This window comes from Luteibacter sp. 22Crub2.1 (assembly GCF_900167995.1).
Taxonomy (GTDB): domain Bacteria; phylum Pseudomonadota; class Gammaproteobacteria; order Xanthomonadales; family Rhodanobacteraceae; genus Luteibacter; species Luteibacter mycovicinus.
In genome coordinates, this window is record NZ_FUYT01000009.1 from 113348 (window position 1) to 228690 (window position 115343).

General features: G+C 64.0%; 95 protein-coding genes and 1 pseudogene (2 of these 96 running past the window's edge). 32 read left to right on the forward strand and 64 right to left on the reverse strand.

Annotated features, from left to right (window positions below; all coding sequences use genetic code 11):
- From B5X73_RS11230 to B5X73_RS11240, 3 genes are all read left to right on the forward strand, one after another.
- Positions 1-67, forward strand: partial view of an alpha-amylase family protein gene (locus tag B5X73_RS11230; protein ID WP_079521753.1) — the 3' end only. It extends 1589 nt beyond the left edge of the window; only the last 67 of its 1656 coding nucleotides appear in the window; its start codon lies beyond the left edge, outside the window; it ends in the stop codon at positions 65-67.
- A 111-nt stretch (positions 68-178) separates the two neighbouring features.
- Positions 179-946 (forward strand): AraC family transcriptional regulator, encoded by a 768-nt coding sequence (locus B5X73_RS11235; RefSeq protein WP_079521754.1) that lies wholly within the window; start codon positions 179-181, stop codon positions 944-946.
- 130 nt (positions 947-1076) lie between these two features.
- The gene (locus tag B5X73_RS11240) at positions 1077-1526 is read left to right on the forward strand and encodes a MarR family winged helix-turn-helix transcriptional regulator (RefSeq protein WP_079521755.1); all 450 of its coding nucleotides are present in this window, start codon (positions 1077-1079) and stop codon (positions 1524-1526) included.
- Between the two features lie 4 nt (positions 1527-1530).
- Here the strand turns inward: B5X73_RS11240 and B5X73_RS11245 are convergent, their stop codons facing one another.
- Positions 1531-2160 (reverse strand): LysE family transporter, encoded by a 630-nt coding sequence (locus B5X73_RS11245; protein WP_079521756.1) that lies wholly within the window; start codon positions 2158-2160, stop codon positions 1531-1533.
- Between the two features lie 128 nt (positions 2161-2288).
- Between B5X73_RS11245 and B5X73_RS11250 the strand changes: the two genes are divergently transcribed.
- A complete protein-coding gene (locus B5X73_RS11250) occupies positions 2289-3593 on the forward strand; it encodes a NupC/NupG family nucleoside CNT transporter (RefSeq protein WP_036116018.1) in 1305 nt (434 codons plus the stop codon).
- A 3-nt stretch (positions 3594-3596) separates the two neighbouring features.
- Positions 3597-4445 (forward strand): PfkB family carbohydrate kinase, encoded by an 849-nt coding sequence (locus B5X73_RS11255; protein WP_079521757.1) that lies wholly within the window; start codon positions 3597-3599, stop codon positions 4443-4445.
- A 1486-nt stretch (positions 4446-5931) separates the two neighbouring features.
- Here the strand turns inward: B5X73_RS11255 and B5X73_RS11265 are convergent.
- From B5X73_RS11265 to B5X73_RS11310, 10 genes are all read right to left on the reverse strand, one after another.
- Positions 5932-10527 (reverse strand): RHS repeat-associated core domain-containing protein, encoded by a 4596-nt coding sequence (locus B5X73_RS11265; protein WP_079521759.1) that lies wholly within the window; start codon positions 10525-10527, stop codon positions 5932-5934.
- Positions 10528-10887: 360 nt separating this feature from the next.
- On the reverse strand, positions 10888-13521 hold the full coding sequence (locus B5X73_RS11270; RefSeq protein ID WP_079521760.1) for a M1 family metallopeptidase: 2634 nt from the start codon (positions 13519-13521) through the stop codon (positions 10888-10890).
- 114 nt (positions 13522-13635) lie between these two features.
- Positions 13636-14892 carry a tetratricopeptide repeat protein gene (locus tag B5X73_RS11275; protein ID WP_176167816.1) on the reverse strand — a complete coding sequence of 419 codons (1257 nt, stop codon included), beginning with the start codon at positions 14890-14892 and terminating at the stop codon, positions 13636-13638.
- 87 nt (positions 14893-14979) lie between these two features.
- Positions 14980-15990, reverse strand: coding sequence for an SDR family oxidoreductase (locus B5X73_RS11280; RefSeq protein WP_079521762.1), 1011 nt, complete (start codon positions 15988-15990; stop codon positions 14980-14982).
- 99 nt (positions 15991-16089) lie between these two features.
- On the reverse strand, positions 16090-18024 hold the full coding sequence (locus B5X73_RS11285) for a response regulator (RefSeq protein ID WP_079521763.1): 1935 nt from the start codon (positions 18022-18024) through the stop codon (positions 16090-16092).
- Positions 18011-18862, reverse strand: a complete 852-nt coding sequence (locus B5X73_RS11290; RefSeq protein ID WP_079521764.1) for an ATP-binding protein — start codon at positions 18860-18862, stop codon at positions 18011-18013. The genes B5X73_RS11285 and B5X73_RS11290 overlap by 14 nt, the downstream gene beginning before the upstream one ends.
- Positions 18859-19872 (reverse strand): ATP-binding protein, encoded by a 1014-nt coding sequence (locus tag B5X73_RS11295; protein WP_079521765.1) that lies wholly within the window; start codon positions 19870-19872, stop codon positions 18859-18861. The genes B5X73_RS11290 and B5X73_RS11295 overlap by 4 nt, the downstream gene beginning before the upstream one ends.
- Positions 19863-20267 (reverse strand): anti-sigma regulatory factor, encoded by a 405-nt coding sequence (locus tag B5X73_RS11300; protein ID WP_079521766.1) that lies wholly within the window; start codon positions 20265-20267, stop codon positions 19863-19865. Before B5X73_RS11300 ends, B5X73_RS11295 begins: the two co-directional genes overlap by 10 nt.
- A complete protein-coding gene (locus B5X73_RS11305) occupies positions 20264-20626 on the reverse strand; it encodes an STAS domain-containing protein (RefSeq protein WP_079521767.1) in 363 nt (120 codons plus the stop codon). The genes B5X73_RS11300 and B5X73_RS11305 overlap by 4 nt, the downstream gene beginning before the upstream one ends.
- Before the next feature lie 4 nt (positions 20627-20630).
- Entirely contained in the window at positions 20631-21485 is an 855-nt protein-coding gene (locus tag B5X73_RS11310; protein ID WP_079521768.1) for an STAS domain-containing protein, read from the reverse strand.
- A 140-nt stretch (positions 21486-21625) separates the two neighbouring features.
- Between B5X73_RS11310 and B5X73_RS11315 the strand changes: the two genes are divergently transcribed.
- A complete protein-coding gene (locus B5X73_RS11315; protein WP_079521769.1) occupies positions 21626-21976 on the forward strand; it encodes a response regulator in 351 nt (116 codons plus the stop codon).
- Positions 21977-21990: 14 nt separating this feature from the next.
- On the opposite strand, the gene B5X73_RS11320 is transcribed toward B5X73_RS11315, so the two are convergent.
- Both B5X73_RS11320 and B5X73_RS11325 read right to left on the reverse strand, forming a co-directional pair.
- On the reverse strand, positions 21991-22374 hold the full coding sequence (locus B5X73_RS11320; RefSeq protein ID WP_079521770.1) for a nuclear transport factor 2 family protein: 384 nt from the start codon (positions 22372-22374) through the stop codon (positions 21991-21993).
- Positions 22371-23294 carry a LysR family transcriptional regulator gene (locus B5X73_RS11325; RefSeq protein ID WP_079521771.1) on the reverse strand — a complete coding sequence of 308 codons (924 nt, stop codon included), beginning with the start codon at positions 23292-23294 and terminating at the stop codon, positions 22371-22373. The genes B5X73_RS11320 and B5X73_RS11325 overlap by 4 nt, the downstream gene beginning before the upstream one ends.
- Positions 23295-23406: 112 nt before the next feature.
- On the opposite strand from B5X73_RS11325, the gene B5X73_RS11330 reads away from it, so the two are divergent.
- The 3 genes from B5X73_RS11330 to B5X73_RS11340 all read left to right on the forward strand — a co-directional run bounded on the left by B5X73_RS11330 (position 23407) and on the right by B5X73_RS11340 (position 31812).
- Positions 23407-24471: an aldo/keto reductase gene (locus B5X73_RS11330; RefSeq protein WP_079521772.1), complete on the forward strand. Its 1065-nt coding sequence runs from the start codon at positions 23407-23409 to the stop codon at positions 24469-24471.
- 89 nt (positions 24472-24560) lie between these two features.
- Positions 24561-25937 carry a D-serine/D-alanine/glycine transporter gene (gene cycA / locus B5X73_RS11335; RefSeq protein ID WP_079521773.1) on the forward strand — a complete coding sequence of 459 codons (1377 nt, stop codon included), beginning with the start codon at positions 24561-24563 and terminating at the stop codon, positions 25935-25937.
- Positions 25938-26217: 280 nt separating this feature from the next.
- On the forward strand, positions 26218-31812 hold the full coding sequence (locus tag B5X73_RS11340) for an autotransporter-associated beta strand repeat-containing protein (RefSeq protein ID WP_079521774.1): 5595 nt from the start codon (positions 26218-26220) through the stop codon (positions 31810-31812).
- A gap of 37 nt (positions 31813-31849) precedes the next feature.
- Here the strand turns inward: B5X73_RS11340 and B5X73_RS11345 are convergent, their stop codons facing one another.
- Together B5X73_RS11345 and B5X73_RS11350 are read right to left on the reverse strand one after the other, a co-directional pair.
- A complete protein-coding gene (locus tag B5X73_RS11345; RefSeq protein WP_079521775.1) occupies positions 31850-32983 on the reverse strand; it encodes a hypothetical protein in 1134 nt (377 codons plus the stop codon).
- A 41-nt stretch (positions 32984-33024) separates the two neighbouring features.
- Complete coding sequence (locus B5X73_RS11350; protein ID WP_079521776.1) at positions 33025-34347, reverse strand: lysozyme inhibitor LprI family protein; 1323 nt, start codon at positions 34345-34347, stop codon at positions 33025-33027.
- Between the two features lie 248 nt (positions 34348-34595).
- Here B5X73_RS11350 and B5X73_RS11355 point away from each other — a divergent pair, with 248 nt between their 5' ends.
- Positions 34596-35273 carry a restriction endonuclease gene (locus B5X73_RS11355; RefSeq protein WP_176167817.1) on the forward strand — a complete coding sequence of 226 codons (678 nt, stop codon included), beginning with the start codon at positions 34596-34598 and terminating at the stop codon, positions 35271-35273.
- Between the two features lie 46 nt (positions 35274-35319).
- On the opposite strand, the gene B5X73_RS11360 is transcribed toward B5X73_RS11355, so the two are convergent.
- A complete protein-coding gene (locus B5X73_RS11360) occupies positions 35320-40755 on the reverse strand; it encodes an autotransporter-associated beta strand repeat-containing protein (protein ID WP_079521778.1) in 5436 nt (1811 codons plus the stop codon).
- A 416-nt stretch (positions 40756-41171) separates the two neighbouring features.
- Between B5X73_RS11360 and B5X73_RS11365 the strand changes: the two genes are divergently transcribed.
- Positions 41172-41351 (forward strand): hypothetical protein, encoded by a 180-nt coding sequence (locus B5X73_RS11365; protein WP_079521779.1) that lies wholly within the window; start codon positions 41172-41174, stop codon positions 41349-41351.
- Between the two features lie 71 nt (positions 41352-41422).
- Here the strand turns inward: B5X73_RS11365 and B5X73_RS11370 are convergent, their stop codons facing one another.
- The 3 genes from B5X73_RS11370 to B5X73_RS11380 all read right to left on the reverse strand — a co-directional run bounded on the left by B5X73_RS11370 (position 41423) and on the right by B5X73_RS11380 (position 44347).
- On the reverse strand, positions 41423-41890 hold the full coding sequence (locus B5X73_RS11370) for a hypothetical protein (RefSeq protein WP_079521780.1): 468 nt from the start codon (positions 41888-41890) through the stop codon (positions 41423-41425).
- Between the two features lie 67 nt (positions 41891-41957).
- Positions 41958-43313, reverse strand: a complete 1356-nt coding sequence (yjjJ, locus tag B5X73_RS11375; protein WP_254857276.1) for a type II toxin-antitoxin system HipA family toxin YjjJ — start codon at positions 43311-43313, stop codon at positions 41958-41960.
- Positions 43314-43423: 110 nt separating this feature from the next.
- Positions 43424-44347, reverse strand: a complete 924-nt coding sequence (locus tag B5X73_RS11380) for a LysR substrate-binding domain-containing protein (RefSeq protein WP_079521782.1) — start codon at positions 44345-44347, stop codon at positions 43424-43426.
- Positions 44348-44428: 81 nt separating this feature from the next.
- Between B5X73_RS11380 and B5X73_RS11385 the strand changes: the two genes are divergently transcribed.
- The 5 genes from B5X73_RS11385 to B5X73_RS11405 all read left to right on the forward strand — a co-directional run bounded on the left by B5X73_RS11385 (position 44429) and on the right by B5X73_RS11405 (position 48439).
- Positions 44429-45631, forward strand: a complete 1203-nt coding sequence (locus B5X73_RS11385) for an MFS transporter (RefSeq protein WP_079521783.1) — start codon at positions 44429-44431, stop codon at positions 45629-45631.
- Between the two features lie 11 nt (positions 45632-45642).
- Positions 45643-46404: a glucose 1-dehydrogenase gene (locus B5X73_RS11390; RefSeq protein ID WP_079521784.1), complete on the forward strand. Its 762-nt coding sequence runs from the start codon at positions 45643-45645 to the stop codon at positions 46402-46404.
- Between the two features lie 175 nt (positions 46405-46579).
- Complete coding sequence (locus B5X73_RS11395) at positions 46580-47479, forward strand: restriction endonuclease (protein WP_079521785.1); 900 nt, start codon at positions 46580-46582, stop codon at positions 47477-47479.
- Between the two features lie 125 nt (positions 47480-47604).
- Entirely contained in the window at positions 47605-47961 is a 357-nt protein-coding gene (locus B5X73_RS11400; RefSeq protein WP_079521786.1) for an ArsR/SmtB family transcription factor, read from the forward strand.
- A complete protein-coding gene (locus tag B5X73_RS11405) occupies positions 47945-48439 on the forward strand; it encodes an SRPBCC family protein (protein ID WP_079521787.1) in 495 nt (164 codons plus the stop codon). Before B5X73_RS11400 ends, B5X73_RS11405 begins: the two co-directional genes overlap by 17 nt.
- A 19-nt stretch (positions 48440-48458) precedes the next feature.
- Here B5X73_RS11405 and B5X73_RS11410 read toward each other — a convergent pair whose 3' ends face one another.
- The 7 genes from B5X73_RS11410 to B5X73_RS11440 all read right to left on the reverse strand — a co-directional run bounded on the left by B5X73_RS11410 (position 48459) and on the right by B5X73_RS11440 (position 56422).
- A complete protein-coding gene (locus B5X73_RS11410) occupies positions 48459-49394 on the reverse strand; it encodes an alpha/beta hydrolase (RefSeq protein ID WP_079521788.1) in 936 nt (311 codons plus the stop codon).
- A gap of 182 nt (positions 49395-49576) precedes the next feature.
- Entirely contained in the window at positions 49577-50794 is a 1218-nt protein-coding gene (locus B5X73_RS11415; protein ID WP_079521789.1) for an aminotransferase class V-fold PLP-dependent enzyme, read from the reverse strand.
- 214 nt (positions 50795-51008) lie between these two features.
- Positions 51009-51449 carry a lysozyme inhibitor LprI family protein gene (locus B5X73_RS11420; protein ID WP_176167819.1) on the reverse strand — a complete coding sequence of 147 codons (441 nt, stop codon included), beginning with the start codon at positions 51447-51449 and terminating at the stop codon, positions 51009-51011.
- 103 nt (positions 51450-51552) lie between these two features.
- Positions 51553-54180 (reverse strand): T6SS phospholipase effector Tle1-like catalytic domain-containing protein, encoded by a 2628-nt coding sequence (locus B5X73_RS11425; RefSeq protein ID WP_079521791.1) that lies wholly within the window; start codon positions 54178-54180, stop codon positions 51553-51555.
- Between the two features lie 16 nt (positions 54181-54196).
- Positions 54197-54772: a hypothetical protein gene (locus B5X73_RS11430; protein ID WP_079521792.1), complete on the reverse strand. Its 576-nt coding sequence runs from the start codon at positions 54770-54772 to the stop codon at positions 54197-54199.
- A 227-nt stretch (positions 54773-54999) separates the two neighbouring features.
- Entirely contained in the window at positions 55000-55287 is a 288-nt protein-coding gene (locus B5X73_RS11435) for a hypothetical protein (RefSeq protein WP_079521793.1), read from the reverse strand.
- A gap of 475 nt (positions 55288-55762) precedes the next feature.
- Entirely contained in the window at positions 55763-56422 is a 660-nt protein-coding gene (locus B5X73_RS11440; protein ID WP_139382750.1) for a hypothetical protein, read from the reverse strand.
- Positions 56423-56560: 138 nt separating this feature from the next.
- On the opposite strand from B5X73_RS11440, the gene B5X73_RS11445 reads away from it, so the two are divergent.
- Positions 56561-57115: a hypothetical protein gene (locus B5X73_RS11445; RefSeq protein ID WP_079521795.1), complete on the forward strand. Its 555-nt coding sequence runs from the start codon at positions 56561-56563 to the stop codon at positions 57113-57115.
- A gap of 29 nt (positions 57116-57144) precedes the next feature.
- Here the strand turns inward: B5X73_RS11445 and B5X73_RS11450 are convergent, their stop codons facing one another.
- Complete coding sequence (locus B5X73_RS11450; RefSeq protein ID WP_139382751.1) at positions 57145-57687, reverse strand: energy transducer TonB; 543 nt, start codon at positions 57685-57687, stop codon at positions 57145-57147.
- Positions 57688-57804: 117 nt separating this feature from the next.
- Positions 57805-58449, reverse strand: a complete 645-nt coding sequence (locus B5X73_RS11455) for a hypothetical protein (RefSeq protein WP_079521797.1) — start codon at positions 58447-58449, stop codon at positions 57805-57807.
- Between the two features lie 185 nt (positions 58450-58634).
- Between B5X73_RS11455 and B5X73_RS11460 the strand changes: the two genes are divergently transcribed.
- Entirely contained in the window at positions 58635-58952 is a 318-nt protein-coding gene (locus B5X73_RS11460; protein ID WP_043692167.1) for a thioredoxin family protein, read from the forward strand.
- On the opposite strand, the gene B5X73_RS11465 is transcribed toward B5X73_RS11460, so the two are convergent.
- Both B5X73_RS11465 and B5X73_RS11470 read right to left on the reverse strand, forming a co-directional pair.
- A complete protein-coding gene (locus B5X73_RS11465; RefSeq protein WP_079521799.1) occupies positions 58929-59651 on the reverse strand; it encodes a hypothetical protein in 723 nt (240 codons plus the stop codon). The two genes, B5X73_RS11460 and B5X73_RS11465, sit on opposite strands and share 24 nt — an antisense overlap.
- Positions 59652-60264: 613 nt before the next feature.
- A pseudogene (locus B5X73_RS11470) lies at positions 60265-61908 on the reverse strand (type IV secretory system conjugative DNA transfer family protein); the annotation flags it as partial.
- Between the two features lie 391 nt (positions 61909-62299).
- Here B5X73_RS11470 and B5X73_RS11475 point away from each other — a divergent pair.
- From B5X73_RS11475 to B5X73_RS11485, 3 genes are all read left to right on the forward strand, one after another.
- Positions 62300-63634 carry a type II restriction endonuclease gene (locus tag B5X73_RS11475; RefSeq protein ID WP_079521801.1) on the forward strand — a complete coding sequence of 445 codons (1335 nt, stop codon included), beginning with the start codon at positions 62300-62302 and terminating at the stop codon, positions 63632-63634.
- A 138-nt stretch (positions 63635-63772) separates the two neighbouring features.
- Positions 63773-65125, forward strand: coding sequence for a DNA (cytosine-5-)-methyltransferase (gene dcm / locus B5X73_RS11480; RefSeq protein WP_079521802.1), 1353 nt, complete (start codon positions 63773-63775; stop codon positions 65123-65125).
- A gap of 31 nt (positions 65126-65156) precedes the next feature.
- Positions 65157-65588, forward strand: coding sequence for a very short patch repair endonuclease (locus B5X73_RS11485; RefSeq protein WP_254857279.1), 432 nt, complete (start codon positions 65157-65159; stop codon positions 65586-65588).
- Here the strand turns inward: B5X73_RS11485 and B5X73_RS20665 are convergent.
- Positions 65581-66705 carry a hypothetical protein gene (locus B5X73_RS20665; RefSeq protein ID WP_139382753.1) on the reverse strand — a complete coding sequence of 375 codons (1125 nt, stop codon included), beginning with the start codon at positions 66703-66705 and terminating at the stop codon, positions 65581-65583. The genes B5X73_RS11485 and B5X73_RS20665 overlap by 8 nt on opposite strands.
- A 216-nt stretch (positions 66706-66921) precedes the next feature.
- Between B5X73_RS20665 and B5X73_RS11500 the strand changes: the two genes are divergently transcribed.
- Positions 66922-67937, forward strand: a protein-coding gene (locus tag B5X73_RS11500; protein WP_254857277.1) for an IS3 family transposase whose coding sequence is annotated in 2 segments (ribosomal slippage) — positions 66922-67117 and positions 67117-67937 — 1017 coding nt in all. Because the reading frame shifts where the segments join, the coding sequence is not laid out codon by codon here.
- Positions 67934-68191 (forward strand): integrase core domain-containing protein, encoded by a 258-nt coding sequence (locus tag B5X73_RS21520; protein ID WP_079521806.1) that lies wholly within the window; start codon positions 67934-67936, stop codon positions 68189-68191. Before B5X73_RS11500 ends, B5X73_RS21520 begins: the two co-directional genes overlap by 4 nt.
- A gap of 747 nt (positions 68192-68938) precedes the next feature.
- Here the strand turns inward: B5X73_RS21520 and dgt are convergent.
- From dgt to B5X73_RS11535, 4 genes are all read right to left on the reverse strand, one after another.
- Entirely contained in the window at positions 68939-70438 is a 1500-nt protein-coding gene (dgt, locus tag B5X73_RS11515) for a dGTP triphosphohydrolase (RefSeq protein WP_176167820.1), read from the reverse strand.
- Between the two features lie 87 nt (positions 70439-70525).
- A complete protein-coding gene (locus B5X73_RS11520) occupies positions 70526-71311 on the reverse strand; it encodes a TSCPD domain-containing protein (RefSeq protein WP_079521809.1) in 786 nt (261 codons plus the stop codon).
- A gap of 65 nt (positions 71312-71376) precedes the next feature.
- Positions 71377-72534 (reverse strand): hypothetical protein, encoded by a 1158-nt coding sequence (locus tag B5X73_RS21030; protein WP_176167821.1) that lies wholly within the window; start codon positions 72532-72534, stop codon positions 71377-71379.
- A gap of 21 nt (positions 72535-72555) precedes the next feature.
- Positions 72556-74703: an adenosylcobalamin-dependent ribonucleoside-diphosphate reductase gene (locus tag B5X73_RS11535; protein ID WP_036116092.1), complete on the reverse strand. Its 2148-nt coding sequence runs from the start codon at positions 74701-74703 to the stop codon at positions 72556-72558.
- A gap of 364 nt (positions 74704-75067) precedes the next feature.
- Between B5X73_RS11535 and B5X73_RS11540 the strand changes: the two genes are divergently transcribed.
- The 4 genes from B5X73_RS11540 (at position 75068) to B5X73_RS11555 (ending at position 80286) form a co-directional block, all read left to right on the forward strand.
- The gene (locus B5X73_RS11540) at positions 75068-76435 is read left to right on the forward strand and encodes a Do family serine endopeptidase (protein ID WP_079521810.1); all 1368 of its coding nucleotides are present in this window, start codon (positions 75068-75070) and stop codon (positions 76433-76435) included.
- Positions 76436-76661: 226 nt separating this feature from the next.
- Positions 76662-78167: a LysM peptidoglycan-binding domain-containing protein gene (locus B5X73_RS11545; protein WP_079521811.1), complete on the forward strand. Its 1506-nt coding sequence runs from the start codon at positions 76662-76664 to the stop codon at positions 78165-78167.
- 3 nt (positions 78168-78170) lie between these two features.
- Entirely contained in the window at positions 78171-78869 is a 699-nt protein-coding gene (locus tag B5X73_RS11550) for an HAD family hydrolase (protein WP_079521812.1), read from the forward strand.
- A 40-nt stretch (positions 78870-78909) separates the two neighbouring features.
- The gene (locus B5X73_RS11555; protein WP_052191098.1) at positions 78910-80286 is read left to right on the forward strand and encodes a leucyl aminopeptidase family protein; all 1377 of its coding nucleotides are present in this window, start codon (positions 78910-78912) and stop codon (positions 80284-80286) included.
- On the opposite strand, the gene B5X73_RS11560 is transcribed toward B5X73_RS11555, so the two are convergent.
- The 12 genes from B5X73_RS11560 to B5X73_RS11615 all read right to left on the reverse strand — a co-directional run bounded on the left by B5X73_RS11560 (position 80277) and on the right by B5X73_RS11615 (position 91014).
- Positions 80277-80666, reverse strand: a complete 390-nt coding sequence (locus B5X73_RS11560) for a hypothetical protein (protein ID WP_079521813.1) — start codon at positions 80664-80666, stop codon at positions 80277-80279. The genes B5X73_RS11555 and B5X73_RS11560 overlap by 10 nt on opposite strands.
- 94 nt (positions 80667-80760) lie before the next feature.
- Positions 80761-81243 carry a DUF4019 domain-containing protein gene (locus tag B5X73_RS11565; RefSeq protein ID WP_079521814.1) on the reverse strand — a complete coding sequence of 161 codons (483 nt, stop codon included), beginning with the start codon at positions 81241-81243 and terminating at the stop codon, positions 80761-80763.
- A 98-nt stretch (positions 81244-81341) separates the two neighbouring features.
- The gene (locus B5X73_RS11570; protein ID WP_036116105.1) at positions 81342-82010 is read right to left on the reverse strand and encodes a hypothetical protein; all 669 of its coding nucleotides are present in this window, start codon (positions 82008-82010) and stop codon (positions 81342-81344) included.
- 102 nt (positions 82011-82112) lie between these two features.
- A complete protein-coding gene (trpE, locus tag B5X73_RS11575; RefSeq protein ID WP_036116106.1) occupies positions 82113-83588 on the reverse strand; it encodes an anthranilate synthase component I in 1476 nt (491 codons plus the stop codon).
- 191 nt (positions 83589-83779) lie between these two features.
- Positions 83780-84217 (reverse strand): lysozyme inhibitor LprI family protein, encoded by a 438-nt coding sequence (locus B5X73_RS11580; protein ID WP_051944010.1) that lies wholly within the window; start codon positions 84215-84217, stop codon positions 83780-83782.
- A gap of 117 nt (positions 84218-84334) precedes the next feature.
- Positions 84335-86332, reverse strand: a complete 1998-nt coding sequence (locus B5X73_RS11585) for an ATP-binding protein (RefSeq protein WP_079521815.1) — start codon at positions 86330-86332, stop codon at positions 84335-84337.
- Positions 86329-87018 (reverse strand): proteobacterial dedicated sortase system response regulator, encoded by a 690-nt coding sequence (gene pdsR, locus B5X73_RS11590; RefSeq protein WP_036116108.1) that lies wholly within the window; start codon positions 87016-87018, stop codon positions 86329-86331. The genes B5X73_RS11585 and pdsR overlap by 4 nt, the downstream gene beginning before the upstream one ends.
- A 430-nt stretch (positions 87019-87448) precedes the next feature.
- The gene (locus tag B5X73_RS11595; RefSeq protein ID WP_139382756.1) at positions 87449-88228 is read right to left on the reverse strand and encodes an SEL1-like repeat protein; all 780 of its coding nucleotides are present in this window, start codon (positions 88226-88228) and stop codon (positions 87449-87451) included.
- Between the two features lie 80 nt (positions 88229-88308).
- A complete protein-coding gene (locus B5X73_RS11600; protein WP_079521817.1) occupies positions 88309-89043 on the reverse strand; it encodes a hypothetical protein in 735 nt (244 codons plus the stop codon).
- An 83-nt stretch (positions 89044-89126) separates the two neighbouring features.
- Positions 89127-89798, reverse strand: a complete 672-nt coding sequence (gene rpe, locus B5X73_RS11605; RefSeq protein ID WP_079521818.1) for a ribulose-phosphate 3-epimerase — start codon at positions 89796-89798, stop codon at positions 89127-89129.
- A gap of 98 nt (positions 89799-89896) precedes the next feature.
- Complete coding sequence (gene djlA / locus B5X73_RS11610; RefSeq protein WP_036116111.1) at positions 89897-90706, reverse strand: co-chaperone DjlA; 810 nt, start codon at positions 90704-90706, stop codon at positions 89897-89899.
- Entirely contained in the window at positions 90703-91014 is a 312-nt protein-coding gene (locus B5X73_RS11615) for a c-type cytochrome (RefSeq protein WP_043692123.1), read from the reverse strand. Before B5X73_RS11615 ends, djlA begins: the two co-directional genes overlap by 4 nt.
- Positions 91015-91177: 163 nt before the next feature.
- On the opposite strand from B5X73_RS11615, the gene B5X73_RS11620 reads away from it, so the two are divergent.
- The 4 genes from B5X73_RS11620 to B5X73_RS11635 all read left to right on the forward strand — a co-directional run bounded on the left by B5X73_RS11620 (position 91178) and on the right by B5X73_RS11635 (position 93489).
- Positions 91178-92074 carry a phosphoribosylaminoimidazolesuccinocarboxamide synthase gene (locus B5X73_RS11620; RefSeq protein ID WP_079521819.1) on the forward strand — a complete coding sequence of 299 codons (897 nt, stop codon included), beginning with the start codon at positions 91178-91180 and terminating at the stop codon, positions 92072-92074.
- Between the two features lie 248 nt (positions 92075-92322).
- Positions 92323-92790: an Mpo1 family 2-hydroxy fatty acid dioxygenase gene (locus B5X73_RS11625; RefSeq protein WP_036116115.1), complete on the forward strand. Its 468-nt coding sequence runs from the start codon at positions 92323-92325 to the stop codon at positions 92788-92790.
- 13 nt (positions 92791-92803) lie between these two features.
- On the forward strand, positions 92804-93217 hold the full coding sequence (locus B5X73_RS11630; protein ID WP_079521820.1) for a hypothetical protein: 414 nt from the start codon (positions 92804-92806) through the stop codon (positions 93215-93217).
- Positions 93218-93306: 89 nt separating this feature from the next.
- Entirely contained in the window at positions 93307-93489 is a 183-nt protein-coding gene (locus B5X73_RS11635) for a DUF2061 domain-containing protein (protein WP_036116119.1), read from the forward strand.
- Here the strand turns inward: B5X73_RS11635 and B5X73_RS11640 are convergent.
- Together B5X73_RS11640 and B5X73_RS11645 are read right to left on the reverse strand one after the other, a co-directional pair.
- Positions 93472-95613, reverse strand: a complete 2142-nt coding sequence (locus B5X73_RS11640; protein WP_079521821.1) for a beta-agarase — start codon at positions 95611-95613, stop codon at positions 93472-93474. The genes B5X73_RS11635 and B5X73_RS11640 overlap by 18 nt on opposite strands.
- 35 nt (positions 95614-95648) lie before the next feature.
- Positions 95649-96977, reverse strand: a complete 1329-nt coding sequence (locus B5X73_RS11645) for an APC family permease (RefSeq protein WP_079521822.1) — start codon at positions 96975-96977, stop codon at positions 95649-95651.
- A gap of 206 nt (positions 96978-97183) precedes the next feature.
- Between B5X73_RS11645 and B5X73_RS11650 the strand changes: the two genes are divergently transcribed.
- Entirely contained in the window at positions 97184-97648 is a 465-nt protein-coding gene (locus tag B5X73_RS11650) for an REP-associated tyrosine transposase (protein WP_079521823.1), read from the forward strand.
- An 83-nt stretch (positions 97649-97731) separates the two neighbouring features.
- Here the strand turns inward: B5X73_RS11650 and lpdA are convergent, their stop codons facing one another.
- The 15 genes from lpdA to B5X73_RS11725 form a co-directional block, all read right to left on the reverse strand.
- Positions 97732-99564, reverse strand: a complete 1833-nt coding sequence (lpdA, locus tag B5X73_RS11655) for a dihydrolipoyl dehydrogenase (protein ID WP_079521824.1) — start codon at positions 99562-99564, stop codon at positions 97732-97734.
- A 15-nt stretch (positions 99565-99579) separates the two neighbouring features.
- The gene (gene aceF, locus B5X73_RS11660; protein WP_079521825.1) at positions 99580-101319 is read right to left on the reverse strand and encodes a dihydrolipoyllysine-residue acetyltransferase; all 1740 of its coding nucleotides are present in this window, start codon (positions 101317-101319) and stop codon (positions 99580-99582) included.
- 157 nt (positions 101320-101476) lie between these two features.
- Positions 101477-102367 (reverse strand): mechanosensitive ion channel family protein, encoded by an 891-nt coding sequence (locus tag B5X73_RS11665; RefSeq protein ID WP_079521826.1) that lies wholly within the window; start codon positions 102365-102367, stop codon positions 101477-101479.
- Between the two features lie 104 nt (positions 102368-102471).
- Entirely contained in the window at positions 102472-104793 is a 2322-nt protein-coding gene (locus B5X73_RS11670) for a carboxy terminal-processing peptidase (RefSeq protein ID WP_036116125.1), read from the reverse strand.
- Positions 104794-104824: 31 nt separating this feature from the next.
- On the reverse strand, positions 104825-105823 hold the full coding sequence (gene lipA, locus B5X73_RS11675) for a lipoyl synthase (protein ID WP_079521827.1): 999 nt from the start codon (positions 105821-105823) through the stop codon (positions 104825-104827).
- Positions 105824-105836: 13 nt separating this feature from the next.
- Positions 105837-106505: a lipoyl(octanoyl) transferase LipB gene (lipB, locus tag B5X73_RS11680; protein WP_051944020.1), complete on the reverse strand. Its 669-nt coding sequence runs from the start codon at positions 106503-106505 to the stop codon at positions 105837-105839.
- A 110-nt stretch (positions 106506-106615) separates the two neighbouring features.
- The gene (locus B5X73_RS11685) at positions 106616-106906 is read right to left on the reverse strand and encodes a DUF493 family protein (RefSeq protein WP_036116134.1); all 291 of its coding nucleotides are present in this window, start codon (positions 106904-106906) and stop codon (positions 106616-106618) included.
- A gap of 13 nt (positions 106907-106919) precedes the next feature.
- Positions 106920-108137, reverse strand: coding sequence for a D-alanyl-D-alanine carboxypeptidase family protein (locus tag B5X73_RS11690; RefSeq protein WP_036116136.1), 1218 nt, complete (start codon positions 108135-108137; stop codon positions 106920-106922).
- A gap of 39 nt (positions 108138-108176) precedes the next feature.
- Positions 108177-109418 carry a septal ring lytic transglycosylase RlpA family protein gene (locus tag B5X73_RS11695; RefSeq protein ID WP_079521828.1) on the reverse strand — a complete coding sequence of 414 codons (1242 nt, stop codon included), beginning with the start codon at positions 109416-109418 and terminating at the stop codon, positions 108177-108179.
- A 95-nt stretch (positions 109419-109513) separates the two neighbouring features.
- On the reverse strand, positions 109514-110410 hold the full coding sequence (mltB, locus tag B5X73_RS11700) for a lytic murein transglycosylase B (RefSeq protein WP_343124642.1): 897 nt from the start codon (positions 110408-110410) through the stop codon (positions 109514-109516).
- Positions 110411-110607: 197 nt separating this feature from the next.
- Positions 110608-111705, reverse strand: coding sequence for a rod shape-determining protein RodA (rodA, locus tag B5X73_RS11705; protein WP_090354594.1), 1098 nt, complete (start codon positions 111703-111705; stop codon positions 110608-110610).
- A 20-nt stretch (positions 111706-111725) separates the two neighbouring features.
- Positions 111726-113735 carry a penicillin-binding protein 2 gene (gene mrdA, locus B5X73_RS11710; RefSeq protein WP_079521830.1) on the reverse strand — a complete coding sequence of 670 codons (2010 nt, stop codon included), beginning with the start codon at positions 113733-113735 and terminating at the stop codon, positions 111726-111728.
- Positions 113732-114223, reverse strand: coding sequence for a rod shape-determining protein MreD (gene mreD, locus B5X73_RS11715; protein WP_036116140.1), 492 nt, complete (start codon positions 114221-114223; stop codon positions 113732-113734). Before mreD ends, mrdA begins: the two co-directional genes overlap by 4 nt.
- A complete protein-coding gene (gene mreC, locus B5X73_RS11720; protein WP_036116142.1) occupies positions 114220-115236 on the reverse strand; it encodes a rod shape-determining protein MreC in 1017 nt (338 codons plus the stop codon). Before mreC ends, mreD begins: the two co-directional genes overlap by 4 nt.
- Positions 115237-115268: 32 nt before the next feature.
- Positions 115269-115343 carry the final stretch of a rod shape-determining protein gene (locus B5X73_RS11725; RefSeq protein ID WP_036116143.1) on the reverse strand. It continues 972 nt past the right edge of the window, so 75 of the gene's 1047 nt are visible here — the last part of the coding sequence; its start codon lies beyond the right edge, outside the window; its stop codon occupies positions 115269-115271.

Consider the following 115343-nt stretch of genomic DNA (forward strand, 5'->3'; position numbering starts at 1 on the left):
TTACCGGTGGTTCCGCGAGGGCGGACTGGGCTACATCCTCAAGCGCAAGGAAGTCGACGGCGTCTGAAAATCACCGGCGCGCTTATGAAAAATGAAGGGCTACCTCTAATGGGGGTAGGGAGGCGGTCCTTGCGTGCGCAATCCTTGGGTGGCCATCCGATATCGAAGGGGATCGGCCATGTATCGCGCCGAATCTGTCACCGCCAGCCGTCTTCCACGTACCGCCACGATCATCGTGGACCCGGTGCGCCGTTCGGCTGCCCTCGAACATCGTGGCGCGTCGGCGGCACGCGGACGTGTCGACGATCTGCGCAACCGCGACCAGCTGACCGAGATCCATATCGACGCCGATGACGGCCAGGATGACGACCTGCTGCTCATCTACCGCCCCGCCCGCCCCGCCGATACCGAGAGCGGTGGAGCGATCCTGTTCCGCCGCCAGACCGATGGAGCGATACCCCACGGTCACCCGCCCGCGGTGAGCACGCTCGCGCAGGTACTGTTTGACGGGCTCCGTGCCGAGGCGCCGAACGCTCCTCTGCTGGCGCATGTCGCGCTGGCGTTGCGCGCCATTCTGCCCTGCGCCGGCCCGCGAGCCGAAGCCGGCGCCCCGCGCGGCGGCCTGGCCGGCTGGCAGGAACGACGCGCCACCGCCTTCATGGAAGAGCGCCTCGACCAGTCGTTCCCGGTATCCGCCGTCGCCGAAGCCTGCGGGCTTTCGGTCAATCATTTCTCGCGCGCTTTCCGCCGGAGCCTGGGCAAGCCGCCCCACCGCTGGCTGCTGGACCGCCGTATCGACCGCGCACGGGAGTTGCTGCGGGCGACCGCCATGTCGCTGGCCGACATCGCCCTGGCCTGTGGCTTCGCCGAGCAGAGCCACTTCACCCGGGTATTCACCCGGACGGTAGGCATGCCGCCGGGCGCGTGGCGCCGGAACGTCGACTGACTCCGCGCCGCCTCCGGACGGAATCGACAAACACATGCGGTTTCAGTCAATCCATGGCGTCATTCCATGAGTATCCTTGCGCCGGGCAGAAGGAAGGACACTTCATCATGACCGTGCGATCCATCCGCCCATGAGCGGCCGCAACGACACGCCCACCGCCGTGGATCTGGGGCGGCACCTGATGCTGGCCGGCTCCCGGCTTCGCGACGCCGTGGGCCGGCGCGCCCAGCGCGAGTTCGGCATCACGGCATTACAGAGCGACATGCTGCTGTTGATGGCTACGCGCGGCAGCATGATCTCCACCGAACTGGCGGGCGCCTGCGGGGTCAACGCCAGTACCGTCACCCATGCCGTGGACGCCTGCATCGAGCGCGGCCTGCTGCGGCGCGACCGCAACGAGGCCGACCGCCGGCTGGTCAATATCGTGCTGACGGTGGCGGGCAAGCGCATGGCGGAGCGGGTTCGCGCCCTGATCGCCGACCTCGCCCGCACGGCGCTGGAGGGCGTCGGTCATCCGGATCTGGCTGTCCTGGCCGAAAGCCTGGCTCAGGTGACGAAAAACCTGGAACGTCCGTCCTGAGACGTCAGCGCCTGACGCCCGCCCAGACAAGGTGCAGGCCGAAGGCGGTGAAGATCGCGCCCGCACCGCCGTCGATCCAGCGGCCGGCCCGCACGTAGGCCCGGCGCATGGCGGGCATCGCGAAGATCGCCGCCACCAGCCCGAACCACAGCACGGTCTCGGCCGTCACCATCGCCCAGAGGCCCCACCGCGCCGCGCCACTCATGCCATCGCCCACGAAGGCGGAGAAGATCGACGCGAAGTACACGGCGGCCTTGGGGTTGGCCAGATTGGTCGCCAGGCCGCGCATGAGGGCCCGCCCGGGGCTGGAACCACGGACATCGACCACGGGCACGGCGGCGTCAGGAGCCGCCTTCCACGACGCGCGCAGCATCTGCAGACCCATCCAGCACAGATAAGCGCCGCCGAGAATGGCGATGCCCCGTTCCAGCCACGCCAGCCGGTGCAGGAGCAGTTGCAGGCCGAGCAAGGCCAGTGCGGCCCATACCGCCACCCCGAGGGCAATGCCGATGACACCGGCAAAGGCCTCACGCCGCGAACGACTGGCGGCGAGCTGGGAGACGAAGAAAAAATCGGGCCCCGGCGTGAGCAGGGCGACGATCTGCACGATCGCGATGGTGAGAAACAGATTCATGCCTCGGAGATTACCCGTCTTCACCCCAATTTCGCACTGTACCTTGCCCCACGAGACCACCTCCCGTAACCTCGCGTTTTTACAAGCGGTCACGGGGCTACCCCCGGCCTTCATAGGGGTAAGTCGCGATGCTGGGTCTGTTCGGCCACGTTTTGTTTGGCCTGTTCGGGTTGGCGGTGCTCATCGGCATCGCTTTCTGCTTTTCGAATAACAAGCGTGTGGTCGACTGGAAGCTGGTCGCCACCGGCGTCGCCCTGCAGATCGCCTTCGCCGCCATCGTGCTCAAGGTGCCGCTGGGTCGCGACGTGTTCGACGCGATCGCCACGGGCTTCGTGCATCTGCTCGATTACGTCGACGTCGGCTCGCGCTTCATCTTCGGCAGCCTGCTGGACAGCTCAAAGTTCGGCGTGATCTTCGCCGTCAAGGTGCTGCCCACCATCGTCTTCTTCGCCGCCCTCACCGGCATCCTGTACCACATCGGCGTGATGCAGCAGATCGTCAAGGGCATGGCCTGGGTGATCACCAAGGTGATGCGCGTGTCCGGCGCCGAGACCACCAGCGTCTGCGCCAGCGTCTTCATCGGCCAGACCGAAGCCCCGCTGACCATCAAGCCGTACATCGAGCGGATGACCCAGGCGGAGCTGATGACCGTCATGATCGGCGGCATGGCGCACATCGCCGGCTCCGTCATGGCCGCCTACGTGGCGATGCTCGGCGGCGACGATCCGGCGCAGCGCATGTTCTATGCGAAGCATCTGCTGACCGCCAGCGTGATGGCCGCCCCGGCCACCATGGTGCTGGCCAAGATCCTGGTCCCCGAGACCCAGGAGCCGCTCACCCGCGGCACGGTCAAGATCGACGTCGAGAAAACCACCGCGAACGTCATCGACGCGGCGGCCACCGGCGCGGGCGACGGCCTCAAGCTGGCCATGAACGTCGGCGCCATGCTGCTCGCCTTCATCGCCCTGATCGCCCTGGTCAACGGCCCGGTGCAGTGGCTCGGCACGGTCGGCGGCGACCACAGCCTCAACACCTGGCTGACCGTTCACAGCGGCCACGAGATCAAGCTCAGCCTCGAGACCATCTTCGGCTGGGTGCTCTCCCCGGTCGCCTGGCTGATCGGCGTGCCCTGGCAGGACGCGACCCTGGTCGGCAGCTTCATCGGCCAGAAGGTGGTCATCAACGAATTCGTGGCCTATGCGGATCTGGCGAAGCACCTGCCGGACCTGCTGCCGGAGAGCCGCCTCATCGCGACGTACGCGCTGTGCGGTTTCGCCAACTTCTCGTCCATCGCCATTCAGATCGGCGGCATCGGTGGCCTCGCCCCGAATCGTCGCGGCGACCTTGCCCGCCTCGGCCTGCGCGCCGTGCTGGGTGGTTCCATCGCCACGTTCATGACGGCGACCATCGCCGGCGTGCTCGAGCGATTCTGAGGCGTGTCGTCGGTACGCTTGCTCGTTGTCGGCGGTTACAGCGAGGAAGAGCGCTGGCAGACGCCAGCCCTTCCCCGCTCTGGCGAGCCTGCCTATGCCGACAGCTTCGAGCGTCGTCCGGGCGGCAAGGCCTTTCACCAGGCCGTCGCCGCGTCGCAGGCCGGTGTGTCGACGGGACTGATCGCCGCCATTGGTGACGACGTCATCGATCCCTCGGGGCTTCCGCCGCTGGTCGATGCGCGCTGGCAGTCGACGACCGGTGTGCGCACCGGGCGTACGGCGCTCATTGTCGATGCGAAAGGCCAGACCTTGTCCGCGCTGTCGTCGGGCGCCAATGACCATCTGTCGATGGCGTTCGTCGCGGCGCAGACGGATCTGTTCGAAGGCGCGAAGATCCTGCTGGCTTCGACCGAAGCCAATATCGACACCATTGCCGCGACGCTGGACCTCGCGGGCGAGCACCGGCTCATCCGTATTCTCGATCCGGGCCCGCTGCCGCCGGGTCTGTCGGTACGCGAATTCGCCAGCACCGATATCCTCCTGCTGAGCCTGCATGAATTCGCGCGGTGCTGCGGACGGTTTCTGTCGATCGACATCACCGCGAGTGCGGTGACCGGCATGGACGACACGACGATCAACGCCCTCGCCCGGCGCCTTTGCGCGGGTACCGTGGTGGTGTCGCTGGACAAGAGCTGCCTGGTGTCGCACGGCAGCGATCGTTATGGCGATCAGGCGGATCTTTACCGCGTGCCGACCTGTGGCACCGGGGATGCGTTCAAGGGGACGCTGGCGGCGCGGTTGGTGGATGCGCCGTGTTTTCGGGATGCGTTGATGGCCGCCTGCGCGGCTTGATTTCCCTGCGTTTGCTAGCGACCGCTCGCTGCTTGAGCAGCCCTTTAAGCCGCAGTAGCGCGCTCTCGGCATCCATGTCGAATCCGCAGGGCATATCGCCATAGCCGCGATCACAAGTGCAGAAGCCAAATCCTGTTCCCTTATGCCAGGAAACAGTCTCGCTGACTTCTTCTTTCTCAATGTCGAGAAACCACTCGCCATCTTCTTTCGACGGGGCTCCGACGTGGACTTCGAAGCCAGCCACACACGCAGCCGTGACGAAGCTGGTAACGCATGCAGGGAAGGCATATCGCCCCCCGAGAAATGCTGAAGCTCGCTCAACTCGCACAGGTTGGCTCCTCATCGCTTCGTGAACCAGCCATATCACGACGTTTTTTAGTCTTGGATGGCGCTATCACCAAAGGTGGACATAGAGACAAGAAATTCTGCATCGCAGCTTCGTCGACCAACCCCGAGAGGTAAAAATCGACCATATCCTGTCGAGCAGAGTCGACGATGCGACTCCTCACGGGAGGCTCCATATAAAGCTTGCCAATAGTAACGACATCTTTGATTACCAAAAATTGTGGATCCAAGTGGTCTACGAAATTCTGAGCGATCCAACCCGCGCTTCGAGAGCGCCGAATGAGCTCGCCCAGAAGATGCTCCCGAAGATTTTATGGCGCTAGTAACTTGTCGAACCTTACCCAGAGATATTTGACAGAGACTTACGCACACTGATGAAGATCATGGCGGCAGCCCTCGCAAGTGCCAGAAATCCGCACAACACAAGCCCAACCACCGCGAGCGCGATCACCGCAATCAACGGATCGATGACTTGCTTAAGGACTACGGAATAACACACTGCATATGAGCATATGATTTTTACGCCCATTGAAGGCGATCACAGAACGGCAGCTAGCCCACCCATTGATGTGAGGCACGTCAACGCGAATGCGATCATCGCCAGATTAAATGTGGTCGATTCACCCAACTCCATCTTAAGAGCACGCAACAACTTCGCAGCCAACAAAGGGATAATTGTGCTGGCTAGATAAACATTGCTAATCAATACCAACGTCCCGCTAGAGAACATGGCCGATTCGGGCACGAGAATTGGACTCAAAATCGGGTCACTACTCAGACTTGGGAGATTTGGCGTCAACAATGGTCACGACAGATGACTCGCGCGTTTGATCTCTGCCGGCCACTTTGTTCACGGAAACCTTCACTCGCCCGAGGCAAAAGTCAGTACGTACAATCGCCGTATAGTCAATCCGCAGTGCACCTGTAGACGAATCTGTGTATTCGACCGACTCTACAGATTTAATGTTTTGGATCGAAACTTGTCCGCACGCGCTCGCAACGACTTCACTCTTCACGATGGCGCTTTTCGCGGCTCTCAATGAACAATCAAAAAGAGACACCATCCAGAGAATGAGCATTGACACTGACCCCGCGGCAAGTGACCACGTGAGGAAACGCTTTATTCGCCGTCCAGGAAGCGTCACCAATTTGAGTAGCTCCCGGCCTCTGCACTCAGTGATACTCCGAAACGGACACCAACCTTCTTGAAACCATTATCCATGCCAATCGTGGGAACGATCTGAGAGCGGTAGCCGCGGCTTCCCCAGTCGCCCACAAAGCGCTTAGGAGACGGATCAAATACATTCTCTGTTGCAGCCGTGAAAGAACCCTGTGCAGATATCGGCCCCGCGCCGAAACCCGCAGAGGCATTCAGCGTAGTTCTCGCGATCAAGCCAGAGCCACAGTCCTTTGCATGCTTCGATGGTGTGCCTTCTGGGTCCCATGACGCCCCTCCTCCAATACCCACACCAACCTTCCCGGTGAACTCCAGCTTGCCTTGCGACCACGCGACATTCACTCCGCCGCCAACGCCAGCATAGAGTTCAAATCCGAGGGCCCATAACCCGGCTGGATCGGTCCGGTCGTACGGGCCGCTTTCAGCATAGGCATACGTCGAAATCCCCGCCGTGAGTCCAACAGGATCACTCTGCACGTACCGACCGCTCGTAGGATCGTAGTCGCGCCAGCCATTCTGGAAGAGACCCGTTACGGCGTCATAGCGCTGACCGGGAAAGCGCATATCGAAAACGTACTTCGCGCCGTCTTTATCAGGATCCTCATTGGGCGCATCGCTCCCGAAGGCCTCACCAAGAATGGACCAGGTCCAGACAGCCTTGTCCGTCGCGCGGTCGATCACGACGCGAGGCGTTCCCAGGTGATCGGTCTGGATATCCCGAATCGCACCTCCATCGAGCACGGCGACCGGAAGATTATCCAGCCATACGATCTGCCGAATAGCGCGACCGGAACCGTCGTAATCTCCTATCCAATGCCCTGCTTCGTCATGAAGTGACACAGTCATCTCGCCCGCCACATAACGACCGACCTGTCGACCGAACGGGTTATAGGCATAGTTCATTTCCGGTACGCCATTGACAAGCGCCTGGCTCATTCGCCCGGATGCGTCATAGATAAACTGTCGATCACCGATCTTTGTGGTATTTCCGACAGCGTCGTAGCTACGCGCAATCTTGTTCCCGGTGATGAGTCGGTGACTATCGGGCGCGTATACAAAGCTGCGATTCGTGAACGGAATGGTCCACCACTTAGTACGATTCCCCGTCTTATCGTAGACGTACTGGTGCATGACGCCCTCTGGATGCTCGGGGGTAAGAAAGGCCCCACCGGCGGACGAGAGACGTGATGCGTCGTCCATCTCGATGTACACCACTGCTTTCCCCACGGTGACCTGGTCAACGTCGCCATTCGTGTAGTCGACTGCCACATCAATCCCGCCGGGCTTCGAATCGCGAGCCAGAGTCACTGCGCCGAGTCCGTTATACGTGCGAGCAAGCGTGCGCGACCCGGCTGTCCATGCGGTTAACCTCCCAAGCGAATCGTGGCGCACAGTGCTGGCGACCGATTGCTGGACCGAATCGATACCGCGCGTGTCCACGCCGGTGACGTTTCCCGCCTTATCGCGAGCATAGGTAACCATTCGACCATCCGGGTAGATGATCGAAGCCAGACGGCCCGCCTTGGTATAGCCATATTGAAGTTCAAGCCGCACCCCGTGCGTCACCTGAGTTTTCTGTACGACCCGACCTGCGAAGTCGTAGCAGAATGTGGTCGTACCGTCACGGTCGGTGACTGAACTGAGGTGGCCAATCGTGAAGGTCGCGCCCGCCGGGCAAAGTTCCGCCGGAGTGTCGTACGTAAAGCGCGTCTTAGCACCGTCGCTGTATGCCACTGACGTTACACGGCCCAATGCATCGTAAGCACGATCGATCCGTCGCTGGTCAGCTGGCGTCTCGTGGACAGGCTGACCAGCCGCATCATGCTCAAACGAGGTATCCCCAGTGTCTGGGCTGCGGCGCCAAAGCAGGTCTCCCAGTCCATTGCGCAGGTAAGCGGTCGACAGACCCTTGGGATCGACGACCGTCTTTACCTGATCCGTACCGTCATAAGTAAGGTAGGTTTTGGCGTTGATCTCGCCTGGGTCTTGCGTCACGAGATCGACGCGACCTCTCGCGTCGCGATGAAGTATCGGGCCGTGGACGGAGCCATACTTACGAATGAGTCGACCATTTGCATCGGCATCAAAGAAGAACGGCAGGCCCGAGTATCGTATTTCCTCCGGTACACCTCGATTGTCGTAAGTGTACTTACGCTCCAGCTCTTCGTTTCCATCGACACCCAAGAACACGTCCTTTGCGATCAGGCCCTGGGGATTACGCTCAATCCGACGCACCTGACCGATGGCATCGATCTGCTCTACCAGACGATGCGCAGCGTTGTAGGCGTGCTTCAACGTAGCCCCGTCGGGGTCGGTGATCGTGTCCACGTCGCCATTTGCCCCATACGAGACACGCGTCGTTATATCTTCCGCCGATGGCGCGCCATCCGCCCGAGCGCGAAGCGAGACTTCTGTCGGCCTCCCCATCCCGTCAAAGAGTCGATCCGTCCGGACGCCATTGGCATCGACGCTCGATGCGACGCGGCCCGCGTTATCGTAAGCAAGCACAGTCACCTTATGACCAGCCGGATTCGTGATCGATTCCAGGTCGCCCTGACGCCATGCACAGGTCGAACCACCGCAGCCCGTCGCGTCAGCCTTGCGATACGTGTAGCGCGTGACATCGTCGATTCCTGCCAGAGGACCGTCCACCGTGAGAACGCGCCCGGCGGCGTCATAGCTGTACTCGGTGACGCGCTCATCCGGCCATGCCCCGGCCTTACTCGCCGCATCCGCCAGCCCGCCTTCCCGCTGCTTCAGCAAATTACCTTTCACGTCGTATTCGAGGACCGTCCACTGCGCGCCATTATCGACACGAATGGGCTTGTCAAACAGGGGATGCCAAGTGGTCTTTATCGTTCGCGCAACGGAAGTACCTTCTGCCTCCGTGCGCTCGGTTTCCAGCTGACGAGCGGGATCGTATCGATGGGTCGTGGGAATGCCGAGGTAATCCGTGTCGCGGGACACCAGCCCGCCACTCAGATAGTCGAACCCGCGAACCACCTTATTGCCGCGATAGTATTCTGATCGCTGCCCGAGCCTGATATTGCCATCGACATAACGGACGCCCCAAGATTCATCCCTGAGTCCAGGGCGCGAGACGCTGATCTCAGAAGCGCTACTGGTGCGCAGCTCCGTCAGTTCCGTATTGTCCCCGTGAGAAGAACTGATCGCCCGGTTCATCCCGTCGTAGCGGAACGTAGCGAAGCGCTTTCCGTCGCTCCCCAGGATGCCGGTCAGCTTATGGTTTCGCGAACCGCCCATCCCGGATTCATCATATGCATAACGAACCGTCCGGCCATCAGGATAGGCCACTTTGACCAGATCGGCTTCCAGGCCGTCGAGAATTCCACCGCTGTAGTCATAGCTGATGCGCCCGTCCGGTGTATCCAGCGTTTCAACACGACCTAACCGGTCATAGCCCAGCTTGAGTTCACGTCCCTGACGGTCGCTAACGCGGACAAGGACTGTGACCTTGGGGCCAATGCCTACAGTGATCTCGTCGTAGTGAAGAACGATTGTGTTTCCGTTCGTGTCGACTCTGGACTTCAGTCGCCCCTTATCGTCGTAATGCTCCACCGTAAGATCCGGCAACGTATACGCCCAGCCGCCGTCCGGATCTTCTCGCAAGGTACCCCGCTCACCCTGGTCAGGAACATACGTCTTGCCCTTGCGGACGAACCTGGTCTCGCTACCGTCTTCGCGAACCAGATGCAGGGCCGTGGTGTACACGTAACCGCTCTCGTCAAAATATGGACGACGGACAAAGGTCCTGTCGTAAGTGTGTCTCCAGCGGGCCCCTATACGAGCACCGGCAGGATAGCGTGCGGCAACCTTTCCCAGGTTGGAATTGAGAGAGAAGGCACCGCTATGGTAGGTCCGCGCAAATATGAGACCCGACGTCGCCGGGCCATCGTAATCAAGCCCGGTCTCGATTTTGCTCATCGTAAGCGGGTTGATCGGATTGCCAACGGTAGGACTGTTGCCGATCGGACACTGATTGGCGCCAGTCTCCTTTGGCATGCCCAGAGATGTCGTCTTCGGAAGTGTTTCTGGCGAGATGCAGGCGACGGGTCCCCGGGCGCTTGAGACGTCCCTGTTCTCCATATAACTACCATAGTCTGTAACAAGCATCGCGTCTGAAGGGCAAGACCGCACCAGTTCGATCCCGCCGCTTATCACGGTTTCGCTTGGCTTATCCTGCGACACCGATGTATCGATCGTGATGTCGAGTATGGAATATGCGCTGTTCTTACCTTGGGCACCCGCCTTCTCTCGAGGCACGGCGCTTGTGAGGGCACACGTAGGTAAAGTGGGCCTCGACGCACAATAGCGGTCAACCGCAATCTGGACATCATTAGCCAAACGGCCATCGTCATGATAGACGGCACCCTCAGCTCCGGGTTCATCGAAGTACGCAGGCACACGGTGCCCGTCCCGAAATGCGGGAAACCGCACTGGCTCAATCTCGGCAGCATGAGCGACGCCCGAAAGGAGTGCGAGGTTCACAGACAGAGCAATGCTGCGGCGGCTACTGCTGGATGGACGAATGTGCGACATGACTTCCCCGACGTGATGGCGAGGGCGCACGGTAGAGGCGGCGTGCCTCCGAGGTATATGGAAGGATTCTGAAAAATTCGAGCTTCTTTCGGATTTTGGGCGTGGCTCACATTCGCGCGCGCGTTCGGATTACATGGACGATGCGTGTCAGGCTAAATCTCGACACATGCGAGCTTGACTAAAAACGGTCGGTAGGCTTGTCCAGGAGGCTGGCACCGCCGGTGCGACTTGTGTTGCGCTCTTTTGCCAACAGGGTCGCCTTCTACCAGAGCAGGCTGAAGCAACCGAAAACGTGTCGGATACGAAACACAAAAAAACCCGCCGGCCTCTCGACCGGCGGGTCCGCCCCTCAGCTGAGGATCAACCGTTTTTCTTGAGCCACGCTTCCACGGCAGGGATGCGCTGCGTCAGGACCTGATTGCGGTAACGGACACCGGCGATCGCCGTGTCGGTGTCGCGGCGCGAGCTGGCGGCGATGCTCTTGTCCGCGAACGCCTTGATCCTGTCGGCCAGAGCGAGGTCGGACGAGCCAGCGGTCAGCATCGGGTAGAAACGCGTCGCGGACGTGGAATCGACGAGCTTGTCCACGGCACCCTTGTGCGCCACGGCGAAGTCGAACGCGAGTTCCGGATGTCGACGCGAGACGCCGGAGATGAGTGCCGCGCTGTTGGTCTGGCCGGCTTCGCCGGTAAGGGCGAGGTCGAGCGCGCGCTGCGCCAGCGCGTCGTCGACGGGGTCGGCCAGCAGGCCGTACAGGCGATCTTTCACCAGCGGGGATTTCTCCGCCTTCGCCTGTTCGTGCAGCTTGTCCCACGTCGCGGCGTCCGCGTTGGTCGCGACCACGGCAAGGATGGTCTTGCGCAACTCGGGCGGAACCTCGTTCGTCTCGTAGCGACGGCGCGCCTCGGCGATCACCTTCGCATCGCCCAGGTTGCCCAGGCTGCCGATCAGGTGAGCGCGGAGGTTGGCGACGGGCGCCTCTTCACCCGCCTTCGCCTCCCAGCCCACCTGGGCCAGCTTGGGCGAGAGCCGCGCGCTGGCGAACCTGCGCAGGGCGGCGCGGCCCCTGGCGTTGTTCTTGAAGTAGCTGTCCAGCGAGGTGAAGTCGGTGGCGATGTCGTCCCAGAGGAAGGGCGAGGCATCCAGCGGCGTCGCCTTGATCAGGTCGAGCACGTCGGACGCCGGCTGGAGGCCAGCCATGCCGAGCGCCCATACATCGGAGGTAATGCCCAGCTGGTCGATGGGATCCAGCTTCGTAAACGTATCCTTCAGGGCCGTGAACTGCGCCGGTGCATACAAGGTACGGAAGTAAGCGGTCTGACCCGCATTGACCAGCACCGGACCGCAACCGGCGACCGTGACGGAGCCCGAGCCGTTCTCGAGCAAGGTCGTGGACGGTGCGCCACCGACGGTCTTCGCGATCACCGGCACGTGCCAGAGCAGCGGCTTCTTGTCGGGCCGGTCACGGGTGAACTCGCCCTGCGAGAGTTTGAGCGTGGTCGAACCCGCGGCGCACGATACGGACTCGACACGCACGAGCGGAATACCCGGCTGCAACGTGAAGTCATGCGCGATCGTGCTGACCGGCTTGCCGGCCGCGGCGTCGATCTCTTTCCAGAGGTCATCCGACACCGTGTTCTGGTACGCATGTGCCTTGATATAGGACTGCACGCCCTTCTGCCACGTGTCGGCACCGACATAGGCTTCGAGCATGCGAATCACGGATTCGCCCTTGGAATACGTGATCGAATCGAAGGCCTGGCTGGCCTGTTCGACCGTGTCGATCTTCTGCACCACCGGGTGCGTGGTGGCGATCGCATCGCGACCCATCGCCTGTTCACGGATCGAAATCGCGTCGAGGTTCGTGTGCCACTCCGGGTGCAGACGCTCCGTAGTACGCGACGCCATCCACGATGCGAAGCCTTCGTTGAGCCACAGGTCGTCCCACCAGTTCATCGTGACGAGATCGCCGAACCACTGGTGAGCCATCTCGTGAGCGGCGGTGTTGAACACTTCTTCCTTGTCGGCCTGCGTGGAGATCGACGGGTCGAGCAGCAGCGCGTATTCGAACGTGTAGATCGCACCCCAGTTCTCCATCGCCCCGAAGAACTGGCTCTGGCCGGGCGACGCGATATTGTCGAGCTTCGGCAGCGGATACGGCACGCCGAAATACCCGTTGTATTCGTGCAGAACGGCCTTGGCCGAGTCGAGCGTGAACTGCGCCTGCGAGGTCAGGCCTTTCTGCGTGATCACACCGATCTCGACACCGTCGCTCATCGTGGTGGCGCGATCGAACTCGCCCACTCCGAAGAACAGCAGGTACGTCGACATTTTCGGCGTCTGCGCGAAGGTCACCGTCTTCAGGCCGTTGCCGACGTCTTTGCTCGTGGCGACCGGCATGTTGTTGACCGCCATGTCGGCCGACGGCACCGTGGCCGTGAGCGTGAAGGTGGCCTTGTACGCCGGCTCATCCCACGAAGGAATGAAGCGACGGGCATCGGAGTTTTCGAACTGCGTGTAGAGCGCGCGCTTCTTGCCCGACGTCCGGGTGTCGTAATCGATCGCGAAGAGACCGTTGGGCTGCGTACCGATCTTTCCCGTGTAATCCATCGACAGCGTATAGCTGCCGGCCGGTACGGCGTGATCGAAGGTAAAGGTCGCGGTCTGCGCATCGGCATTGACGGCGACCTTCGGCGCGGCGAACGTCACCTTGCCCTTGACCGGCGCCAAGGTGACGTTGGCGAACGCCATGTCCACCGCGTTGAGCGTGATCGACGTGGTGGGCTCGAGCACGTCGACCGTGATGGCGACCTTGCCGTCGAAGGCGAGCTTGTCGGCATGCGGCACCACAGCCACATCGTAGTGCGACGGGCGCACGCTGCGGGGCAGCTGGGTGGTGGCGAGATAACTGGTGTCGGCGGCTGGGGCGGCCGCGACGACGGCGGAGAGACCGGCGAGCGCGAAGGCGATCGCGCTGACGAGGGGAGTGCGCATGCGGGGGAGACCCTGGATTCGGTCCGCCGATGGTGGGCGCGTGTCGGTGCGGGGAGAAGCGCCGGAAGTCATGGACGCGAAAAATAGACGCCCAGGCCTCTCACCCGACGCCGGTCACCAGAACTGCCACCACTGCCGTTTTTCCAGTTTACGCAGCGCCTTGAGGTGACCGCGGGCCGCCGCCTTGCGATACCACGCCCGGGCGATGGCCAGGTTGGCGGGCACGCCGTCGCCGTGCTCGTGAAGTACCCCGAGCTCGAACTGGGCATCCGCGTGGCCCGCGTTCGCCGCCGACCGGTACAACCGTACCATCTCGTCCGGATTGCGCTCGACGCCGCGCCCTCCCTCGACCATGCGGGCCAACGCGAACTGCGCGCCCGTGTGACCGCGCTCCGCCGCGAGCGTCAGCCAGCGCACCGCTTCCGTATCGTTGCGTGCCACACCGTCGCCCGCCGCCAGTCGCTGGCCGAGCAGGAACTGCGACGCTGCATCGTGTGAACCTGCCGATGCCGGCCGCGGGCCGCCCGCGTCCTGCACGACCGCACGGCGATCGTTGGAGGCGATCAGCTCATCGAGCAGACGCCTGGCTTCGCCATCGCCCTGCTCCGCCGCCTTACCCAGCCACAGACGGGCCTGTTCGCGATCACCGTCCAGATCGCTGGTCTCGAGGTAGATCTTGCCGAGCTCGAACTGCGCATTGGCGCTGCCCAGTTCGGCCGCACGGCGGTACTGGCGTGCACCCATGACCGGGTCGCGCGCCACGCCGATGCCGTCGCGGAGCATGTGGGCGACGCTGCACAGCGCATCCGCGTAGCCGACCGCGCCGGGCTGGCCGCGTTCGACCGCCTTGCTGTAGTACGTAAAGGCGAGTTCGGCGTCGCGCGGTACGCCGCGGCCAAAGTAATGGGACACGCCAAGATTCACACAGGCCTGGACATGGCCCTGGTCGGCGGCAAGCCCCCACCAGCGGAGGGATTCCGCCCGGTCGACGTTCACACCCTGCCCGCGCGCATACAGGGACCCCAGCGCGCACTGGGCGTCGGCGAAACCGGCCTCGGCCGCGCGGCGGTACCAGCCGGCCGCTTCGAACGGATCACGCGATACTCCCAGGCCGTCGGCGTAATGCGCGGCAAGCCGGCACTGGCTCTCCTGGTGCCCCTGCTCGGCGGCACGCCGGAACCAGTGCGCCGCGCGCTTCGCGTCCGGCGTCACATGCGCCGTTCCCTCAACGTAAGCGTTGGCCACACGAAATTGCGCCTGCGCATCGCCAAGCTGGGCGTCTTTTTCCATCCGGCCGAATCGCTGCAGCGCGTCCATCTCGGCGGCATAACGCCGGTCGCCGAGCAGCGAGCCACCTTTTGCTTCCGACATCCCGTTTCCCCTGCAAACGCCTGTCGATCGTGGGCGCATGATAGGGGAACGGGAGGTCCGGGGGTATCCGCGTTTTTGGCAGTCGGCTTACGGGTTGCCCGCGCCACCGGAGGCACCCACGATCTGTCCGGTTTCGTAGGTCGCTTCGGACGATGCGAGCTGGACGTAGATGGGCGCGATTTCGGCAGGCTGGCCGGGACGACCCATGGGCGTATCCGCACCGAATTTCTTCAGATTCTCTTCGGTCTGGCCGCCCGACACCTGCAGCGGCGTCCAGAACGGGCCCGGCGCGACGCCGTTCACACGGATGCCCTTCTTGATCAGCTGCTTCGCCAGCGCCTTCGTAAAAATCATGATTCCGCCCTTGGTGGTGGCGTAATCGAGCAGGTTGGCCGAGGGGCTGTACGCGTTGACCGAGGTCGTGTTGACGATGGCGGCACCCGGCGGCAGATGCGGCACGGCGGCCTTGGTGATCCAGAACAACGCGTAGAGATTGGTCTTCATCGTCCAGTCGAAATACTCGGTGGAGATGTCCAGAATGGAATCGAAGCTGTGCTGGCGTCCCGCGTTATTCACCAGGATATCCAGGCCGCCGAGGCCATCGACGGCTTTCTGCACGAGCTGCTGGCACCAGTTTTCATCGCGGATGTCGCCGGGAAGGGCTACGCCCTTGCGTCCCGCCTTGCGGATCAGGTCGATGACTTCTTTCGCATCCGCCTCTTCATCCGGCAGGTAACTGATGGCGACGTCGGCGCCTTCACGAGCGTACGCGATCGCAACGGCACGGCCGATGCCGGAATCGCCGCCTGTGATCAGCGCCTTACGGCCGGCAAGCCGACCGCTGCCCTTGTAGCTGGTTTCGCCGTGATCGGGCCGGGGATTCATTTTGCCGGCAAGGCCGGGCCACGGCTGATTCTGTGCCGCGAAGGGTGGTTTCGGAAAACCCTCGCGGGGGTCCACCAGCCCGCGTGTGCCACCCACCCCCGTAGCCGTCGCACCGATGGCAGCAAAGGTGGGGCCGGCAAAAGCGGCGGCGGCCGCACCAAGTGACGCGGTCTGGACGATGCGACGCCGTGACGCGGAAAAGTCGTCGGTCATGGAAGGTCTCCTGAAGAAAAGATGCTGAATAAGTAAGCATCCGCATCTCCGGTCGACGAACCGTCGTCGTCGCGCGAACGCGGGGCAACGAACCCCGCTTCAGCCAAGCATGTGTCGCACACGCTCGAGCAGGCCGTCGATCTCGAACGGCTTGGTGATCATGTCCATGCCGGGACCGAGAAAACCCGTGCGCTCGGCGGCGCTTTCCGCATAGCCGGTCATGAAAAGCACAGGCAGCGTCGGCCGCCAGGCCCGGGCGACATCGGCGAGCTCCCGGCCGTCCATGCCGGGCATCCCGATATCAGTCAGCAGAAGGTCGATGTCGTCGTCTCCGCGGAGGATGCGCAGCGCCTCGCCGGTGTCCTCCGTGGCGACGCAGACGTAGCCGGCCTCGGTGAGGATCTCCAGGGCCATCATGCGCACCGACTCGGTGTCCTCGACGATCAGGACGCGCTCGCCGTTGCCGCCCGCCAGGGGACCGCGGTGCGGCGTCGGCGTGACGACCTCGCCCTCGCCGACCGGCAGGAGCAGGAACACGTCCGTGCCTTCCCCGACGACGCTGCTGATCCGCGCATGGCCGCCGGACTGGCGCGCGAAGCCGTAAATCATCGACAGCCCCAGGCCCGTACCCTGCCCCACCGGCTTGGTGGTGAAGAACGGTTCGAAGACCTTATCCAGGATGGACGGCTCGATACCCGACCCGTTGTCCGAGACCGTCAGCATCACGTAGTCGCCGCTGGGCAGTTCGGCGTCGCCGCTCACATGAGTGAGTCGCGTCGACACACGGACCGTGCCTCCGCCGGGCATGGCATCGCGCGCGTTGATCACCAGATTGATCACCGCGTTCTCGAGCTGGTTGGCATCCACGCTGGCGATCACCGGCGTGGATGAGAGGAACAGGTCCAGCGTCACGTGCTCACCAATGGTCCGGCGCAACATGTCTTCGAGCGACAGGATGCGCTCGTTGACGTCCGTGGAGCGCGTGTTGAGCGGCTGCTGACGCGCGAAGGCAAGCAGACGATGCGTCAGTGCGGCCGCACGACGGGCGGAGCCCAGTGCGGCGTCGGCGAATCGTTGCACGCCTTCCGGCTTGCCGGATTCGACCTGGCGGTTGATCAGGTCGATACCCGTGATGATGCTGGTCAGCAGATTGTTGAAGTCATGCGCGATGCCGCCGGTGAGCTTGCCCAGCGCGTCCATTTTCTGCGCCTGCACCAGCTGTGACTCGGTACGTTCGCGCTCGGCGATCTCCAGCGCCAGCTGCATCGTCGCGGTGTCGATCTGTTCGAGCTGCTCGCGCTCGCGCCGGCGCTGTTCGGTGACGTCGTCGACGAAGACCAGACCGGTGTCGTCGCGGTGCGGGGTCATCCGCCACTCGGTTTCGCGGATGCCCGTGCGGGATTTCATGCACAGCACGCCGCGCCAGCGATGCTTGTCGGCGACGTGCAGGCGCATCTGCGCCAGCAGCTCATCCTGGCCCACGTCGAAGCAGCCATCGAGCTGGTCCGTTCCGCCGGCCTCACCGACGAGGCGACGGAACGCCTCGTTGGACTCGACGACCGAAAGGCTGGCATCCACGACGGCGATGGGTGCCGCGATGCTGGTGAATATCTCGCGGAAGCGCGCCTCGGACTCGCGCAGCGCCAGCTCGGTGTCGCGCACGCGTACCAGCGTGCGGATCGTCGCCAGCAGGACATCGGGGTCGACCGGATGCACGAGATAGGCATCCGCCCCGTTTTCCAGGCCGGTGATCATGTCACCCGTCTCGATCGACGCCGCGGACACGTGCACGACGGGAAGCAACAGCGTTTCGGGTGTATCGCGCAGCTTGCGCACGATATCGAAACCGCTCATGTCGGGCAGGTTCACGTCAAGCACGAGGCAGGCGATGTCGTTGCCCGCGATCATCGCGAGACCTTCGGTTCCCGTCCCTGCCTCGAGCACGGTGTACCCGTGCCGTTCGACCGTGCGCCGCATCGCATAGCGCGTGGCGGCGTTATCGTCGACGATCAGGATACGGTTATTGCGCGGCATCGATCGCCTCCGCCGGCAGCTTCAGCGGCAACACGACGTGGAACACGGAACCGACACCGGGCGTGCTCTCCAGACCGACTTCCCCGCCGAGCAGGTGGGCGAACTGACGACACAACGACAGGCCGAGACCGGAGCCGCGAACGCGCTTCTGCAGCGGCGAGTCGATCTGGGTGAAGTCCTCGAACAGGATCCCTTGCAGGTCTTCGGGGATACCGATGCCGGTATCGCTGACGGCGAAGCGAACGAAGTTACCCTCTTCCATTTTCGCCGTGACGCGCACTTCCCCGCGCGGCGTGAACTTGAGTGCGTTGGAGACGAAATTGCGCAGAATCTGAGCCAGCTTCTTGTCGTCGGTATAGAGCTTCGGCATGCCCTCGGGCGCATCGAAGATGAGGTCGGCATCCGTCGCATCGACGATAGGACGGAACATGCCACGCAACGCGGTGAACAGGTCCATCAGTTCGAACCATGCCGGCGAGATGGTGATCCGGCCAGCCTCGATCTTGGCCAGGTCGAGCAGGTCGTCGACCATATCGCTGAGCTCGCGCGCCGCACCGCTGACGAAGCCAAGCTGCTTATGCTGTTCATCCGTGAGTGGGCCGTCGAGTTCGTCGTCCAGCAGACGCGTCATGCTCAGGATGGAACCGAGCGGTGTACGGAACTCGTGGCTCATGTACGACAGGAACCGGCTTTTCAGCTCCGAGGCCTGGCGCAACTGTTCGGCCTGGGAGTCGAGCTCCGCGTACAACGCGAGCACGCCCTGGTTGGTTTCTTCCAGCTCCGCCCGCAGCGCGTCGTTTTCGGCGCGCAGGCGTTCGATCTCTTCGTGATCGCTCATACCGTGGCATCCAGTCGTATCGCAAGGACGGTCGCATCATCGCGACCACGACAGAAATCCCGGTGAAGGAGCGCCGCGATCACCGCCGGGTGGCGAGTGCCGAGGCCGGGATAATCCTTCAGGGACCAGCGCGACTGCAGACCGTCGCTGTGCATGATCAACAGGCGGCCGCCCACGTCGGGGAAATCGAACGCCTGTGCCCGACGCGTCTGAACGCCCACGATCCCCGGATGCGAGGCGAGACCTCGCGAGCCGTCCAGCGTGTGCAGACCGGCGGAAATATTGCCGATACCGGCGTAACGCAGGCTTTCGCTCTTACGGTCGAACCGCGCGACCGCTACCGCACCGCCACGGCCGCCGTGCATCGCCGTGTCCAGCAAGACCATCAGGCTCACGGGTTCCTCGAACGGCGTCGCTCGCCAGGCGTCGATGCACGCGCGCGCGGCCTCGTGCGCCGCGACGCCGTGGCCGAGCCCATCGACCATCACGATCTCCGCGGCGTCGGCATTCTGTGCCATGCCCCAGCCATCGCCGGAGACCGGCTCGCTGTGCAGGGCATGGTGACTCGCACCAAAGCGAATGTCCGCGCGGGTGAAGCCCTTGGGATACACGCGCGCCAGCACCACCGCCCCCCGTGCGTCCGCGTACATGTCCATGATATCGGCCTGACGTTTCACCGCGCCCAGGCCCTCGCCACGTGTCCCGCCCGTGGAAAAACCATCGGGCAGACAGTCGGCCAGATTGAAGCCGGGGCCGCGATCGACCGCGATGATCTCGACACCCCGGGTATCGATCCCGGGGACGGTGGCCACGTGAATCTCGCCACCACGGGCGTGCTTAAGCACGTTGGTGGCCAGTTCCGTGGCGATCAGGGCGACCCGTCCCGCGTCAGTGGCATCGAAACCGGCCTGCGTGGCGATCTGTTGCGCGACACGCCTCGCCTGCCCGATCTGGCTGGTCTCCTCGACAGGTACGACGTCGGTCAGGCCACCATCGAAGGTCAGGTCCATTTGCAGATCATCACCCGGGTGCCAATGCCCGGCGTGCTCTCCACCGAAAAATCGTCGACCAGACGCTTCGCGCCCGTGAGGCCCAGACCCAGGCCACCGCCGGAGGTCCACCCATCGGTCATGGCCAGTTTGAGATCGGGAATGCCGGGACCTTCGTCGCGAAAGACCAGACGCAGGCCCTTGCGACGCTCTTCCTCCAGGATCTCCCAGTCCATGTCGCCGCCACCGCCGTAGATGACGCAGTTGCGAGCAAGCTCGCTGGCCGCGGTGATCAGCTTGGTCTGGTCGACAAGACGCAGGCCGCACTCGACCGCCAGCTTACGGGCGGTCTGTCGCGCCAGCACCACGTCCTGCTCGATGCGGACAGCCTGCGACCCGCTCTTGAGTACGCTCATTGGTTGTGCACGCGTTCGCGTAGCAGCTTCATGCCGCGCTCGACGTCCAGCGCCGTGCTGATCCCGGGAAGCGTGAGACCGAGTTCGACGAGGGTGATGGCGACCGCCGGCTGCATGCCGACGAGCACGGTTTCGGCATCCATGATCCTGGACAGGCCGGAGATCGTCCCGATCATGCGACCGATGAAGGAGTCGACGATATCCAGTCCGGAGATGTCGATCAGGACGCCACGCGCCGACGTGCTGCTGATCCGCTCGGACAGATCGTCCTGCAGCGTCAGCGCCAGCTGGTCATGCATGTCGACCTGGATGGTGACGAGCAGAAACTCGCCCATGCGCAGGATAGGGATACGGTCCATGGCGTCAGTCGGCCTTGGAGACCGTGATGCCCGAGCGCTTCAGCGCCAGCGCCAGCGCATCGGCGAGGTTGGCCTTGGTCACGATGCCCTGCAGGTCGAGGCCCAGGTGCACGATGGTCTGCGCGATCTGGGGACGCACGCCGCTGATGATGGCATCGGCGCCCATGAGGCGGATCGCCGTGACCGTCTTGAGCAGGTGCTGCGCCACCAGCGTGTCCACCGTGGGGACACCGGTAATGTCGATGATGGCGATTTCCGAGCCGGTCTCGACGATACGCTGCAGGAGCGATTCCATGACGACCTGCGTACGCTGCGAGTCCAGCGTGCCGATCATCGGCAGGGCCAGCACGCCTTCCCAGAGCTTCACCACCGGGGTCGAGAGTTCGAGCAGTTCTTCCTGCTGCCGGGCGATGACCTCTTCGCGGGACTTCTGGAAGGCACGGATCGTGTGCATGCCGAGCGAGTCGAGCAACTCCGAAATCGCCCAGAGCTGCTGTGCCAGCTCGACCGGGTCGGACGCATAAACGGTCTGCAGCAGGTCGAACAGGGGACGCTTCAGCGAGAAGATGAAGCTGGCCGTGGCCTGCGAGTCGAAACCCTGCTGGGCGCGGCTGCGCGAGAGTTTTTCGAGGAAGGCCCGCGTTTCGGACCACTCCTGATTGGCGATGCTCCCCTCGCCCGCGTTGGCACCCCCGACCAGCAGGCGGAGAAAGTCGCGGGTCTGGCCGTCGAACTCGACCTGGTTGATGCGGGAGTCCCGTGACGCGCCACTGGTCTCGAGGTTGGCCTGCCAGGTCGCCAGCAGCTGGGACTCATGCGTGCGAATGGCTTCTATGGTGCGCTGGCTGAGTGCGGTCATGGTGATCCCCCTTAAAAGTCATATGATGCGTGCCCGTCGGGCGCAATGGAATAGCACCCGGCGGAGGAGCCTCATTGACATCGGATTCACGTCGCAACCGGTATCTGCCTCGCTGTTAACTCCTTTGAAAGTACGCTGCCATGACCACTGACCCGAAGCTTGTCGTCCTGCTCGTCGAGGACGATGACGCCATCCGCGAACTCACCGCGATGATCCTCGAGGGGGATTACGAGGTGCACACCGCGCGTAACGGCGATGAAGCCGAGGCCTGGCTGCAGACGGGCAAGGCCAACCTGCTGTTCACCGACGTGCGCATGCCCGGCACGGTTTCGGGTCAGGAACTGGCCACGCGCCACAGCGACATGCCGATCCTGGTCACGTCCGGCGAGGCGAAAGAGCAGCACGAGTGGGTTCGCGAGCCCATGGGCTATCTGGCCAAGCCTTACGACCGCAAGAGCCTGCTCGCCGCCGTGCAGCGGCTGGCCGCCTGAGTCGCTGCCGTCGGTCAGCCGCGGTCGATCACCCGCGAAATCCTGCTGTCGCGGAAGCTGAATTCCGAGGTGCCCTGCATCTCGATGATGGTGCCGGCGCCCGGGCCGTCGGGGATGTCCTCGGCGATCTCGCCGTGGAAGTCGATCGTCGCCACCACGACGTCCCCCTCGTCGCGTAGCTCCACCAGAGTCTGCGCCCGCGAGGCGAACAGCGCGGCGCCGACGCGGGCGAGCTTTTCGAAGTCGGCCTTGCCATCCGTCGCCACGGCCAGCTCGCCCGCCGCATGGTGCTCGAAGCGCACGTCATCGGTGAGGGTCACCAGCATCCCTTCGACATCGAAGCGGTTGTAAGCGTCGATATAGGCCTCGATCAGGGCCTGGTGATAATCGGCGGTCATGGCATGGCTCCCCTGGTAGCGTCAGGCGCGTGGCGTTCGCGCAGAAAGTCGATGAACACGCGCAGCTTGCGCGGCATGTGCATCCGACTGGGATAGTACACATGGAAGGCCTCGAACGTGGGCCAGTAGTCTTCCAGCACAGGGACCAGGCGGCCCGCGTCGAGGTCTTCCCGCACCAGCGGCTCGAAATGGCAGCCGATGCCGACGCCGGCCCGTGCGGCGCTGAGTAGCACATCGCCATCGTTGCTGATGAGGGCGGGTGTGGTCTCGACCTCGACGATACGGCCGTCCTGCTCGAAGTCCCAGAGCATGACGCTGCGTTCGTTCGCGAGGCGAATGGACACGCACCGATGATCGAGCAGGTCCGCGGGCGTGCGTGGCAGGCCGTGCCGCGCGACGTAGCCGGGCGAGGCGAAGGTCGCGATGCGCTGCGGACCGCCGATCGGTACCGCCACCATGTCCTTCGCGAGGCTCTCGCCGATACGAAAGCCCGCGTCGAAACCGCCGTCGATCAGGTCGAGGAAGGTGTTATCGCAATGCAGGTCGACGATCACCTCCGGATAGGCGGCAGTGAAGGCAGCCAGGTGCGGCAGGACAATGACATCCGCCACGACACGCGCGAGGTTGATACGCAACAGGCCGGCGGGCGATTCACGCGACTCGGTGACGGTGTCCATCGCGTGTGACAGGACATCCAGCCCGGGACGGGCATCGTCGAGGAAACGCTGACCGATCTCGGTGACGCCGACCCGGCGCGTCGTACGGTCCAGCAGACGCACGCCCAGGCGTCGCTCCAGATTCCGCATCGATTGCGACAAGGCCGACGGCGACACGCCCAGCTCTGCGGCCGCCCGGGTGAAACTCGCGTGGTGCGCCACGCGCGCGAAGGCGGCGATGGCGGGCAGCAGGTCGGACGACATCGGGCACCCCCATTGTGAAGCCGGACTTCATAGCCTATGGCGAGCAACCCCATTTATCCAGCGGAATCGGGCGCCTATCGTTTCAGCCTCTTTCCCGTTCCTGGAGTGGACCATGAGCAAGCGACTGAACGACTACCTCACCCTCGGCCGCTCGGGCCTGCGTGTCAGCCCGGTCTCGCTGGGCACGATGACCTTCGGCGACGACTGGGGCTGGGGCGCCGCCGAAGCGGAATCGCGCCGCATGCTGGACATCTATATGGAGCGCGGCGGCAATTTCATCGACACCGCCAATTTCTACACGGGCGGTACGTCGGAGACCTTGCTCGGCAGGTTCCTCGCCGGCCGCCGCGACAACGCCGTGATCGCGACGAAGTATTCGCTCAACACCGAGCCCGGCCATCCGAACGCCGGCGGCAACCACCGCCGCAACATGGTCCGCGCGGTGGAAGCGAGCCTGCGCCGTCTCGATACCGACTACATCGACCTCTATTACCTGCATGTCTGGGACGGGCTGGCACCGATCGAGGAGATCATGCGCGGCTTCGACGACCTCGTTACCGCGGGCAAGATCGTTTACGCCGGCATTTCCGACACACCGGCGTGGCAGGTCGCGCGCATGCAGACGCTGGCCGATCTGCGCGGCTGGGCGCCTCTGGTGGCCCTGCAGATCGAGCACAGTCTGATCGAGCGCACCGTCGAACACGATCTCCTGCCGATGGCGCAGGAGCTGGGTCTCGGCGTGCTCGCCTGGTCGCCGCTGGGCATGGGCATGCTGACCGGCAAGTACACGCGCGAAGACATCGAGAAGCATAAGGGGGCGGATGTGTGGAGCGGTACGCGCTCTGCCGTCGTGTCGGGGATGGGCGGTTTTAGCGACCGCAACTTCGACATTGTGGATGTACTTAAACAGGTCGCCGCGGAGGTCGGGCATTCGCCTGCGCAGACGGCGATTGCATGGCTTCTGGCGAAGCAGATGCCGACGGTGATTCCGATCCTCGGTGCACGCACGGCGGCGCAGTTCGAGGAAAACCTGGCGGCCCTGGAGGTGACGTTTACGGATGCGCAGTTGCGCCGACTGGATGAGGCGAGCGCGATCACGCCGATTTTTCCGCATTCGTTCTTGCCGCGGGTGATGCCTCAGGTGTTGGGTGGGGCGAGTGTGGTGAGGCCGCGCTGACCCCACGTCGTCGGGACAGACTGAGAATCCTTGCCGGATAGGGGCCACCCCCGTATGTTCACCGCTTCCGTCCCGACCCGAGCATGCCGATGTCCCTTTCGCCGGAGCAGCCCCCCGAGCAGCACCTCAGGCGCAGCCTGTCCAATCGCCACCTGCAGCTGATCGCCATCGGCGGCGCCATCGGTACCGGCCTGTTCATGGGCTCGGGCAAGACGATCAGTCTTGCCGGGCCCTCCATCCTCTTCGTCTACCTGATCATCGGCGTGATGCTGTTCTTCGTCATGCGGGCGATGGGCGAGCTGCTGCTGTCCAACCTCGAGTACAAGTCGTTCATCGATTTTTCGACCGACCTGCTCGGGCCATGGGCCGGATTTTATTGCGGATGGACGTACTGGTTCTGCTGGATCATCACCGCCATCGCGGATGTGATCGCGATCTCCTCGTATGCCCAGTTCTGGTTCCCGGGACTGGCACCGTGGATACCGGCGGTACTGTGCGTGGCGCTCCTGCTGGTGCTGAATCTGACGACGGTCAAACTGTTCGGCGAGATGGAATTCTGGTTCGCGCTGATCAAGATCATCGCCATCTGCGCACTGATCGTCACCGGCTTCGGCATGGTGGCCTGGGCGTTCAGGTCGCCCGATGGCCACGTCGCCTCCCTGTCCAATCTGTGGAGTGACGGTGGCTTCTTCCCGATGGGCATCCGTGGCTTCTTTGCCGGGTTCCAGATCGCGGTGTTCGCCTTCGTCGGTATCGAACTGGTCGGCACGACAGCCGCCGAGACGGCCGACCCGGAGCGCAACCTGCCCAAGGCGATCAACTCGATCCCCGTGCGCATCATCCTGTTCTACGTGCTCGCCCTCGTGGTGATCATGTCGGTGACGCCGTGGCGCCAGGTGGTGCCGGGCAAGAGCCCGTTCGTCGAACTGTTCCTGCTGGCCGGCATCCCTGCCGCGGCCAGCCTGATCAACTTCGTGGTGCTGACCTCGGCCACCTCGTCCGCCAACAGCGGCATCTTCTCGACCAGCCGCATGTTGTTCGGTCTGGCCGAAGAGAAGCACGCTCCGTCGGCCTTCGCAAAGCTGTCCAGGGCCGCGGTGCCTTCGCGCGGCCTGCTCTTCTCATGCATTTGCCTGCTGGGCGGCGCGATGCTGGTTGCCGTGGTGCCCAACCTCGTGACCGCATTTACGCTGGTGACGACACTGGCGGCGATTCTCTTCATGTTCGTGTGGTCGCTGATTCTGGCGGCGTATATCGCGTACCGGCGCAAGCGCCCGGAGCTCCACGCGGTGTCATCCTACAAGATGCCGGGCGGCGTGTTCATGTGCTGGGTGTGTCTGGCGTTTTTCGCCTTCGTGCTGGTGTTGCTGGCCCTGGAAAGCGATACGCGTCAGGCGCTGATCGCGAGCCCGGTGTGGTTTGCGATTCTGGCGATCGGCTATGCCTTGCGTCGCCGCAAGGCGTGAAACGCTGACAGGCTCAGCTCCCACCGGTGAACTGGCGGTTGCAAGCCACACCGGAACGTCCCTTAGCTCATGTCGGTTGCGATCGAAATCCGCCAGTAAAGGAAAGCCGCCAGGCGCCGATACACCAAATATGTGACATGCGTCACACTTGGTGGCGCCACTCAAAATTGCACTTACGGGTGCGTGAGACGGCGATCACAGGGATGCCCTGCCCGTCGTCGAGGCAGGGCTTCGGGGGGACGCGCGCGCGCGGTCGCTAATCAGCAGGGGTTCGTGCCACATGGTTATCCGTTTTCGCCCGGCGGCACGCACGTCGGTATACGGTGCGCGCGTGCCGCGCCGTCGTACCCTGACGCTCTGCATTCTTGCCGCCTGCGCTGTGACGCCGGCCATCGCCTTTGCCGGCCAGGACAACGGTGGCTCCCGCCAGAACTACGCCGGTGCCGGCGGATCGGGATCCGGCTCACCGGGCGGCGGTGGTGTCGGCGGAGCCGGCGGTTATTACCAGCTCAACTTCTTCAGTTACGGCTCGAACGGCAACGGCAGCGCGGGCAACGCGGGCTGGGCGGGCAGCGGCCCTGGCGGCGCCGGTGGCGCCGGGGGGAACGCCTCGATCACCACGTCGGGCCCAAGTACCTTCGCCGCGGCGACGTTTACCGGCGGCAACGGTGCCAACTCGACCAATGGCGCGGCGGGCGGTGGAGGCGGCGGCGTCTCGGTTTATTTCACGACGGCGGGCAACACGGTTCCCGTGGGCACGACGCTTCAGGGCGGCAGCGGCGGCAATGGTGGCGATGACGTCGGCGGTGGTGCGGGCGGCGGCGGTGGCGGCGGCTCCGGAGCGTCGCTGGCGAACGGCGCGACGCTCACGAATGCCGGCCTGATCGTCGGCGGTAACGGTGGCGCCAGCGGCGCAGCGACCGACCCCACCCGGCAAGGCGCCGGCGGCGGTGGCGGAGGTGCGGGCGTGTGGCTGGCACCTGGCACCACCTTTACCAATCAGGGGACAGTCACCGGGGGTAACGGTGGTGTGGCACGTGACACCGGTGGTGCGGGCGGCGGCGGTGCAGGCATCGTCTCCGACAACGGCGGCGCCTCCATCGTCAACGCCGGCACCGTCATCGGCGGGCTGAGCGGCACGGGCGCACGGGCTCATGCCTTCGACCTCTACGGCGGCAACAACCTCCTCACCCTTTCGACCGGCACGTCGCTGACGGGGGACGTTTATGCCTATGGCGCATCCAACGAGTTAAGCCTGGGTGGCAATGGCTCGACAGCCAGTAACGTCTCCGGCTTCGACGTCGTTTCCGCGACCGCCAACGCGAGCTGGGCGCTCAACGGTGCGTTTCTGCGGGGTGGCAGCACGCGTTTCGAGATCGCCAGCGGCGCGACGGCAACACTGGCCGGTGCCGTCACCGGCGGCGGCGACGTCATCAAGAACGGCGCGGGCACGCTGACCCTGTCTGGCAGCAATACGTATACAGGCACCACCACGCTCAATGCAGGCGTGCTGGCGCTGACACAGTCCAATAACGCGCGTGCGCCGTACATCGTCAACGGCGGCACGCTGCAACTGGGAAGCGGCACGTACAACATCGGCAACCTGTCCGGTACCGGCGGTTCGATCGTGGGACCGGGCGTGTTCAACGTTCAGGAGTCCACTGCCGCCACGTACGCGGGCGATGTCGGCGTGGCCTCCTTCCAAAAGACCGGCGCCGCGACGCTGGCGCTCACGGGTAACGTGACCTCGGCCCAACTCGCCATCGGCGCCGGCACGCTGCAGCTCACCAACAACGCGAACACGCGCGTCGTCGGGGGGAACATCGCCAATCAGGGCACCCTGGCGATCCTCGGCACGGCGGCGACGACGATCAGCGGCAACCTGTCCGGCACCGGTAACCTGACCATCGGCGGCACGGGCCTTGTCGTGCTCGGTGGCAACAACAGCTACACCGGCGGCACGACGGTCGCCAACGGATCGTCCGTACGCGCCACCAGCAACGCGGCCTTCGGCAGCGGCACGCTGGCTCTGGCAGGTAACAACGCGCTGACCCTCACCACCAACGGCATGTCCATCGCCAACGCCATCACGCTCGGCGGCGCCACCAGTCTCGACGTTCCCACGGGTCAGTCCGCCACGCTGTCGGGCGCTATCACCGGCGCAGGCGGCATCGTCAAGAGTGGTGACAGCACGCTTACGCTCAGCGGCAACACTTCCTATACGGGCGGCACGTCGCTCTCCGGCGGCGTCCTGGCCCTGACCCAGTCAAACAGCGCACGAGCGGCATACAACATCACCGGCGGCACACTGCAGCTGGGCGGCGCGACGTACAACCTCGGCAACCTGACGGGTACGGGTGGCAGCATCACGGGGACGGGACTGCTCAGCGTGCAGCAATCCTCCGATGCGACGTACGCCGGCAATGTCGCCATCGGCACGCTCTCGAAAACCGGCAGCGCGTGGCTCACGCTGAGCGGCGCGCTGAACGCCGATCACATCGTGATCGATGCCGGCGCGCTTCAGCTGTTCGCCACGAGCGGCACACGCATCATCGCCGCCGATGTCGTCAACCGGGGCGTTTTCAGCGTGGTCGGTTCGGCTGACCAGACTCTGGCTGGCAATCTGTCGGGCAACGGCAGTCTCGCCTTCGGCGGCAGTGGCCTGCTCACCATCGCGGGAAACAACAGCTACAGCGGCTCGACCTTCATCGATACGGGTACCCGCGTACGTGCCACCAGCAGCACCGCCTTCGGCTCGGGCCTGGTGGCGGGCGCCCAGTTCGCGCTCGACTTCGGTGCCGACGACCTCTCCGTCGCCAATGACCTCAGCCTTGGCAGCGGCGTGACGTTCAACGTCGACGCCGGCCGCAGTGGAACACTCACGGGCACGATCTCCGATATCTCCGGGCTGACCAAAACGGGCACCGGCAAGCTCATCATCGACGGGCACACGACCAACACCGTTACGACCACCGTGGCGCAGGGCACGCTGACCGTCGGCTCCGTCGCCGGGTCGGCCGCGTACCTGCATGGCGATGCACTCGTGCAGAGCGGCGGCACGCTGGCCGGTCATGGACGCGTGGATGGCGATGTGACCATCGCGTCCGGCGGCGGCATCAGCCCCGGCAACAGCGTGGGCACGCTCAGCGTCGGTGGCGATCTGACGATGCAGTCCGGTAGCAGTCTGAACTATGAACTCGGTTCGCCTGGCACGGATTTTCTCCATACGGGCATCGGCGATCGCATAAGCGTCGGGGGTGACGCGTCCTTCGACGATGTGACGCTCCATCTCGTCACGTCATCCGGCTTCGGCGCCGGTGTCTACCGGCTGTTCGACGTAGGTGGTGTGGCCACCTTTACCAACGGCGGCATTCAGCTGGGCTCGACGCCGGCCGGGGCCCGCCTGACCCTGCGTTATCTTGCCGCCGATCACGCGATCGACCTGCTCAGCACGCAGGGCACCACCCTCTCCTTCTGGAATGCGGACGGTCACGCCTCCGCCACGACGATGGGCGGTGGAGACGGAACGTGGTCGCTCACCTCGGTGAACTTCACCGACGCGACCGGCAGCGTCACCGCGCCCATGTCGCCGCAGCCCGGCTTCGCCGTCTTCGGCGGCACGGCGGGCACCGTGACACTGGACGCGAGCGCAGGCGACATCGCGGTGACGGGAATGCAGGTAATGAGCGACGGCTATCGTCTGACCGGCGCGCCGCTCGTCCTGGCGGGTGACGCCAGCGGCCTGGCCAATGTGCGGGTGGGCGACGGTTCGGCGTCAGGCGCAGACGTCACCGCGACCATCGACAGCGTCGTCCAGGGCACGCACGGACTCACGAAGACCGACGCCGGCACGCTGGTGCTCACGGCTGACAACACGTGGAGCGGCGGCGTTGCCGTCAACGGCGGCCGGTTGTCCATCGCACGCGATGCCAGCCTCGGCGATGCATCGAATGCGGTGACGCTGGACGGTGGCGTGTTGCGCAACACCGGAGCTTTCACCAGCGATCGCCACGTTTCCGTGGGAAGCGGCGGAGGCGGCATCGAGACTGCGAGCGATTTAGAGCTCACACAGGGCATCACCGGCGGCGGAGTGTTGCACAAACTCGGTGCGGGCAACTTGCTTCTCACGGGAACCAACAGCTACAGCGGTGGCACGTCGGTTGACGCTGGCACACTGATCGTCGGCGACGGTACTCACGCGGGCTCGCTCATCGGCTCGGTGGTGGACAACGCGACGCTGGTCTTCGACCGTGCCGACGATGTCACCTTCGATGGCGCGCTGTCGGGCACGGGTCGATTGATCAAGCGCGGTGTGGGTAGTTTCGCCATCGGCGATGGCTCGGCATTCACAGGCGCGACGCAGGTCGATGCCGGAACGCTCGACCTGCGCGGCACGCTTGGCGGGAGCGTGACGCTTGGGAACGCCGCGGCACTGACGGGTCAAGGCGCCATCGGTGCACTCGTCGCTTCGAACGGCAGCAGCCTCAGCGTCGCTGGCGATGGCACGACCGGCAGCTTACGCATTACGGGGAACGTCACGCTGGCGGCAGCCTCGCGCTATATCGTGACGGCGACACCTGCCGGTGCAAGCGACCTGATCGCCGCCAGCGGAACCGCTACCCTGCAAGGCGGGCTCGTCGATGCACGCTTCAGCGGCACGACGGTGAAGCCGTCGACGCGCTATACCATCCTGACCGCAGCGGGCGGCGTGACTGGCAACTTCGACAGCGTGACCGTCGACAAGCCCTTCCTCACGCCACGGCTGGCGTACGGTGCGCAAGCCGTCTATCTCGAACTGGATCGCAACGATATCGCTTTCGCGACGCTGGCGACGAATCGGAACGCACGATCGACTGCCACGGCGATTCAGTCGCAGGGGATCGGCGGCGTATTGTTCGATACGCTGGCGATCCTCGGCCATGCCGACGTGATGCCTGCACTCGACAGTCTTACCGGCGCCGTCTACGCCTCGTCGCGCAGCGCGCGCACGGACGACGCGCGTCAGGTTCGCGACACCGTGCAGCGACACCTCGACGCCTCGAATGACGACGCGCTTCCCAGCAGCGGCGCATGGACGGCTACCTGGGGACACTGGGGTAACGCGGGCGGCAGCAGCGCGATCGGGTTCGAACGCGCGCGCTCGAACGGCGGCGGCCTGCTGGCCGGTCTCGACCGTGACCTTGATGGCGTACGCGTCGGCGCGCTTGGCGGTGCCGGCGACCTGAGCACGCGCAGTGGCAACGACAGCGTCAACGCGAAGAGCCGCGTCGCGGGCCTTTATGCCGCCGCCACCGTCGATGCGTGGCAGCTCAGTGCAGGCGCGACGTATGCATGGCAGCGTATGGATGCGCATCGTGGACTCGACGTTCCGGGCCTCGCCACGCAACACGCCTCGGCGCGCTACGACGGCAATCTTGCGCAGGGATGGCTCGATGCCGGTTATCGGATCGCCGTGTCAGCCGCTTCGCTCACACCGTTTGCGAATGTCGCGCGTATCCGCACGCAGCAGGATGGGTTCACGGAGCAACAGGCCGATGCGGCGCTTGCGATACGTGGCACGCGTGAAAACGCCACGGTAGTCACTGCCGGCCTGCGTAGCAGCATGTCTATCGGGGACGGTATCGACGCGCACGCAAAGCTCGGTTATCAGCGCGCCTATGGCGATCTCACGCCGATCGATCGTCAGCGGTTCCTCGATGGCGGCGACACGTTCATCATCCAGGGCGCCCCGCTCGCGAGAAACGCCGGTATCGCCGACCTCGGCCTGACCTTCGCCATCGGTCGTCATACGACGGTGGGCGCGAGCTACCAGGGTCGCTTCGGCGGTGGAGGGAAGGATCAGGGCGCGAGGCTGGACGTCGCGGTGCGCTGGTAAGCGGACGGCGCAATGCCGAACGCGCAACGCAAAGGCGTTATCTCGACCGCCTTTCCTCACCATAGCCCACCGGGAGTTGTCGGCCAGCGGGACGCGTCATCATGGGTGCGGCATCGAACGTCGTCCACGATGCGTCCGCGTGGCCATCGTCCAGCCAGCGTAGCGCCTGCTCGATCGTTTCCTTCAGGTGCTCCGGGCCCGGTGGCTCGCCAGCACACATGAGCTGATGATCGCCACAAGCTATGTAGCGGATGGCCATACCGCGTCCACTGGCGAGAAGTGTCGCGACGCCCTGCCGGAATGCGTCAGGCGACCAACTCGTGTCGCGACCGCCCTGGACCAAGAGCAGGTGCACCGTAGCGGGAAGACGGCGAAGCAGGTCCACACCGGAGATCTGCGCCGAACTCGACCATCGGGACATGGGCTGACCCTGCCAGAGCACGGGCGACTGGGGGTGCTTCTGCGCGACCTCGAGCTTGCTTCGGTACTCGCGAACGCTTGCCACGCCTTTTTCGTCCACGCGATCCGAGAACGCCTGATCCACGCGCTGCCTGAGCTGGTCTGCCACCTGCGAGGTCCCGAAGCCCGAGATCAGGACCAGATGCGTCGTGGCGGTATCCCCTGCCGCCAGCGCCGCTGCCATGAGAGCGCCATCGGACGTGCCGACGATCATCACGGGCCGCCCGGCGACCCGACCGTCAGTGATGTCATGCAAGGCTCGGCCGTATGCGGCCATGACATCCTCGAATCGGTTGGCCGCAAGGAAGGCCGCCGGGCAACCTTCGCTGAGGCCGTGCTCAGGCGCGGCGAACTGCCGTGGAATGCCCGGCGGCTCCACCACGTAGACATCGACATCGCGCAAGCGAGGCAGCGCGAACATCTCCAGTCCGGCATGCGCCTTGCCATCCCTACCCAGGGCCAGAGCACCGTCACAGCCGGAACCGGGAACGAAGATCACGATGGGCTTCTGTCCGGGCTCACCGTCGCCATACCGGTAGTAGCGACTGCGCACCACCTTGCCGTCGACCAGTTCCGTGCCGGTCACCGGCAGCGTGGCGGGGATACCCGTCGGACGGAACGTCTGACGAGCTTCGTCCGCGTGAGCCGGCATATGCGTGGCAAGGCCACCCGCCAGGGCGGCCATGGCGGTCAGAATGATGTAGCGTTTCATGGGCTATCCCTGCATTCTTTTTTTAGCCGGATGGAGTCGACTCAGTGCGGTTCCGGCGCGGGCACCGGCACCATCGACGACAGCAGGAACGCGCCGCGCTTGACCTCGATGTAGGCGGAGGCAACCGGCTCGAGCTTGCCGGCCTTGAGCCGCCACGCGGAGACGATCCAGTCGTCGTTGACGCGCCATCCGACGTGCCCGTGATCGATATAGCCGAGCAGAGTTTCTCCACGGAAGGTCAGCGGAAACAACGTGCCTTCGGCGCTGTAGTCCGCCATCGAACCGGCCGTGTAACCGGTGCCGAAGTCCGGCAGGCTCGGCCGCGTCTGGCTCTTCTTTGCTGCCATCCCGTCGTCAGCGGTCGCCGCCGCGTACGCCGCGGCATGAGCCGCCTTGTCGGCGCCCTGGGGCAGCCGCGCCAGCGTGTCGGCAAGCGGACTGCGGTCGAAGCGGCTGGCGACGGTCATCGCGGTCGCCGCAAAGTTTTCACACGGTGACTGCTTCGGTGCGCAGGCGCTGCCCTTGATCGAAAGCGTGTGGTCGAAGCGCGCGACCAGCAGCGCATCCTTACCGAACGCCTTTCCTTCCCAACGGGCGGCCTGCACCCTCAGCTCATCGGCCCCGCCATAGCCCACGACCACCGCCGCGTAATCGCCGGCAATCTTCACAAGCTCGTGCGACGACATGCAATCGGCACCCCAGGCGTCCGGAGCCTCGACGGCGATAGCCTTTTTGCCTTCGATGCGGAACGGCGTTTCCGACCAGCAGTTCGCCGTCCCCTGCAACGAATACACGGAACTCACGGGCGAGCCCGCGAGGACACGGTACTGCGCGTCGCCGCTTCCTTCAGTGAGCGCGTCCGCGACGGTCTTGTCCGCCTCGTAGGGAAAGTCGGACGGCGTGCTCATGTCGCTGCCTTTCGCGACCACCAGCGGCACGCCCTTGGCCGCCAGCCCGTGAAGCACGTCGTATTGGCTCCCCGAGAGCTTCGGCAGTGCGGCGGCGATCACGTCCAGTGGTTTAGGAACGGGTGCGTCCAGCCCCTTCAGGAAGTCGATACGGTCGCGATACCGGGCCACGTCACCGGACAACGTCTTGCCTGGCTCGTCGCGTATCTGGCTGCTGATTGCTTCATCGCGGCTGGCCAGCCAGTGGCGCTGATCGAGCTTGAGCGCGTCGGCTTTGTCGGGGTGGCCGGCCAGGGCGGCCTTGAACGCGTCGCCGAGCTCACCATCCAGCGCCGACACCTTGGGGGATGCGCAAATCGCCTTCTCGATGGGAGTGGATGCCTTGGCGCAGTCGAAGCCGGCGGCGTAACTGACCGCGGGCGCGAGTACGACGGCGCCGATGAAGATCGATCTCATGGGATGTCGCAAAACGATGTCCTTGCTTCGTCGAGTACGCAGATACTACTTACGAGTGAAAACGATTACCTACTTAGGCAATGCGATGTAGGCGTTCGCCTACAGGAATCCACAGAATAACGCGCTATATTCCACAGCATCCAGCGACGTACCAAGGGGGCGCGACGCTCGATCAGGGGGAATACCATGGCAGTCCTGCACGGCGCCCATGGGCGCGACTTTCGGTCGATCATCGCGGATCGCTGGCGATGAGGTTCACCAAGCCTGTGCGTTTTCGGCATGACGACGCACTCACCCGTGTATCGCGGAGTGAGTTCGAGCGACTCGTCGCCACCTACTATCGGGAACGAGGCTACATCGTCGAGCATGCCGGCCCGGATCCCGCGGGTCACAGTGACGACGTCGGCATCGGCAGCAACCTCACGCTGACGCGTGGCGACGAAATCACCGTCGTTCAATGCAAGCACTGGGTCGCACAGCAGGTGCCGCACCATGACGTGCACCAGTTGATGGGCGTCATGCATGCCGCCGGGGCCACCCGCGCCATCGTGGTCACCTCGGGTGAATTCACCCGCCCCGCCATCGAGGCGGCGTCGCGGTTTCCGCACGTCGCGCTGATTGACGGGGTGGGCATACGCGCCATGCTCGGCAAGGTCTCCGAGCCGCCGCTCCCCGTACTGTCCGCCAACGACACCGCACCCTGGGCCGACGTGGACGACCGAACACCAGGTCGCGCGCCGGTCTTCGCCGCCGTGGGTGCTGTGATCGTGATGGCTCTGATGCTGTGCGTGATGTACGGCGTGTACATCCACGAGATCCAGCGGGCACAGATGCAGGCCATGCAGCAATCGGCAAGCCAGCCTCACGCCGGAACGGCGGAGCGCGTCGCACAGGCTCCCGCCCCGGTCGTACCCGACGTTCCGTAAGTCGCAACGGCCCGGGCGCACGCCGAAACGTGGCCCGGGCCTTTCATCAGAACACCCAGTTGAGTGCCAGGCGAGCCGACTGGTCCTTCGCCTCGCTGGCGAACTGGCCATTCCACGAGGCATCGATGGTGACCGTCGGCGTCGCGAGGAAACGGACACCGAAGACGCCCACGCCCGCATTCTTCCCGACCGGCGTGCCCATCACTTCGAACGCGTTGCCGCCTTCGAGGAAGCGCTGCTTGCTGTTGGTGTCGGTGTGGCCGGCCGCATGCTGCCAGCCCACGCTGCCAAAGATGCCGAAGCGGCCGTCTTCGCCGAAGTCCTTACGCCCGCGTACGCCGAGGGTGCCGTAGGTCAGGTCGCTCTTGCTGCCCATCACGTGCAAGGCGGCGTCCGAACCGCGCTCGTCGGACGAGTTGGTGCGAAGCTGCTGCTGGGCGATGTTGAGGAACGGCGCCAGCGCACCGCTGTCCCAACGGAACTCGTACGAACCTTCGACGAAACCCTGCAGCGAGTGCGCCTTGGTGGTGCCGCTCAGGCGACCGGCCAGCGAATCCACATCGACCGTGCGATGCGTGTCGATGTCGTAACGCGAGTAGATGCCGCCGGCCTGAATCATCACGTCGCCGAAGTCCGCGCCGCCATAGATCGCCGCCGTCAGCGTATTGCCGCTGGCGGAATCGTTGCGCGCATCGGCGGAGACACGACCGCTGCCGAGCGCCACACCGATACGCGAGCGATCCGCGATGCCCTTGTCCGCACCGACGAAGACGCCGCTGCCGCTGGCATCCAGCTTCGACGCATTGCCGTCTTCTTCATGGTGGCCGCGATGGCCCCATGCCGACGCCCACGTCGCGAACGAGTCTTCCGTTTCATCGGCGAACTGGGTCAGCAGGTGCTGGTTGATCGCCTCGCGCTTGTAACGGTCGTCGTCCGCGATGGCACCCTGCAGGTTGGCGTGAATTTCACCCGACAGTTGGTCGTAAGCGCGACGTGCCGAAGCGGCGTCGAGCTTCACCACCGTGTCGAACACCGGGTGGTCTTCGCCAATCGATTCGATCGCCGCTGCCGTCGCCTTCTGGTTGCGGGTAGCACCGATGTCGGCAAACAGGATGTCGTTACGGATCAGCGTGAGGTTCACCGCGTTGGCGGTGTAGGCCAGCTGGGGCGTCAGGAACGCGAGATTGCTCGACACATTGCTGAATGTGCCACTGACGCCGTTGGCGGCGGTCAGGATCGTGTAGGTGGCGGTCGGGCTCCACTTGCCCGCAGCACTCGCAAGGCTGACGACCGAGCCCCCTTGCAGCGTCGCCTTGCCGCCGACGCTGACCGTGTCGCTATGCCCGGTATTGTCGAGGTCCAGCGAGTACTGCGTGCCGGCGGCGACGGTGAGGTCGCCCGCGGTGGCGAGCTTGCCGATGCCCGCACCGCCCGGCGACAGGATCGATCCGCTCTGCAACGTGACGTTGCCCGCAGTACCGTTACCGGTGAACGTCGTGCCGCTGGCGAAAGTGAGCGAGCCGCCGAGCGAGCCGTCGACCTGGAGGCTGCCCGAGCTCACCGTGGTCGAACCAGCGAATGCCGAGCTGTCACCGGTGAACTGCAGATTGCCCGCGCCGAGCTTGCTGACGGTACCCGCGCCGCTGAGCACACCGCCGAAGCTCGTGTTGTCGGCGCGCTGGAAAACCAGCGCACCGTTGTTCACGACATTACCCGCCAGACTGCCGCTGGTCGCGCCGTTGCCGATCTGCAGCGTACCGGCGTCGATATTGACGGCGCCCAGCGAGAACGCGTTCGCAAGCAACAGCGTGCCCGTGCCGGTCTTGTGCACGATGTCGAGCGAGGTGTCGCTACCCGCCGCGGACGATACCGCGCCGGTCAGCGTGGCGGTGCCCGCGCCGGTGTCGAGCGTGGTCTCGCCGCCGACGACGACCGAATTGGCCAGCGTCGTGCCGGGCGCGTATAGCGCGACGCGACTACCGCCATTAAGCACCAGCGTACCGGTGCCGATGGCGCCGTTCGCGGCGAGCTGCAGCGTGCCGTTGACCACGGTGTCGCCGGTATAGCTGTTGGCATGATCGAGCAGCAGCGTGCCCGGGCCCTGCACGGTGAGCGTACCCGCGCCAGTGATGCCGCCGTGCCAGTTGAAGACGTTGCCCGCATCGGCGACCGCCAGCGTGCCGCCCGTGCCGGAGGCGAGAGTCAGCGCCCGGTCGGTCGTGGTGAAGGACGTGCCGGTAATACCCAGCGTGCCGCCCTGAAGCGTCACACCATTGGCGGCATCGCCCAGGTTGTTATCGGCAGAGACGGCAAGCGTGCCACCCGAAACCACGGTGTTACCCGTATACGTATTGGCCGCGGTCAGCACGAGCGTACCCGCGTCGGCCTTTTCCAGGCCCTGGTTACCCGTCAGCACGCTGGACACCGTCGCCGTGTACGGCGCACTGCTGGCCGTACCGTCGCCGACGCGGATGATCGGCGTCGTGCCATCGGTAGTCAGCAGCTGTACCGAGTCACCGGTCAGCGTGTAGCCGTCGGTGAGGAACTGCATGCCCGTCGCCTGGAGCTGTCCCGGCGTACCGTCGACCGTGACCGTACCCGCGGCGCCACCGAAGATGGCAAAGCCCGGCTGCGGCGACATCTGACCGTTCGGCTGCGTGCCGGTGGCGTCGGTCCAGTTCGGCGCGGTGGTCGACCAGACGCCGGTGCCGCCGCCCATCTGCGTAGCGGAGGCGAGGCCGTTGGCGTTCCAGAAGCTCAGGTTCGAGGTCGAGTTATCGATCAGGTTGACCTGGCCGAAGCTGGTCAGATACTGCAGCGTCAGCGGGTGGCCCGCCGGCGTCGTGCCGAGCACCAGACCGCCGTTGCTCGTGCTGAGCGTGCCACCGGTGCTGAAAAGATTGTAGACGCCGTTGGTCATGCCGCCGGCATCGACGACGTTGAGCGTGGCACCGTTGAGAGCGAGGTTGCCCGACACGACCACCTGGTCGCCCGAGCCCAGCCCACCAAACTCAGCCTGCAACGTGCTGCCCTGCTCGAGGGTGAGATTGCCGTCGACCGTCAGCGTTCCTACGGAATTGCCCGGCGACAACGTACCGCCCGAGAGGACGTCGACGTTCGTCGCGACGGTGCCGTGGCCACCGAGCGTGCCACCGCCGTTGACCGTGACGCCTGCACCCGCGCCGTTCGGACCACCAAGTACCGCCGCGCTGTTCGCCGCGCTGCCGACGATCAGGCTGCCGGCGCTCACCGTGGTGTTCCCCGTGAAGCCGCTGCCGTCGCCATCGAACAACAGCTTGCCCGCGCCGTTCTTCACCACCGCACCCGCGCCGCTGAGATCGCCCGTAAAGCTGACGTCATTGGAACGGTTGAACGACAGCGTGCCGTTGTCCACCACGTTGCCGGTAAGCGCACCGGCAGTCCCGCCACCACCGACGGCGAGTTCCGTCCCGGACTGGAGCGTGATGTTGCCGGTCGACGTGAGCGTACCGGTCAGCACCGAGCGGCCGGCCGACGACAACGCGAGGGACTGCACGTTGACCGTGCCGGTGATGTTGAGTGGTGTGGCGCCCGCAAGCGTCGCGTTCTGCGCCGTGAGGTTACCCAGCGTGGCGATGGCGTTATTGGTGCTCGCAAGGACGAAGTCGCCGGTCGTGCTGCCCGTCAGGGTCCCGACCACTACGCCGCCCGCGGTCTGCGTGACACTGTCACCGGTGAGCGTCAGCGTGCCCGTCGCCTGCAGATCGTTCTGCAGTGTGATGGCGGTGCCGGTCAGCGTGACATTGCCCGTGGCGCTGACCGGACCCACGGATAACGCGCTGTTCGAAGCAATGGCGATATTGCGGCCCGTCGCGGTCAGCAGTCCGGCAAAGCGGTTGCCCGCGTTGGTCATCGTGATGTCATGACCGAGCGCGGTGAAGACACTGCTGCCACCGAGCGTGACCACGCCGCTGGCGGTGATCGTGCCACCGGCGGTGACGCTGAGGGCGTCGGTGCCGGCGGTCACGCCGTTGAAGCCGATGTTCGAGGCGCTGGAAAACAGCGTGGCGCCGTCCAGCGTCACGCCACCGAGGTAGGTCTGCGCGCCGGTCGTCTGCACGGTGCCCGCGGTATGGGTACCGCCGGTGTGGCTCAGCGCCAGCGAGCCGGTAAGGTTGACGTTGTCCAGCGTCAGGCTGCCCACGCCCGTGCTACGGACGGTGCCCGTGCCGGTAAGGTCGCCACCGAGGTCGATCGAGCCGCCGTTGGTCGCGTTGAAGACGACGTCGGCCGTGCCGCCGTCGAGCGTGACGCCATTCAGTGATACGGCGGCATCCGCGACGATCGAGGCGCTCGCGTTACTGGCAAGCTCGATGGCGCCTTGAATCACGGTACCCGCGTGCAGCCCCAGCACATTGCCGGCGCCGTTGAAGAGCACCGCCGATGCATGGCCGCCGGTGAACGCACCACCCGCGAGGGCGCCGTAGTTCTCGATGTCGGCGCTGTCCTGGGTCACGATCGCGTTGCCCGCCGCGCCGTTGCCGGTCGCCGCACCACCGGCGATCGTGCCGTTGTTGGTGACGTGCAATCCCGAGGCCAGCGCACGGATACCGGCGCCGGACGCGCCGCTGCCGCCCGACGCCGAATTGCCCCCACCGGCGGCGCCGCCCACGCCGCCTGTGATCGTGGCTCCATTGGCATTGGTGACCTTACCCGCCGTACCCGTGATGAGTACGCCGTCGCCACCACCGCCACCACCGCCACCGACCGAGACGCCGGTGGTGCTGCCCGCGCCACCCGCGCCGCCGGCACCGCCCGTGATCGACTGCCCTGCTGACAGATTGAGAACGAAGCCGCTGGCGACGCCCGACACCAGACCGGCCCCACCGCCACCGCCGCCGGCCCCACCGGCGATCAGATCCTGCCCGCCACCATGGCCGCCCGCGCCGCCCGTGATGGAGGTAGCGGAAACGTTGTAGCTCGTCGCCGTCGTATAGACACCCGCGCCACCACCGCCGCCGCCACCCGGGGCATGGCCCGTGCTGCCATCCCCGCCGCGTCCGCCGACGATCACCGTGCCCGGTGCGCCTACCGCACCGCCCGCGCCACCCGCGCCTGTCGCCCCCTCGGCGTCGTCCATGCCGGACGCGCCCGAGCCACCCGCGCCGTTGTTTGCGGATGCGCCGTCGATCACGCTCGCGTCGTAGGACGAATCGATATGCGTCGCCTGCCCGCCCGTCCCGTTACCCGCGCCGCCCGCGCCCGAGAGGACGCTTCCGGCCGCCGCGGAGTTGCCGGAGCCGCCAGGCGCCCCGGTCTGCGCGAAGACCACGGCAGACGATAAGCAAAGGCCGGCTGCCAGCAAGGCGCTGAACAGACGCGTCATCCGCGGCGGCGCGGCATTCGTGCCGTCCGCTGCGGCGCCCTCGCTCGACGCGAGTTCCGAAGCGACCTGGACAACGCGCAGGGCTCTGTTCCATACGAGACGGTAAGTACGATTCATTCGATGTTCCCCTGGAAATATCGTGGCTGGCCTGGGCAGCACAACCGATGATTGTCGATCTTTGGAAACAGACACATGCGTCCGCCATCCATGCGGTGGCCTCCCTGATGTGCCTGTCAGAAACTGTGACGTAGTTCGCGAAGTGCGCTCACACGGGCACGCGCCAGCGGTCCACGTGGGTCGCAAACAGATGCGCCTCGCACGGGGAAACGTCGCGATTCATGGATATGAGCTTTGGCGCGCGTGGAGCTTGCAGCCTGCGCCGCGCAACGGCGGCGGGGATCCCTGACCTTCAACAACTGACTGCTCCGTCCGGTGGCGCAAATGAGGTAGCCCATGGTTTTGGGCGGAAGAGAGGCTACCGGGAAGCGGTGCGGAATGTAAATAAGGAGTTGACGTCAAAGAAGTCCGAGGTGATGGGCAAGGAAGTCTGGAACTATACGTTCACACGTATCGCCGCCATGCCGTTCCAGCCTAACGAGCACGAAGACGCCGTCTTCGAATTCGACAAGAAGGGCATTCTTCTCAATGCCTACAAGACGAGCGGAAGCGCGGGACAGAGCGGTAACGCGCTGCTGGATGCCGCGGGCATGTAATCGATACGCTACCCAACAGCCCGACAGCCCGCTGGGTAGCTATCCACACCGAGCGAGCGGTTTCGCCGTCGTCAGTCGTGACCCCGCGAAATCCTTGCACGATGAATCCCGTTGATTTCCGCTACCGCACGATTTCCTTCGTGTACGTGCATCAGAAGGATCTCACTGCTCTTCGTAAAGCGGTGACCGATCCGCACCCGGTAGGACCTGGCGGCCCAGCTGAAAAAGCCCGTATGAAACGAGGCTTCGTCCAGGTCGCGCCACTTCACTCCACTGACGCCGCGGTTCCAGGGAAGGATGCCGCTGCTCACCCAGATGCCGTCGTCGTTGACGAAGAGGCGTACCTCTCTTGCCTCCATGACCGAGTACACGAACCAGGCCAAAGCCAGCACCGCAAGAATCGACCGATACAGCACGGGGAGGAACCAGGCGATGACGAGCGCGGCAGCGAGGGTCACGACGGGACGAACATAGGCTACCCAGGACAGGCGGAACGCGGTGGCCGGGACACCGGTGTCGAAGCGTTCGATGTTGTCCATAACGAGGGTCCTGAGTGCGGGCAGGGAGAAACTTTAGCAGCAGGGCCTGCGCCGATCACTACGGATGTCAGGTATCGAAGCGCTCGCGCAGGCGGGCTATCGCTTCGATATTTGCCTTGGCGATATCGTGAAATCCCTCACTGATTTCCGCATGCTGACTAACACGCGTCCAATAGATCACAGCCCAGCGTGCAGCGCACAGCCAGTACGTCATATCCCCCGGACTCGGCACAGCGGGCTGGAAGACGCGGGGTGGTATGGCGCCATTTGAAGCAGGCCGATATAGCATAGGCAACATGTCGTAACTCGGTGTCACCGCCATTGGCAGCGTGTCATCGAGGAAGAACGAGAGGTTACCGAAGTGCATGTCGGTGTTGCCGATCAGCCGGCCGAACCACCAGCGCTGACGAACCTGCGCCAGCGATGCGTCATCGATCCACCCAGCTTCATGCATGCGCCTGGCAGCAGTGGCCCAGTCGTCGCGGTTGCCGTCGTGCGCATCGCTCCACGCCGCCAGACTGACGCAGCCTCGCCGCCCGTAGGCGCCTATGCGATCGAAGCGGGTCGCTTCAAGGCAAAGGCGGCCTTGCGACCAGATCAATTCGGTAGGCGCACTGGCGTTGCCTTGCTCGGCCAAAAGCTGGCCAGCCAGGTGCTCGCAGATCAGGAGATCAGCCCAGCGCTGTGCCGTAGCACCGGCTTCCACCGGCTCGGTGAACTTGACAATGACGTGGCGGGTGGCACCTTCCGCGTCGATCACCGTGGCTGTGAACTTGGGCTGCCCGCCTGCCGCCGATGATCCGACGGCTTCACCGGCGATGGCTACATTAGCCATGTCACCGTAACGAGACCATCGAGTCTCCTCGGCAACGACGTCGAACTCACTTTGCAATGCACGCTCGAGCGCAGCCTCGCCCAGAATGAAATTTCCCGGACCATCCTCGCCGTGACGGAGTAACGCCGTAAGTACCGCGTCGTTGTCCCAGAGCAGCACATCGGCGGGCAGTCCCAATTCGCGCGACCAGCGCTGCGCGAACTGGCGGCCAAGAAATCCTTGTGGCCGTTGGTCGTCGAGGAACCAGGGCACACCGGGAAACAGCCCATCGACGAACTCGTCGCGCAACCACACCGGAGTGGCCCCTGTCAGAAGACATCCGCCGCCGTGCAGCGCCGCAAGTAGGCCAAACTCGTGAGGTCGACCTTGCGCATCGACTCGGAAAAGCGGCCACTCGTAACCGAGACCCCGGACATCGCGCCGTGCTGCATAACGCGTACGCCTGGCTCGACCAAAACGCGTCACCTCCGCCCCACTGGTGTCGAGCAACCGGGAAATCGTCGGCTGGCTGACGCCGAGTGCCTCGCCCAGATCTCTCGCGCTAAGTGGCCCGCGCCGACGAAGCACGTTGATCAAGGTCTCGGTCATGGGCGCAGGCTTTGCCATCGCTGAATAGATACTTGAATAGATACTTTTTGTCAAAATCTCTATAAATCAATTAACTATAGACTTCATGCGTCCATATGTTGAATAGATTCTCAGAGGCTTGATGGCTGAACCTGGGCGAGTATCGTCGTCGGCCTTTCCCCCACTAGCCATTCGACAAACCGGTTGACCGAGCCACCTTCGTCAGACTCCCGCCCGACGATCGCGACATACCCCGTCCGCACCACCCGGATATCCGCCAGCGGCGTCATCAGCCGTCCGTTGGCGACATCCATCTCCAGCATCGGCAAGGGCCCGATGCCGATACCCAGACCATCCTCGATGGCCTGGCGGGTCACAAAGAAATGATCGAAGCGCTGGCGCGGAAGTCCTGCGAGGTGATGTACACCGGCGGCCTCGAGCCAGTCACGCCAGTCGCCCGGTCGTGTCTCCGTGGCGAACAGCGTGTGGCCCTGGATATCGGACGGTTTCAGCACGGGTTGGCGGGCAAACAAGGTGGGGCTCATGATCAGCGTATCGACGTCATCCAGCACGGGGACGACACGATGCTGAGGCAACAGGCGATCGCGCCCAGGCCCACGCCGAATCGTCACATCGACGCCGCCGCGCAGTTCCTCGAAGAGCGTCGATACCGTGGTGACAACGACTTCAGTGTCCGGATGCCCGGCGTGAAAGCGACCGAGCCGGGGGATCAGCCAGCGCATCGCGAAACTGGTCGGCGCGCTGACGCGCACGATGCGCCGTGCGCCTGGCTGTCCGCACGCCTCGGCCGCCACCACCAGGCGATCGAACGACAGGCCGATCTCGGCGGCGAACAGCCTCGCGGCCGGCGTCGCCACCATGCGGCGACCGTCCTTGACGAAGAGCTTCTGGCCCAGCCACGTTTCCAGCACCGCCATCTGCCGGCTGACGGCACCGTGAGTCACGCCGAGTTCCGCCGCCGCGTCGGCGTAACTGTCCGTCTGGGCGGCGACTTCGAAGACCCTCAGAGCATGGAGAGGTGGCAGGTTGCGCATGGCTATCCGTGATTTATGCTCACGCATAAGGTGAGTCATGGTTGTCTTGTTGATTATTTCTCGCTTATCTAGCATAGCCGCATGGCAGCCTCGACCGACCTCCCCGTCACCTTCGACGGCGAACGCACGCCCCAAGCGCCCCGTTCGCGCAACCTGCTGGCCGCGTGCTTTACCCACGCACTGCATGACGGCTATACCGACGGCCTCTATGCCTTTCTTCCCGTGTGGCAGGCGCAGTTCGGTCTGTCCTATGCGGCGCTGGCCCTGGTGCGCGCGCTTTATTACGGCACCATGGGCGGCCTGCAGATTCCCGCCGATCGCGCCCTGCGTGGCGTCTCGGCCCGAGCCGCGCTGATACTTGCGACCGTCATCGCGGCCATGGGATTTCTGATCATGGCGCTACCCCTGGGCTTCGCGGGACTCTGCGTCGGCCTCGTCGTGGCGGGCGTGGGTTCGAGCATCCAGCATCCACGCGGTTCGATGCTCGTCACCGACAGCTACGGCGACGCATCGCGACGACCGCTGGGGATGTACAACTTTTCCGGCGACCTCGGTAAGGCCATCGTGCCGGCGCTTGTCGCGGTGACGTTGCCCGTGCTCGCCTGGCGCCCCGTGCTGGGATTGATGGCGCTGCTTGGCATCGTTGTTGCGCTGGGACTGATGTCCTGGGCGCCGAAGGCTCCCGTGATCGCACGCGCCAGGGTAAAGACGCAACGTGGTCACGGCCGTGGCGGCTTCGGCATCCTGACGACCATCGGTGCGCTGGATACGGCGACCCGCATGGGCTATCTGCTGTTCCTTCCGTTTCTGATTCATGCCAAGGGCGGCAACTCCCCGACCGTGGGCGTCGCGCTTGCTCTGCTCTTTATCGGTGGCGCGCTGGGCAAGGCGACCTGTGGATGGCTGGGTGAGCGACTGGGTGTGGTCGGGAGCGTCATCGTGACCGAGGTCGCCACGGCCGCGCTGATGGCCGCGACGCTGCTCACACCGCTGACACCGACACTCATCGTGCTGCCCTTGCTCGGTGTCGTGCTCAATGGCACATCATCGGTGCTTTACGGGACCGTGCCGGAGCTCTCCGACGGTGACACCGGTCGCGCGTTCGCGGTCTTTTACACGAGCGTGGTCGTTTCGGGCGGCTCCGCGCCCATCCTGTACGGCGCCATTGCCGATCACAGCAATCAGACGATCGGCATCCTCGCCTCGGCCGCGACTGCCGCCCTGATTGCGCCGCTGGTGATGTTGCTGAAACCTCATCTGCGCGACACCGTTTCCACGACATAAAGGTTTCGACCATGACTGACGATTCGCAGGCACCGCTCATCCTGATCACCGGCGGCAGCCGGGGCATCGGCGCGGCCACGGCACGACTGGCCGCCGCCCAGGGCTACGATGTGGCGATCACCTACGTCTCCGATGAGTCCGCGGCACTCGCCGTCGTTGCCGATGTCGAAGCGGCCGGACGTCGCGCGCTGGCCGTCCGCGCGGACAGCGCCGATCCCGGGCAGATCGACGGGCTCTTCGCCGCGATCGACCGCGAGTTCGGTCGCATCGACGTGCTGGTAAACAATGCAGGCGTTCTCGCGCAGCAATCCCGTCTGGAGGATCTGAGCTTCGACCGGATGCAGCGCATTTTCGCGGTCAATGCGATCGGCCCCATCCTCTTCGCGCAACACGCCATACGACGGATGTCGCATCGCTACGGCGGCAGGGGCGGATCCGTCATCAACGTGTCGTCCGCATCCGCACGACTGGGCAGCCCGAACGAGTACGTCGACTACGCGGCGTCCAAGGGTGCGCTCGAGACCTTCACCACTGGCTTTGCCAGGGAAGTCGCCGCCGAGGGCATCCGTGTCAACTGCGTGCGCCCCGGACACATTTACACGGACATGCACGCCAGCGGTGGCGAGCCGGGACGAGTGGACCGCGTCAAGGAATCCATACCGATGAAGCGTGGCGGTCAGCCCGACGAGGTGGCGCGCGCGATCCTGTGGCTTGCAGGCGCCGAGGCCTCATTCATTACCGGCACCTTTCTGGACGTGACCGGCGGCAAGTAAGCCGCGGTGCGCGACACCAGATAGCGGCGTACCGGGCCGAATAGGCATACATGATCATTGCCCACCGCGTCGCCGCCTGAGTACCATCGACCTGGAACGCCCGGACCGTGCGCGAAACCTTCGACACCCGGACGTCAGGGGAAGACATGGCGTTGAACAGATCAGGCGCAGGCCCATGAGCCGCCGCTGGAAACCCGTCCGCTCGCGCTGGAGCGACCCGCTCACCCAGGTGCGTTGGGACGACTTCGAGCGACGCGTCGCCGAGTACTACCGTGGGCAAGGCTACCGGGTGGATCACTCCGGCACGGGTGTTGGCTACGCCATGGCCGATGGCGGTATCGACCTCAAGCTGTACCGCGACGGCGAATACATCGTCGTGCAGTGCAAGCACTGGAACACGGGACAGGTGCCGCATAACGCGGTGCATGAACTGATCGGCGTGATGCACACGGAGGGTGCACAGCGCGCCATCCTGATCTCCTCCGGCGAGTTCACCGATCACGCCATGCGGTCGGCGGCGAAGTTCATGCCGATCCAGCTGATCGGTGGTGCGGAGATACGTAGCATGCTCGGGCCGATCCCCGAGGTGGACATGCCGCCGCTGGATGACAGGCCGAGCTGGGTGACGGCCGGTCGTAAACGACCGCGGGTATCCGCGTCGGCGTCCGGCACGCCGATCATCGCGGTTCTCGCCGTCGTCGCGGTACTGCTTATCAGCTACCTGTCCATCCCGCGCGTCCTGGACAACATGGGTAAGTCCATCATCCAGTCCACCTCACAAGGTGTCGCCAATGCACGCGCCAACGCCGCCGCGCCGACACGTCATTTTGCGACTCGACCCAGCGACTACTACTCGTCCCGGCTCGCCACGCCACCCGTGGTGTCGCACCAAAGCTACGCGGCCATGACCCAGCCGACCGCCGCGCCCCGGCCGCCGATCACGAGACCCGACGGCACGCCGGTGTCCACCGGGTCGACGCCGACTTCCGACGCCGACATCGCGACCTGGCAAGCCGAGAACGCAAAAGCGATGAAGATCCTGGAGAAGACGACTCCCGAACTCGGCACCCAGTGACCTGAAAGCGAATCGGAGCGACCACCAAACGGCGGCGCCGGCAAAGTTCTCAGACGCCATGCCGCCGTTGTGACCAGGGCCCCGAGGTATTGCAAACCCACCGACCGGGGCATACAGTGAACCACATGGTTCACTATCAAGCCCGCCTCGACGCCACCTTCGCCGCCCTCTCCGACGTCACCCGACGCGGCGTGCTGGAGCAGCTTGGCCGTTCGGACGCCTCGGTCAGCGACCTCGCCCAACGTTTCCACATGACCCTTACCGGCATGGGCAAGCACGTCAGCATTCTGGAAGAGGCGGGGCTCGTGACCACGGAGAAGGTCGGGCGCGTGCGCACCTGCAAACTGGGGATGCGTCAGCTGGAAGAAGAAGCCGCCTGGATCGAGCGGCACCGCGAACTCTGGAGCGCGCGCTTCGACGCGCTGGATGAAATCGTCGACCACCTTAAACGCGAGGAGAAGGCCAATGGCAAGCGAAGGTAGTTCAGCCGCAAGCAAGCGCACCGCCGTGGAACGCAAAGGCGACCGCGAGCTCGTTGTGACGCGCACGTTCGATGCGCCGGTGCACCTCGTGTTCGAGGCGTGGCGCAACCCCGAGCTGTTCAAACGCTGGTGGATTCCGAAGTCCGCCGGCATGTCGCTGGTCTCGGGCGACATGGACATCCGCACCGGCGGCACGTATCGCCTGGTGTTCAAACATCCGGCCTTCGATCAGCCGATGGCGTTCTTCGGTACGTACAAGGAAGTGACCGAGAACACGCGGCTCGTATGGACGAACGAAGAAAGCGACCAGGGCGCGCTGACCACCGTGACGTTCGAAGAAAAGGACGGCAAGACGCTGGTCACCCTGCACGAACTGTATCCGACGGAAGCGGCGCGCGACGAGGCGATCGCTGGCTCGGCGGAAGGCCTGCCGGAACAATTTGCGCAGCTGGACGAGTTGCTCGCAGCGGGGGAGTGATCCGCCAGAGCATGCGTTTTCAGTGGGTGATACCGATCGTCCGCATCCAGGCTTCGGCCAGTGCGGGCCATCCATTGATCGGCAGGTTCGTCGACCGCAGGCCAAACGCGTGCCCGCCCTGTGCATACAGGTGCATTTCCGCGGGCACGTGCTCCCTGGCCAGCGCGGCGTAGTAGACCAGCGACTGATGCACGCCGTCCGTGTAGTCGTCCTCCGCCTGGACAAGAAATGACGGCGGCACATGGGCGGTGATCGGAAGATTGGGATTGGCTTTGTCGTCGTCCGTGGCGAGATGCCCCGGGTAGATCAGCATGGCGAAATCCGGCCGGGCACTTTCCTTATCGGCAGCATCCACCGGCGCGTATAGTTTGCGGTCGAAAACCGTGCTGATTTCCGCCACCAGAAAGCCACCCGCCGAAAAGCCCAGCACGCCGATCTTGTGCGGATCGACCTTCCACTCCGCCGCATGCGAGCGCACCAGTCGCATGGTCCTTTGCGCATCCTGCAACGACGGCGTCGACAGCGCGCGGTTGTGCGGGCGGCAATCGCAAGCCGCCACATAGGGCAGACTCGGCACGCGATACTTCACCAGCACGCACGTGATGCCCCGGGACGTCAGCCAGTCGCATGCTTCGGTGCCCTCGAGATCCATGGCCAGAATCTCGAAGCCACCTCCCGGAAATACGACGACTGCAGCACCCGTATTCTCGCCTTTCGGTGTGTAGACCGTCATGGTGGGCTGCGACACGTTGCTGACGGTTACCATCGGTTTGCCGCCGAACGGCTTCGTGCTCGTCCTGACATATTCCGGACCGGGCATAGGCGTCGCCGCGGGCGGCGCTTCCGGCCACAACGGTATTTGCGTGTGTCCGGCGGTGGGCTGCCAGACATCGGTGCCTGCGTTTACGTTTGCGGCAAACGCGATAAGAAACAGGCTGATGATCCGGATGTTCACGACGTCCCCTCTCGTTTTTTCCGATTCTGGGCGCCGCCTCGGGTGAATGCCTGTCGGCTTTCTGGCTTTTACGAGGCGACGGGCGTGCGGGACAGCGTCTTCGATCCCCCATGCGGAGTATCAGCCCGGATGAATTGTCAGGAAGCGACCGAGAACAGGGAGCCGCTGGCGGATGGACGTGCTTAGCGGGGGATGTCCACTTGCGTCAGCCACGCCACCGTCCGCTCGACATCTTTCACCGAATGCCAGCCGTGCAACGCCACGCGAAGGTAGCCCTCGCGTGTACTCGTACCGATCTTCTGCTTCGCCGCTGCCGCGAGAAGCCGCTCGGCACGATCGTCCTCGACACGAAACGACAAGGTCGGTCCGAGTCTGTCGGCTTCCAGCAAGCCCTGAAGACGCGCGACGTCGTGTGACCACTCCTCGTAGGGAAGCAGTCGTTCCAGTAACAGCCGTTGCAACGCCATGACGTGCGCCTGGATAGCGCGCGCGCCGCCGCTGTCGAGCAACAGCTGCACGGAATGACCGAGCGCGCCACACGAAAGAATCGACGGGCTACCCGCCTCCAACCGCCGTCCGTCACTCGCCCAGACGTCGCCCGCGGCCGCCTGCGTGCCCGACTGTGAGAACGCCGCGGGCGCGGACAGCCATGTACCGAGAGGCACCAACCGCTGGCGAAACGTCGGACGGGTCCACATCACGCCTTGCCCCTGCGTGCCGAGCAGGCCCTTGTGACCGCCACTGACGAAGGCATCCACATGCGTAAGCGAAGGGACCATCGTGCCAGCACCCTGGATACCGTCGACCACGAGATGCACGCCACGAGCGGCACAGCCCTGCCCCAGACGATCCAGATCGAGCCGTGTGCCGTCCTGAAAGCGGATCCATGACACCGACATCAGTCGCGTATGCGGCGTGATCGCATCGAGCAGGCGTTGCTCGGGCTCGATGCCGGGCGTGGGCGGTGCGGGGTTGGCCGCCAACTGGTCTGGCCACAGCTCCACCTCGCGGCAGACGACGCCGCGAGCTGATAGCGCCAGCCAGGGAAGGCGATTGCTCGAGAACTCCCCGGCGGGGATAAGCACCTCGTCACCCGATTGCCACGGATACCCCAGCGAGATCGCTTCCAGCCCTGCCGACGTGCAGGCGACGAGGCTGATGTCGGCTTCGTCGACGGCGAAGAACGCCGCGCTCGCGTGACGCAAGCGCGCCTGGACGTCGAGGAAGTCTTCCTCCCAGCGTAAGTTCCAAGGCTCGAGTTCGGTTTCCAACAGCGCACGTACACCCTCCGCCGCGACGCGAGGGATGGGGCCATCCTTGCAATGCGCCAGCCAGAGGACGTCGGCTGGGAGTTGCAGGGCATCCCGAGGGATCGGGGGGATGCCTGGCGCGGGGGGCATGGCGGAATCCTTGCTGGCTCGGGACGGGGAATGTTACCTCGCCTCGGTAAGTTTAGTTCCGTACTGGTATCGGGTCAGTCCTGACCAACACCCCTTCACCTCATCACGCTTGACGGCCTGACGGATGCGTCAGTCTCGGAACAGCGCAAAACCGCGGCAGCCATGACCGCCGTCTACAGAGGTCGGCCGCCGGTCCCGCAAACGGTTATGTGACTTACTTGCGAAGGCGCTGCTCCAACTCCGTCGCGCGCGCCTCGGTCTCGTTGACCTCGCAATCCGCCGCCACGATCTGGTCGGCAGTTCCGGGATTATCGGGCAATACACACTTCGTGCTCTTTCGCCCTATCCATTCCCGCTCTTCGCTCCGAAGACGGTCCTTCTCGTCAGAGGAAAGGCGGGACATCAGCGCCCGGTAATTCCAGTTAAGCCGCTTGTCCTGATAAGCAAACTCGACATGCGCGCACTGGAGCACAGCGGCTGTCGTCGGCGCACTTCCGCCGACGCAATCCGTGTATGCCTGTCGCAAATGCGACTTTGGCTGCTCGGCTATGGATGGCTGAGCATATGCGGTCGCGGTCACTGCCACGGCAACGCAAAGGAACGAACAACGGGCTCGCCCAGGCGCGGGCGTTAACAGACGGGCCACTTCATCCATCGGCCGTTCCTTAGCATTTCGGGGTGTGAGCGGCGAGAGTAAGCAGCCGCCCACCATCGATCAACCCCACGACACCGACTTGAACGAACGGCAAGAAGGCGCCCTACCGCGCCATGGACGGCCCCGCCGCACCCTGAGCCTGGGTCTCGGCCTGCTGCCGATCCATTGCGCGTTGCTGGGTCTGCTGCTGCGCCTGCTCATGCCCCTGGAATTGCTGCATGGCTTCAGGCCATTTGGCTGCGCTTTGCTCCATGGGGGTATTAGCCTCCGCGGTCGGCACCTTCGTCTGCAAGTCAAACAGGTGGTCGCTCCGGCCTGGCGGGGTCTGCACCGCCCACATAGCGTCGCCTGTCGTGGACAGAGCAACTTGGTCGACGCGCTTCAAACCGTCAGCGCGGGCCTGAACCGTCAGGGCCGAAGCTATCTGGTCGGTGTGCTGATCAGGTGTGCGGCCCATGTTCCGATCCAGAGCCGCGACGTGACCGTGGACTTGCTTGAAGAAAACATTGTCAGGATGGGCAGGGTCGTCCAGGCGTGTCGGCAGCGCACGCTTCATGTCGCTGACGGTGCGCTCGGCCAGATTGAGTTCTTCCGTTGTACGGGCATCTGCGGGGTTGGTACCGTAGATCATTCCGGGCCTGGACCATTCACCATCCTTGCCGTGGGTGTACGTCTTTCCATCCGAGGCAAGAATTTTGTCTGTTGGCGCGGCCAGCGCGTGGTGCACGGCTTCTGGCATCGGGCCATGCATCATCCAACCGTTCTGCTCGTAAACAGATGCGTAGCGTTGCGCTACACCGATCGGCGACTCGGCGGCGTTCCGCTGAACGGTCTGCTTTGCGAGCAGTTCGAGATCCGAAGCTCGCTGCGGTGTCGCGACCTCCATGTGGGAACTTGTCATCCCATGCTCCAGGACGCCATCAACGACGTGCCTGGACCACTGATGGGTCTGCGGGTCACGCGTCCAGGGGGCATCCCGCAGGCTTGGTGTGTCGCCCGCAGCGGCCGGCTGCGTGAAGGGGTCACGCGGTGAGTACTCTTTTGCCAGAGCTAGTTCCGTTGCCGTGTTGGCTGCCCGGTATGACAATTGGCTAGACAGCGTGTCAGCGGCGATCAGACGCTGACCTTGAGGCGTTTCAGGTAACGGTGGAATGTCGCGTATCCATCCAAGTTTCTCGTCACTGCGCCATGTATTACCTTGTGTGTCCGACTGATGATTGATCCGATATTGATCGATCTCGTCACCGATCCTGCCGCCACCAATGAACCCGACCGTCATTCCGACGGCACCGGCGACAAACAGACCTGGCCCCGACTCGACGCCAGCTGCCGCAGCTGCGGTACCGAAGACCTCGGCGCCGGCCCAGCCACCGACGTTGCGGCTGGCGAAATGAAGCCCTTGGGATGTCGCCGCTGTCATGTTGCCATCGCCGATCGAGCCTGAGATCTGGTGAGCCGTATGCCCAACGTCGGCAACGGTTGCGACGCCCCCGACGACGCGACGCAGCGTGGGGCCGAACGGCACCGATTTTCCGGCTTCAGCGATTTGCTCTGCGGTAGCAGAAGGAATGGATGCTCTACCGGACTCCATATTGCCAGGTGCGATAACTACCCGACGCCTGACGAGCCCTTCATTCAGCTCCGCGCTCACCGCCTCGGGCCGATGCGGCGCATCGCCAGCACCCGTCACGTTGCGCGGTGCGAGTCTCTCGTTGGTTCCGCTCGGCTCTCCACGAACACCAACGCGTGGGTCGGCCCGGAAGATAAACTTGCCTTCGCTTGATCGATGAAGAACGTTATAGCGCTCATCCGTCGGCTCGAACTCCTTTTGCAGGTAGGGCTTGTCGCTCAGGGCGTTGCAGTAGTCGCGCATGAGGTTGCCGCAACGAATGGACAGACCGTCACGCTGGTAGCCGCCCCCGACGTCGGAATGTGCACCAGGCACCATGACGTTCAGGAACCGGCCGTCCTCCGAAAGCCCGGGACGAATGATCTGGTCCGAGGGGAACGTAGCGCGCAATTCGTCGGACGAAGTGATTTGAAAGCCCGATACGACCGACGGCGGAAGGCGTCGATCAAAACGCATGGGAACACCGGTAGCCACAGGGTCGAATAGCCCCACTGACTGAATCGTCTTGCCAGGTTCGGCAATGTATCGAGCGTAGGAAAGACTGCCATCCGTGGCACGAATCTCACTTTGCAGGTCGGGAATACCTTGCTCATGAAGATATCGAGTAAAGCCTGCGGCCTGACTTGCACCACGGCTGAAGCCGATGCTGTGAACCCTTACCGTAGCCTCAGGATCGCGTGCCTTCCATTCATTAGCCTTACGAACAATGTCGTCGTAGGCTTCCACTATGTTCTGACGGTAAGTGTGACCGACGGCAGAATCCGAACTTGATGCCAGCCAGCCATCTTGAGTCCCAGGACCTTCGATATACCGACCGTAAAGTTGACGATTTCCCGATCGATTCAGTTCATCGATTTGGTCCGAGATCTTTGCGACGTTCGTTGCATGCAAAGGATCCTTAAACTTGTTATTCCCAGTGCCATCGAAGGCAACAACGACAAGCCTCTCATGCCGGTTATCTGCATTGAGAAGGACAGGGACACGAAATTCGCTCAGCGCCTTGCTCGCCTCTCCATATCGAGCCAGCTGCTCAGCTGTTGCTACGGTATGCCCTACCCCATCGTTCGGAAGGCCATCGATACTTACACGTGAATCGGTCATTTCGAGCTCTCCCTGCTCAGTAGGTGCGGGTCCACACCATCATCAGATCGTTGCGGAGACGACTGAAGTCATTCCCAGGAACTTGTTGAGCCTCGGTTGCGACCAAAGCACGCATAAAGACCGACACTGTCCGGTCGTTCACTTCAACGAGGATGTCCGGCACCTCCGGATGTATCGATTTTGCATCGAGCCATGCCTCTTTAATTTCTTCGCGAGCCACCTTATGCCGGATCAGGCGGTCCTCGAACATCTTGTCCAAGTCGATGGAAAGTGCGTGCTCCTGTCCGTCTAGAGACACCCATTCAATCTCGACTGGGCCGGGAAACGTTTGCCCCTCTACGGGGCTGATGCTGTGGCTTCCGTTCCATTCATCCCGCCAGTTCTCAAATGGCATCGGACCCGAGGGCTTATCGCGAAGCTCCCCATCGCGATCTCGTCGCCGGGTCCCGAACTGGTGATTGTTGTAGATGAGACTGCAGGCCATCGTGTTGAAGCATGCCGCACCAAACCCGTGCGTGTGGAACTTCAGCGGCCAAGGGTCCTTTCCGTAAAGGGGCCCTGCTAATTCGGGAAGTGGCTTATAGGATGGCATCTGCGATTCTCCTTATCGGCGTGTTTCTGCGCCTTCGGAACCGGACAGGGTCCTGAAGGACGAGTACTTAGACACAGTCTACCGAGGCACATGGCTGGCAAACAGTCATTCGGGAGGCTCCGTCATGAAATTGGGATAAACCTCACCCTATAGCTTGCGTGTCTTTATATGCAGTCCCTTTATAGGCGGGCCAAGTGGGGGCAAGGGAAAACGCTTCGCTCCACCAATCAGGGCGAGGACTCCGCCCTCGCCTGCTTCCAACACATCCGCACATGCGCCTGCGCGGCACACTGCACCCCCATATTCGTCAGCGCGCCGATGGCCTCGAGCCCCAGCGCCATGCGCCGGCAATCCACCGAATCCGCCTCATGAATCAGATCCGCCAATAGCCCTGTAAGCCCGCGCGCAAACTGAAGCCACTCGGTCGCTTCATTCAACAGCGCATGCGCCGTTGCTTCCGGATCCGCGTGATAGCACAGCGGACCTTCTGTCTGATGTTCCTTCGATACCGACATCGCAGTCTCCTTGCTAGCCGCCTCTCGCGTTTCCAGGTGCGGCACGCCAGGCACAACCGGGCGTGCCGCGGATCAAACGGATTCGCGGGTTCATCGGCTGCCTGCGACCAGGCGCCGGGGCGGCGTGATTGACGAAGTGTGTGGCGGCGTCAGCGCGCTTTGCGGTTCAACGGCTGCGGCCGCGGTTCTTCAACCGTGTCTGCGAGGTCGGCAGACGTCCCGGTGACCGGTGGGGTTGTCGCCGGGGGGATCCGGCGGGCGAGCGAGTACCGTATGATCGGGGGTAGCCACGATGCACTTCCTAGAGTTTATTGTGGTCAGCGGCCCTCTGGTGTTGGTAGCACCCTTGGGCCGCGCTTCTCACCGCTTTAAGCGATGGTTGCCTGCGAGGCTTCGACAGCGACGACGCAGGCAACGGGGTGAAACTAGCAAATCAACTTGCGGTTGTCTGTAGGCGCAACCGATCTTGTGGTCGTTAATTGCCGAACACGCTTACGTCGTGCAACAGGGCGGGCCTTTTATCGGTATGTCCCACGGTCGACGATGCGACCTTTCCGTTGCTTGCTATCACGTCCGTGACCGTACGCCCGGTGAGGAAGTTCGTCGAATAGCGGGTTTCGGCCTGGGAGTCCGTCTCGAAGGACTCCTCATCACTGCCCACGAGTGTCCAGGCACCTTTGTAGAACTTGTAGTGCAGCTTGACCCCAGCGTGGCAGGTGGCTGAACAGGACACGCTGTACTGGAGAGTCAATACACCACGGTCCTCGATGGTCAGATCCTCGACGCCGGCACGGTACGTGTCCGACGCCCTGGACTGCTCCGTAAGGACGAACGTTCCGTCGGCCCGTTGCAGCAGAATGAAGAGCTGCGCCTGATTCACCGACGAGGCATCCCACTGGACGACACCCGCCCAGTCGTCGCGCCCGTCACCATCGAGGTCACCTGTCGCTTTGATGATCCAGCCAATGGGCTTACCGAAGAGCTTCGTCAGGACGGCTTCGGGGCTGGCGACGACGGTCCCCGGGGGAGGCACGACAGGCGGATAGTCAGGATCGTCGCGCTGCGCCGATGCATAGCCGCTGCCGAGCAGCGTGGCCATCGTCAGTGCTAGTGCCCATCGTTTTCCGTACGCCATATTCCCCTCCCCTTGATGGGCGGCAAGTATGCCGCCTGGGTAAGGGACCTGCCTATGGGCTGAACAATCGCCCGCGGCTTGAGAAAAAATCGAACACCATGCGGTACATTTCGGCGGCACATCAAAGGAGTGACTTACATGGCATCGGGAACGACACCCCAGGCGCGCTCGCGGCTAACCCTGCTCGTCCTTGCAGCCACCCTGCCCTTCGCTGCCGCGGCAGAAGCCCCGCCCAAACGCGTCGATATTCCCGCCATCGGCACCCGGGCGCTCAATGCGCTCGGAAGCCTTAATGCCTCCGCCGACCTGTCGTCACCGAGATTCCTCAAAGCGCTCAAGCTGCCCTTCAGACACACCGGCATGGAAAGCTTCGCTGCGTGCAAGGCCAGGCTCGACGCCATGAAGGATGACCTGAAAGCCTGGTCGAGTACGCCCATCGAGAAGAACGGCAACGTGTGGGGAAAACAGACCAGCCCGACGACGGGCGTGGAGATACTTTCCGCCCGGCGCGCACGTTTTGTCGACTACCGCGTGATTACCAACTACGACGTCACCGATCCGAGCCAGGTGCGTGCGCAATCGACCACCACTGAGACGACATACGCGTGCGATGGTCGGGTGCTTAGTGGTGTGACGGAGAACTGGGCGGGGATGGAGATGTTTATGACGTTGGATGACGTGCCGAAGAAGTAGCCTGCACATTTTCCGCGCATGAGCATCGACTACTGACCCCCGGTCACCCGCGGCTTGCCATCGACGAGCTCAAACCGAAACGCATAGTCCAGACTGAAAGGCGCATGCTTTTCCACCTGGCGAATGTTCCCCTTGCCATCATCGACATCCTGCACCACCGTCATCGGTGAGTACTTCCACTGCATCACGGCCTGCTGGCATGCCGCGAAGAAGGCCTCGTGCACCGCTTCGGCTGACGCATCGAGATCCCTGACCTCGGTGACGCGCCCGTCCTCACCGACGATCGCCTTGACGCTTATGGTTTCGGGCGGGAGCTTCTTGCTTATCAGTGCGGCGGGATAGGTCGGCGCATCGTGCTCGACGGGCTGAGCGCCGTAGGCATGCTGGTCGCGCTTGAGCTGCAACTGGCCAGCCGACATGGCAGGGATCAGCTGGTAGCTGACGGCGCCTTTCCCGTTGTCTGGCGGCTCGTGAGGCGCGGTCGTCGGCGCGGTCGTGCAGCCACTTAAGGCCAGCGTCAGCACGATCAAGATCAGCAATGAACGGGATGGCTCCCGCTTTGCCATACGCATCGTTCGTCCTCTCATGCATCCTCCTTGGGCAGATCGAGTCAGACCACCGTCGGATCGCCGCGCTCGTCGCGACCCCTTGCTTCAAACCTTACCCCGCGAAGACCGCCTACGGCGACCTCAATTTCCTGCGGAGGGGTCTGTCCAGCTTGCCGCCTTCTTCGCGGCCGCCTCTACCCTGGCGTAATAGGCAAGCGCGGTCTTCTGGACGACGTCCGGCAGAGTCTTGAAGCTGTCGCCCGGCGTACGAGTGATCTCGTCGCTCGACTGGTTCGGCAGGCTGCCCCGGATGGCGTACTTCTTGTCCTTGTAGACCATGATCAGCTTGACGACGGTAGCGTCGAGGCCATCGCAAGCCGTCCAGTAGGGGACCGTGACCAGGGCGTTCCCGTCGCCGGCATCGATGACGTCGACCAGGGGCGTCAGCAACCGCAAGCCGCAGAGCTCACTGCCGTTGTTGTCCTTGATCTCCCACCGGGTGTCATAGCCGCCGTGGTCCTGGATAAAGCCGTAGGCGTGAAGGGTGACGTAGTCGTTCGGCTCGAGCTTGGGACCTTGCTTGTTCGCGCCGAAGGCGAGGATGCGGAAGTTACCGTATTCGTCGCGGTATTCGAGGCCTTTGAGAAGCTGGGCGCCGTTGTCGTAGTAGGTGGTGACGTCTTCGAGGTCGGGGCCGGTGAGAGGCGCTACGCCGAGGTCTTTGGCTGAGGCCGGGCCGGTTACCCAAGCCGTAAGGAATAAGCATACAAGGAGGCTCGATCTCACTGATATCGACCTTACTGGAGACGGCTGCAGAGCATATCTGTATCTCGAATCGCAAATACAGACACGTTTGTTTGACCTTGCCGTTTTCGCATTCGGCCAGACGGCCGACCACGCGGCAAACGCCGGATCGCCGTGATTTAATGATCTCGGCTAACAGCAGCCGAGCGCCTCAGGAGCAACAGACAATGGACAAGCTCTCAGACGACAAGACCCTGTCGGACTATATTGCCCTTACGGGCGAGAACGTTTTAGTTTGCTACTTCAATGCGGACTGGAACAGACCTGGTATCACGGCGGCACCGGATGCCGAATCCGCCGCCGCTGCCGAGTCCGTCAGAATAGTTGAAGCCAGCGTCGACGATTGCCGCGACGTAGCGGCAAAATATGGAGTAACGGGTGTTCCTGCAACTTTAGTATTCAAGAACGGCCGACTAGTAGCAAAAGAAATAGGGGTCCGATCCTCGGAAAGGATCCGCAAGCTAATTCAGGGCGAACCCGAATGAGGCACACGGAGAACCTCGATTGACCTGGATCGCCTGGGTCGATGGCGCATGCTGTACTTCGTGGCCGATGACAAAGGTCAGGCTTCCAGACCTGAAGTCCCCATGATCTGCGGTAAACGATCTCGAGATCAGCGCCGTCGATGGAATGTTCATCGTGTGCTTGTCGCCGTCGTAGGATCCACCGGTCCCACCGGAGCTCTTCATTACCGATATGTGGTCCAGAAGCCGACTTCCTGGTGAGGCAGGATCCGGAGTGCTAGCCGCGCGCTTGATCTGTCCGGCCAGCACGGGTGAGCCGTTCAGCACATCCTGAAGGTTGTCGACCATATCGGCAGAGACATGCCTCGACCTTCCCTGCGCATCCGGGTATGTGGACGCTGACATCTCGCCGACCATTCGTTGAACACGCAGGACCGAATGGAGGTCGCTGTTTCCAGCGCCGTCGCTCGAGCCGTCGAGCGCCGTTGCGGGCAAAGCCACAACTCCGCTCCTGAGGTCGAGGGCACCGACGGGAACGCTCGCGTTCGACGGTGCGAAGCCATTCAAGTGCCCCGTCGATGCCAGACGCCTAAGTCCCTTCAGGACGTCCTGATCGGCTTCAATCGTGCTCCGGAGCTGACTCACCTGATCCGGCGTCACTCCTGGCTGATTTGCAAAATACGCCACAGCTGCATCCAGCGCGGGCTCAAACTTTGTCATGTCCCCTCCTTGGGGCTTATCCGGTAACAGTCACCATGCCGATGCACTTACGCTCGCCGTCTACCAGGATGCGCCGCGCGTCTATGTTTACCTCGACGTCGCTCTTGTAATAGAGCAACGCAAGGAATTGGCCGATTTCGCCTCGATCTTCCGACTCGCGGTAGCCCGCTGCCCGCCATGCGGCTCGCGTGCTCTCCAGATCCATCAGGCAAGCGGGCGCTGACGACGCTGACACATCATTGTTCTCGAACATCAGCACGACGGCTTTCGTAGGCCCGTCCGGGGCAAGAAACAGGATCGAAAACGACCATCCGCCGTCCAGGGTAGGTCCGGTGTAGCCGTAGTTGCGATCCCCATGGTCCAGCCTGATGGCCAATGCCTTCTCCAGGTTGGCTGGCGTGATATCGGAAGGCGCTTTGAGTCCCTTCACGAATTCGACAAACCGGCCCACCAACTCCGTCGTCTTTTGATGCGCCGTCGCCGCTCGCGGCGGGCTGATATGAGTCTGCGTCGCCGGAGCTTCAGCCACGGCACCCTGGAAAAGCCCAGCCACCGCTAGCCCCGCAGCGGCCGTCAAAGTCACCTTCTTGTTCGCCATACCGAGCACCTCGTCAATCCGTAGGGCGGGTACATCGACCCGCTTGAGGAGTCGGCTCGTAAACCGCCGATCCTCGTAATACCTGATCTTGTCGCACTTCACCGGATGCGGGATACCCTCGAACAGGATCACCTCTTTGTCCGTCCCCATCGCCTTCAGCTCCTGCGGCAGCATCAACGCCCGACGCTCGTCCGAATGGCTGACTGAGCGCTCACGCCCCTTGCTGACGCTCTCCTTGCGCACCGTCGTATAGCCGAGCATGTCCGAATAGTCGTTCGCGTCCTGCTGCTCCCGGGGCGCGTAGATGATCTGCATGGCGTGGTTGGTGATGATCGTCCGCGAGACGTCCTTGCCGTAGGTCGCATCCAGCTGCGCCATGCTCTGGATGATCGGCAGCAGGCGGATGTTGTAGCCGGCCATGTACGACACGGAAGACGCCAGGATCTCCACCTTGCCGATCGACGTGAACTCGTCCATTAGCAGCAGACACTGGTGCTTGAGGTCAGGATTGTTCTGCGGAAGCTCCCTGGTGTTGACGTTGATCAGCTGGCTGAAGAACAGGTTGATGATCAACCGGCTCTCGGCGAGCTTGTTCGGCTGAATGCCGATGTAGATCGTCATGCGCTTCTTGCGCACGTCCGTCAGCAGGAAGTCATTGTCGCTCGTGGCCGCGTCCAGCACCGGATTGATCCAGGCGTTGAGGGGCTCCTTGAACGTACCCATGATCGACGCGAAGGTCTCTTCCGCCTGGGACAGCAGGTTGGCGAAGGCACGCTTCGCTTCCCGGCTCAGGAATGTCTTCTCCGACAGCCCACGCAGATACGCCCGCAGATCCCGACCGTCGCCCGAGGACAAACGGTACACCTCGCCCAGGGTCGGGAAGCGCAACGACTCCCTGGCCACGTTGAGCCGCCACTCCACGTCGTAGTTCTCGAAGAGGTACAGCGTGAACGCGGTAAAGGCGTTGCGTGCCTGGCTCACCCAGAACTTCTGGGCGTCGTCACCATCGGGGTACAGCATCGCCGCGATCGACTGGATATCCGAGATCCGGAACGATGGCTTCGGTGAGACGTAGCTCAGCGGATTCCAGCGATGCGTGCGCCGGTCTTCGGCGAACGGGTTGAACAGGTAGATCTCCTGCCCCTGTGATCTGCGCCATCCACTGGTCAGGTCGAAGTTCTCCTGCTTGATGTCCAGGACCACCATGGATTCCTGGTACTCGAGCAGATTGGGGATGACGACACCGACGCCTTTGCCCGAGCGCGTCGGCGCCGCGAGGATGACGAACTGTTGGCCGGAGAGGCGAACGAGCTGGCTGCCGAATTTGCCTACAACAATTCCGTTCGGGGATTTCTTAAGAAGGCCAGCCTTGGCGAGATCTGATCGGCGGGCGAAACGGGAGTCGCCGTGGAGCGCGAGTGGCTTCGTCTTGAGCAGCGGGACGAGTATGGCGATCCATGCGGCGAGCGGGACGATGAAGCCCACGGCACCGGCGAGCTGGATCTTCCAGACGTAGGGGGCGTATTGCGGCAAGGCGATCGCTTGCCAGTAGAGCCACCAGAGGTTCCAGGTGAGCTTGGTCTGCACGCCGATGAGCGTAAGGGTGAGGAAACCTGAGAGGTAGAGGGCGCCGGCGACTGCGGCGAAAAGCAGGGTCAATCCTAGACAGAACTTGGCCTTCCAATGCACTCGCTGGAGCTCCTTGCGATGGGAGGCGCGGAGGATAACGAGGCAGCAAAAAAACGCAACAGGTTATTGAATCAAATAAAAAATTGAGAATCTGGGACATCGGGAAAACAACGATAGATCCTACCGCCGCGTGTAAAGAGCTGAGATACTCTCTGTCATGTGGGGGAAGCACCATCACGCTCGGCTCTGGATGCCACGAAGCGACGCGAGGGCGAGCGAAACATCGACCCCGCGCGTAGACGGAGAGGCGCGCTGCGGCACCGACGGCTTCCCGACTAATTTGGACAAGGCAGCAGCCTTGCTGGCTCATTCGAGCGGCAATGACGGTTGGCAGCTCATAGGCAGAGGGTAAAAGGGATCGATGGCCACTGAACTTGAATGGGACGAGCTCCACCAGCGCCTCGTGACAACAGAGATCGTCTGGCTCAAAAAGCTGTCCAGAAATGACTGCTCTTGGGCCGATGCGCCGAAGGACCTTCACCAGGCCGGGTTCTACGTTCCGCGCGATGCGCGCGCAGGCGACTTCTTTCCTCAGCTCACCAACCGAAATCCGTCCAAGCCTCATATCTTCGAGGCGGAGATCCAGACGGAATGGCTTGGCAGCGACGAGCAGAGACTGTCCCGGCTCGTGCACTACTCGAATAAGGGCCACGAGACTCACGTAACTCGCGTGCCGCGTGAGGAATTCAGCGGCCTGACTCCGGCTTCGCTGCTCATATGCGGGCGTGTGGGGATGTACGAGGGCACGGCGGCTTACTGGTTTGCCATCGTCGATTCGGCTTCTGAAGCTGCATCGATCCTTGAGTCCGTCTTCGATCTGGGCGTCGGTTTCCACAACGGTTTCTTTAAGCCCGAGGAATATCTTCGTGCGGCGCGCGACGCCACCGACATTCTGATTGAGGAACTGAGGCTGGCATTGGCAGAGGGCACCCTGGATCGCTACGTCGCAGGCGCAGCTACGCTGCCTTCGTCTGACAGGCTTGCGTCGCTTGCTCAAGCGGAATACCTCAACGAGCGCAAGATCAGTGCATTGAACCCATTCACGCTCGCCTGCCCCGGCGATGCCGTGATGGAGATCAGCCGCGATGTCGAGTATCGCCTGTATAAGGCTGCGGAAATCCGCCATCGCGCAGGCGACGTGCTGCGGATACTGACAAGCGGAGCGCACCCGGACCTTGCTTCCGCCGTAGTGCGCGGATATCCAGAGCTGACCGCGACGTTCCTCAGCGCGAGCCAGCACAGGAAGTCCCGCGCCGGCCGTTCGTTCGAGAACCACATAGCACGTCTGCTCGAGGATGGAGGCGTCGCCTTCAAGGCGCAGGCCGTCACCGGTGGACGACGCCCCGATTTTGTGATGCCTGAGGCTTCAGCGCTCCGAGGACCCGCCGCCGCTAGCGCCATCGTCCTTTCGGCAAAGACAACGCTACGGGAACGCTGGAAGCAGATTGCTCTCGAACGGTTCGATGCGTCGTTGTTTCTGGCGACAGTAGACGACCGTATTTCGAGCGACGCGATCAACGACATGGCTACCCAGCAGATCTGCCTGGTGGTCCCCGAGTCCCTTAAGAAGGCGAAAGAGACCGATTACGGCGGAAAGGCCAACGTGATCACCTTCAAGGAATTCTTCGAAGTGGAGGTTCTTGCCAAGCGCAAAGACCAGCTCCTTGGGCGCCCGAAGGTCTCAAGCCTATTCTAAGGTCTCAGCATGTGAGACGACGGCCGGTTAAGTTCAGTGGGCTCAGGTTTTCGCACGTGGCGGCGGAGGAATTTTACCGTGACTCTCTGGGTCAAATGAGTGATACTTCGTCACGCATTTGTCCCCAGGAGTTTCAGCGTGAGTAACGATTCCCAAGACTTGGCCCTGCTGACCAAACTCCTTGAAATTTACGATCAAAAGCAAATTGCCGGCTTTCTGAACGAGGTTTCCCCCAACCGCTGGTGCAGGGAGACCATAAATCGCTGGATGAACGGCAAAGCTTCACCGACCCTTAGTGTCCCCGAGCATCGCGCGCTCGAAGACCTTCTGCCCAAGCCGATGCGCAAAGGCCAGCCTGAGTTCGACTTCATTGACCTTTTCGCGGGAATCGGCGGCATCCGTAGAGGATTTGAGGCTGCTGGTGGCCGCTGCGTTTTCACCAGTGAATGGAACGAGCACGCAGTCCGGACCTACAAGGCCAACTACCACTCCGATCCCGCGGTGCACAGCTTCAACACAGATATCCGGAAAGTCACACTAAGCGAAGACGAGTCGATATCTGAGGAGCTTGCCTACGAACACATCCGGAAGATGATTCCGGACCACGACGTCTTGCTTGCTGGCTTCCCCTGCCAGCCCTTTTCGATTGCCGGCGTGTCGAAGAAGAATGCGCTCGGTCGTGCGCATGGCTTTGAGTGCAAGACGCAGGGAACGTTGTTCTTTGACGTCGCGCGCATCATTGCGGCCAAGCGACCTGCGGCATTCGTTCTCGAGAACGTCAAAAACCTGAAGAGCCACGACAAGGGACGCACGTTCAAGGTCATTACAGAAGCACTTGATGAACTGGGATACGAAGTCGCGGACAGCGACATCACGGGCTCAGACGACCCCAAGATCATCGACGGCAGTCACTTCGTGCCGCAGCACCGCGAACGCATTGTTCTTGTCGGTTTCCGGCGCGATCTCAATGTGCACGACGGATTTTCGCTAAGGGAAATCAAGAAGCTCCTACCGAAAAAGAGGCCGCAGCTGGGCGACATCCTCGACAAGACCGTTGACGATAAGTACATCCTCACCCCCAAGTTGTGGGAGTACCTTCACAACTATGCAATCAAGCACAAGGCAAAGGGCAATGGCTTCGGCTTCGGCCTGGTAAACGAGACATCCGTAACCCGGACGTTATCCGCGAGGTACTACAAGGACGGCTCGGAGATCCTTATCGACCGCGGCTTCAACACAACGAAGCCCGTGAACGAAAAGGCGAACCTGAAGAATCGACCAAGGCGTCTTACGCCTCGTGAATGCGCTCGCCTGATGGGATATGACAATCCCAACGAACAGTCCTTCAAGATTCCCGTGTCAGACACGCAGGCGTATAAGCAGTTCGGTAACTCGGTAGTCGTGCCGGTCTTCGCGGCTGTGGCCAAACTGATGAAGCCACGCGTGCTTCAGGCCGTCCAGAAGAAGCAAGCCACGGCCTCACGTGACTGACGTCCACTCATCCGATCAGCGCGCTCGAAATATGCGCGCCATTCGGGCGAAGAATACCGCGCCGGAACTGATCGTCCGGCGCACACTTCATGCCGCGGGCTTTCGGTTCCGCATTCACGCGAAACATTTACCTGGAAGCCCGGACCTCGTGCTTCCGAGGTATCGGACCGCAATCTTCGTCGACGGATGTTTCTGGCACGGACATGGGTGTGCGATGTTCAAGGTTCCGAAAACGAGAACCGACTTCTGGATGGGGAAAATCCGTGGCAATAAGGCTCGCGACCTCAAGACAGAGTCGCTACTGGTCGAACAGGGATGGCGGGTATTCCGCATCTGGGAATGCGCCCTGAAAGGGCCCGAAAGGATCGACTCAGACGTGCTTTTGTTACAATTTACTACCTGGCTCACGTCATCTGAGCAGCTTGGCTCGATCCCTGCCGAAGGATCTCAGAGTCTTATCTAGTGCGACGCTCGAGAGATTCATAGGTGGTCGGTTCCAGTGACAAATGCCCCCAGTGCAGGAGGCAAGCAAGTGCACGCTTCCCCTCCTCATTTATGCGCAACCCGTTGTTGACCTCGTAGATAAAGCTCCAATCTATCGCGCTCTGGGTCCGATAGAAGGCGCGTTGACCGCTCTTTTCTCCGCGCGTCGAGAGATTTACGCCTTCGACGAAGACGCGAGGCGACAGCCAGACGGCCAGCCATACCCAATTTTCGCGAAGAGCCACATCATCAAGCCAGCGGACGGGCGATTCTGCATCGACCCACCTAGGTGCGACGAGGATAACGTGAAGGGTGCGCACATTGAGCCGTGCGAGCGCGTGCATAGTTTCTACATGTGGCCGCTCGTCGACCCCGAAATATTTGTACTTCCCGCGCGCGGGATACTTACGTTTCAATTCAACGCAGGTAAGTTGACCGTCGGGAGAGAGAACCAATGCATCGAGGTCACTTGGATCACGCCCCAGATGAGTAGAAATAATTCCGTTAACTAAGCGCCGCTTTAGTGACAAGGAACGCCTTTCTTCCGGCGACATGTACCGACCCAAGTAATTCAACGCGGGCTCCATATCATCATAGCTTGCCCGAATCATGTTCCTTACTTCGCGTGGTTCCTGACCACTTAACAAAGAAAGCAGCAACGACAGCGAAGAAGATGGGCCCCACATGCCGCTGACGTATGCGCGCGCGGAGAAGTCGTTTGAAACCACGTCAAAGCTGGTACAGATAACGCTCTCTTCCATGCCATTCGCATGTGAGCTGATACGGTCGCAAAGCGAATCATCAGCGGCGCACCACGGCGCTAAGTCTTCGACAAAGCGAATCCAATACCTGCAACCCCGTGCGTCGTGGCAGACATACCATCCAAGCGCCAGTGTCAGTTCAGAAGACCATGTAATTTCGCGTAAGCGACGCTCGAATCCATGCTCGAATACGAATGAATCAACGCGCTTCCGCCCTTCAGCGAGCAGCTGCGACCGAAAGTCGTTTTCAGATTCATGCCGCCATTCGCCGCTCGCAAACCTGTTGCATACGACTGAAAGCGGAAAACGAGAAACATTAGAGAGCGAGGAGTCCACGAGGCAATCCTTGTCGGCGGCCACCCCCTTTTGGCGACCGTTTATAAGAATACCGAATCGCCTTACGCGCCGTAAGGGATATCTCAAACGACGTCCCACCAGATTTGAATAGCGCCCCGGTTTCGAGTTCAATCCCCCACGAGAAGGAGATTGGACGTGAAGAAGCGTTTTTCCTAAGAGCAGATCATCGGCTTCCCGCGGGAGGCCGAGGCCGGCATGCCGGTCAAGGACTTATGCCGTAAGCACGGCTTCAGCGAAGCCTCGTACTACCTATGGCGAAGCAAGTTCGGCGGCATGAGCGTGCCCGAGGCCAACCAGCTGAAGGACCTGGAGTCGGAGAACGGCCGCCTCAAGAAACTGCTGACCGAACAGCTTCTGAAAAATGAGGTCGTCAAGGAAGCGCTGCGAGAAAAATGGTGAGCGCACCGGACCGGCGCAAGCTGGTGCGCTATCTGATCGGCCAGGAGCTGAGTAAGCGCCGGTCGCTGGCGATCGCTGGCACTAGCGCAAGCGCTTACCGATACGAACCGCGAACCGAGTCCAATGTCGAACTGCGCGAGATGATCTGCGCGCTGGCGAATCGCCATAAACGCTACGGCGTCGGCATGATCTACCTGAAACTCCGCCAGGCCGGACAGATGGTCAATTACATGCGAGTCGAGCGCCTTTACCAAGAGGCGAACCTACAGGTGCGCCGACGCAAAAGGAAAAAGGTGCCCCCGGCCGACAGGCAGCCACTGCTCCGGCCCTCAGCGGCGAACGAGGTTTGGTCCATCGATTTCGTCTTCGACCGCACCGCCGAAGGGCGCGTCTTGAAGTGCCTGACGATCGTCGACGACGCCACGCATGAGGCAGTCGCCATCGAGATCAAGCGGGCGATCTCAGGTATCGGCGTAACGCGCGTCATGGATCGCCTGGCTGTCACTCGGGGTCTGCCGAAGATCATTCGCAGCGATAACGGAAAGGAGTTCTGTGGCAAGGCCATGGTCGTATGGGCCCACGAACGCGGCGTGCAGCTGCATCTGATCGAGCCTGGCAAGCCGAAGCAGAACGCCTACATCGAATCGTTCAACGGAAGGCTTCGCGATGAATGCCTCAACGAACACTGGTTCCTCAGCCTGCTGCATGCCCGGACCGAAATCGAAAGCTGGCGACGGGAATACAACGAAGAACGACCGAAGAAGGCACTCGGCGGGTTGACTCTCGCCGCTTACGCGAAACAGTTACATTGATCCTGAACTCACGATCGGACCGCTACTCAAAGCGGGGGACCTCGGACAAAGAGGAGCAGTGCGCGCACCGGCATCGCTTCGAAACCCTGACCCATGCGATGCACACGATTGACGATTGGATCCGCCCCTACAACCGTCAGCGACCCCATCACGCACTGGAGATGCCCCCCGCTGAAGCGTGTGCTTTAGCGGCCCGACCTGTGCAGGAAGTGGCGGGTCATTACAGGCGTCGATACGATAGAATGCAGAAATAGGCTTGCTTGCTTCCACTAGGTAAAGCTCAGTGAATGCACGCCGAAGCAAAGGCGTCTCGCCAAGAGTTCGTGATGCGTTGGGCGGCTTACCTTTAGGATTAAAGCCCTCACTTCGGCAATGGGTTCGATTAGCCGCCCTTTGGCCTAGACGCGACGTAAATGCCGCGATGACCCCGGTCTAGCTCTTTACGAGTGACGGAAGACGGAGGTAGTGAGCAGTTTGTGCCGACCAACGTAGCGATGCGTAGCCAGACCGGAGTCGATGCCCCACCCATCGCGCATCAACAATCGGATCGGCATGTGGGAGATTCAACAAAAGGAGCCCTCCCATGAAGCCTTCCCAAGTTTTCGCTGGCACCAGCTCAGGCACATAGCCGTGCAGGCTCCTACCGCTATCGTAGTACTCGCAGCGATCGAGCACGCTCGATCCAAGTGCCTTTTTTATAAGTCGGCGCAGCGCGGCGGGAGGCAACTTTCCTACAAAATCAACCATTGGAAGATAACCGGGACCCTCGTGCCAATTCTCAACGCTTGAATTGAGAGCGAGCTCCCACCCCTCAGGGAGAAGATGAAGTTCGCTGCTAAGCCAAGCCTCATCGACGCTACGAATCGGGACTTGGAAAACTACCCTCTCGTCGACCGGACTCTGCGGGCGATACCGATACTTCGAGAAGCTCAAGACGAGGTCGTCACCTGCAAATTTACGCAGGCGTGAAACGATACGTATCGGGTGATCCTTCCAGCTCGTCAAACCCTTATTCCTGAGAGCATCTGATAAGTCTTTAGAGCAAATACGTCGGTCATGCCCGCAACAAAATCCGTGATTAGGTGCAACCTTGCAAACCACTCATCCCGATCATTACATCCTGTTCCTGCAGACATGATGTACGACCGGATGTGCTTTTCTGGCAAAAGGGAGACGAGCTTCCCGTGCACCGCCATCTTTGCCATTCGCCTTTTGTCCCTCTGCTTGGGAACCAGAGGCTGGAGCATCTCATGAATGACTGGCTCCTTCGACGCGTCATAGATTAAGCAAGCAACTTCGTCGCGCTTGAGGTCGAGCAACGCCTCGAATGAACCCAGAATCCCCTTGATCGCAGCCAAGCCCATTAATTCCAACTCAACCGATGGACGCCTGCCGTACAGAATTGACTGCACAGTTCCACGAATTCCATCGAGTAAGAAACGAGCATTAGGAGATTCTTCAGTCAACCCCCTGCACTCACCCGCGAAGACTTTTTGGTGGTTCACAAAATACGCTTCAGAAAGCTCGTCGACGAGATACCTGATCAGACGAGTCCTGAAGGAAACGGTTGGATCTACTTCAGTGCGATGTTCTTCAGCCTTGGCCCTAGCCTCGTCGACCAAGGTAAGTACGACATCGTTACCCTTAACGCGCTCGCGCAAATCGTCGACAAACGTCTGGTGGGTCAAATATCCCTTCTCGATCCCATCCTCAATGTCGCTTAGGCAATAAGAAATGTCGTCAGCCGCCTCCATAAGATACGCCAGAGGAAAACGGCATCCTTCGCCCAACTCCAAAGCGTCGCGAACTTCGTCCCACCGATGCGCGTCCGCCAAGAATATGCCGGCCTTCTTCCGAAGCGGATTGGTCTCCCCTAATCCGCCATCACCGACATCAACACCGCGTGGATCGCAAGGGTACTTGACGGTTGCCGCAATCTGGGCGGGAAGAAGATTCATCCCATAGTCGTCTATACCCGCCAGACGAGTGATGATTCTGAAGCCTTGCGGATTTCCGTCAAAGTGAGTGAAATCTCCGCCGCGCATCAACATGTCATCGTTGTCGCAGTCCAACACCGACGCATATTTCGACGCAATGGAACTGAACCAGTTGACGATTGCCGCCTCGCCGAAATGGCCGAACGGGGGATTCCCAATATCATGCAGTAAACAGGCCGTCTCGACCATATTCGGGATGGCCAAGTCACACTGATCGTCTATTCCGTAATGCTCCCGGAGCTTTGCGGTATTGACGCGATCTAGAAACTTTGTCGCCAAGAATCGTCCGACATGAGCAACCTCAAGCGAATGTGTAAGCCTTGATCGAATGGCCGCATTTTCCTCTAAGGGAAAAACCTGCGTCTTCCGCTGAAGTCGCCTCCAAGCGGCAGAGTAAAGTACACGCCCCCTGTCGCTCTCAGACTCCTCGAGGATGTTCAACGCGCCTCGCGAGCTTCCCCGCAAACGCTTCTTAGCAAGAATCCTTCCGTAATTCTCTTCCACGGCTTCAGTGACCTGATCAGTGACGCGGTTAATACGTATGCGCTGAGCGAATCCAGAGCGCTTATTATCGCGCGTAAGTCGATTCCATCACCCGCACTTCGAATACCCACAATTCAAACAAGTCTGGCACCCGTCCATCAGCACCAGCGCCTGCGTATTGCACTTGGCACAAAGGGTCGCGCCGGCCGGGAATCCGGAAGCATTGGTGTGTGAGGCGGCCTGGCTGTCGCCAGCAGGGCTGGCTCCTACCGAAGCCGCGGCAGCCGAGGTGGCCGACGCGGCGGCAGCGGCCGGCTTCGCATTGGCATTCTCATAAGCCGCACGCTTCTCGGCGATGAGCTTGCGCGTCGCCTCACTCATCTCGGGATCGTGGATCAGCCCGATCGACTTCATGTGCGTTTCGATCACGCCGCCGATCTCGGCCACGATGCTGGGCATATATACGCCGCCGGCCTTGAAGTAGCCGCCGCGGGGGTCGAAGACGGCCTTGAGCTCTTCGACGATAAACGTCACGTCGCCACCCTTGCGGAAGACGGCGGACAGGATTCGGGTAAGCGCCACGATCCACTGGAAGTGGTCCATGTTCTTCGAGTTGATGAAGAGCTCGAAGGGGCGGCGCTGTTCGTGCTGAGTACCGGCGTTCAGGACGATGTCGTTGACCGTCACGTACAGCGCGTGCTCGAAGAGCGGCGACTTGATCTTGTACGTGCTGCCGACCAGGGTTTCCGGACGCTCGAGGCTCTCGTGCATCTGGATGACTTCGGCGACCGGCGCAACCTCTTTGACGGGTGCGACGACGGGGGCCGGAGCGGCCTTGTCTTCGGGCTTGACGACGTTATAGCCCTTGATCTTCTTGTCGATCTTGATCGCCATGATCTTCTTCTCTTCATGTGCTGGTTATCCGGCCCGGCGCGTACGCCGGGCCGGATGGGTACTACTTACTTACGACGGCCACGAACGGCGGACTTGCGTGCCGACGTACGACCGGTCTTGCTGGCAGTGGACCTCTTGACGGCCGTAGCCGCTTTCTTGCCAACCGCCTTGCGAGCGGTCGTCTTGCCGGCGGCCTTGGCGGCCGTCTTCTTCGTTGCGGGGCGGCCGGCGTTCCGGCGAACCACCTGGGCGGCGGCCTTCTTGATGGCCTTGCGGGCGCCCGATGCGACCTTGACGACGCGAAGGCCAGCCTTCTTTGCGGTCTTACGACCGGCAGCTACCTTCTTCGCGACGCGACCAGCGGCCTTCTTCGCGGTCTTGCGACCGGCAGCGACCGTCTTGGCGACCCGACCCCTCTTGGCGGCAGCCGACTTCGCCGGACGACCTGGCTTCTTCGCCGCGGCCGACTTGGCCGGACGACCCGGCTTCTTCGCCGTGGCCGACTTGGCCGGACGACCCGGTTTCTTCGCCGCGACCGACTTGGCCGGACGACCGACCTTCTTCGCGACAGCCTTCTTGGCCGATGTCTTCTTGGCAGCGACCTTCTTCACGGCAGCCTTCTTGGCGGCGGTCTTCTTGGCCGGAGCCTTCTTGACCGCAGCCTTCTTGGCGGCAACCTTCTTCACAGCGGCCTTCTTGGCGGCGGTCTTCTTGGCCGGAGCCTTTTTGACCGCGGCCTTCTTGGCAGCGACCTTCTTCACGGCAGCCTTCTTCGTGGCCTTCTTCGAAGCAGCCTTCCTGGTGGCCTTCTTCGCAGCCACCGGGGCAGCCTTCGCAGGAGCCTTACGGGTGGCCTTCTTCGCCGCCTTCTTGGCCGGGGCCGGAGCCTCGACTTCGACCGGAGCAGCTTCGACGACCGCAGCCTTCGGCTTGCGGACGGCCGGCTTGCGCGGCTTTTTCACAGCGGCGACCGGCGCCGGCTCATCAGCCACCGGGGTGACTTCTTCGTCGTGCTGGACAGCCGTGTCGCTCGACGGCGTCGGCGCAGTGGCTTCGATCACCTTCTTCGCGACGGGCTTGCGCTTCACGACCTTCTTGGCGACAACCGGTGCAGCAGGCGCAACGTCAGCGGCGACTTCCGTCTCCGCTGCCGGCGTGCTGTCGGTATCGATGGTATCGACCGAGGGCAGCTCACCCTCGACGATCTGGTTTTCACTCGACATACGTATTCCCTCTCCGCGGGGTCAGAACTTACCGTAATAGCCTTCCTTCAAAGCATCGAAAAGGTTCGCGGCGGTGTGCATTTCACCGTCGTATTCAACCTCGTCGTTACCCTTCAGTTCGACAACGCTACCGTCTTCCAATTCGAAGCGATAGAGGGTGTTCTCAAGGTCAGTCTCCTTGACCAGTACGCCCTGGAACGCGGCGGGGTTGAACCGGAAGGTCGTGCAACCCTTCAAACCCTGCTTATATGCGTAGAAATAGATGTCTTTGAAGTCTTCGTACGGGTAGTCCGTCGGGACATTCGCGGTTTTGGAAATGGACGAGTCGATCCACTTCTGCGAGGCCGCCTGGATGTCGACGTGCTCTTTCGGGCTGATGTCGTCGGCGGCGACGAAGTAATCCGGGAGGCGGGCCTTCGGGTCGTCGGAGTACGGCATGGCGTCCCCGTTGATGAGGGCGCGGTAGGCCAGCAGCTCGTAGCTGTAGACCTCGACCTTCTCCTTCGACTTCTTGCCTTCGCGGATCACGTTACGCGAGTAATGGTGCGCGAAGCTGGGCTCGATGCCGTTGGAGGCATTGTTGGCCAGGCTCAGCGAAATGGTGCCGGTGGGCGCGATCGACGAGTGGTGGGTGAAGCGCGCGCCGGTCTCGGCAAGGGCGTCGACCAGCTCGGGGGCGACCGAGGCCACGCGCTGCATGTAGCGCGAGTACTTCGCGTGCAGGGCGCTGCCCTTGATGGTCTGGCCGACTTTCCAGCCGTCCTTCGCCATCTCCGGGCGCTTGCGCAGCATCTCGGCGGTGACCTCGTAGTCCTGCGCGAGGATCGGGGCCGGGCCCTTTTCCTTCGCCAGTTCCAGAGCGACTTCCCAGCCGGCAATGGCCATCTCACGCGACACTTCGTCGGTGAATGCCACCGCGTCGGCGGCGCCGTAGCGCATCTTCAGCATGGTCAGCGTCGAGCCGAGGCCGAGAAAGCCCATGCCGTGGCGACGCTTGGAGAGGATCTCTTTCTGCTGCTGCGGCAGCGGCAGGCCGTTGATCTCCACCACGTTGTCGAGCATGCGGGTGAAGACGCGGACCACCTCGCGGTACTCCTCCCAGTCGAACTTCGCCTTCGGGCCGAACGGATCGCGCACGAAGGTGGTGAGGTTGACCGAGCCGAGCAGGCACGAGCCATACGGCGGCAGCGGCTGTTCGCCGCAGGGGTTGGTGGCACGGATGTGCTCGCACCACCAGTTGTTGTTCATCTCGTTGACGCGGTCGATCAGGATGAAACCCGGCTCGGCGTAGTCGTACGTCGAGACCATGATCATGTCCCACAGGTGCCGCGCGCGGATGTGGCCGTAGATCTTGCAGGCGACCAGGCCATCCTCACGGGTGACGTAGTTGTCCTTGGTCGGCCACTCGCGCCAGACCACCTTGGAGGCGTCGGCGAGGTCGATCTCGTGCTGTTCCTTGATGTGTACCGGGAACACGGTCGGCCAGTCCTGGTCGTTTTCCACCGCGTCCATGAAGCCGTCGGTGATCAGCAGCGACAGGTTGAACTGACGCAGGCGTCCGTCTTCGCGCTTGGCGCGAATGAACTCCTTGGCGTCCGGGTGGCTGATGTCGAACGTGCCCATCTGCGCGCCGCGTCGGCCGCCGGCCGACGAGACGGTGAAGCACATCTTGTCGTAGATATCCATGAAGGACAGCGGGCCCGACGTGTGCGCGCCAGCGCCGGACACGTAGGCGCCACGCGGGCGCAGCGTCGAGAATTCGTAGCCGATACCGCAGCCGGCCTTCAGCGTGAGGCCGGCTTCGTGCACCTTCTCGAGGATGTCATCCATGGAGTCGTGGATGGTGCCCGAGACGGTGCAGTTGATCGTGGAGGTGGCCGGCTTGTGCGCGAGGGCGCCGGCGTTGGACGTGATGCGACCGGCGGGAATGGCACCGCGGCGCAGGGCCCAGAGGAAGCGCTCGTACCAGTGGGCGCGCAGCTCGTCGGTGGCTTCCACGTCGGAGAGTGCGCGGGCGACGCGCTGGTAGGTGCCGTCGACCGAGTCGTCGACGGGAACGCCCGACTTGGCCTTCAGCCGGTACTTCTTGTCCCAGATGTCGTACGAGGCGGGCTGAAGCGGAATGGCCGCGGTCTCAAGCCCCATGGCTTGTGCACGTGAAGTGCTCATGTATGTGTCGTCCTCGTGTCTCGGCTTCTGTAGGCCGTGTTATTGGGCTGTCGTCGGCCCCACCGTCGCTACCCCTCCCCCCGGAGTTGCAGCGACCATCCTTGCCACCCTCGCCCGGCGGCAAAAATGCCTTGGAGGACGAAGGTTTGTAGCTTGAACCTGATGATCCGCAACACCAGCACTTGGTAAATAGCGAACAGAGGAACACAAGATGTTGTGGTTGCGACCGGTGGGAACCTTAACCCCGGAGGGGGGCGATGTAAAGTGTCATCGGCGCGCGTCTCACTGTTTGAAACCCGGCGACACGAATGTGGTCGAAAGCGGCGATCCACGTGCGCGGAGCACACAGCCAAGGAGTTCGTTCATGCCCGTATACACACCCCGGCGCTCGCCGATTCTGTCCCTCGGTGCCGCCCTGGCGATGGCCCTCGCCTCGCCCGCGTTCGCCTCCCTGCCACCGGCCGTCAACGGCGAGCCCCTGCCCTCGCTGGCACCGATGCTCGCGAAGGTGACGCCGGCCGTCGTCAACATCTCGACGAAAACGCGCGTGCGGGCACGCGACCCGTATTTTGACGACCCGCTGTTTCGCCAGCTGTTCGGCAACCAGGGCGTGCCACGCGAACGCGTGGAGCAGAGCCTGGGTTCGGGCGTGGTGATCGACGCGGCGAAGGGCTACGTACTGACGAACAACCATGTCGTCGGGGGCGCGGACGATATCACCGTGACGCTGCAGGACGGCCGAGACTTCAAGGGAAAACTGATCGGCAGCGACCCGGATACCGACGTGGCGCTGCTTCAGATCACTGCCGACAAATTGCAGGCGCTGCCGATCGCTGACTCTTCTCAATTGAGAGTGGGCGATTTCGTCGTCGCCGTCGGCGATCCGTTCGGGCTCGGTCAGACGGCGACGTCTGGCATGGTCTCCGCGCTGGGACGTTCGGGCCTGGGCAAGGGCTTCCAGAACTTCATCCAGACGGATGCCTCGATCAATCCCGGCAATTCCGGCGGTGCGCTGGTGAATCTGCGCGGCGAGCTGGTCGGCATCAACTCGATGATCTTCACGCCGTCGGGCGGCAACGTCGGCATCGGCTTCGCCATTCCCACGGACCTGGCGACAGGCGTGATGAAGCAGCTGCTCGCGTACGGGAAGGTCCGTCGCGGAAACCTCGGCGTGGAGGTGCAGGACCTGACCCCGCGTATCGCCGCCGCATTGGGGGTGAAGGACACCACCGGCGCGGTGGTCACGCAGGTGAATGCGGGATCGCCTGCCGATGGCGCGGGGCTGCAATCGGGTGACGTGTTGACGGCGATCAATGGGAAGCCGGTGCGGAGTTCTCAGGACGTGCGGAATGCGGAGGGTTTGTTGCCGCTGGGCGCGAAGGTGACGTTGTCGGTGAAGCGGGAGGGGGCGTCCAGAGACATCGAGGCCACCATTACCGCGCCGCGACTGACCACGCTGGATGGCGGCAAGGTGGACCGGCGGCTGAGCGGGGTGACCTTGAGCGACCTCACGGCGGAGCAGAAGGCCGGCGGGCTGTTCGGTGTGGCCCTGACCGGAGTGAAGCCCGGCTCGGCCGCCGATCGCGCCGGACTGAAGGACGGCGACATCGTCGTCGGCATCGGCCAGCGGAAGATCGTCTCGGTGAAGGGGCTGCCGGTAGGGGTGCCGATTCCGGGACAGCTGATGCTGACGCTCGTGAGGGACAACGCCATCTACTACGCCGTCCTGTAGGAGCGCGCCCCGCGCGCGACCCGGTTTCACGAGGAATTTCAAGGCCCCGCCTTAAAAGACGTCGCGCGCGGGGCGCGCTCCTACAGGTGTGGCTGCCCCGACAGCCTACGTTCCGTTTCCCCTCGGCAGGATGCTGAATGACGCCAATGGTGCGCGCGGGCCCGCCTTAGCCCACAATGGCGCCCCATTGCCCAACCCCGCTTCCGTCCCGAGGTTCTTGCCGTCCATGTCTCTTCGTCTTGCGCGACTGTTCACCGCCACGCTGATCGGCCTCAGTGCCTCCGCCACCGTATTCGCCGCCGGCACCCAGTTGGTGTGGCGCGGTGACATCACCACCGCCCGCGGCGTGGTTACCGATGTCGCCAAGGCCTGGGAGAAATCCGGCAAAGGCAAGATCGAGCTCCAGCCGTTCAACACCGCCTCCGGTATCGACGCCGTCGCCAAGGGCACGGCGGACATCGCCGGCTCGGCACGCCCGGGTATCGGCGGCGCCGAGCAGTCGCTGACCTTTACGCCGGTCGCGTGGGACGCGCTGGTCATGGTCACCTACCCGTCCAACCCGGTGAGCAACATCACGCTCATGCAGTTGCACGAGATCTACATGGGCAAGATCACCAACTGGAAGGAGCTCGGCGGCGCTGACCAGCCGATCAATCTCTACGCGGTGGCGAGCCCGGGCGACGGCGTGGAATACAGCCTGCGCAAGCTGCTGTTCGGTCGCGGCAACCAGCCGGTCGCCGCCCCGCGCCTGTACGTCAACGTCGCCAAGCTCGAAGAGGGTGTGACCCTCGACAAGCAGGGCCTGGGCGCCACGACCCTCGCGGGCGCCTCCTCGAACAAGAAGGTGAAGATCCTCTCGATCGACGGCGTCACGCCCTCGATGTCGACGGTCGGCAGCGGCGCGTATCCGCTCTACACCGAGCTGTATCTGGTGTCGAACGAGACCAGCCCGAAGGCCGCCGACGTCAAGGAATTCATCAGCTTCGTCACCTCCAGCGCCGGTAGCTCGCTGCTCCGCTCGCACAGCCTCGTGCCGTATGCCGATGGCGCTTCGCTGGCCTCCAACGACGCCGCCCGTCGCGCGAAGATCGCTTCCACCGTCGGCACGCGTGCCAACGTGGGTCAGGCGATGACTACGCCGACCGTGGCTGCTGCCGCTACCCCGGCCGCCCAGGTCGCCAAGGAAACCGCGGTCGCCAAGGCTCAGGTCGCTGGCAAGGGCGCCAAGGTCGCGAAAGAAGCCAAGGGCTCCGTCGCCTCCACCACGGCCGAGCCGTCGCAGTTCGCACGCGTCGTCGCCAGCGTCAGCACCTCGGCACACGTCGGCTTCGCGGGCGTCCGTTCGGAAGCCGTCACGGTCTCCGACAACGCCAAGGTCGGCGGCAAGTTCGCCAAGGTCACGGCCGACGCCGTCACGGTGAAGGGCAAGCAGGTCGCCAAGCCGGCGGCTCCGGTCGATGCGACGGAGAAGTCGACGAAGGTGGAAACGCCGAAGGTCGCCGAAGCGGCACCGGCGGCGAAGCCGGCCGCTGCCAAGCCGGCCGCGAAGGAAGTCGCCAAGGCTGAGAAGAAGCCTGCCGCCGCGTCGCGCACCTACAAGGTGTCGGCTGGCGACACGCTCTACTCGATCGCCAAGAAGAACGCCGTCGACGTGAACCAGCTTCGCGCGATGAACGGCCTGAAGGACAACAATGTCCATCCGGGTCAGGTGCTGAAGGTCGGCGCCCGCTAAGCCGTGCCGGTCCGCGCCGTATCCCTCGACCTCGACGACACCCTGTGGCCGGTCATGCCGGCCCTGATCGAAGCCGAGCACTGCGTGGACCGATGGCTGAAAGAGCATCATCCTGAAGTCGCAAACGCATGGCCCATTGAGGCCATGCGTGAGCTCCGCGAGCAGGTCGCCCGCGACCACACGCATCTCTCGCACGATTTCAGCGAACAGCGTCGGCTGACCATCCGCCACGCCTTCGCCGCCTGCGGTATCGACGACGCTCCGGTCGACGAGCTCTGGCGCATCTACTTCGCGGCGCGCAACAACGTCGAGCTGTATCCCGACAGCCTTCCCGCACTCAACCGCATCGTCGAGCGTGTGCCGATCGTCGCGATTTCCAACGGCAACGCGGATCTGGAGGTCATCGGCCTCCACCATCTCTTCCACACGCGCCTCAATGCCGCGGGCGTCGGTGTCGCCAAACCTGACAAGCGTATTTTCCTTGCCGCCGCTGACGCCCTGGGCGTCGCGCCTGAAGACGTTCTTCACGTTGGTGACGATCCGTTGCTCGATGTGGTCGGTGCGCGCGAGGCCGGCATGCGTACGGTCTGGCTCAATCGCCACGGCGAAACGTGGTCGCATGGGCCTGCGCCGGACCTGGAATTCGCTGACATGATGTCGCTTGCCGACTGGATAGAAGCGTCGACGGTCGCTGACAGCTAGAATAGCGGCAACATCTCCGTCGCTGGGCTCGGGAGGCCTGATGCCATCGCTGATCGAAACCAGGTCCGGTAAGCGCCGCGCCATTCCTGTCGAGATGGTCGATGCGTCCAGCATCCCGGCCCTCGAAGCCCGGCTGACCGCCGCCCATCGCCAGTGGATGGTCTCGACGAATTTCCGCCCCAACCCCGGCGCGGTGCTGTTGCTGCCCGACACCCATGGCGTGATCGAGCGGGTACTGGTGGGTGTGGATCCGTCGGAACCGATCATGGCGCTGGGCGCTCTGCCCTACCGGTTGCCGGAAGGCACCTACGAGATCGCCAAGGAAAGTATTCCCGCCGATCCCGATCTGGTCGCACTCGGCTGGGCGCTGGGCGCCTACCGTTTCGACCGGTATCGCTCGCGCGGTCGCGCACCGGCGCAGCTGCTGGTGGACTCGGCGACGCTGCGCTCGCTGCAGCCGATCATCGACGCGACCTATCAGGTACGCGATCTGGTCAACACGCCGACCGAAGACATGGGCCCCGAGCATCTCGCCGAGGCCATCCGCGCCCACGCGACGACGCACAAGGCCAAGGTGCGCGAGTGGGTCGGCGATGAACTGCTCACCGCCAACTTCCCCACGATCCACGCCGTGGGTCGCGCGAGCCATCGTGCGCCGCGTCTGATCGAGCTGACCTGGGGCAAGAATTCGAACCCGAAGCTGGTGATCATCGGCAAGGGCGTGTGCTTCGATACCGGCGGCCTCGACATCAAACCGTCCGACGGCATGCGCTGGATGAAGAAGGACATGGGCGGCGCGGCACACGCGATCGCGCTGGCCGGCCTCATCATGCAGGCGAAGCTGCCGGTGCGTCTGACGCTCCTGGTGCCCGCCGTCGAGAACGCGATCAGCGGCAACGCCATGCGTCCGGGCGAAGTCATTCGCACCCGCGCCGGCATGACGGTGGAAGTGGATAACACCGACGCTGAAGGCCGCCTGGTGCTGTGCGACGCTATCGCCTTCGCGGTCGAGCAGGCACCGGACCTGATCGTCGACTTCGCGACCCTCACCGGCGCCGCGCGCGTCGCACTCGGTCCCGAAGTGCCCGCACTGTTCACCAATCGCGACCAGCTCGCCGATCACGTCATCGGTGCCGCGGAAGTCTCCGCCGATCCGCTGTGGCGCCTGCCGTTGTGGCGCCCGTACCGGCGCATGCTGGACTCGTACATCGCCGACTTCGCCAACTCCGGCGCATCGCGTCATGCCGGTGCGATCACCGCGGCGCTGTATCTCGAGCGCTTCGTGCCCGAAAATCAGAACTGGATGCACCTGGACACTTACTCGTGGAACGACGGCGACACGCCGGCGCATCCGCGCGGGGGCGAAGCGCAGGGGCTTCGCGCGTTCTACCGGTTCCTGTCCGAGCGTTACGCCTGATCGCTGCTGTCGTCCGATGCCGCTGAGGCGGCGTCGGATGATGCGACGGAAGCACCACCGGCCGGCGCTGCTTCCGCAGCAGACGCAGACGCAGCGTCACTCCTGACCTTCTTCCACGCGACGACCGCGCGCAGATTCCGCTCCAGCTCCGCGATCGTCAGCGGGAAATAATCCTCATCGCGGTCGCCGACCTGCCAGCTCTTCATGCGCTTCTCGGTCGCGGCGACACCCATCGCGTTGAGCGCCTTGCGCACGTCCGCCGGATCAAGATCCGTCGACTGAAGGATCAGTTGCCACAGCCAGTTCATGCGCTGCGGGTCCACACCGCGCGTCATCTGCGGCCGCGTGTATTCGCGCGCCGGCGGATCGAAATCGGACATGAGGAACACCCCGTCTAAAACTCAGACGGTGAGTATGCCATCGCTCCGAAAAGGGTTGTGCCCCCGGCAGCCTACCGAGCGCACCGAAACTCTCCTACGCGAACTTGATCTCGCGCTGCACCGGCCGGATCACATAGCCCACCGGCATCCAGCCCGAGTTCCCGGGTGCCAGCGAAACCGTCTCGAACAACGCCGCGCGGGCGAAATGCGCGACGAAAATGACGTTGAGATAGTCGCCCGCAGGGAGACCGACCGGGTCCCGCACGCGTGTCACCTCGAACCACTCCCGGCCCACAAGCAAGCCACGATCGAGACGGATCTTGCGCATATAGCGCACCCACTCCGCACGCGGCACGATCCGCTGCATCATCGCGCCCGCCTCGAGCCACATCGCATCCGGTCGGCGGTTGTCGGACAACTGCACCCAGTGCGTCGCGCAGGACACAGCGTTATCCAGTGAATTGGGCTGCGGGCCGAGGCGCGGTTCATGCGCAACGACGAGCATCGCCCCGAGCGGGTTCATACCCGTCAGGCCGCTCGCGTGGGTCTTGCGCAAGCTCGCTGTCGCCAGAGGCATCTGCTCGTCTCCATCATGCCGTGACGTACAGCTTCGAACGGAGGCGAGGCCCTGCCTAGTCGGCCGGATGGGCTAAGCGCTTGGTGAGAGCCGGGCGACTATCTGCGACCGAACGCCAGCACCTCGGACGTGTAAGTCTCCACCACGAGACTGAACGGCTGGTTCCCCTCGGTGAACAGTACCGCCTGGTGCCTCAGCACCTCGTGCGGGATCGCCAGAGCCCCCTTGTGCGCCACGGGCAATGGCGCATCCATCTCCCAGCCCTTGGGCAGCGGCGTCCACAGCAGGTCCGCGCTGATCGTCTGGCGACGGAAGTGCAGCGCCTGGACGACCTTGCCGAACGGCTGGTCGGTGCTGTCGAGAATCTGGTTCATCTCCGGGGTGAGGCGCGACGGCACGTACCAGTTATCGGCCTCGGACAGCACGTGATCGCCGCAGGCCAGCTGCACCCGGCGATAACGCACCGGCTCATCCGGACCGATACCCAGCGTCTGCCGCGCCTCGTCAGGCAGGGCCTTGTCCTGCCCCTTCACCCGACGGGCGAGAATCTTCGCCTCGCCAGCCAGCGCATGATCGCCGCACCAGCGCTCGAGCGTGAGCGTGGCGCTGGGATGGCTGAGCAGGTCGGCATTGAGGGTTTCCAGCAACGCCAGCGCCTGCGTCCGCGAGGCGACGTCGTCGGTGAAGGGCTCACGGGCCTGCGCCGGAACGGCGGCGGCCATGATGGCGATGCTTCCTGCCGCGATGAAAGTGCGTGTGCTGCTCATGCGTTCAATCGATCCGTGAAGTGAGTGCTGCCAGGTCGTTGCGTGGTTGCGGCGCGCATTTTTACGACGCCCTGGCGGTTATCGGCAAGGGCCCCGCAAAAATTAGAGGCCCTTGGCCGCCTGCGCCACCGCGCGGAACAACGCGCGGCCCTTGTTCATCGTCTCTTCCCACTCGGCGGCCGGATCGGAGTCATAGACCACACCGCCGCCCGCCTGCACGTGCAGGCGGCCATCCTGGATCACGGCGGTGCGGATGGCGATCGCCGTGTCGGCGTCGCCCCACCAGCCGAGCCAGCCGATGGCGCCAGCGTAGATGTTGCGCTTGAACGGTTCCAGCTCCTGGATGATCTCCAGGGCGCGGACCTTCGGCGCCCCGCTGACGGTACCGGCCGGGAAGGTCGCCTTGATGACATCCATGTAGGAAAGATCGCCACGGATGTCGCCTTCTACCTGGGAGACGATGTGCATCACGTGCGAGTAGCGCTCGACCACGAAGGACTCGGCCAGCTCCACGGTCCCCGTCTGGCTGACGCGGCCGACATCGTTGCGGCCGAGGTCGATCAGCATGAGGTGCTCGGCGCGCTCCTTCGGATCGGCCAGCAGCTCGGTCTCGAGGGCGATGTCCTCGGCCTCGTCCTTGCCGCGACGGCGCGTGCCGGCGATGGGACGCAACACCACGCGGCCGTTCTTCAGGCGGACGAGAATTTCCGGCGACGAGCCGACGATCTGCGTCGGACCGATGTCGATAAAGAACATGTACGGCGACGGATTGGTCGCGCGCAATGCGCGGTAGACGTCCACCGGACGCGCGTTGAAACCGACGCTCATGCGCTGCGAAGGCACGACCTGGAAGATATCGCCGGCAAGGATGTATTCCTGTGCCTTGCGCACCATCGCCTCGTATTCTTCGCGGGTGAAGCTCGACTTGAAATCCGACTCGTCCAGCGCGGCGGGCTGCAGCAGCTGCGGGTACGAAACGCCGCCCTGACGCAGGCGGAAGGCCAGCTGATCCAGGCGGCGCGAGGCTTCCGCGTAGGCCTGAGGACGCGAGGGGTCGGCATGCACGATGAGGTACAGACGACCCTTGAGGTTGTCGAACACCGCGATTTCGTCGGCGAGCATCAGCAGAACGTCGGGCGTACCGAGCTCGTCCTTCTTGTCCCACTGGGCGAGGCGCTCTTCGATGTAGCCGATCGTCTCGAAACCGAAGTACCCGACCAGCCCACCGGTGAAGTCCGGCAGACCCGGCAACTGCGGCACCTCGTACTGCTTGCGCAGCAACTCGATCTCGCCCAGCGGATCCTCGAGGTGGCGGCGCTCGATAACCTCGCCGCTCTCCTCGACTTCCAGCTCATGGCCGCGCAGGCGGTACACCCGCCGCGCCGGCAAGCCGATCATCGAGTGGCGTCCCCAGGTCGCCCCACCCTCGACCGACTCGAAGAGGAAGGTGTACGGGCCATCGGCCAGCTTGAGATACACCGACAGCGGCGTGTCGAGGTCGGAAAAGACCTCGCGTACCAGCGGAATGCGGGTGTAGCCCTGCGCGGCGTAGGCGTCGAATTGTTCGCGGGAGATCATGGGTCTCGGGGGTGACCTTGGAGTGACCCCCGATTGTAGGCCCAGGCCCTGGGGTTGGGACAGGCGGTTCCACGCGGAAGCCGCCCTTTTTGCTACCTGGACCCGAACTTCGTCCAAAAGCCAGGCTCTGGAGTGCGCCACGAGTGCCTTGCGTATGTCGTTGAGTACGCCGCATGTGACGCAGCATCCATTCAATCACCCACAACGGAAAGCAGACCCTCGAGCGTATTGGCTCGCTCCGCGTATCGATAAATTTCGTTGATCGACGCGTCGATGTTTGCGGTCTTCTCGCTGCTCCGCACGTCCAGTTCCGTGTCGACGGACCTGGCGTTGAATTCGATCCAGGCCCGCTCGGCGGCGCGCAGATGATCCTTGCCCTGGCTATCGAGCTTGCTCATCAGAGCCGAATAGGCCTTGTTGAGGCGCGCGTCCTGAACCTTCTTTTCGGCGGTTGAACAGTTGCCCAGCCCAACGATGTCGCCGCCAGCCCGGTCTGTGCAGGCGAAGAAGCTCTCGGAGACACCTTTCGGAGTTCCCCGTCTCACCCCCTGGTCCGCGTCCCCGGCCAGTGCGCCGACGGACTGCGTCAACCACGCCATACCGATGACAACCGCACAGATCGACTTCATCCTTTTCCTCCTTTCTTCCAAACGATGGACGCTGGCCGATGACTCTGAAGGACTCACCTTCCGGGGCCCGTAGCTCCGGCAGAAGTCCGTCAAGGCCGGGCCCGCCGGACTGTCGAATCAGCCTAGTCGCTGCCTCGGCAACCCCTTCAAATGCAGCGTAAACGCCACCCCGCCCTCGAGGTTCCGCGCACTGGCACTCCCCTGATGGCGCTCGGCGACCAGACGCACGACGTACAGGCCGAGGCCGAGATGTGGCGCGTCACCAGGCGTCGCCTTGTCGCGCAGACTGACCAGCGAATCGAACAGACGCCCCTGCATCGCCGCGGGCAGCGGCGGCCCTTCGTTGGACAGCTCGATGTCCGCGCCGTCGACGGTCGGCGTCAGGGCGATGCGCAACCATCCGCCGGGTGGCGTGAACGACAACGCGTTGTCGAACAGCTTGTCCAGCGCCTGCGCGATCAGCTCGGGCGAGCAATGCATCGGGACCGGCGTGGGAGGCAGTTCGGCGTCGAGGCGGCGATCGCCTGCCAGTGCGCGGTAGCCCTCGGCGCAGCCGCGCACGATGTCGGCGAGGTCGACGTCCTCGGCTTCCGCCGATGCGATGGCGCGCTCCATGCGGCTTGCTTCGCTCATCGCTCGCACCAGCTGGCCGAGACGTGCCACGCCGTCACGCGCACGGGCCAGATAAGGCGCGGCTTCCGGCGGCAGTCCTGCGTGATCGAGGTTGTCCAGCGACGATTTGACGATGGCTAGCGGCGTGTTGAGTTCGTGCGAGAGCTTGGATGCCAGCGTCCGCAGGTAATCGGTGTAGCCGCCCACCACTTCGAAGAGCCGCTCGAAGCTGCGCGCGAGGTCACCGAGTTCGTCGGTGGCATCGGTCAGAGGGAATGGGCCGTCCAGACGACCATCATTCGCCTGCGCGCGTTCGGCGGCGTTGCGCAGACGACGCAGGCGAATGGTCAGTCGCGTCGCGAACAACAGCAGCACACCACCGGCGACCAGCAGCACGGCGAAGCTCGTCAGCAGCAGACCGAACAGCGCGCGGTTCGCCAGCAGCGGCACCGCGCGACTGGGTTGTTCGAGCAGCACCACGCCGTGGGACTTGCCTTGCATCTGGATCGGCATGGCGGCGGCGAGTACGACACTCCCACGCGCCTCACCCGCGCGCCACGCGGTGGCGGTTTTGCCTTGCATGGCTTCGCGCACTTCCGGCAGGTCGATACGTGGAGCGTCTTCGGCCCACGCGCTGTCACTATCCAGACGGGTCGCCAGCAGCGAGCGATAGACCAGCGAAGCGAACCAACCCGGACGATCGCCTGCGGGCAGGTCCGGCAGCGCCAGCTTGCCGCTCTGTGCGACAAGCCACGCGTCGGGCGAGAGAATACGTACGCGCACGCCGTCCGGCGCCAGACGCGCCACTTCCTGCGACAGCGGCGCGGAGAAATCGATCAGCGGCCGGTTGTCGGCGGTCAGCGGATCGGGATCACCGTCCGCGGCGACGTGGACGCCGAGGCCGAAGCGATCGAGGCGCAAGCCGCGAGGCAGCCGGAACTCCGCGCGGAAACCACTGCCGTCTTCCTGCCACTGCGCGTTGATGCGATCGGGCAACACGCCCGCATCGGCATCCAGTGCGATGGCCGTCGTCGCGCCGGGCGCGGCGCTGGCCATCAGGTAGCGCTGGCTATCGTCGCCGCTGGCGATGGAGACGATGAGGTGATCGGCGTTGAGCGCGAGGCGGTCGGCCGCGTCGGCGCGACGGCGATGCGTCGCCCGCACGTCGATGTAGAAATAGACCCAGTGGTCGTCCTCGGCCAGCATCACCCGGGAGTTTTTGCCGAAAGGCTGCGCCCAGGGGCTGAGCGAGGCCCAGTCGTCGGCATAACCGTCGATGGTGATCGGCACGTTGGCGCGCTGGAGGAACCAGGCCGGCCCCGCCGGCGGCAACGGTGCATCGACCACGACGAGGCTGCGGGCCATGGCTCGCGCGCTGGCCACGAGTGCCTGGGCCTGGCCTTCGCGGAGCAGTGTCTCCATCTGACGCACGTAGAGCCACCCGGCGACCGGAAGGGCCAGGGTGCAGAGGGCGACGAGGAGGAGTTTCTGGCGGAGGCTCACGGCGTCCAGCGATATCCGACCCCGTGCACCGTTTCGATCGCATCGAACTCGGGCGCCAGCGCGATGAACTTCTTGCGAATGCGCTTGATGTGCGAGGTGATCGTCGCATCGTCCACGACGAGCTCCGCTTCACGCATCAGCTGATCGCGATTCTTCACGTGACCCGGGAACCGCACCAGCGTATGCACCATCCAGAACTCGGTCACCGTGAGCGGAATCTCGATGCCGTTCCACAGGACGCGCATGCGCTCGGACTCGAGCTTCAGCGGACCGTGTTCGATTACGGTTTCGCTCGCGGCGGGGGCCTTGAGCGATTCGATGCGGCGGAACAACGCCGCGATTCGGGCGGCCAGCTGGTGCAGGCTCGTGTCTTTGGACAGATAGTCGTCGGCACCCAGACGCAGGCCGGAGATGACGTCGAAGTCGGAATCACGTGCGGTCAGGAAGATGATCGGCAGCGTGGCCGATTTGGCGCGGAGCTCGCGGCAAAGATCGAAACCGCCTTCCGGCTCGTCGCCCAGGCCGATGTCGATGATGACCAGTTCCGGCAGACGCATGGCGAAGGCCGTCGACGCATCGCGGCGTGAGCCGTAGCCGCGGGCCTCGTAACCGAAGCGGTTGAGGGCTTCGACGTAGTTGGCGCGGATGAGGGGTTCGTCTTCGACGATGGCGATGCTGCGGGCCATGGGCATTCCGTGTGGAGGATCGGCGTGCGCAGGGTGCTATGGGGGACCGGCGGGCGCAAGGCCTGCGCCGCGATTGCCCGCGTTTCGCCCTATACATCGCCGCGAACCGCCGTGCACGAAGTCTTTGCCTTCGCTTTGCCATAAACCATCCGCGGATTGCCCCTTATGGGACGCCTCGCCCGCCGCGTGCGGCATTCAACTAGGCATGACGGCGCGCCGACCGGCGCCGAGGAGAACCGACGATGACCAAACCCGACGCTGACAACACCGAACTCGAACGCGACTTCGAGCCCCTGCGCGTCACCCTGGCGCTGGGCGCTCTGCTGCTCGGCGTCTTGTTCGGCGTGCACTGACCCTTTCCCCCGACGCTCCTGCCGGAGCTTCCTTCACTCCCCCATCCGGCACCGGACGGGGGAGCTTTTTCATGGCCTCAGTCGGCCTTCGGCGACGCCTTCGTCACGACGTTGCCCAGCGGCACCATTTCGGCATCGCCGACGGTGACCGTCCCATTGAGGCCCCGGAAGAACTCATCGCCGGACTTTCCGATCAGACGCTGTATTGTGAAACCCGTGGATCCGCTACCCACGCTGGAAGCGCGCGCGCCACCCGGACCATTGAACGAACCGACCGAATCGCCATTCGGAGGCGCAATGCCGTCGATGAAGACGGAACCGCCGAACATCAAAGCGGCTTGCAGATTACGCATCTCGGCCAGATAGATCCGGTGCGCGCGCGTCCCCGCGGTCCTGTCACCGTACTTTTCGCGCATGTCGACCCAGTAGGCGTCCGCCTGAGTTTTCTCCGCAGGCGACAGTTGCAGGTAGGCTTTGGCGAATGCCGGCTCGAAGCGTGGATCGTGGCGTTCCGATGCAAGTGCCAGCCAGGCCACGCCCAACGGACGATTGATCGGGCCATCGTCGCCGTTGAAGTACATCAGCCCGAGCACGTACTGCGCCGGCTTGCTCGCCCAGTAAGCGGCATCGCGAAGACGTTCGCGGGCCCGGGCATCGTGGTTCTTACCGAAGTCGCGGGCGGCGGCGCAGAAGTAGTACTCGCCGGGCAGGATGCGCTCGATGCCGCCAGGGCAGTACGCGTTGACCTTGCGCAACAGGGCCCGGGGATCCGCAGGCTGAGCGGTATTCGCCATCGCCGAAGCACCGACCGATGCGGTCGCCATGAGAACGAAAGAAAGAGTCCGAAAGATTTTCATGCACCTGCCTCCCCGGCAGCTATGAAAGTTAGTCCGTTAAACGCACCTTGACCCGTGACGTGCACGGGTGTCCCCAAGCGTCAGTCGTCCTTGCGAGACGCGACCTGACTGATCGGCACCAGCTCGGCGTCGCCCACGAAGACATGGCTATCGTAACCGTAGAAGTACATGGCCTTCTGCGATTGCAGCATGCGGCCCAGCGTAAACCCACTCTGCAACGGCAGGTCGTTCGCCATCGCGTCGTTATAGGGAACCGTCACACCGTCGACAAAAATGCTTCCGCCGAAGTTGACGGCCCACGCGATCTGGGCGTATTCGCGGTCGAAGCGTTTTTCGGCACGCGGGGCGGCCACCGGATCGCCGTAAGTCTTCTTCAGGTCCTGCCAATAGGCGTTGGCGTGCGCCAGCTCTTCCGGCGACACCTCTTTGTAAGCCGAGATGAAGGCCGGTTCGTAGGCGGGATCGTGCCGCTCGGCGGCGAGCGCCAGCCAGGCAAGACCCAGCGGACGATTCTTTTCCGCCCGGTCGCCGTTGAAATACATGATGCCGAGCGCGTATTGCGCCGGCTTGCTTGCCCACTGTGCCGCGTTTTTCAGGCTTTCGCGTGCGAGGCCCGGATGGCCGGACCAATAATTGCGGGCGGCGGAACAGAAATAGTAATCGCCGGGAAGAAAGCGCTCGAGACCGCCGGGGCACGGCAGCAGCGACTTGGCGACGATGTCTTTCTGATCGGGGAGCGGCTGGGGTCGCTCGGCGCCAAAAGCGGCGGGAGCGACGAGCATCGCGGTGAGGGCTAATACGGACAACGACTTCATGTGCGCATCCTCCAGTAGGCTCTCACCCCGAGAACTGGAGATTACAATACTACGCAGTTCGCTATTGTCTCGTGAAAACTTGTTTAGCCGCCGATCGCCGCATGCATCCGACGGATCACATCGGCGTAATCCGGCGCGTTGAAGATCGCCGAGCCGGCGACGAAGGTGTCGGCACCCGCCGCCGCGATCTGGCCGATGTTGTCGGCATTGACGCCGCCATCCACTTCCAGACGGATGTTGCGGCCGCTGGCGTCGATGCGCTCACGCACATGACGGATCTTTTCCAGGGCGCCAGGGATAAATTTCTGACCGCCGAAGCCGGGATTCACCGACATGATCAGGATCATGTCGATCTTGTCGATCACGTAGTCGAGCCAGTTCAGCGGCGTGGCCGGATTGAACACGAGGCCGGCCTCACAGCCCTCGCCCTGGATCAGCTGGATGGTGCGATCCACATGCTCGCTGGCCTCCGGATGGAAGCTGATGCTGCGTGCGCCGGCCTTGGCGAAGTCCGGGACGATGCGATCCACCGGCTTGACCATCAGGTGCACGTCGATGTGCTCGGTGATGCCGTAATCGCGCAGCGCCTTCAACACCATCGGCCCGATCGTGAGGTTGGGCACATAGTGGTTGTCCATCACGTCGAAGTGCACCCATTGCGCGCCGGCATCGAGCACCTTGCGGGTGTCCTCACCCAGGCGGGCGAAGTCGGCCGAGAGGATGGAGGGGGCGATGACGGGTGATTGCCTGGACATGATGGGTACCGTTAGCCGTTCGGGGATGACGCGTTTTGTCGCGGTATTACGGAAGGTCGCGCGCGGGGCGCGCTCCTACATGATGGCGCTTCGCGTCATCATTTAAACCCCTTCTCCGCCTTGATCCGCTCGTAGGCCGCATTGATCTCGCTGGCCCGCGCTTCCGCCCGGCGACGCATGTCGTCCGGCAGGTCGCCCAGGCGATCCGGGTGATGCTCGGAAATCAGCTTGCGATAGGCCCGCTTGATCGCGCGATCGTCGGCGCCGCGCTGGATGCCGAGGACCGCGTAGGGGTCCGGACCGGCGGTATTCCGCTGCGGCGGCACGTATCCACCGCCACCCTGCCCGCCACCGTACGAGCGGCCGCCGCCGGTGGCGTTCCAGGCATAGCCCTTCATCGCCATCAGCGCCATGAGCTCCATGTCGCTTACCCGCAGCGCGAAAGCCAGCTGGCGCAGGATGCCCATCTTTTCGGTCGACGGATTGCCACCCTCGGCGAGCACCGTCTCGATGACCACGTCGATCACGGGGAACGCGTGGTCGCGACGATGACCGACCCACTGACGCAGCTCGTCGATGACTTCGGTCGCGTTGAACTCGGGCTGCTTGCCCTCGTTGAACGCGTCGATGGCCTGGCGACGCTGCTCCTGATCGAGGTTCATGCGCACCATCAGCCGTTCGGCGATGGCGATTTCCGCTTCGGAAATCCGTCCGTCGGCCTTGGCCACGGCGCCGATCAGCGCGAACAGCGGTGCGATGTAGCCACCCTGTGCGGGCGTACGGCGACGTTGCTGCTGGCGACTGGCATCGAACATGAAGCCGAGCGCGCCGCCGATGAGGGCGCCGAGCAGGTTGTGGGTCGCCCACATGCCAAGGACTGCGCCGATAAGAGTGCCGGTGAAATTCATGGAGCGGCCCTGGTGGGGGTCTGTGCGGCGAACCACTGAGCCAGCTGGTCGACTTCCGCGTCGGTGAGAGGGCCCGTCGCCGCGCGCATCACGGGGATGTCGCGGCGACCGTCACGGTACTGGCGCAAGGCTTCGCGCAGATAGTCGAGCTTCTGCCCGGCCAGATTGGGCGCGCCGGGGATCCGCGCCATGCCGTCTTCCCCGTGGCACGCCGCACACAGGCCCAGGCGCGCCGGCTTCACAGGCGGTGCGGCGAGGACGGGGGCGGAGAGGGCCAGGGCAAGCGCCGCGGTCAATAGAAATCGCATGGCAGGGCAATGGGGGCAGTAACCCCGAATTCTAGCAGGCGGACCGCGTCCGCCTGCGCGCAGGCGCGCGCACCGCGCGCGAAATCCCTCACCCCCGGTGGGAGCCACACCCTACCCCCGGTACAATGACCGACTTCGAACCGCCCCTCATCGGAGTCACCCCGTGCCGACCACCCTTTCGCAATCCGACCTGCCGGGCCTGGAGCTCATCCATCGCGGCAAGGTGCGTGACGTCTACGCCCTGCCCGGCAACCGCCTGCTGATGGTGGCGACCGATCGGCTGTCGGCCTTCGACGTGGTGCTCCCCGATCCGATTCCGGGCAAGGGCGAAATGCTGACCCAGATCTCCAACTTCTGGTTCGAGAAGACGAAACATCTCATGCCGAACCACCTCACCGGTGAGGACGTGGCCTCGGTGCTGCCGGCCGGCGTGGATCCCGCGCTCTATGCGAAACGCGCGGTGATCACCAAGCGGCTGAAGCCGGTGCCGGTCGAGGCCATCGCCCGTGGTTACATCATCGGCTCCGGCTGGAAGTCGTATCAGCAGACCGGCGACATCTGCGGGATCAGGCTGCCGGAAGGCCTCGAGCAGGCGCAGAAGCTGCCCGAGCCGATCTTCACCCCGTCGACCAAGGCGGCGGTAGGCGATCACGACGAGAACGTCAGCTTCGACGTGGTCGTCGACGCGGTCGGCGAGGAGCTGGCCAACGCCGTACGCAAGGCCACCCTGGAGATCTATACCTTCGCCGCGGCCTACGCCGCCGAGCGTGGCGTGATCATCGCCGACACCAAACTGGAATTCGGCACGGACGAGCACGGCGTGCTGCACGTGATGGACGAGATGCTGACCCCGGACTCCTCCCGTTTCTGGCCGGCTGACGAGTATCAGGTCGGCATCAGCCCGCCGAGCTACGACAAGCAGTTCGTCCGCGATTATCTGGAAGAACTGGGCTGGAACAAGTCGCCACCGGCGCCCAAAGTGCCCGCCGACGTGATCGAGCGGACGGCGTCGAAATATGCCGAGGCGCTGGATAAGCTGGCTGGGATTCGGGTGGACTGAGGCGGGTGGGGTCGCCAGCGAGGCTGGCTCCTACACGTCTGCGGTGTCTCTCAGGGCACGGCATTTCTGCGGTGTCTTTCAGGCCACGGCAGACCTGTAGGAGCCGGCCCCGCCGGCGATCACTCTCGCCGCAACGCACGACCGCTCTCGCCGCAACGCACGATCACTCTTGCCGCAACGCACGATTGACGCGCGTTGTCCAACGGTCAACTCTCGCGCTTGACGCTTAACGCTTCACAGGGCCACTCATGCGCGATGCAGCCACCTGGTTCGGCAACTACAGCCGGGACCACCAGAACGAGACCAACCAGCTGATCCACTGGATCTGCGTGCCGGCGATCACCTGGACGGTGGTCGCGCTGTTCTGGCTCATTCCCGTCCCCGGATGGCTCGGTCGCCCGGGCCTCTGGGCGGTGCTGGCGATGTTCCTGGCCTTCTGCTTCTACTTCTATCGCCTCTCGCGAAAGATCGGCATCGCCATGGCGGGTGCTTTCATCATCCTCGCCCTGGTCACCGACTCGCTCTACCGGAACATCGGCACGAGCGGCCTGCTCTGGTCGGCCATCACCGTCTTTGTCGTTGCCTGGATCGGCCAGTTCATCGGGCACCGGATCGAAGGGCGACGTCCCTCCTTCCTAACCGACCTGCAGTACCTCCTGATCGGCCCGGCGTGGCTGATGAGCAAGGCGCTCAGTCGCTTCGGCGCTCCCTACTGATGCGGGCCACCCCGTGACCCAGACGATCCTGACCCTGCTCTCCGCGGCCATCTGGCTGGTGTTGTACGCCAGCGTGGGCGCGGTGGTCCCCGCCATCATCGGGTGGTCCGTCCTGCGCTGGCTGGAGCGCACCCCCGTGGTGTTCAACCGCACGTATCTGGCCATGCTGATCTGGCTGCTGGTGGCGTTGGGCCTGGGCGGCACGGTGCTCCTGATCACCCGGCACGGGCAGCCGATCGATGCCTCGCTGCTGGAACTGGCCTGGGTTCGCGGCTGGCTGGTGCTGGACATGCTGCTGGGCGCGTTTCTCATCTGGCGGCTGGTGCCCCGGGTCGATGCCCGACGGGTCAAACCGACCAGCGCCTGCATGACGGTCGCGATCCTGATGGTGGTGACGATCGTCGTGGCGATGGCGATTCATCGATAGGGAAAACCTATCGGAATCATCTTAACGATCACTTGGACTTGTGTTCCGCGATCCCCATAATGAGATTTATTCCCATTGAGGACGTGGCCATGGCCCGCACCATCAAATATGCAGCGACGCATTTCAGCATCGCGTTTTCCATGAGTTACGCGGTCAACCAGAACGTCGCACTGAGCACGCTGGTCGGTATCGCCGAGCCGATAGCGTTCGCCCTCGGCCGCGACGTGACCCGCGGGTCGCGCCGCGGCCCACCCCTAGCGCACGCCGCCTGATCCACCGCCTGCGCGCGCATTGGCGACGGTGACGGCATGCGTGAAGCCGTCGAACGGGATGTCGGTGATGCCGACCAGCCCGATATGCGAATTTTCGCCATCGAGAATGCGACCGGTCACCGGCTGGTCGACGTACTGGAACCAGTGGGTGCCGACCACGACGCCTGACGCCACCGCTGCGTCGACGAAACGCGCGTAGGCCTTGCCGCGCTCCTCCTCGCTGCCGACGGCGGCGACTCCGTTCCCGAACGGCCCCCGGTCGGCCGATCCGAAGTGGAACTCCGTGATCATCATTGGCTTGTCCATCTTGCGGAAGGCGGCGACGTCGAAGCCGTGCTCGGGCACGTCGGTGTACGTATTGATGCTGGTGACGTCCGCATAGGCCGCACTGGCCTGCTCGGTCTCAGGCGTCCGGACGGCCAGACGTCCGCCGAGGAAGAGGTGATGCGGATCGGCTTTCTTCAACGTCTGCGCCACCGTGCGGAAGTACTGGTCGGCATACAGCTTCAGGAAAGCGATGTAATCGGCGGCGACCGCAGGATGCGCTTCGCTGGGATCCGGTGCCTTGAAGCCCCTGGCCGCCACCTGGTCCCACGAATGCACGTCCACGCCCCAGGCCTTCGCGAACGTCGCGGCATCGCCGTGCGTCTTTTTCAGGTAGGCGAGAAACGCCTGCTTGGCTGGGCTCTCCGGCCCCTGCACGAGCGAGCCCACAGCAAGCGCCCAGCGACCCTGCGGCCCCTGCCCCGCCCAGGCGAGTTCGTTATCCGCGAAATAGCCGAGCAACCACGGGTCGTCTTTGACACCCTTGCTCGCATTGGCGACCGCCGTCGTTGCCGCCGCGGCAAAACGCGGATCGAACGGATCGGGCATGCGACCCCAGTAGTCGTAACCGGTGCTCACCGTGTTGAAGTCGCCCTTGATGATCACCGGCACGGTGTAGGCGATACGGTGATCGCGGGCGAACGCCGGATCGCTCCAGTTGCCCAGCGTGTTGAAGCGCCAGCTCTTCAGCCGGTCGACGCTGCGCTTACGCCACGCCGCCGCGAAATCGTTACCGAGCGTCCGCGACACGTTCTGCGAATAGATGTCCCACCAACGCCCGTGATTCATGCCGTTGTCGCGCTGCGAGCCCTGATCGCTGCGACTGTCCGATACGCCTCCGAACCTGCCGCTCGCCCCGGACGTGTCGGCAAACATGAACTCGCGTCCCTGCACATAGGTACGCGCATCGGTGAGATTCACCGCGTTCACGCCCAGCGAGAAAAATGCATGCCCTTCCGGCGTCACCAGCCACCAGCGCTCGCCCTGCTTCTGCGCATGAAAGAACCCGGTCGCCTGTAACGCCGGCAGATCCGTCCGCCCGCCAAACTGGTCCAGGCCGGTTACCGCAGCCTTGCCACCTGCCGCCACCGGCGGGAGCCAGCTCTGTCGACGATTGGCGGCGTTCTTCAGGCCCTCGTCGCTATCGATCTTCTCCGGCCACGTCCCCCGCGTGTACTGCCCATACCGATCCACCACCCCGGTATACGCCGCACGCAGATCGCCCTCGCCCGCTACGGTATCCAGCTTTCCGAACAACACGGTCTGCGCCGCGCCCGGCTGCGGCATCGACAACGTCACCGACGTCACCGCGTTGGCATCGACGGCACCATCCACCGCCGTCGCGACGAGACGCTTCTCCTTGCCGTCGTCAAACGGCATCGGCGGCCCGACCTGCATCCCGAACGCTCGCGGGGACGTCGCCTTCAGCGACACCGACAGCGTCTGCGGCGGACCGGGAGGGACGCCGACCACCGTCTTCAGGTGCTTGTCGCCGGAAGCCACGTCGACGATCAACGTCACCGGCCAGGGCATGCCGTTCTGCACACGCAGGCGCATCGTGCCATCCGGCTGCCAGGCCCAGGTGCCCTGCTTCGGCGCGAGGATCAGCGACGGCGACGCGGAGGGTTTGAAGGTGACCGCGACGAGTTCACCGCCGTCGGCGGCCTTGCGCACGGTGGGGTCGAGCGTGGCGTCACGCGTCGTGACGCGCGCGGCGTCGGCCGGATGGACGAGATCGACGGTCGCCGCGTGGGCGGAGACGCTGAGAGAGAGTAGTGCGAGGGAGAGGTAGGTACGCATGCCCGGAATCTGCCACGCCGGGCATGAACGGGGACTCACCCCACCTTGCCCAGCCGCTTCCGCCACAGATAGTAAACCGGCACGCCGATGGCGATGATCACCAGACTCATGCCCGCATCGCCCGGCTCCGTGATCGCCGTCGCGGCAATCACGCACAGCACCGTGACGGTGAACACCAGCGGCAGCAGCGGATAACCCGGCACGAGGTACGGCGATGGCTCGTCGCGCAGCTTCTTGCGATACCAGAAGATAGTCGCGATGCCGAACGCATGCGACAACCATTCGCCCACGGTCGTGTAGTTCAGCAGTGCCTTGAAGCTGCCCGAGAGAATCAGCACGATCGCCCAGCCACCCAGTGCCACGAGCGCGAACTGCGGCGCGCCGGTCTTCGCGTCGATACGCGCGATCGGCTTGAAGAACATGCCGTCGGCGCTCATCACCTGCAGCACGCGCGCACCACCGGCGATCGCGATGCTGCAGTAACCGAACGTCGAACAGGCGATACCGACGGCGATGATCGTCGCGCCGGATTCGCCGAACACGCGACGCATGAGATCCGCCGCCGGCGCCGTGCTTGCGGCGAGGCCGGCGTGACCAAGGCCCGCCATGTAGGCGATGTTGACCAGCACGTAGCAGACGACGACGGCGAGCATGCCGAGACCCAGCGCGCGTGGAAGCGTGCGCTGCGGTTCGCGTACTTCACCGGCGAGGTCGTTCAGGTAATGGAAGCCGCCGTACGCGAACAGCGCCGGAAGAATCGCGCCGATCACCGTGCTTGCCGGCACGTCGTGTGTCGGATCGGTAGCGAACGCCGCGCCGAGATGGCCCTGCGCGAGGAAGATACCGACGACGATCAGCAACGACACCGCGCCGAGCTTCAGCACGGTGAAGATGTTCTGCACCCATGCGCCGGCGCGGATACCGAACAGATTCACCGCGACGATGAAGCTGATGGCGCCGACGGCGAGCGGCTTGACCCACTCGTGCGGCAGACCGGTGGCGCGGCACGCGTAGTCGGCGAACGTCGTCGCCACGGCGGCCACGCTGCCTGGGTAGTTGATCAGTGCCATCGTCCAGCCGAACAGGAACGCTGGGAGCTGGCCGAAGGCTTCGCGCAGGTAGACGTAGGTACCGCCCGCTTGCGGACGACGCGCGCCGAGCTCGGCGTAACAGAGGACACCTGCGAGGGTCAGCAGGCCGCCCAGCGTCCAGAGGAGAATCACCTCCGTGCCCGAGCTGGTCAGCTGCGCGACGGTGGCCGGCGTGCGGAAGATGCCCGCCCCGATAACGCCGCCGATGACGATCATCGCGGCATCCCAGATACCGAGACGGCGGAGATAGTGAGCTGGCTGAGGTGCTGGCATCGGGTGACGATGCCATAACCGGCACACCGAGACCACTGTAGGAGCGCGCCCTGCGCGCGACCTGGGTTCGGCAGATGTCAGGACGGTTCCGCGTGCGGAGGTCAGGGCGGTACGGCGAGCGGAGGTCGCGCGCGGGGCGCGCTCCTACAAGGTGACGGGGGTCGGGTGGATACCGGAGTCGCCGCGCGGTGAACCAGGATTAGCGGATGACGATTTCTTCCGGACACTCCGCTCTTCGCATCGGTCGTTTTTCAGAAGCCGGCCGGATCTATCTGGTTACAACGGTGGTGTGGAATCGCGCACCGCTGTTCCGCGATCACGTTACGGCTCGTATGGCAGCCCGCGCCATCCATTCCCCGAAGACCTGGCTAAATGCGGAATGCCTCGCGTGGGTGCTGATGCCGGACCACTGGCACGGAATCATCCAGCTCGGGGAGGACGCCGATCTGTCGAAAACGATAGGGAAGATGAAGTCGCGGGTCATCAGGGCGCTTCGAAAGACAGGGCGGGAGTCGCCCGTCTGGCAGCGGGCCTTTCATGATCGTGCGCTTCGCAAGGAAGACGATCTCAAAGCCATGGCGCGGTATGTCGTGGCCAATCCGATTCGCGCGGGGCTGGTGCGGCGCGTTGGGGACTATCCGTACTGGGATGCGATCTGGGTGGGGAGTTGAGGGTTGGGGTCGCGCGCGGGGCGCGCTCTTACATGTCGCGCGCGGGGCGCGCTCCTACATCAGGAGCGCGCCTTTTGCGGGGCTTATTTCTTCTTCGGGATATACAAGTCGGTGATCGTGCCCTCGTACACCTCGGCGGCCATGCCGACGGACTCGCCGAGCGTGGGGTGCGGGTGAACGGTGCGGCCGATGTCACCGGCTTCGGCACCCATCTCGATCGCCAGGGCGAGTTCGGAGATGAGGTCGCCCGCGTGCGGGCCGACGATGCCGGCACCGACGATGCGATGCGTCTCTTCGTCGAAGATCAGCTTGGTGAAACCCTCGGTGCGGTCGATACCGATGGCACGGCCCGAAGCCGCCCACGGGAACTTGCCCACGCCGACCTTGAGGCCCTTTTCCTTCGCTTCGCGCTCGGTCACGCCGACCCAGGCGATTTCCGGATCGGTGTAGGCCACCGACGGGATCACGCGAGCGTCGAAGAAGCTCTTCTGACCGGCGGCGGCTTCCGCCGCCACCTTGGCTTCGTGCGTGGCCTTGTGCGCCAGCATAGGCTGGCCGACGAGGTCGCCGATGGCGAAGATGTGCTTCACGTTGGTGCGCATCTGGCGGTCGACGGGGATGAAGCCGCGATCGCTGACTTCCACACCGGCCTTGTCCGCGCCGATCTTGTTGCCATTGGGCGAGCGGCCCACCGAGACGAGAACGCGGTCGTACACGGTGGTCTCGGGGATGCTGTCACCCTCGAAGGTGATCTCGATACCCTGCTTCGTAGCCTTGGCCGCGACGACCTTGGTCTTGAGATGGATGCCCTTGTAACGCTTGGCGATACGGCCTTGCAGCGGCTTGACCAGGTCGAGATCGGCGCCCGGCATCAGCTGGTCGGCGAGCTCGACGACGGTGACTTCCGAGCCGAGACCCGCGTACACCGTGGCCATTTCCAGGCCGATGATGCCACCGCCGACGACCAGCATTTTCTTCGGCACGTCGCGCAGTTCGAGCGCACCGGTCGAGTCGATGACGCGCTCGTCGTCCCACGGGAACGAAGGCAGCTTCACCGACTGCGAGCCCGCGGCGATGATGGCGTTCTCGAAGCGAATCAGCTTCGTGCCTTCCGCCGTGACGACTTCCATCTCGTTGGGCGAGATGAACGTGCCGACACCGGTGACGGTACGCACCTTGCGCGCCTTGGCCATCTGGGCCAGGCCGCCGGTGAGCTTGCCGACGACCTTCTCCTTGAACGAGCGCAGCTTGTCCAGGTCGATGGTCGGCTTGCCGAAGGCGATACCGTGCGCTTCGATGGCGGCGGCTTCGTCGATGACCGCGGCCGCGTGCAGCAGCGCCTTCGACGGGATGCAGCCGACGTTGAGGCAGACGCCACCGAGCGACTCGTAACGCTCGACCAGCACCACGTCGAGGCCGACGTCGGCGCCGCGGAACGCGGCCGTATAGCCGCCCGGACCGGAGCCGAGGACGACCAGCTGGCATTCGATGTCGGCCTTGCGACCGGACTCGGCCGCGGCCTTGACGGACGAAGCGGACGACGACGCGGCGGCGGGCGCGGCGACCGGTGTCGCCGGCTTCGGCGGTGCCGGCGCGGGCGACGGGGTGGGAGCGGCGGGCGCGTCCTTCACCGTCGACTGGCCGACGGCCTTTTTCGCGGCCGGCGCATCGGCGCCTTCCGCTTCGATGAGGGCGATCACGCTGCCGTCGTTGAGTTCGTCACCGATCTTGACCTTGATCTCGACGATCTTGCCCGCCTGAGAGGCGGGCACGTCCATCGTGGCCTTATCGGATTCGAGCGTGACCAGGCTCTGGTCCTTGGCGACCGTGTCGCCGACCTTCACCAGGATCTCGATCACCGGCACATCGTGCGAGCCGCCGAGATCGGGGACTTTCAGTTCGATCGTGTTAGCCATGCGTGTCGTCTCCGGTCAGAGCAACAGGCGACGGATGTCGCCGAGCTGCTGGGCGAGATACACGGCGAAGCGTGCGGCCAGGGCGCCGTCGATGACGCGGTGGTCGTACGACAGAGACAGCGGCAGGATCAGGCGCGGCGCGAATTCCTTGCCGTTCCACACCGGCTTCATCGCCGCCTTGGAAACGCCCAGAATTGCCACTTCCGGCGCGTTGACGATCGGCGTGAACGCCGTACCGCCGATGCCGCCGAGCGAGGAAATCGAGAAGCAGCCGCCCGACATGTCGGCGGCGGTAAGCTTCTTGTCGCGTGCCTTCTTCGAGATCTCACCCAGTTCCGCGGCGAGCTCGAGCAGACCCTTCTTGTCGGCGTCGCGGATGACCGGGACGACGAGGCCATCCGGCGTGTCCACGGCGATACCGACGTTGTAGTACTTCTTGAGCGTCAGCACTTCACCTGCCGCATCGAGCGACGCGTTGAACGTGGGGAATTTCTTCAGCGCCGCGACCACCGCCTTGATCTGGAAGACCAGCGGGGTGACCTTGAGGTCCTTGTTCTCTTCGCCGAGCTTCTTGCGGAAGGCTTCGAGCTCCGTGATGTCCGCATCTTCGAACTGCGTGACGTGCGGAATCATCGCCCAGTTGCGGGCGAGGTTCGCAGCGGAGATCTTCGGAATGCGGCCGAGCGGCTTTTCTTCGATGTCGCCGAATTTCGAGAAGTCGACCTTCGGCCACGGCAGCAGGCTGAGGCCATTGCCACCGGCGACCGCGCCGCCCTTCGACGGGGACGCACCCGAGGCCATCACCTGCTTCACGTAGCCGGAGATGTCTTCGCGCTGGATGCGGCCACCGCGACCGCTGCCCTTGACCTGGGCGACGTCGACACCGAGCTCGCGTGCGAAAGCGCGCACGGCGGGGCTGGCGTAGGGGGCATTGCCCGGCATGATCACGCTGGCGTCGAACGACACCGGCGGCGTACGCGGCGTGCCACCGGCGGGTTCGGACTTCGAGGCTTCCGAGGTCGAGGCGTCGGAGGCGGCGGCACGCTTCGGTGCTTCGGCCGGGGCTTCCGAGATACCGGGCTTGTCGGTCGAAGCGGCGGGCTGTGCGTCGGCCGAGGCGGCTTCAGCGGACTCGCCGCCGGCGCCTTCGAGCACGGCGATCAGGTCGCCGTCGTTCACTTCGTCGCCGACCTTGACCTTCAGTTCCCTGATGACGCCCGCGGCCGGGGCCGGGATGTCCATCGTGGCCTTGTCGGACTCGAGCGTCATCAGGCTCTGATCTTTCTCGACGGTATCGCCGACCTTGACCATGAGCTCGATGATCGGCACCGGCTTGCCGCCGATGTCGGGGACGGTGACGTTGACCGGGCCCGACGACTTCGAGGCGGCCGGTGCCTTGGCGGCGGCCGGTGCCGGAGCCGGCGCGGCGGCCTTGGCCTCGTCGGCCTTCGGAGCGGCAGCCTTCGGTGCATCGGCCTTGGGAGCGTCAGCCTTGGGCGCTTCGGCCGGGGCATCGCCCTCGGCTTCGACCAGGGCGATCACGTGACCTTCGTCGACTTCGTCGCCGACCTTGACCTTCAGTTCCTTGATGACGCCGGCGAACGGCGCCGGCACTTCCATCGTGGCCTTGTCGGATTCGAGCGTCACGAGGCTCTGGTCCTTTTCGACGCGATCGCCGACCTTGACCATGATTTCGATGACGGGGACCGCGCTACCACCAATATCGGGGACGCGGGCTTCTTTGACGTCGGCCATGGAACCTCCTAGAAAACAGGCGTCGGAGGGCGGCGAACCCACCGGCGGGGGAAGACAGGCGCCTATGCTGCGGCGCAACCGGTCGATTGTAATCCCTCACGCAGCTTTTCCCACGATTCAAACGGTCGTTGGGATGAATTTCTGCTTTTACTGGGAGTTACGACGGACTGAGCGGATTCGCAGCCGGGCCGTCGACCTTGCCCTGCCCTTCCGCCGCCGGCGCCGGATTGCCGATCATCCGGATCTCGCTCTGCGGGTAAGGAATGGTGATCCCCTCCTCGTCGAAGCGCTCCTTGATCCGACGCAGCAGATTCGTCTGCGCCCCCTGCATGTCGGCCACCGCCGTCCAGGCGCGGATCACGAGGTTGACGCTGGAGTCGCCGAGCGCATCGGTCCAGACGCCCGGCGCCGGATCCTTGAGGATGCGCGGATCCGCATCGAACAGATCGGTGATCACCTTCATCGCCTTACCGATGTCGTCGCTGTAGCCGATGCCGACCTTGAACTCGAAGCGACGCGTGCCACGCACGTTGTAGTTGATGATCGCGTCGCCGCCGACCTTCGCGTTCGGCACCACGGCTTCCCGGTTGTCCGGCGTGATCAGATAGGTGTGCATCAGGTTGACGCTCTGCACCGTGCCATCGATGCCGCCGACGGTGACGTAATCACCCACGCGGAACGGCCGGAACAGAATCAGCAGCACGCCCCAGGCGAGATTGGACAGCGAACTGGTGAGCGCGAGGCCGACGGCGAGTCCGGCGGCGCCGATGGCCGCGATAAAGGAAGCGGTGGGAATACCGACCGTGCCGAGCACCTGGATGAAGAGCAGTGCCAGCAGGACGCCGTAGACGACGTTGCGCAGGAACAGCGCCAGCGTGACATCGACATGCGCGCGCTCGAGTGCACGACGGCCGATGTTGGCGAGGCGTGCCGCGAGCCAGAAGCCGATGACCAGCAGCAGAATCGCGAGGCCGATGCGTACCGAGTACGAGAGGATGAGCGTGCGCATGGCGGCATCGACGCCGATACGGTCGAGGAAGTCGTTCATGGGGCTGCCTTTGGACGGTGGAAAAGTGCGCGACGAGGCTAGCAGCGACGAAGTGAAAAGGTGGTTTCGAGGCACAAAAAAGGCGCCTTTCGGCGCCTTCTTCGTTACGGCGTGCTGGTAGCCGCCGGTTTGGTCGGCACCTGCGCCGTCTGCGGGGTGTCGATCTTCCTGCCGCCGTACGGAAGCACCTCGGCGGCGACCTTCGGGTCCGCCTTGATCAGCGCAACTTCGTCGCTGACGATGTGCGCGGCTTCGTCCAGCGGCGTGTCCTTGGCCTTCTTCGCGTCGGCTTCCTGCTTGATCTCCGACTTCAGGCTGCGCTCGTTGGCGTTGAGGCCATCGTCGCCGGTGGTGTCGTCGTCGTTCGGATCCGCCGCGCTGCCATCGCCACCGAAGATCGCCTTGCGACGATTGCGGAAGTCGGTCTGCAGCGCGTCGTACTGCTTGCGCTCGGCCTGACGGGCGGCGAAGTTGAGCGAGATGTCGGTCTTGTCACGCAGCTTCTTGTACTGGGCGAGTTCGTCCAGCATCAGCTTCCACGCGGGCGAGGTGGCGACGCGTGCGTCGTGCTTCTGGTTGAGTGGACCGATGATCGGCTTGAGGTCGGCGACCGGCTTGTAGTCAGCCGGGTCGATATGACGCCACGGCAGCGCGTTGTCGTAGGTCGACTCACCGAATTCCTTCGCATCGCCGTTCTGCGGGAACTGGACGTCCGGCGTCACGCCATGCAGCTGCGTGCTGTCGCCGTTGATGCGGATGAATTCCGCGATCGTCATCTTCAGCTCGCCGTACTTGGCGTCTTCACCGGTCTGCGCCTTGCCGAAACGGTCGAGGTCGACCAGGTTCTGCACGGTGCCCTTACCGAAGGTCGGCTCACCGATGATGATGCCGCGGCCGTAGTCCTGGATGGCCGCCGCGAAAATTTCCGAGGCCGACGCCGAACCGCGGTTGACCATGACCGCCATCGGGCCGTCCCACGACATGCCCGGGACGTCGTCGCCCTGCGCGTCGATCTGGCCGCGCGCGTCACGCACCTGCACGACCGGGCCGGTGTCGATGAACAGACCGGTGAGCTCGGTGGCTTCCGACAGCGAACCGCCGCCGTTATTGCGCAGGTCCATGATGATGCCGTCCACCTTCTGCGCCTTCAGCTCGGTGAGCAGCTTGGACACGTCGCGCGTGGCGCTCTTGAAGTTGGCGTCGCCGTTACGGCGGGCGCCGAAGTCCTGATAGAACGTGGGCAGGTCGATCACGCCGATCTTGCGCGTGACATCGCCGTCCTTCACGTCGATGACCTTGGACTTGGCGGCCTGCTCTTCCATCGTGACCTTCTTGCGGACGAGCGTCACGACGTTGTGCTTGCCGTCGACGCCCGCATCGGCGGGAAGAATCTCGATACGGACGGTGGTGTCCTTCTTGCCGCGGATCAGCTTGACCACGTCGTCCTGGCGCCAGCCGACCACGTCGACCATGGGACCGGTTTCGCCCTGACCGATGGCGACGATGCGGTCGCCCGCCTTCATCTTGCCGGACTTGATCGCCGGGCCGCCGGGCACGAGCTCGCGGATGGTGGTGTAGTCGTCGCGTGCCTGCAGCACCGCACCGATGCCTTCCAGCGACAGACGCATGGCGATGTCGAACTGGTCCGCGGCGCGGGGGCCGAGGTAATCGGTGTGCGGGTCGGTCGAGTTGGCGTACGCGGTCATGAAGGCCTGCGTCGCGTCCTCGTTATCCAGCTGGCGCACGCGCGAGATGTACGTGGCGTAGCGCTTGTCGAGCGTCTTGCGGATCTCGTCGTCGGTCTTGCCGGCGAGCTTCAGGCGCAGCCAGTCGTTCATGGTGCGCTTGCGCCACACGTCGTCGAGCTCGGCCTGGTTCTTCGGGGCGGCGGCCTTCTTGCGGTCGAAGTTGAAGCTTTCGTTGCCGCTGAAGTCGAAGCCCTTGGCCAGCAGGCTGCGCGCGTAGTTCATGCGATCGACCGCGCGCGTGATGTACAGGTTGAACACCGAGAACGGCGCGGTCAGGTCCTGGTTCCAGATGGCGTCGTCGAGCTGGGTCTTCATCGGCTCGAACTTGGCCAGATCTTCCTGCGTGAAGAAGACTTTTTCGCTGTCGAGCGACTCGATGTAGGCCTTGTAGATCTTGGCCGACATAGCGTCGTCGAGCGGCTGGGCCTGATAGTGGAAGCGCGTGAGGAAGCGCGCCGACAGCTGCGAGGCCTGCGCTTCGGCCGGCGTGGCCTTCAGCGGCAGGGTGGATTCCTTACGCTGCGGCTCGGGCGAGGTCGCAGCTTCCGACGCGTCCTTCGGCTGCGGTGCGGCCGGCTTGGTCGCGGGCGCTGTGTCCGGCTGCGGCTTGGCGGTCTGGGCCTGGACGCCTGCTGCCGAGAGGGCAAGCAGGAGAGCGAACGCGGGACGAAGGGTCATGTAGTCGCAGCCTCGGAGTGCTTTAAATCGTTTATTCGACGACACCGGCGGCGTGAGCCATCAGGTCGGCATGGTAAGAGGATCGCACTAACGGGCCGGAAGCGACATGGCCGAAGCCCATCTCTTCGCCCGCGACGCGCAGCGCCTCGAACTCGTCCGGCGTCCAGTAACGGACCACCGGATGGTGATGCGCGGTCGGCTGCAGGTACTGGCCGATGGTGATCATGTCCACGTCATGGTTACGTAGATCGCGCATGGTCTCGAGCACCTGCTCCATCGTTTCGCCCAGGCCCAGCATGATGCCGGACTTGGTCGGCACTTCGGGATGCTGCGCCTTGAAGCGCTTGAGCAGGTCCAGCGACCACTGGTAATCCGCGCCCGGGCGCACTTCGCGGTAGAGGTGCGGGACGGTCTCGAGATTGTGGTTGAAGACGTCCGGCGGGAAGTCCTTCATGACCTCGAGCGCGCGATCCATCCGGCCCTTGCCGCGGAAATCCGGGGTCAGGATCTCGATGCGGATGTTGGGGCTGGCATGGCGCACGGCACGGATGCACGAGGCGAAATGCTCGGCACCGCCGTCGCGCAGGTCGTCGCGGTCCACCGAGGTGATCACCACGTATTTCAGGCGCATGTCGCGGATGGTCTCGGCCAGGCGCGCCGGTTCCAGGGGGTCAGGCGGCTGCGGGCGGCCGTGGGCCACATCGCAGAACGAGCAGCGACGGGTGCAGACCTCACCGAGGATCATGAAGGTGGCGGTGCCCTTGGAGAAGCACTCGTGGATATTCGGGCAGGAGGCTTCCTCGCAGACCGTGACCAGCGAGTTCTCGCGCAGGCGCGCCTTCAGCTGCTGCACGGCGTTGCCCTGCGGCAGACGGACGCGGATCCAGCCCGGCTTGCGCAGAACGGGCACGTTCGTATCGAAGCCCGCACGGTTGAGCGCGATCTTGTCGTTGCCCAGCATCTTCTCGCCCGGCTTGTCGACGACGGCGATGGGGATGCTGCGGGAGGGAGTGGCGGAGGTTTGGCTCATAACGGCTACGTCCTCAGACCGCGACGCGGGCGGGGAGTTCGGGGAGAGTGGAGTCGGCGGCGACGGCATGAAAGCCGAACTGCTTACAGAATTCCTGTACCAGGACGTCTTCCACGTCCACCAACCGCGACGGACCGCCCAAGTCTAGCACCTGGGTGACTTCCAAACCCTTGTACCCGCAGGGATTGATGCGGTGGTAGGGCTCGAGATCCATGTCCACGTTGAAGGCCAGCCCGTGGAAGCTGCAGCCGCGGCGGATGCGCAGGCCGAGGGCGGCCACTTTGGCGCCAGCCACGTAAACGCCGGGCGCGCCTTCCTGACGTTCGGCGCCGATGTTCCATTCGCCCAGGGTATCGATGATGGCCTGCTCGATGCGGCAGACCAGCTCACGCACGCCCACCCCGACACGGCGCAGGTCGATCATCGGGTAGGCCACGATCTGGCCGGGCCCGTGATAGGTCACCTGACCGCCGCGATCCACGCGGACCACCGGGATATCCCCCGCCGCCAGCACGTGCTCCTCCTTGCCGGCCTGTCCCAGCGTAAAGACAGGATCGTGCTCCAGCAGCCACAGCTCGTCGACCGTGTCGTCGGTGCGGTTGTCGGTGAAGGCGCTCATGGCCTTCCAGGTGGATTCGTAGGGGACGCGCCCCAGCCGGCGGACGTTGAGGGGGTGGGTCATGAGGATGGGGTCGGAGGGGATGCCGAGGAATTGTGGGCGATGCCCGCGCTAAACAAGGATAGCCCCCTGTAGGAGCGCGCCCCGCGCGCTCCTGCAGGGGCATGCCCGGATCACATCGTGAAGCGAATATTCTCGTCCGCACGCAGGGTGCTATGCGCCTCGAGGTATTTCTCGCGCGTCGGCGCGACGAAGCTCACCGTCACCGACTGGTAATTGCCGGCCGGGGTCAGCTTGGTCGACAGTGTCTCGTGCAGTACTTCGAGGCCGACACCGTGGAGCAAGGCCGGCACGTGCTTGTCCAGACCCGCATTGGCGTTGCCGATCGCGGTGATCTCGAACTCGCCCGGGAACTGGAAGCCCTTGCCGTCTTTCTGCGCGTCAGTGAAGTCGATTTCCTTCATCGCCCGAGCCCTCTTACTTCTTGTCGCCGTCGCTGTGGAACCACAGCATGATCGTGTCCCACAGGCGCGAGAAGAAGCCGCCTTCGGGCGCGTCGTTCAGGGCCACGAGCGGCGCGGTGAGCACCGGCTGGCCGTCGAGCGTCACGCGCAGCGTGCCGACCTGCTGGCCCTTCTTGAACGGGGCGATCAGGGTCGAGGGGATGTCGAGGTTGGCCTTGAGCTTGTCGTAGTCGCCGCGCTTGACCGACACCATCGCGTCTTCGGCCACACCGAGCGGGATGGTGTTCTCGGCGCCCTTCCACAGCTTGGGCGTGGCCAGCGGCTTGTTGGCTTCGTAGAGCTTATGGCTCTCGAAGAAGCGGAAACCGTAATTGAGCAGCGCCAGCGCGGCATCCGCACGGCCCTTCTCGCTGTTGGCGCCCATGATGATGGCGATCATGCGGGCGTCACCCTGCTTGGCCGACGCCGCCAGGCAGTAGCCTGCCGCCGCGGTGTGACCGGTCTTGATACCGTCGACGGTGTTGTCGCGCCACAGCAGCAGGTTGCGGTTGTGCTGCTTGATGCCGTTCCACTCGAACTCCTTGACGGCCGAGATCGCGTAGTCCTCGGGGAAGTCGTGGATGAGCGCGCGGGACAGGATCGCGATGTCGTGCGCGGTGGTGTAGTGGTTGGCGACCGGATAGCCGGAGGCGTTCTGGAACTGCGAATGCGTCATGCCCAGCTGCTTGGCGTACGCGTTCATCAGATTGGCGAAGGCCGGCTCCGAGCCCGCCGTGTGTTCGGCCAGCGCGATGGCGGCGTCGTTACCGGACTGGATGATCATGCCGTAGAGCAGGTCTTTCAGCTTCACCTGGCTGTTGAGCTTGAGGAAGCTGGTGGAGCCGTCGGTGCTGGCACCGCCGCCGCGCCAGGCGTTTTCGCTGATGGTGACCGGATCTTCGTTGTGGATCTTGCCGTTGCCCAGCTCGGCCGAGACGACGTAGTCGGTCATGATCTTGGTGATCGAGGCCGGCTCGAGCTGCACGTCCATGTCCTTCGACGCGATGATCTGCCCGGTGTTGTAGTCCATCAGCACCCAGCTCTTGCCCTCGACGTCCGGCGGCGGCGGCACCGGCGCCTCGGGCACCACCGGGCGCGGCACGACGGGCGGACGGGGGGGCTGCTGCGCCGCGACACCCGCGACGAGCGCGGCGGCGGCAAAAGCGAACAGGGAGCGAGGCAGAAGCTTCATCGTTTCAACGGTCCAGTCAAATGCAACAAAAAAAGAAGGTCAGTCTACCGCGACCGAGGGGCGGGGCAGACCCATGCCAGCGATCTGGTCGGTCACGCGATCGGCCGTATCGACGTCAGCCATGGGCCCGACCCGGACCCGGCGCACGCTGCGGCCGCCGACGGCGGTCTCGATCACACTGACAGGGCCAAGGCCAGCTTTGTTCAGCTGATCGGCGACGCGGTTGGCATTGGCGGCATCCGAGAAGGCGCCGACCTGAAGGTAGATGGTGGGTTTGCCGACCACGGGGGCGGCGACCGGGCCACGGGAGGGACTGGAAGCCGGGGCTTTGGCGCCTGTCCCGGTGCCCGCGCCCGCGAGGGGCGGCAGCGCTTCGGTCGGCGACACCCCGGTCATGCCGGGCACATGGCCCTCGGCGGGGCTGACGCCAGCCACAGCCGTCCCACCGACCGGGGCATCGATATCCTGCGACGGTGCGCGCGGCGCCAGCGCGCGCTCGGGCGTGGACGCGGGCCGCGCACCGACCGGCGCTGGCGCGGCCGCGCTGGCGACCACCCGCGGCGGCGGCGGTGGCGCGGTGATCGGCGCGGGTTTCGGCGCCGTGTTGACGTACGGCGCGCCGCGATCGCTGTTGGCTTCCGTCGGATCGATCGCGCGGACTTCGACCAGACCCGTGCCCTTCGGCCAGACACCGATCTTCACGGCCGCGGCGAAGGACAGATCGATGATGCGGTTCTCGTGGAACGGACCGCGATCGTTGATGCGGACGATGACCGTCTTGCCGTTCTCGAGGTTGGTGACACGTGCGTAGCTCGGCAGCGGCAACGTCTTGTGCGCGCCGGAGAACTGATACATGTCGTATTCCTCGAGACTCGAGGTCTTGTAGCCGTGGAACTTGTTGCCGTAGAACGAGGCGATGCCGCGCTCGACGTAACCGCGCGGCGAGGGCAGCACGTTGTAGGTCTGGCCGAGCACGGAATACGGGCTCTTGTTGCCGTAGAGCGAGCGTGGCTCGACCTTCGGCACCGGCTCCGGGAGCTTGCTGACATCCGGAATCTCGGTCGGCACGCTGTCGGAACTGGACCGATAGCGGGAGCCCTGCGACTTGCGGATGTCGTCGTAGCCGCCGCGCGATGAGGATGAGGAGCCGCCACTGCTACCCCCACGCGAGACCGGGCGGGTGTTTTTCGACCCGCCGCAGGCGCTGAGCAACAACGCGACCAGCAGGACAGCGGCAACGCGCAGGAGCGCGCCCCGCGCGCGATACCCCCAGGCAGCCATCGAGAGCACACGCCCAACACCGGAACACGACGCGAAAGGATGTCGCGCGCAGGGCGCGCTCCTACCCGGCATCGCCGCCGTACCGGCGCGATGCCTCATCGCGGGGCGGGTCCGCCGGCGCGCTCGCGGATGGCCTGGGCCAGCTGGTTCACGGCCATGGCGTACATCGGGCTGCGGTTGTAGGTGGTGATCACGTAGAAATTCTGGAAGGTGAACCAGTATTCGTCACCCGACGGCCCGTCGAGACGCACCAGCTGTGCGTCGCGACCCGGGTTGAGATGCTGCACGGGTGCGAAGCCGTCGGCGACGAACGATTCCACCGGCGCCACGGGGCGCCAGTCCTTCGGGACATCGGGCGCACGCACGCGCGTATCGGGCTGCGCACGCGCCGCCACGGGACCGCCACGCTCCCAGCCGTGCTCGACGAAGTAGTTGGCGATGCTGGCGAAGATGTCGCCCATCGAGCCCTTCATGTCGATACGGCCGTCGTGGTCGTAATCCACGCCCCAGTCGCGGATGGACGAAGGCATGAACTGGCCCCACCCCTGCGCGCCGGCATAGGAGCCGGTCAGCGTGTCGACGGGCCCGCCCAGGTGGTTCGACGGCAGTTCGAGCAGCGTTTTCAGCTGCTCGCGGAAGAACGGCGCACGCTTGGGGTAATAGAACGCGAGCGTGGTGAGCGCATCGATCACCTTCCACTTGCCGGTGTTCTTGCCGTAGAAGGTTTCGACACCGACGATGGCGACGATGTATTCCGGCGGCACGCCGTACTTGCGGCCGATGCCGTCGAGCAGCGCGCGGTGTTCCTCGTAAAACGCGGCACCGGCGGCGATCCGCTGCTCGGTGAGAAAAATCGGACGGTAATCGCGCCAGGGTTTGCCCTCGGCGGGTCGGCTGATCGCGTCGAGGATCGCCTGCTGCTTCTTCGCGTTGTCGAGCAACGCGTTCAGCGAGGCCTTGCTCTTGCCGGTGTCCTTCGCCACCTCGCGCACGAGCGCATCCTGGCCAGGATGCGTCTCAGCACGCGCGGACGCTGCAAAAAGCAGGGGGATACCGATCAACGCGCCAGCGAGGCGCGGGAGGTGGCGTGCGGGTCGGGCGCGGCGCGCAGTCAGAACTTCATCCATGCACCGAAGGGTAACACGCAGCTGTGGCGCATCCGGGGCGCGTTTCGGCCGCTGTTCAGCCATCAATCGTGCAGTTTGCGATTGGCGTGAATCGACATCAGCACACCGAAGCCCGTCAGCAGCGAGACGGCCGACGTACCGCCGTAACTGACCAGCGGCATCGGCACGCCGACCACCGGCAGAATGCCCGCGACCATGCCGCCGTTGACCGCCACGTAGACGAAGAAACTCATGCCGATGGCGCCGGCCAGCAGGCGTGAATACGTGTCGCGCGCGTTCATCGCGATCCACAGGCAGCGGCCGATGATGAACGCGTACAGCAGCATGATGCCGATAACGCCGATCAGGCCGAATTCCTCGGAGAACACCGCGAAGATGAAGTCGGTGGTGTGCTCGGGCAGGAACTCCAGGCGCGACTGCGTACTGTGCTGCCAGCCCTTGCCGAACACGCCGCCGGAGCCGACGGCGATCTTCGACTGGATGATGTGCCAGCCATTGCCCAGCGGGTCGGATTCCGGATCCAGCAGGGTGCGCACGCGATTGCGCTGGTACTCGTGCAGGAACTGCCAGGCGACGGGAATGGCGCCGCCCACGGCGCCGACGATCAGGCCGATGCGCCACCAGGCCATGCCGGAAAGGAACAGCGCGAACGCACCCGCTCCCGCGACCAGCAGCGCCGTGCCCAGGTCGGGCTGTTTCGCGATCAGACCGGCCGGCACCGCGATCAGCAGACCGACCACGGCGATGTCCTTCCAGCTCGGCGGCAGCTGCCGGGGATGCAGGTACCAGGCGACCATCATCGGCATGGTCAGCTTGAGCAGTTCGGACGGCTGGAAACGCATGACACCCAGATCCAGCCAGCGATAGGCGCCGCGGCCCTCGCCCAGGATCGCGACGACGACCAGCAGGGCGGTGCTGCCCATGTACAGCCAGGGCGTCCACGAGCGCAGCACCGGCGGCGGAATCCGCGAGATGACGACCAGCAGCACGGCACCCAGACCGAAGCGCATGGCTTGCCCCGTCACCAGACTGGCATCGGCATTGCCCGCGCTGTACAGCGTGGTCAGGCCGACGCAGGCCAGGATGAACAGCGCCAGCAGCAGCGGAATGTCGAGGCGCGGCCGGCTCAGAAGACGCAGGCCGAAACGCTTCATCCGCATGGAGAGGTTGGCGATCACGGTCACTGGTCCTCACCATTGTCGTCGGGCGGCTCCGCACTGCTGGCGGCACCGGCGGGCTGCACGCCCTGGGCGGGCGCGTCTTCCGGCGGCGCCGCCTCGGGCGGCGCATCGGCGGTCACGACGGGGCCGGGCGGCGCTTCGGACGGACGCGGACCACCCTCGTCGACCACCCACTGATCGAGCACCTTGCGCGCGATCGGGCCGGAATCCTGCGCGCCCCACGCGCCGGCCTCCAGCACCACGGCCACCGAGATTTTGGGGTCGTCCGCCGGCGTGTAGGCGATGAACAGCGCGCGGTGGCGCGACGCCAGATAGGCCGAATTCTTGTTCTGGTCGTAGGCGTTGGTGGTGCGCGAGAAGCGCTCGGCCGTGCCGCTCTTGCCTGCGATGACGTACGGAAAGCCAATGCCGAGCTTCTTGCCGGTACCGCCGGTGATCACCGCTTTCATGCCGTCGTTGACGGTTTCCCAGTCGGCCTCCTTGCGAATCACGGAGGGACCGGAAGGCGGGAATGACTGAGCCACGCGCGGGCTGTCCACACCGTCCTGCGTATCGAGGAGGAAGTGCGGCGTGTAGGGAACGCCGCGCCCGGCGAACGTCGCCACCGCGTGCGCCAGCTGCAGCGGCGTCACGGCCCAGTAACCCTGACCGATGCCTGCGATGATCGTTTCGCCCGGGAACCAGCCGGCCTTACTGCGCGACGCCTTCCACTCACGCGACGGCAGGATGCCCTCGACTTCGCCGACCAGATCGATGCCCGTCTTCTTGCCGAAGCCAAGACTCCCCATCCACTGGGAGAGGCGGTCGATGCCCATGTCGAGCGCGAGACGGTAGAAATAGGTGTTGGTCGACAGTTCGATGGCGCGGACCATGTTGACCGTGCCGTTACCGCCGCGCACGTCGTCGCGATAGCAGCGCGACTGGCCGGGGATGCAGAACTCACCCGTCGACAGCACGGTGTCAGACGGCCGGCGAATCCCCATCGTGAGGCCACCGAGCGCGAGAAAGGGCTTCACGGTGGAACCCGGCGGATACACGCCGCGAAGCGCACGGTTGTACAGCGGCTTGTCGGGCGAGGTGGTCAGCGCCTTGTAATCCGCCGAGCTGATGCCGTTGACGAACAGGTTGGGATCGAAGCTGGGCTCGCTGGCGAAGGCCAGCACCTGCCCATTGCGCGGATCGATCGCGATCGCCGCGCCCGCGCGGCCGTTGAGTCCATCCTCGGCCGCCTTCTGCAGGCGCACGTCGATGCTCAGGTAGATGTTCTTGCCCGGCGTGGGCGGCGTGGTGTCGAGCACGGCCTGCGTGCGGCCGTCCGCATTCACTTCGACCAGCTCGTAGCCCGGCGCGCCGTGCAGCAGCTTCTCGTACGAGCGCTCGATGCCGATGCGACCGATGTGCGTGGTGCCCTTGTAGGTCGCCTCTTCCTCGTCGTCCATGCGATTGAGGTCGTCCACGTCGATCCGGCTGACGTACCCGATGACGTGGGCCAGCGCCGGACCGAGCGGGTAGCGACGGGTCAGGTAAGGCACGACATCCACGCCGGGAAACCGCCAGCGATTGACGTCGAAGCGGCCGATCTCGTCCTCGGTCAGCTTGAGCTTCAGCGGCACGCCTTCGAAGCGACGACTGCCCTTCACCTGCTTCTTGAACGTGGCGATATCGTCGTCGCTGAGTGGCACGATGGCGCCGAGCCTGGCGAGCATGGCGTCCATGTTGCCGACCTGCTCGGGCGTCACCTCGAGCCGAAACGCAGGCACGTTATCGGCCAGCAGCACGCCGTTGCGATCGAAGATCAGGCCGCGCGCGGGCGGAATCGCACGCGGTTTCACGCGGTTCTGTTCCGAACGCGTGGCGAACTCGTCGTGGTGATTGACCTGCAGGTTGACGTACTGGCAGCACACGGCGATCAGACCGGCCAGAATCAGCGCAAAACCGGCCAGCGCGCGGCGGCGGAACAGCGCCACCTCGCCACGGACCTCCTTGATCGAGGCGCGCCGGGTGCTCATGTTTCGTGGATGCGCAGCCGTGCGCGGAGGTCGTCCAGGATCAGGAACACGAACGGCCACAGGGCCGCGCCGACGAAGGGCGAGATCCAGTATTCCGCCGGCGGCACGGGATCGCCGCCAAGCACGCGGATCAGCAGGAGCAACACGCGGTCGTTGAGCAACAGGGCCAGCACGGCCAGCGCCTGCTGCCACATCGGGAAGAAACGCAGCCGCGAGCGGAAGCGCAGCGCGATGAAGACCATCGCGGTAAGTCGCAGTGCCTGCTCACCCAGCAACACACCGTCGAACAGATCCGCGCCCACGCCCAGACAGAACGCCATGCCAAGCGTGACCCGGTCGCCCGACTGCAGGCACCAGTAAAGCAGGATCAGCGCCGGCCAGTACGGCTTGAACGGCGTCAGCGGACCCGGCAACGGAATCAGCATGAGGAACAGCGACAGCAGGAGCGTCGCCGCGAACCAGAGCTGCCGGACGCGGATACGGTTCATGGCGTGCTCCCGGCCGTGGATGCGCGCGCGGGCGCGACGCGACTCGTGGTCGGCGAGGTCACCGAAGGCAGCGTGGGCGCAGGTGTCGGAACCGCGGGCGGTGCGTTCGGATCGGGTGCCATGCTGGCTGGCGGCCCCGCTTCCGGCGCGAGCGACGGCGGACCCGCCGGCTCGGCCAGGTCGTGCAGGAGCAGCACGTCTTCACTGCGGTCGAGATCGGCGGCCGGTTTGGCCTGCGCGGAAAGAAAGGTTCCCGATGCGGTCTGTGCGACGTCACGGATCTCCCCCACCGGGAAGCCCGGCGGGAAGCGACCGCCGAGGCCCGACGTGACCAGCTTGTCGCCCGCCTGCACGTCAGCCGAGACCGGAATGGTCGGCAGGGTCAGCATGTCGCCCGCACGTGAGCCATAGGCCACGGTGCGCAGGCCGGTGCGTTCAATGGTCACCGGAATGGCGTGGTTGGGATCGGTAATCAGCATGGCCACCGAGGTAGTCGGCATCACGTCGACGATCTGGCCCATGACGCCACGCGCGTCGATCACCACCTGCCCCTGCTGCACCTTGTCGCGGGCGCCGAGGTTGAGCACGATCCGGTGCCGGAACGGACCGAGGTCCACGCCGACCAGACGCGCGAGCTGCACGTTGAGCGAGAGGCTGTGCTGGGTATCGAGCAGTTCCTTCAGGCGCTGGTTCTGCTCGGCGACCGAGGCCATGCGGTTGAGCTTGGCATTGGCCAGCAGCAGATCTTCCCGCAGGCGCTGGTTCTGCTCGGTCAGGCGCTGGCGATCGGCGAACGCCACCGTGGCCGCCTGGAAACCCTGCGATGGCAGGCCGGCGATCCGGTATACGGGTTCAATGACGATCGACAGGCCGTAGCGCACGTTGGCCAGCCAGCCGCCCCGGTGGTCGAGGACCATCAGGACACAGGCGAGGGCCAGATACACGATCAGGCGTAGCGTTCCCGCTACGCCTGGTGCGAAAAGCGGCGACTTGTCGTCGCGATTCAGCGCCACGGCCTAGCGTCCGGGCGCCGCGAGCGCGGCGGTCATTCGAAAGCGAAGAAGTCGCTGCCGTGCTGGTCGATCATCTCCAGGGCCTTGCCGCCGCCACGCGCCACGCA

What these genes read in the sequence shown, in the direction of transcription:
- B5X73_RS11235 (WP_079521754.1), top strand. Translation starts at nt 179, where the DNA reads ATGTATCGCGCCGAATCTGTCACCGCCAGCCGTCTTCCACGTACCGCC.
- B5X73_RS11240 (WP_079521755.1), top strand. Translation starts at nt 1,077, where the DNA reads ATGAGCGGCCGCAACGACACGCCCACCGCCGTGGATCTGGGGCGGCAC.
- B5X73_RS11245 (WP_079521756.1), bottom strand. Translation starts at nt 2,160, where the DNA reads ATGAATCTGTTTCTCACCATCGCGATCGTGCAGATCGTCGCCCTGCTC.
- B5X73_RS11250 (WP_036116018.1), top strand. Translation starts at nt 2,289, where the DNA reads ATGCTGGGTCTGTTCGGCCACGTTTTGTTTGGCCTGTTCGGGTTGGCG.
- B5X73_RS11265 (WP_079521759.1), bottom strand. Translation starts at nt 10,527, where the DNA reads ATGTCGCACATTCGTCCATCCAGCAGTAGCCGCCGCAGCATTGCTCTG.
- B5X73_RS11270 (WP_079521760.1), bottom strand. Translation starts at nt 13,521, where the DNA reads ATGCGCACTCCCCTCGTCAGCGCGATCGCCTTCGCGCTCGCCGGTCTC.
- B5X73_RS11275 (WP_176167816.1), bottom strand. Translation starts at nt 14,892, where the DNA reads ATGTCGGAAGCAAAAGGTGGCTCGCTGCTCGGCGACCGGCGTTATGCC.
- B5X73_RS11280 (WP_079521762.1), bottom strand. Translation starts at nt 15,990, where the DNA reads ATGACCGACGACTTTTCCGCGTCACGGCGTCGCATCGTCCAGACCGCG.
- B5X73_RS11285 (WP_079521763.1), bottom strand. Translation starts at nt 18,024, where the DNA reads ATGCCGCGCAATAACCGTATCCTGATCGTCGACGATAACGCCGCCACG.
- B5X73_RS11290 (WP_079521764.1), bottom strand. Translation starts at nt 18,862, where the DNA reads ATGAGCGATCACGAAGAGATCGAACGCCTGCGCGCCGAAAACGACGCG.
- B5X73_RS11295 (WP_079521765.1), bottom strand. Translation starts at nt 19,872, where the DNA reads ATGGACCTGACCTTCGATGGTGGCCTGACCGACGTCGTACCTGTCGAG.
- B5X73_RS11300 (WP_079521766.1), bottom strand. Translation starts at nt 20,267, where the DNA reads ATGAGCGTACTCAAGAGCGGGTCGCAGGCTGTCCGCATCGAGCAGGAC.
- B5X73_RS11305 (WP_079521767.1), bottom strand. Translation starts at nt 20,626, where the DNA reads ATGGACCGTATCCCTATCCTGCGCATGGGCGAGTTTCTGCTCGTCACC.
- B5X73_RS11310 (WP_079521768.1), bottom strand. Translation starts at nt 21,485, where the DNA reads ATGACCGCACTCAGCCAGCGCACCATAGAAGCCATTCGCACGCATGAG.
- B5X73_RS11315 (WP_079521769.1), top strand. Translation starts at nt 21,626, where the DNA reads ATGACCACTGACCCGAAGCTTGTCGTCCTGCTCGTCGAGGACGATGAC.
- B5X73_RS11320 (WP_079521770.1), bottom strand. Translation starts at nt 22,374, where the DNA reads ATGACCGCCGATTATCACCAGGCCCTGATCGAGGCCTATATCGACGCT.
- B5X73_RS11325 (WP_079521771.1), bottom strand. Translation starts at nt 23,294, where the DNA reads ATGTCGTCCGACCTGCTGCCCGCCATCGCCGCCTTCGCGCGCGTGGCG.
- B5X73_RS11330 (WP_079521772.1), top strand. Translation starts at nt 23,407, where the DNA reads ATGAGCAAGCGACTGAACGACTACCTCACCCTCGGCCGCTCGGGCCTG.
- cycA (WP_079521773.1), top strand. Translation starts at nt 24,561, where the DNA reads ATGTCCCTTTCGCCGGAGCAGCCCCCCGAGCAGCACCTCAGGCGCAGC.
- B5X73_RS11340 (WP_079521774.1), top strand. Translation starts at nt 26,218, where the DNA reads ATGGTTATCCGTTTTCGCCCGGCGGCACGCACGTCGGTATACGGTGCG.
- B5X73_RS11345 (WP_079521775.1), bottom strand. Translation starts at nt 32,983, where the DNA reads ATGAAACGCTACATCATTCTGACCGCCATGGCCGCCCTGGCGGGTGGC.
- B5X73_RS11350 (WP_079521776.1), bottom strand. Translation starts at nt 34,347, where the DNA reads ATGAGATCGATCTTCATCGGCGCCGTCGTACTCGCGCCCGCGGTCAGT.
- B5X73_RS11355 (WP_176167817.1), top strand. Translation starts at nt 34,596, where the DNA reads ATGAGGTTCACCAAGCCTGTGCGTTTTCGGCATGACGACGCACTCACC.
- B5X73_RS11360 (WP_079521778.1), bottom strand. Translation starts at nt 40,755, where the DNA reads ATGAATCGTACTTACCGTCTCGTATGGAACAGAGCCCTGCGCGTTGTC.
- B5X73_RS11365 (WP_079521779.1), top strand. Translation starts at nt 41,172, where the DNA reads ATGGGCAAGGAAGTCTGGAACTATACGTTCACACGTATCGCCGCCATG.
- B5X73_RS11370 (WP_079521780.1), bottom strand. Translation starts at nt 41,890, where the DNA reads ATGGACAACATCGAACGCTTCGACACCGGTGTCCCGGCCACCGCGTTC.
- yjjJ (WP_254857276.1), bottom strand. Translation starts at nt 43,313, where the DNA reads ATGACCGAGACCTTGATCAACGTGCTTCGTCGGCGCGGGCCACTTAGC.
- B5X73_RS11380 (WP_079521782.1), bottom strand. Translation starts at nt 44,347, where the DNA reads ATGCGCAACCTGCCACCTCTCCATGCTCTGAGGGTCTTCGAAGTCGCC.
- B5X73_RS11385 (WP_079521783.1), top strand. Translation starts at nt 44,429, where the DNA reads ATGGCAGCCTCGACCGACCTCCCCGTCACCTTCGACGGCGAACGCACG.
- B5X73_RS11390 (WP_079521784.1), top strand. Translation starts at nt 45,643, where the DNA reads ATGACTGACGATTCGCAGGCACCGCTCATCCTGATCACCGGCGGCAGC.
- B5X73_RS11395 (WP_079521785.1), top strand. Translation starts at nt 46,580, where the DNA reads ATGAGCCGCCGCTGGAAACCCGTCCGCTCGCGCTGGAGCGACCCGCTC.
- B5X73_RS11400 (WP_079521786.1), top strand. Translation starts at nt 47,605, where the DNA reads ATGGTTCACTATCAAGCCCGCCTCGACGCCACCTTCGCCGCCCTCTCC.
- B5X73_RS11405 (WP_079521787.1), top strand. Translation starts at nt 47,945, where the DNA reads ATGGCAAGCGAAGGTAGTTCAGCCGCAAGCAAGCGCACCGCCGTGGAA.
- B5X73_RS11415 (WP_079521789.1), bottom strand. Translation starts at nt 50,794, where the DNA reads ATGCCCCCCGCGCCAGGCATCCCCCCGATCCCTCGGGATGCCCTGCAA.
- B5X73_RS11420 (WP_176167819.1), bottom strand. Translation starts at nt 51,449, where the DNA reads ATGGATGAAGTGGCCCGTCTGTTAACGCCCGCGCCTGGGCGAGCCCGT.
- B5X73_RS11425 (WP_079521791.1), bottom strand. Translation starts at nt 54,180, where the DNA reads ATGACCGATTCACGTGTAAGTATCGATGGCCTTCCGAACGATGGGGTA.
- B5X73_RS11430 (WP_079521792.1), bottom strand. Translation starts at nt 54,772, where the DNA reads ATGCCATCCTATAAGCCACTTCCCGAATTAGCAGGGCCCCTTTACGGA.
- B5X73_RS11435 (WP_079521793.1), bottom strand. Translation starts at nt 55,287, where the DNA reads ATGTCGGTATCGAAGGAACATCAGACAGAAGGTCCGCTGTGCTATCAC.
- B5X73_RS11440 (WP_139382750.1), bottom strand. Translation starts at nt 56,422, where the DNA reads ATGGCGTACGGAAAACGATGGGCACTAGCACTGACGATGGCCACGCTG.
- B5X73_RS11445 (WP_079521795.1), top strand. Translation starts at nt 56,561, where the DNA reads ATGGCATCGGGAACGACACCCCAGGCGCGCTCGCGGCTAACCCTGCTC.
- B5X73_RS11450 (WP_139382751.1), bottom strand. Translation starts at nt 57,687, where the DNA reads ATGCGTATGGCAAAGCGGGAGCCATCCCGTTCATTGCTGATCTTGATC.
- B5X73_RS11460 (WP_043692167.1), top strand. Translation starts at nt 58,635, where the DNA reads ATGGACAAGCTCTCAGACGACAAGACCCTGTCGGACTATATTGCCCTT.
- B5X73_RS11465 (WP_079521799.1), bottom strand. Translation starts at nt 59,651, where the DNA reads ATGACAAAGTTTGAGCCCGCGCTGGATGCAGCTGTGGCGTATTTTGCA.
- B5X73_RS11475 (WP_079521801.1), top strand. Translation starts at nt 62,300, where the DNA reads ATGGCCACTGAACTTGAATGGGACGAGCTCCACCAGCGCCTCGTGACA.
- B5X73_RS11485 (WP_254857279.1), top strand. Translation starts at nt 65,157, where the DNA reads ATGCGCGCCATTCGGGCGAAGAATACCGCGCCGGAACTGATCGTCCGG.
- B5X73_RS11520 (WP_079521809.1), bottom strand. Translation starts at nt 71,311, where the DNA reads ATGGCGATCAAGATCGACAAGAAGATCAAGGGCTATAACGTCGTCAAG.
- B5X73_RS21030 (WP_176167821.1), bottom strand. Translation starts at nt 72,534, where the DNA reads ATGTCGAGTGAAAACCAGATCGTCGAGGGTGAGCTGCCCTCGGTCGAT.
- B5X73_RS11535 (WP_036116092.1), bottom strand. Translation starts at nt 74,703, where the DNA reads ATGAGCACTTCACGTGCACAAGCCATGGGGCTTGAGACCGCGGCCATT.
- B5X73_RS11540 (WP_079521810.1), top strand. Translation starts at nt 75,068, where the DNA reads ATGCCCGTATACACACCCCGGCGCTCGCCGATTCTGTCCCTCGGTGCC.
- B5X73_RS11545 (WP_079521811.1), top strand. Translation starts at nt 76,662, where the DNA reads ATGTCTCTTCGTCTTGCGCGACTGTTCACCGCCACGCTGATCGGCCTC.
- B5X73_RS11555 (WP_052191098.1), top strand. Translation starts at nt 78,910, where the DNA reads ATGCCATCGCTGATCGAAACCAGGTCCGGTAAGCGCCGCGCCATTCCT.
- B5X73_RS11560 (WP_079521813.1), bottom strand. Translation starts at nt 80,666, where the DNA reads ATGTCCGATTTCGATCCGCCGGCGCGCGAATACACGCGGCCGCAGATG.
- B5X73_RS11565 (WP_079521814.1), bottom strand. Translation starts at nt 81,243, where the DNA reads ATGCCTCTGGCGACAGCGAGCTTGCGCAAGACCCACGCGAGCGGCCTG.
- B5X73_RS11570 (WP_036116105.1), bottom strand. Translation starts at nt 82,010, where the DNA reads ATGAGCAGCACACGCACTTTCATCGCGGCAGGAAGCATCGCCATCATG.
- trpE (WP_036116106.1), bottom strand. Translation starts at nt 83,588, where the DNA reads ATGATCTCCCGCGAACAATTCGACGCCTACGCCGCGCAGGGCTACACC.
- B5X73_RS11580 (WP_051944010.1), bottom strand. Translation starts at nt 84,217, where the DNA reads ATGAAGTCGATCTGTGCGGTTGTCATCGGTATGGCGTGGTTGACGCAG.
- pdsR (WP_036116108.1), bottom strand. Translation starts at nt 87,018, where the DNA reads ATGGCCCGCAGCATCGCCATCGTCGAAGACGAACCCCTCATCCGCGCC.
- B5X73_RS11595 (WP_139382756.1), bottom strand. Translation starts at nt 88,228, where the DNA reads ATGAAAATCTTTCGGACTCTTTCTTTCGTTCTCATGGCGACCGCATCG.
- B5X73_RS11600 (WP_079521817.1), bottom strand. Translation starts at nt 89,043, where the DNA reads ATGAAGTCGTTGTCCGTATTAGCCCTCACCGCGATGCTCGTCGCTCCC.
- rpe (WP_079521818.1), bottom strand. Translation starts at nt 89,798, where the DNA reads ATGTCCAGGCAATCACCCGTCATCGCCCCCTCCATCCTCTCGGCCGAC.
- djlA (WP_036116111.1), bottom strand. Translation starts at nt 90,706, where the DNA reads ATGAATTTCACCGGCACTCTTATCGGCGCAGTCCTTGGCATGTGGGCG.
- B5X73_RS11615 (WP_043692123.1), bottom strand. Translation starts at nt 91,014, where the DNA reads ATGCGATTTCTATTGACCGCGGCGCTTGCCCTGGCCCTCTCCGCCCCC.
- B5X73_RS11625 (WP_036116115.1), top strand. Translation starts at nt 92,323, where the DNA reads ATGCGCGATGCAGCCACCTGGTTCGGCAACTACAGCCGGGACCACCAG.
- B5X73_RS11635 (WP_036116119.1), top strand. Translation starts at nt 93,307, where the DNA reads ATGGCCCGCACCATCAAATATGCAGCGACGCATTTCAGCATCGCGTTT.
- B5X73_RS11640 (WP_079521821.1), bottom strand. Translation starts at nt 95,613, where the DNA reads ATGCGTACCTACCTCTCCCTCGCACTACTCTCTCTCAGCGTCTCCGCC.
- B5X73_RS11645 (WP_079521822.1), bottom strand. Translation starts at nt 96,977, where the DNA reads ATGCCAGCACCTCAGCCAGCTCACTATCTCCGCCGTCTCGGTATCTGG.
- B5X73_RS11650 (WP_079521823.1), top strand. Translation starts at nt 97,184, where the DNA reads ATGACGATTTCTTCCGGACACTCCGCTCTTCGCATCGGTCGTTTTTCA.
- lpdA (WP_079521824.1), bottom strand. Translation starts at nt 99,564, where the DNA reads ATGGCTAACACGATCGAACTGAAAGTCCCCGATCTCGGCGGCTCGCAC.
- aceF (WP_079521825.1), bottom strand. Translation starts at nt 101,319, where the DNA reads ATGGCCGACGTCAAAGAAGCCCGCGTCCCCGATATTGGTGGTAGCGCG.
- B5X73_RS11665 (WP_079521826.1), bottom strand. Translation starts at nt 102,367, where the DNA reads ATGAACGACTTCCTCGACCGTATCGGCGTCGATGCCGCCATGCGCACG.
- B5X73_RS11670 (WP_036116125.1), bottom strand. Translation starts at nt 104,793, where the DNA reads ATGACCCTTCGTCCCGCGTTCGCTCTCCTGCTTGCCCTCTCGGCAGCA.
- lipA (WP_079521827.1), bottom strand. Translation starts at nt 105,823, where the DNA reads ATGAGCCAAACCTCCGCCACTCCCTCCCGCAGCATCCCCATCGCCGTC.
- lipB (WP_051944020.1), bottom strand. Translation starts at nt 106,505, where the DNA reads ATGACCCACCCCCTCAACGTCCGCCGGCTGGGGCGCGTCCCCTACGAA.
- B5X73_RS11685 (WP_036116134.1), bottom strand. Translation starts at nt 106,906, where the DNA reads ATGAAGGAAATCGACTTCACTGACGCGCAGAAAGACGGCAAGGGCTTC.
- B5X73_RS11690 (WP_036116136.1), bottom strand. Translation starts at nt 108,137, where the DNA reads ATGAAGCTTCTGCCTCGCTCCCTGTTCGCTTTTGCCGCCGCCGCGCTC.
- B5X73_RS11695 (WP_079521828.1), bottom strand. Translation starts at nt 109,418, where the DNA reads ATGGCTGCCTGGGGGTATCGCGCGCGGGGCGCGCTCCTGCGCGTTGCC.
- rodA (WP_090354594.1), bottom strand. Translation starts at nt 111,705, where the DNA reads ATGCGGATGAAGCGTTTCGGCCTGCGTCTTCTGAGCCGGCCGCGCCTC.
- mrdA (WP_079521830.1), bottom strand. Translation starts at nt 113,735, where the DNA reads ATGAGCACCCGGCGCGCCTCGATCAAGGAGGTCCGTGGCGAGGTGGCG.
- mreD (WP_036116140.1), bottom strand. Translation starts at nt 114,223, where the DNA reads ATGAACCGTATCCGCGTCCGGCAGCTCTGGTTCGCGGCGACGCTCCTG.